Raw genomic sequence first — 115,343 nt, forward strand, 5'->3', positions numbered from 1 at the left:
CTGTAGATTCGATGGCACGGGCGCATCGCGTGAGCAACTGATCTGCAGGTAGCGACCGTAGTTGAAATACAAGTTCTCCAGTTCAAGGCTCGCTTGTTGAACCAGTTTGTCTGTCGTTTTGCCGGAGGGCTGGAAGTCGAGCTCAAGGTAGCAGCGCTGCATGATCTCGGAAAAGTCTGCCACGTGCGCGGCTTTAACCGCATCGTAGCCCTGCTGGCTCGCGACGGTGATCGCCTGCTCGCTGTCCCCGAGGAAATCACGGCCTTTGAAGATGGGATAATTCGGCAGGTAATCCGTGTATCCAGCGAGATAGATACGCACATCGCTGGCACCCGTCACACGGATCGAACCATCGGGCTGGGCAGCAACTGTGCCGTCGACCGCATCCACTTCGATGATCTGAGCGAACTCCATATTGTCTTTGACCATCTTGGTCTCGGCAGCGAGGACGATGCGGTTGCCGACAGCCTTGTGCTGGTTGACCTTATGATAGGTCAAAGTCTCGATCGTTAGATCCAGCTTAGCACCTTCCGCAGTGTAGCGTGCCACAACGACATCGTTCGGATAGCTGCAAAAATACTCCCGGGTAAACTGCCCTCCCTGGGTCGAATAGCTCACACGGCCCAAGCCGGTGCGAATGTCCAGCGAGCGTTGATAATTCGAGACCGCATCGGGCTCATGCCCGGTCGAGATCACGACATTGGTAAAGGGCGCGTAGTTGCCCAGAGTTTCCTTAGTCGCGAGGTATTCGGTCGACATGGCTTCCATCGATTCCGGACCGGAGCCCATGCGCTCTTCGCGGTAGGCTTGGCGCACTTTTTCAAAATCCTCCGGCGAGACCGTGCGAGCCGACGACTGGGCCACTTCGTCTTGCCCACGCTTGGTATTCATCCACAGCGTGATATCGTTAATGCACAGGTGCTCTTCCTCGATCCCTCCGGAAAACATCGCGCCGAGACGACCATTTCCCAGCGGCAAAGCGCTCTTGATAAAGTTGGGCTCTTTCTTTTTACCTTTGGCTTGAATTAGATCGCGCGCGCCGGGGGCATCATAGTGCAAGACGAAGCGCTCGTTGGCGCATAAGACCGAAGCAGAAATTAGGGCGAGGCCTAGGGTAAGAAGGTTTCGTTTCATTGCAGGGGTTGGAAGAACTGAAATTAGTAAGACTCGGGCGCCCATGTGGGGATGCCCGTTTCCTTAAGCTGCTGATAGTAGCGAATATTCAGAGGGAATTCATTTTCACGCAACTTGGGCAGATTCTCATTGACCATATATGGCTGCACGGAGGCCCACCACTTGTCATAGGACTGGCTCAACTGCTGCACCACTTCCGGGTAGGATTGCGCAACATCATTCTGCTGAAAAGGGTCTGCCTCAATATCGTAGAGCTCCTTGTTATTGACTAAGCGCCAACGCTCGCTGCGCACGGCACACTTTACGTATTTTGCGCTATCCAGTTTGCCCGGATTCCAGCGGCCGCAGTGGAAGAAAAGCTCCCGATCAGCCCAGTCTGCTTGCGGATTTTCAAGCAGTGGCAAGAGCGAACGCCCATCCAGCTGCTGAACATCATCAGGCAACTCCGCCCCTGCCAGTTCGACAAAAGTTTTATAGAGATCAATGTGAGCGGTCAGCCCATCGACATCCACACCTTCAGCGAGCACCCCCTGCCACTGCCAGAAGGCTGGCACATGGGTGCCGCCTTCGTGCGGCGAATTCTTTCCGCCTTTCAGGTTTGCGTTATAGTGCTTAATCTTTTGACCGTTCAGTTTGCCATTCAAATGAGTGGCTCCATTATCAGTCATGAAAATAACCAGTGTGTTATCCAAGGCACCCCACTCTTCGAGTTGGGTCATCATTTTTCCAAAGTTGTCGTCAATATTCTCGACCATACCATAGCGGCCAGCAGTGCCCGCATCATAGCCTAAATCGAGGAAGCGTTTTTTGTATTTTTCCGGCGCGATCAATGGACCGTGTGGAGCATTCAGCGAGATATAGGCAAAATAAGGCTTCTCGGCCTCGTGCTGACGACGAATCCAAGCGAGTCCAGCATCGAAGAAAATATCTGTGCAGAAGCCTTCAGTTTGAACAATAGTGTCGTTGTGGAGCAGAACATTGTCGAAGTAAGTGTTTTCACCATTGGGTGGAAAATCGCCGTATTGGACCTGGCCAATGCCACCCGCACCATGCATCAACACTTCGTCGAAGCCACGACTGCCGGGCAGATATTCGTCTTCATCCCCAAGGTGCCATTTCCCAAAGAGCCCAGTGGCATAGCCTGCCGACTGCAAGGCTTGTGGAAAGGTATAGGTATCCAGCGCCATGCGTTCGCGCTGAAAGATGGTATGTGTGACACCATTTTTAAAAGGCACACGCCCACTCATCAACGCAGCACGGGTAGGCGCACAAGTCGGGCTGACCTGAAAATCGGTAAAGCGCAGCGCCTTGTCATGAAAACGGTCAATATGCGGTGTCTGCACCACTTCATTACCCATACAGGACAGGTCACCCATGCCTTGGTCATCTGTGATGACTAGAATGATGTTGGGCTTGGACGCCTCCAATTGTGTGGCAGAGGCATCAACGACAGTGGCGCCCCATGCTGTCAAAGTGGAGAGCGCAAGCGCAAGTGCTTTGGATGTTTTCATATGTTCAGAATACAGGGTACAGAATTACAATGCGAGCAAGGTTGCAGCTAAAAGAAATAGCCCATCTTTAGATGATCATAGCAGAAATGCAGGCTCTACGTCTATCACTACAATTAGGTAGTCAGGTTGCTATTATTGAGAATTTTTCTCTGATTCGCCCTTCCAGTCCTCAATTTTAATGTAATACCCCGCCGAAGGTTTGTCGTCGTGACAAGCGAGGAAAAGGTATTCGGGATGGCCATCCTTCCACAGGATACTGGGCCGCTCACTACGAGCCAATTTATCTCCAAAATAGAGTTCATTGGTCTTATACCCAAGCATCGGGCGCCCCCAATCAATGCCGTCTTGAGACTGATAAATCAGGCCGGGGCGATAGCCCCCATTCTTAATTTGATCCTGCGGGATCGGATTGCCTTCGAGCAAATCTTTTACCCCGCGCCGATCTTCAACGATCATATAATACATACCGTTGTAATAGAAGGCGTAGGGATCTTCAATATCCACCTGCTCCTCCGCATAGCTGATGACAGGGTTGCCCTCATAATTAAGGTAGGGACCTTCGATCCGATCGCTGACTGCAAATGAGATTTCACGAAACGCCTGCTTAATCGGTAACTGATCAGTCATCGACTTAAAATATATACGATACTGCCCCTCCGGAGTCATTACGAAACTAGGATTCGAGGCATGGACAATATTATGCGCCCCCATTTTACCCGAAGCCGCAATCACGGGATTGTGTGGGCTTTCTGTCCACGGTCCGTTGAGAGACTTGGCCGTGGCCAACCCGACCTCTTGCTTGGAACCATTAGCATCCGTAAAACGATTCAACAAATAGACTAAAACATACGTGTCTCCGGCCTTGGAAACTTGTGGATTGTGATAGCTCGCATGCTCACTCGCAAAAACGTCGCCGACCAAAGTATAGGGTCCCTCCACATGATCGGCGACCCAGTGCACAATTTTACTATGCTTGATCCAGCTCCCCTTATTCGGAATCACAGAATTGAAGATATGCAAACGTCCCTCCGCATCATAGATGGGTGCCATTCCCCACGTCCAAGTGCCTTCGTTCGCTTCTAAAAGATAGTCGCCTGGCACCTGCGCCTGATAAAACGAAGACTGCTCGACGGCTGACTCTACCGGCAAGTAAACCGCCGCAAGTAAAATACCGACAGCACACTTTCTTAATATACTTTTAATCATGTAAATACATTTCAATCAACTCAAGGAACTCAATCCTCCTCTTGCTTTAGCCTGCCTCACGCAACAATAACAATACTCCGAGGCACTTCATACAATTGGGGCGTAAAGCTCCGGCGCGGAACAAGACATAATGGGAATCATTCATAATATACCAAACAGAACACAGTGTGCCTACTATGTATACACATGAATCTACATGCTGATCATCGCGGAGAAGCGACACCAGGAATCCGCGAGAGTCGAAAAGACAATCCTTTACAAAGCCAGCGTTCAGTCGAAAGCCCGAACTAAAATACGATCAGTTCGTTAATCTTCTGCGGGCTTAAATCACCACCATTTAGCAACTTCACCATCAGATTCAAAGCTCCTCGACTTCTGACCTGCTTTGCCGGCTTACCGACGACAAATATCACTTTGGTGTTCTCGGGCTTAGGAACCCCATATTTTTTCCACGCGGCGTGGGCCTTATTCACCACATCCAAACTCGTAAATGCCACATCAGGCTCTACCATGAGGTAGACAGTGTCGGGCGCAGGTTTCAACTTATAAGCAGCCTCCAAGGCCCCGAAAAAGTTAGTTCCCAATACGAAGTAAGCCTTCCCTCTCTGCACATCTTTGGCGCCCTTGGTCACAAGGCTTTTACTGTTTTTTCCCGGTGTGGGGATTGCTTTCAAATCCGCAAGTAAGCCCTCGGCATCACCACGTGCAGGCTGAAGCCAGTTATCTTTACGCACGCCCTTAGGCCACCAGTAATCATGCCGCGTCGGGTCACTGCCACCGCGGCTAATCCCCTGGTGCCCGCCTTCTTTACCACCAAAATACAGAACAGCCAGCCGAGCCCCTGGATTCTCCGTCATAGAATTAATCGTCTTCATCAATTCTTGACGCGTTCGATTGAAAATACCCATTCCCGATCCAGTGCGGTCAAACAAAACCACGACATTGTTCCCCCCTTCGATTCCAAAGAAGCTAATATCCACTCGATCCATGATACCGCCCCCGAGTTCGCCCAAGCCGCCACCCATGCCGCGGCCAAATGACAAATCAGACTCTTGCATGGAAATCGCTGGCACCGACATATTTTGGGGATTCTGAGCGGCCAAGGGTTGCGGACGCGGAAGACTCTTTTGGCTACGTTTAGTCGTCGGTGGAGGCGGAGGTGGAGGCGGAGGTGGCGCAACCTCCACCACAGGAGGCGCCTCAAATTCGGGCGGCGGCGAAATCGTCTCTACGATCTTGATCACGCCAAATATACCCAACCCGAGTACGTGAACTCCCACACTCACCACGACCACAATAAAGATCGCACTCCGCTTCTTGGGACTACGTAGTGCTTGGCCTAACTGATTCTGATTGTGTGGCAGTGGACTATTGGTCTCGGATGACATAATTAAAAAAACTCGGAGGCAGCTCGCTCAGCTACATTTGGCTAAAGGATACGAACTTTAACTTCGCGCGCGCGCAGGCATTCAATACATCAATCGAACGATAATGCGGCGAGTAAGCATCTGCCTGAATGGTAACAATCGTCTGTTTCTGCAAGCGGTCCGCGGAAGCTTTTAACCCGGCCAGCATACTCGTGAGTCCGGAAAGATCACCGTAAGGATCATCACCTAGACTACCACCGTTAAGCAGAACGGTGCCGTCTGGCAGGATATCGATGGTATGTTTCGAGGGCAATTCAGGCGCGGCCGTCGGCGCAGCCAAAGAAGGCAACTGGATGCCCAGGTCCGCCTCTTGCTTGACCAGTTCAGTCGTCACCATAAAGAAGACCAACATCAAGAAAACCACGTCAATCATTGGCGTGAGGTCAGGCTTTCCAGCACTTTCAAATATATCTGAAGCTTTCATAAGATACGTCTCTAAAGGTCACTTTGGTAGGTCGCAAAAATGATATCATTAATACCATTTTGGGCGCAAATTTTGAGTAGCTTGTTGACGTGCTGATGCTCCGCAAACTTGTCAGCACGCACCACAATTTTCAACCCGGGATTGATCTCTGCCAAGCGAGCGATCTCGACATTCAAATCCGACTCGCTGATGGGCTTCGCCCGCGAATAAAAGCTACCATCCGCCAAAACTGAAAAGGTATAGCGCTCTTTAATTTCCTTAGGTATGGCTGACTCATCCGCGACCGCCAAGTTCATGTCGATCTTTTCAGCCGCCAGCATACTCGCGACCGTCATGAAAAACACGATTAACAAAAAGACGACATCGATCATTGGAGTCAGATCGAAGCCCTCTCCTTCCATGGGCACTTTATAACCTTGCAGGCTCATAATACATACAGGCTAGGATTCACTGCCAGGCTTGCGTGGTGCTTGTGGCAGACTACGCGCGGGCTTAGTCGGTGCTGCTGCTGTGTTGGAATTCACGCGTGTGCCGTGAACCAAATCACCATACATATCGTCCAGATACATCGTCATATCGGCAACCAGCTTCCCATATTGATTCTTAAAGAAGAAAAAGAAGAACATTGTTGGAATGCCCACCAACATACCAGTCGCCGTCGTAATCAAGGCTTCCGAAATATTCCCCGCCAGCAAGTCAGGCTGCCCCATACCCACGGTCGCGATCGAACTAAAGGCTTTAACCATACCAGAGACCGTGCCCAGAAGTCCCAGCATGGGTGAAATCGATGCGATAATGGAGAGGTAATTAATCACCACGAAGGGTTGAGCCAGTTCCTTGCCGGAACCAGCTTCTAGACGCTGGCGAAACAAATCCGTATCCACATTTCCACCACGAACAGAATCCAATCCGTGCTTCACGATACGAGTCAAGGGCGTCGGGTGATTCGCACAAAGCTCCTTGGCCCCTTCGATGTCCAACTCCCCCAACTTACTGCCGAGTTCCGTGGCCACTTCGTCGTTGAAAAAATCCTTCGGGCGCAAGGCGATAAAGTTATAGACCGTCAGAGCCATCGCCGACACAGACAAAAAACCCAACGGGTACATCGCCCAACCTCCCTGAGCAATCATCTCTAAAAAGCTTCGCTCCGAGCTTTCCACAACAGCAGCAGGCTCTTCAGTCTGAGCCAGCGCAAGGGTTGAAAAGGCAAAGTATAGAAACGCCATCAGGGCGAGTCTCATTCGTGTTCGTTTCATTTGGCACATAGTAATTTATTCGGTGATGATGGATTGTTCTAAAGTAGCGAGATAGGCACTGTCCGGAAACAGCAGGCTCATTTCGTCGAGAATATTCTGCGCAATCTGCACTTGCTCTTTGCCCCAGTAGGACTGGTAGGTATAGTAGAGCCCCACTTGCTGTAGCCGGTTGCGGGTCGGCAGCAATACCATGGCATGTCCTAAATGCTTCAGCGCCAGATCGGCCTCGCCAGCCCGAGATGCCTCCACTCCCTGGCATAGGTATTCCAGCCCGAAAGCTTCGTTGTCCTGTTGTGGAATTGCCTTTGCACTCTGAATGAGGCCTTCCGCCTCGGCGGCATCGTCCATTTCCAAACTCAGATAAGCACTGACGTAGAGCGCTTTTTTACTTTCGAGGCCAGTCGTCGCATCGGCAATCGTAAGATAGAGACGTAGTGCCGGTTCGAAAAGCCGCAGGTCCAGCATACGTTCGGCGACCCCACGCCCGAGCTTACGAAACTCCTTCGCGGGTCGTGCTGCGGTCAATTGATCGATTAAAGTCAGAGCTTTAGCTTGTTCATTCACCACAAATAAATTTTCCGCAACTGTATAGAGGTGTTGCACTGTTTCGGCCGGGCTACGGTTCAATGCCATGTTTTGAGACATCTCATAGCCGCGCAACCAATCTTCCGACGCAATCACTGCCTCAATATATGCATTGAGTAAAATATGAACATTAGTCGACTCCGAGCGAATACTCGCCAAGGGTAAGAGTGGCCGGACCTCATTTTCAAGCAGCTCGACACGTCTTTTCGGATCACGATGCGAGAGCGCGCGGTTCAATTTTTCAGTGATCGGTATATTAATCGTGAACTGCTCCATGTGGTCCCAGCCCACAATAATCGCGCCATCCCCGTCTAACATCTCGATTTCAACTCCCGTCGATGAAGGACGCACAAAACGAGCGCCGAGCTTACGTCGCCCCCCATCTTGCAAAATTTCCATACGCACCGGCTCCGCATTAGAGAAGTCGGGCTCTTGATAGATGCGCGACTCCGCCGCCAACGGCAGAGCCGACTGAACCCAAATGATGCCACACAGTAGACCAGATATAAGATGCTTCATACTCATCATTAAAATTCCTTTCTGATCAATGCCGCCGCCTCGGTATCTTCCAGACCTGGAGTTATCTGAAAGGCCTCATAGACTGTCTGCGCACTCTCCAACTCTCCCATCTGCTTTAAGACGAGAATATCTTCGTAATATACCGTTGCCAACAACTCATTAAAGCCAGGGTAACCAAGCATAATGCGCTCAAAGAAACCGTGCGCTTCGGAGAATTTACCTTCGGCCACATAGGCACGTCCGATCCACAGCAGTGCGTCTCCATGGCGCTGCCCACGCCACTCGTTGCGGTAGAGAATGGTCTCCAACTGTTCGCGTGCCGCATCGTAGTTTTGCGCGTCAATCTCCATGCGTCCAATGCGAAGGGCTGCTTCGCCCGCCTGATCGGCAGCCGCAAAGCGCTTGATCAATAGTTTATATCGATCGATGGCATCCCGTGTGCGGCCCACTTGCTGATAACATTCGGCCAACAGCTGATGCATCTCCAATTCCAAACTGGAATTCATATAATCCAGCTTCGATGCTTCCAGTTGAACAATGACCTCTTCGGGCTTAGCATGCGCGAACTCCTGAAGAATCCAAATCTGCCCGGCTAAACCTAGCTGAGGCCAAAGCACTTCGTCATGCACCAGAGCTAAGAACTCCGGCCGGGGCTTTAAATTCGGCTCTTCCGCAGCTGCCAAGGCTGCCTCGATACGAACCACTAATGGAATATCATCCGCCTGCTGCGCCTGAGCGAGCCGCCCGGCCAACCAATCATCCGCACTGGTAGCCGGAATCGCTTCGTTCAATTGCTCGATCTCCGCTTTCAGTGCTTCCAACACGGGGTGTGTCACCACGGGATAAGGAGCCTGCTCAGGTGGCGTTGCCTCTGGCTGACTCGCGGTAAACTCCGCGACCCGCTGAGCGTGCGCCTCGTCCAAAACTTTATAATGCTCTAAGATCTCATTCCGAAATGCATTGTCTTGAACGAAACGATATTTAACCAATGCATCAATTTGCGGATGCTGCTTAAAGTAGCGGTATTGCTTGCCACGGTCTCCGATCAATTCTTTGAGCAGTTCGGGTGTTTCACTCACACGGCCCAGAAAGGCTTCCGTTTCCCTGCGCATGGCACGTAAACTACGGTCCTTCTTCAAATAATCCACCAACAAGCCGTCCAACTCATCGACTTCGGTCATCTCAAAAAATTGATCCAATGGGCCCCGAATCGTATTGAGCGCGACTCGTGGCTGTTCCAACTGGTCGTAAAAACCAGCCAATGCCACCACCACTGGAATAATTTCAGACTCTTCTGGATAGCTTTGAATAAAATTCTGAAGACGCTCCAATGCTGCCGTCTCCTCTCCCCGGTCAAAGAGGATCTGTGCAATTTTCAGTTCCCCCGAAGCTAAAAGACCAGGATCATCGGTATATTGCTCGATCAAATAATAATGGCCGAGCGCGTTTTCCACATCTCCCAGTAGATTCACTAGATTCCCCAGCACCAACTCCGCTTGCGCTCGTAGGACATTGTCGGGATAGCGTTCGACAAATTCTAGCAACAAGTCACGCGCCTCATCCAAACGATCGAGCCCCATCACGCATAAAGCTTTTCTAAAAAAGGCATCTGCACGAAAACGAGTGCTGGGATTCGCGAGCACGTCTTCAAAGCGCTCCAAGGCGATTTGATGCCTCTCCTCAGTCAAATAGCCTAAGCCCAAAAAGTAATTAATCACTAGAGAGCTCTTAGTCTCTCCATAATTCTCACGAAACAATTGAAAATCCCGAATTAATTCGGAAGTCTCAAAGCGCATTAAGCGAGCCATACCATGTTTAAAAAGAAGCAAAGATGCCGCCGGATCATTGGGATCAATCGCCGCGTACCAGCGTGAAATTTGATACACTTTCTGGAATTCGCCTCCTTCAAGGTAATCTGTCGAAATCGTATCGGCGATCGTCGCTCGATAGCGTTTAAAATTCTGATTCTCCAAATAACGCTTTCCTAAAAGCTCCGCGTCTTCGCTCTCGCCCAATTTGTGCCCCAAGGAGAATGAGGAAAAAATGATATCTTCGGCATACTCATGATCCGGATATTCGTCGACCATCACGCGAAAACGCCAATAGGCTTCCCACTCACGCCCCATGTCCATGTAAACGCTGGCGATGCGCCAATTTAACAAGGGTGTGTAATTCGTAGACGCCTTCAATGCAGTTAAATCCGCCTCTGCATTATCCAGTTTGGTTTTAGTTTGCTGATAAAAATTCCGTAGAACGGGATTATCTTCATATTGAGTGATCTCACGCTTTAGGCGCCGGACATAGTGCCCGAGTCCGACTTCCAAAGACTCATAAGAACGCACAAAGCGGTAAAAGAGACTGGCCGTTGCCAGGTCGCCAGCTTTCCGCAGCTGATCTCCGATCTCCATCAGTGAAGCGTTGAAACGTGGCGTATAAAAAACGGGCGCAGAACTATTAAAAAAAGACAGAAACTCGCGCGAATCACTCACATCCCCCTGCTTCGCTTTTGCAATTAACAGATAAGCTGCATACGTCGTACGGTCCTCAGAAGAGTCACTCGTGCGCATGCCCGCTTCAAAGTAAGGCATACCTGCGACCCACTGATCTTCGACGATGTAGATGAGAATGATCTTCTGAAGGACCTCATTGCGCTCAATCCCAGGCACCGGGTTCGTATAGAGCGGAATGTAAGCCTTGAGTGCTTCTTTGTAATTCTTGGAAACCGCGTGCAGGTCAGCGATGTTATAGCGCGCCATCGGAACCAAAGTGTTTCTAGGATATTTTTTTATAAAATCCGTAAATAAAGTGATCGCCTGATTCAGCGCTTCCGCATCCTTCGCATCATAGTAATCAAAAACATAAGACAGCGCGATGTAGAAATCAAAAGTCGAATGCAGTCGTTTCTCTACATCAGGAGCCTGCTTCAACCGCTGCATAATCGGGCGCGCCTGAACCAGTTGCTGACTATTAATCAAAGCCTTCACGCGCTGCAATTGCCCCGCAGTGGATTCACCGCCTTTAGGAGCTGCCCCAAAAGAAAGTAAATTCAATAGAATAGACAAACACAGTATAAAGACTGATTTTTTGTAAGGGTAATTATTCATTCATAAAAATACACGAGCTAGTGGCGTACAATTAGTCACTTAAATGGGGTACGTAATGTCACAGTAAGAAAATCAAGGAGTATATCATGTTAATATAAACCCACAAGACGTATACACATGATAACTATCCCGTGAATACGTCTAGACAGACAAAAGACACCAGCCCACAAGTAGTAGGCGCTTATAAAATGTGCCCTTGAGCCTCGAATCAGCGGTCAGAAGCAATCGCTGCCGCGCCCTGAAATTGAGTCCACAGCAACCCGATCGACCAATCAAATCAGCTCATCGTACTATCCGAGCATCAAATACTGCCAGCGCAGTCCTCTAGAACAGACGCTAGAACCAATCATCCGACGAAAAAATGCCCATTCGATAGGCCGTCCGAACCGCAGATGGGGCATTATTCACATCCAATTTCTCATAGATATGCCGCACATGTGCATCGACGGTCGGATAGCTAATATGTAGTTTTTCCGCAATTTCACGTTTCTGAAAGCCTTCTGCCAAGAGCTCTAGCACCTGTAGCTCTCGATCGGACAGCAACTTCTTAGTCGCCGTACGCATCGGCTTCTCGCGCAAACTCTTAATGATGTATTGAGCCACCGATGGATCGATACTCCCACCGCCGCCGACCACTGTTCGGATGGCTTCTGTAACTTGCTGAACGGTCGAAGATTTCAACAAATAGCCCGACGCGCCCAGAGCAATCGCGCGTACCACATCGCTCTCGGCACAAGACTGACTGAGCACGATGATTTTCACATCGGGCAATTTTTCCTTAAAGTGAGGAATCGCTTCCAAGCCACTGAGACCGGGCAAGCGCAAATCAAGCAAGATCACTTGAGGAAAGAGTTTGGAACGAATTTTCCCCAAGCTGTTGATCGCCATCTCAGCAGTGCCAAACTGGCTAAACATTTCCAGGTCTTCTTCCCGTCGGATGGCGAACTGGATGACATTACGGTATTCTTCGTTGTCTTCAACCAGCATTATTCTCGTAGGCATTTTCATAGTCATTCAATCAATTTAGAGTTATCAGCGCGCTTTAAGTTTTAGCCAGACACGCGTACCTCCCTGCTCAGGATGCTCCACGCCGGCTTTTGCACGCATGAGTTTCGCGCGTCGTTGCAATGATTTAGGCAGTCCACCAGTCACTCCGCAACCATCATCAGTAATCACCAGCTCCACTTTATGATTTTTAACAGATAAAGAGATCTGCGCAGAGGACGCTTCCCCATGACGAATAATATTAGTCAGCGCCTCTTTAAAAAACAGATAGATATCAATGCGCACTCTACGTTTAAGTGCATTGATCGCGACCTCCCCATCAAAATGGATCTCATACTGTATATCCGCCAACAAGCGAGATGCCTCTCGCTTCATGTCATCGACCAGATCTTCGCAGACTCCCTTGGCTTCCAGCATATTGGAACAAAAACGAGCGGAAGCCCCGGTGCGCTCAGTCAAGCCACGTATCCGCTGTAAACTTTCTTGCAACGAATCAGGCGAGTCCACCGACTGCTGGGCGATATCACTCCACAAACCGATCGCATGTAAATTAGCACCGAGTTCATCGTGCAAATTGGCGGCAATGCGCTCACGCACTCTCGCCTCATGACGTATGCGCAGCATACGATTATATAAAACAACAAAGATCACGACAAATACCAAAGCGACCAAGCCGCGTGCCATCCAGCGCACCATTCTCTCCTGCCGCTGATGCCGAAAGTTGAGTTCTGTCATCAAATCTTGCAACTCCAGGTTCAATTGATGCCGCTGGGCCAGCTCGTGCATCCACCTTCGCATCGGTAGAATCTCGCCAAACAAATTCATTCCATCAGTGAGCGTTTGCGGAGGGCGCACGCCACTTTTTTCAGGTACCGTCCAGGCTGGCTTTCCCTCAGCGACATTCACGCCATTCGATAATAATTCGATTTCCGCGAACCCTGTACGCGAGAGTCGATTCGGCACCCCCACGGTTTCACTTTTTTCAATCGTGACAACTCTGACATATCGACCACACGTCTCTGGGATATTCCACATCATGATCGGCCCCAATCCGGCAACATTCTCCATTTGATAATCCAATAGGACCACCGGATCCGTAAATTCAGGCGTCAAGGATACTTCGATTCTAAAATGCTTGGGAATTCCAAGATCCCCGGCAAAGGCTTGTGGCACCGTATCACTTTGTTCAACCGCATGTAGATGAATTTCCGAAAGGCTATAGATCTCTCCCAAATCAATCAGCAAGGTCGGATCTTTACCAAAGCCACCGATATATCCATGGCTGGAATCACCACGAGCAGAATTCATCAAATAAGGTGTCGCTCCATCGACTAGGAAGCTGGCATCCCAAGCCCCCGAAGGCTCAAAGGGCGCACGACGTGACGGAGTCTCGACCGGACAGCGCAAGGCGACATTCTTGTTGCCACTGAACACAAAAACTTCAGCCAGCTGAAAAACATAAGCATCGTCATGCTGTCGTTTCGATAATTGCGTGACCTCCAAGCGTATCCACGACGCCTGTGTTTCCGGCACCGTCAATATCAAGGGCGAGATGCCCAAGCCCACGTTCTCATCGCGGATATATTCAGCAATCACATGCCCTTCGCGATCCTCATCTGTGCCGGCTATGATCTGAAACGCCACCGGGAAGGCATCAGCACGAAAGCCTTCCTCCATATCACGCCAGAGAACGGGCACCAAGACGACTTCATCGATGGGGTACGTCCTCTCCAGATTAATTTCAATCCAATAGCCCAGCGTCGCATCATCCACCGGTTTGGTCCGATAACCGATCGAACCGACACCGCCGCGCAAACTGGCACGGGCCAAAGAATTTAACTCCTGCTGTATCGCCAGCTGTCTTGCTTCAAGATCGCGAGTAGACTGCCCATCAAAAGTCGCTCCCAGTGCAGTCGCACTCAGGCCCAAAGCAAGGCATGCCAGTAATCGTATCATGAATAGTGAAGTAGGTGAACGACGCGTCTAAATCGAAGAGGTAATGACGCTGAAGTTCTTCAACTATTGGCAAAAAATCACTGAACGAAAGCCCAAACTCAAAAGGTTCACACCGACACAACAATCACGTAGTATGCCGATAAAACGAGCGACACTCTAAAGCTGACCGGACAATGCGGGCGCGCTTAAGGTTTGATGTCTTTAATGACTTCTTGCGGCGGCACGCGCCCATAGGACGGATCATAGACGGGGATGCCCATGCCAGCCGGAGTCTGCCAGCCTGACTTGGGCTGGTGCGTCACATAAGCATAATACGGTGTCGCCGACATATCCGGGCCGATGAATACGGGAGCCAGTTTTGTGACGCCCTGCTCCAAATGAACCTTAAAGCTCACTTCCTTCGCGCCGGCGGGTATGTCTTTCGTTACATCAATATCTCCGATACGTAACCGGGCTTTTTGATAGTTGTAAGCCTTACCGTAGCTGCCGTCATTGATGCCCTTATCGGCTTCGACCGGCCAGCGGCGCAGCGAAATCTCATATTCGCCTGTTTGCTCCACCTCAATCGCCCAAAAGGACTCCACAGCCACGTCACCGCGGATGATATGTGTTTGATTCCAGGGCGGCAATTGATCGAGCAGCCAGTCGTGCGAAGAGAGCGTAACGATGGGGGCTTCGTCGGCGCCGATCACCATATAGCTGGTCAAATCGTGCTCGCGGGAAACGTCGTCCCAAAAGTGATCGTATTCCGCCCGCATGCGCTTGAAGACCTCCGGATAGTCAGCGGATACATCGTTCTGCTGCTTCGGGTCGGCTTCGATCTGATACAACTCGGTGCCATTGACCAGGCGCCACTCGTCGGTCATTACCGCACTCTTGCGCCATTTAATCGGATCAACCACCCGTTGCGATTCCACGACCAGCGCACGCTCCGGCCAGTCCGAATCATCGCCATAGAGCAGCTCGCGCAAGCTGGTGCCGTCGAAGTCGATGGCGGGCGCGTCCAAACCGATCAGATCGATAAAGGTCGGCAAGATGTCCAGGTGTGCGGTCAGCCGCTCGACTGACTTGCCCGCCTCGATCCCCCCGGCTGGCCAACGTAGAATGAAAGGCACGCGGTGTCCGCCGTCGTATTCCGAGTTTTTCTCACCGCGCATCCCGCCGTCGTAGCCGCGACCGCCATCCAGACCGGCGGCGGTGCCATTATCGGTCATAAATACGAGAATCGTGTTTTCCGCCAAACCTTCGTCTTCGAGCATCTGCATTAGCTTGGCTAGGTTGTCGTCGATGTTGGTAATCATCCCATAGAGTTCTGGATGCGGCACACGGGGATCGCCCTCGTAGGGCTCGCTGTATTCAAGTGGCGCATACAAAGGCTTGTGGGGGGCGTTGGTCGAAATATAGGCGAAGAAGGGCTTATCTTTGTTGGCTTGGATAAACTTCATCCCTTCGCCAAACCACACATCGGTGCAAAAGCCTTCGAAGCGCTGCGGTTTTCCATTAACGATATAGGTATCGTCGAAGTAGTCGTTGCCCCAGTAATCAGGCGCCTGCCCCACGCCACCGGCTTGGTGGTAAACCGCCTGCTGAAAGCCGCGATCTTCCGGACGGTAGGGATAGACATCGCCGAGGTGCCATTTACCAAAGAGCCCAGTCGCATAGCCGTTGTCGGCAAAGATGTCGGCCATCGTCACTTCGCGGCGGCGCAGCATGTTGCGCCCCTGCACCGTGTGCCAGACCCCGACTCGCGCGGAATAGCGCCCCGTCATCAAAGCAGAACGCGTTGGCGCACAGGTTGGGTCGACGTGAAAATCGTTCAGCAGTGTGCCCTCACTACGCAGCTGGTCGATGTGCGGCGTCTTTACGGCCGGGTTTCCGGTAAAGCCCAAATCGCCATAACCTTGATCATCGGTAATGACGATAATCACATTGGGCTTGTCTGCGGCCTGCGAGCACACGGGCCAGGCGCAGGCGAGTAAGAGCAATGAAGCACGGAGGGTATGTTTCAATTTCATAGAGATGGGGGATGGGAATTACAAAGCAGTGTTCAAAGACAACTGGATCACAGTATCGTAGGGATTCAATGCAGCTTTAGGCAACATAAGTTCTAACTGCGCTCCCGTCTGCGTGTATTCGACTGCTTCACCGTTGGCCAGAAACGAGGCTGCCGTGACTGCTGCGGGCAGGTCTTCCAATTCGATGCTTCCGGCTTCAGGCCATTCCAGCACGTGTAGATAAAGTGTCTGCCCATCCTTGCTCACGGAAATGTCGCCCCACTCCGGACGCTCCGGCAAGGGGTTGCGGCGGGTGCGGTAGATCGATTCGCCGTTCACTTTGAGCCAATCGCCAATCACCCCATAGAGACGCACCGCTTCTGGATCGAGTTGACCATTGCCCATGGGTCCGTTGTTGAGTAGCGAATTCCCGCCGGCGCAGACGGTATGCACGAGGCGATGAATCATTTCGACTTCCGTGTGGTAGTGATGATTGCCCTTGGCCTTATAACCGAAGGATGTGCTCACACTGTCCGGCGACTCGACGTAGAGCGGCAGCTTCTTGGTGGGCACTTCTTTATCACCAATCGAAACATAATCGAAGAGCTCCAGGTTTTCCTGCAGAATCTTACCTTTGCCACGATGAATGATGCGCGAGTTGATCAAGCAGTTGGGGCGATACTTGCGCACCACGTCGCTGAATAGTTTCGCGCGCTCAAAAGTCATCTCGACGGGGGTGTCGAACCAGATCAGGTCGATCTCGTAGTTTTTCATCAACTCCTCGACCTGCGGCAAGCTCTTGCTCATAATGTAACGATCGAAGTCAGGCTCGAAATCTTCCGGCAGTTCCGGATGTAAAATGCTGCGCTTGGTGCGTGTATTCAAATAAGGCGCATCCGGCTCATCCCAATCCTGCGCATGTGAATAATACACCCCAAACTTCAGCCCCTGACGGTGACAGGCTTCACTCAATACCTTAATAATGTCGCGCTTGAAGGGCGTGTAATCGACCACGTTGTAATCGCTCACAATGGAGTCAAACAGAGCGAAGCCGTCGTGATGCTTCGAGGTGATCACCACATACTGAATGCCGGAATCCTTAAACGTTTTGGCCCAGGCATCGGCGTCAAAGTCGACGGGGTTAAAGGTCTTGGCCACTTCGTGATATTCGTCAGCGGACATTTTGGCCGAAACCTGAATCCACTCGGAATAGCGAAATCCGGGAACCACGCCGTTGTATTCGCCCGCGAGGGCCGAGTAGACTCCGAAGTGAATGAATGCCCCGAACTTAGCATCGCGGAACCACTGTTCCTGACGCGCAATCGAATCGGGCGTTTGCTGCAATTCATCCGCAAAACGGTATTCGAAACTGACATCCTTTTTCTGCGGCTGATTCGGCGAGGCTTCTTGCGCCGGCACTTTGGCAGAGAGGAATTGTGAGCCCACAGCGAGGGCAAAGATCGGGAGTATTATACGTTTCATAGGATAAGAAGTGTAAGTTGCGTTGAGTTTCTATTAATTCGGAATGAGCCCGACCTTTGATGTATCAAAAGAAGGGATCCCCATTGGGATGGCCGGCGAATCCGGACGCAGGCGGAAATCCCCCTCAGCAGGGTTCACGAAGAGCGGGTCAACCGCGAGGCTATGCGTATCGACGCCGTCCTGCTGTTGCTGCTTCAGAAAATCCCGGCCATGGCTCGGATCTGCCGCGTTGTAGTAAATGTTATAATCGGTCTCGGCATCCTTCGAACGCGCCAGTTCCCGCCCGCGCCGGTCTTCGCTAGCGCCTTCATTCTTCGGGCCGAGCTCGTGAATAAAGACTGTGTCCTCCCCAGAGGAATAAAAGATATTTCGCTGAATGCTGGCCCCTGTCATCGGGCCTTCGCGAACGGAGAGGTAGTAACCGCGCGGCGGTGCAATCACATCGGCGATGATATTGTTTTCGCAGCGGTTATTCAGTTTCAGCATAATGCCTTGCGAAGTGCATTTATATATCAGGTTCCCCGTGATCAAGGTATCCATCTGCCCCCCGTCGGTGCGGATGGCGCACTGCATGATCATTGGCGTCACCAGGTGATGGATGTAATTTTCACGAATCACATTGCCCGCGCCGGCGCCCCGAATGTAGATCGCATTGCCGTCGCCCATTCGCTCCATGGCATGATGTATCTCATTACGTTCGATCTGGTTATCATGCGAATGCAGAAACGGGCGCACGTCCTCCAAGCTGGCCTGCTTGAAAGATTTCGAACTGCCGCCAATCTCATGCCAGCGAATCGTGCGGGTCAACTCGCGCCCGCCCTTGCCGAAAAACTCCGTCATGCAGCCCGAAAGAATGATCGCGGTATAGGGCGTGTGATGCACCAAATTGTGGGCCACGCGGTTCTCACCACTTTGCCAAATGAAGATACCGGGCGAGTGCCAGTAGATCTGCCCGACATGGTGAATGTGATTATTAAAAACTAGATTGTTTCGGTTCACGTCCTTCGTGCCTGGCCCGTAGCCCGCCAGTAGCACTCCGGAGCCACCCATCTGCTCGATATGATTCCCCACGATCCGGTTATTCTGCCCGTGTAAATCGACACGGATCGCACCGCTGCCACTGTGTAGGAAGTGGCACTGCTCAATCGCACAATCCTCGGTTCCGCGAAAGCGCACCAGTGCGTTGGCCTTATCCAAAAAATCCCAGTCATGCTGCAAGCCCGCATCATTCTCGTCGATTTGATACCGTTCACCGTGCTTAAAGGTCAGTCCGACGAAACGGAGATTACGAACGGGCAGGTCTTGCGGGCCATCCTTGTCCACCTGCCCCTCCACGCGGATCAATTCCGTCAACTGCGGCGCGACGACGGCAGAATCATTGCGCCGCCATACATACACTTTACCGGCTTCGGTATCCAAAACCCACTCCCCCGGCTGGTCGAGAGCCTCGAACACATTCTCCACCCAGCAAGATTCGATCTTTTCCGACTGCAGAAACTTCAAGGGATTCATCAAATAGGTCGCATCCACAGAGGTGTGCACACTCTGTGTGGCTTCATCGATCGATGCGACCGGCAGAATATTCATGATCCATGCATGATGCGGACGAACCACGATCTCTGCGTCTTTATAATTCGACCAGTTTTTAAAGTCCGCGGCGGGCAAAACCACTCGATTACGGGAGCCTCCTACGCGGGGGATAAAGCCCTCCGATTGCGCACGAGGAAGCATCCCCTCCACATCGTAGAGCGTCCGAAAGCTTCCGGACACCTCCGCCACCCATACATTTCCCACGGCTGCCTCCGGCAGGCCGGGTATCGTAGCGGTGACTTTTTTCCAGTCCTCGACTACCTTGCCCGAGCTAAACACAGGCTCCTCCCCCGGGTAGGCGGCATAGGTGATGCGCGTGTCCGCATCGCCCGAATCCTCCAATCCGAAAACCAGCGTCTCACTCAGAGCATACCAGCCGCCACGAATCGAAACCAGGATGTCCTGAGCGGGCTCGCTCTGCTTCAGTGCGCGGACGGCCTGCTTCGCTTGAGACAAGCTGGCAAAGGGGCCATCGGTGCCGTCGGCATTCGGCTGGGCCAAGCGCCCCGACCACCGGTCCGAGCCCGCATTGGACACATAAAAATCAGCGCTCGTTCCCGCCTCTAAGCGAGCGAACAGCAACAATGCGATACATATGAGATATTTCAGGTGTTTCATGGGGATCCAACAGATGGCCAGAGCCCCACAATAAAGCAGTGCTCTTAAAGGATCATTATAGCAGCTAACCGACGACTCGCATACCACGCATACGCATTAATTTCAAATGCGCCCCTTATACTAGTGCCGCCCCATACAACGAAATGCCTACAAATCCTTAATCTGCACTGCAAAGTATTTCATGCTAGTGCGCCCCGCAGGCGCATAACAAATCAGCACGGTTCTACGGTCAGGTAAGACTCTCCATCCCTGCTGAATCATCCAGCGCCTCTTATCATCATCGTCAGGTCGAATATAATCGATTTTAACATCTAAAAACTCGCCTCGGTGTTGCGCCATCCGAACAACATGCAGATCCTCCGCGCCCACTTCGATCTGCGTCTCACCAAAGGTTCCCAGCAGACGATTTGGACTGCGATTAATAAATAGGAAGTCGCTCTCGCCAAAGAAATGCGTGTCGGCATTCACCGCGTAAGCCTCCACCGGCAAGCGCTCATTCCCTGCGGCCTCTACGACGACGATCAGGCATTTTTCCCAATCCTGATTGACGGTGACCGTGGGCAAGCCACTTGCGAGTGTCGCTCCCTCAGCGATCTGCGTCGGAGAGAAAACGATCTCGATCGCTTCTCCGCTGGTGTCCAGATCTAAGTCGTCACCAAAATCCAGCGCCGCATTCACCTCTCCCAGCAATTGATTCTCCACATACATATAGATGGACGAAGGTGCCGTCTGCTGTGGATTATAGTACAGGATTCGAGCGACTGTCGCTTGCGCCGATAAAGCGACACATAAAAATAACGCCCAATAAACTAAAGTTTTCATCATATCAATCGCTCCCAAGCCGGCAAAGATTCTTAAACCTATGCCGCATACTTCATTTACATATTCTTCACCTGCGTCGCAAAGTACTTCATGCTCTTACGTCCCTCGGGCACATAGCAAAAGACCAAGGTTCTACGATCCGACAAAATTCGCCAGCCTTGGTAAATCATCCATCGCCGTTTCTTTTGACCGTCAGGCCTGACATAGTCCAGTTTGACATCTAAAAACTCTCCCTGGTAGGCCGCCATTTTAGCGATATGCATTTTACGCGGTGCCACTCGGATCTGTTCCTCCCCAAAGGTTCCGCCCACCAGATTGGGGGTCAAATTCATGAATAAAAAATCACCGTTCCCGAAATGGTTCTCATTCGCGTTAATAGCGATGGCCTTAATCGGTAGTAAGGAGCTCTGCTGGCTCTCGACGACTACGATCAAAAACTTCTCCCAGCCCTTTCGAACATTCACAGCGGGCAAACCTTCGGGAAGCGCCTCTCCTTCTTCCAGTAATCGAGGAGAGAAGATGAGTTTCAAGACACCGCGACCTTGCTCAAATTCGATGTCCTGACCAAACTGAAAGCTAGGCAAGTCGATCTGACTGTGGAACTGATCATCGACGTACAAGTAAACCGTATCGGGTGCACTCGCAGGCTTATTGTAATACAAAATCCGCCCCACACGCCCCTGTGCGGATAAGCACACACACAACAGAAGCAGTAAACTAAGCAAAGTTTTCATAATGTATCTAATATTCGGCTAGAGCTCATCTTCGGTTAACCAACGAAATGCAACAATCTCGAATTTGCGACCAAAAGCCTCATTGGCATCGCTTAAGTCTACGAAATCATCCTTCTCATTGCTGGGGTCCACATACTCCGCCGTCCTTTTAACAATAGCTTCGCACCACGCTTCGGCAACAACATTGCCGCGCAGATCCTTGGTGGCTCCATAGCTGCGCACCGTAAAGCTATCGTCACGCACGCTCAAAACCGGTGCGATGGGCCGCAAAATATCGGCTTGGCGCGTCCAACCAGGCGTGCCATAGGCCACATGCCCTTCCGCCGCTTTGGGAAATTCATAATAACTCTCATGATCCGAGAACTGACGAGCTAGATATTTGGGATATTGCACTTCCACTCCATCTTGATCGATATACGACTCCATCTCATCTACTGGGAATACTGAAAGAATTTCACTGTAGGGATTTTTACTGTTGCCCACTCCATAGTCCGCCAAGGCCATCAAAGCCGATTCCACGGCACCGGCTAGCGCCAAGTCATCATCTTCAGATAACTGCCGGTTGATAAATTCCGACAAGGATAAAAATGGACCTCTCAACTTCACTTGCTTCACAATTTCCTCCGCCAAGGCATCCAACTGTGTATCCGTCCACTCCAAGGGCTGTGCCAGCAGCTGTGCATCGTTACCAGAGGAGAACTCGTCGCCCGTCACGCTGGTCCGCGACACAGGGGCATCGGCGTATTCAGGGCCCAAATCCATTTCCCAACTTCCGAGGTTTTCAGTATCAATTGTTTGGTGCGGCACCCGCCCGTCTTTAACATTACGTAGCAGCGCCTTCCAGGCATCCACGGAAGTCGAATTGACATTGAACATCCCCTTCACTTCCAGATCCGCCGCGACACTGGCCCATGAATTGGCTGAATTTTTATAAGTATCTTCGACATATTCTTCCGCGGCCTCTTCGGATAATAAGAATGCGGGCACATAAGCTGCATTCTTCAATTCTCCCTCCCCAGTCAGAAAGTCTTTCAACACCGCATCAATTTCACGCCCCGCAACGATATTGGCCGAAAACGGTTGCAATTCCGGCGAGATGGAGGAGACGAACCAATCATCAAACATGATATGGTTAAAGACATAGCTATGATCGTAGCCATCCTGACCTGCTATCTGAATTTCATCCTTCTGAATGAAAGGGGTTGCATGGCTATTGCCCAAGGCATTGGCCACCCTGGGCACATGAGGGTTAATATAAGCCGGATCAAAATGCTGTAATTCACAAATGGAGAGCAAGGCTTGTGTCGGCAGTTCTGCCGTCACCCAGCGCGCAAGCCCACTTTCCGATGCGAATGAGGTACCGACAAAACCACTGACATCAGTGCCCGCAGCCAAGTCGTCATTATAATTCAAGATGTTAGGGTCGACCTGACCGTTCAAGCGATCGATTTTCCACTCGTAGGATGACTTCTCAATCCCCTCCCCGGAGGTCAGCCAGGGCGGCAGAATCAGCTTGTTATTAATGTACCCCTTACTCGCCGCATAGGTATCAAACAAATTCCGCTTCGTCAGGGCCATCGACAAGAAAGGTTCAAATTTCTCCTCATCGTAAGTAACTTCATCTAATCTCACCTTCAGAGTTCTTTCATTCTCCGAGAGGTTAATCGGCGATTTCTCATCAATCAGACTTGAATCATCAGAAACATGATAGGTTAAGTGCCTGGAATAGGCAACTCTCTGGCTATTATTCCTCAACCACCCCGAGACAAATCCAGAATGCTCAAAACGCTGCCATTTTACCTCATACGTTTGGTCGCCCGCATAACCATTTTCAGGTATCGGTGTCTTATCCTTGAGGCTATTACGAAGCTTTGTAAAATAGGGCACGTCAGACATGCCCGCATTAATACTAACGACCCCAAATCCTGAAGTAATGCCAGTGATTCCAGGTCGCCCAATGATTCGAGACTCACCGGGTTTCCACTTCTTATCCGCTAAAGTTGACGGCTTAGGTTTTATATTCCAGCGATTCTGATTTCCATTCTCAGCATTCATCCCCATCAACAACGGCAACTTCCAGGGGGTAATCGTTTCAGAATCAATCTCGAAACTAAGTCGCACCGGAAAGTCAACCTCTCCCCCCTTGTGTGCAAGCTGTAGAAGATCTTCATTATAACCACTGGAATCGATTGCCACATTATATGGATTATAATAAGTCACACTGGGACTCACACCTACCAAAGGCACATACGTAGGCCCGGCCTCATCTCCCTCATCTCCCTCATCTCCCTCCTCCGAGATCACCTCTTGCGATGCCAAACTCAAAACAGTCTGCCAGCGCACAATCATGGGCTCAACGATCGAAAACCGCTCGCCAGTTGCAACGGTATTCCCTCCGGCATTCAGCCCTAATGAATTGTAGAAATTATAATAAGGATTCCCATTCGCATCCTGCTGAAGGTTTTTGTATAACGACGCAAAGTCAGCGAGACTGTTCCAGGTCATCGAGACCTGTCGATCCGTCCCCCAACCGTAAATTAGAGCACTGTTGCCAGAAACATCCCACTTCAGGGCTGCCTCATTTGTCTCTCCGGGGGCCAGATTGAAGGTCGAGAAAGTAATCTCGTCTTCATCCTCACTCTCCCCCGAACCGGAGACGGGCGTGCCCCAGGGCACCCGATAGTCGGGATTGGCATCGATAAAATTATGGTCTAAACTCTGCCATTTTTCACCGAAAAGCGAGAGGTCACGCTTCCATCCGCCTGTCGCGGCATTGGTCAGCAAGCCTCTGGAATAATGCGTCAGTGAATGATAATTTTGCTGCGCAATTTCGCCCACGTCGGTCGAGCCGGACGCATCGATCAGCTTGAATGAGGAAAATGTGACGAGCCGATTCAGTTCATCACTATCCGGAATGCCAAATACCTCCGCGTCGTAGTGGGCATTGGAATTTAGACGATTCGCCCATTGCTCGAATGCATCTGCGTCCGGAAGCGGCTCGGCTTGCTCAATCAAGGCCTTCGTATTCAGCCCCTGCACCCACCAAGCATATACAGCCTCATCGGCAATGTCCGTAGGCACGACATGCACTTCATGCTCTTTCGCATAGTCAGGATCTGAACTGTCGACACCGACGCTGGCGTCCCCTAACAAGGTGACTGTATTGACCGTCTCCTGCACGCTGGGCGGTGTTTCCGCAGAATACCCCGACACCGCACTGGAGACGAGCCACCCCAGAAAACGTCCGCTCTCGGGGCTGCCTGCATTGTAATCTTCTTTTTTAATTTCGTAATTTGGCGCGATCGGTTTGCCGCCGTTCTCGATATCATGGTCCAGCCCTTCCCAAGAGCGCCAGACACCAGTCACATGAGGAATCGCGCCCGAACTGTCGACAACAGTGCTCGCAGGGGCGGTGATCCGAGTATCGGCCCCCGTCGTTTGCTGTAACTTACCGATCGCCAGATTTAACGAGAGTAGAGCCACTTGCTCCGCTTTCATCTGCTGCACCGTTTGATCCGCTCCAGCCAACTCGACCCTCACCAACGCGCTGATCGAAAGCAATAAAAGCACAACAAAAGCCATCAAACTCAAGGCTATGACCAAAGCAAAGCCCTCGCAGTTCAGACGAAGAATGCGACACTTGGGCACGGGCAACCTGTGTGTAGAAAATTTCAAAAGGGATAAAATAATTGAGGGAATTAATTAAATACATCGATGCATGACGCATCATAAAATGACTGAATCAAGGTATAGATTTATCTACCCTAGCACAATTACGCATACGCGTGACTGAAAAGTCAAAAAAACGCAAATAAAACTGCTGAGTCCTCCGAACCGCCTGCGGGTTTAAACGTCGAAGTGATGCTCGCTAACTGGCGCACCAATACCTCCCTCATAAATTATGCACGGGCGCACTGTAATAAGTAACCGAGCCAGAGCCAGGAGCTGAATAGACAAATATCAAGACCCGCTTGGTCGAACTCTGACGCCATGCCTGCCGAATAAAAGTATAAGGCTTTCCAATTGCGGGATCCACGCGATCCAGACGCACTTGATAACTCTGCTTAGGCTTGGCCGCATCACTCACCACTTTGATCGAATGGGATGCCAGGTCCAGTTTCTGATTGCCCACATTTCCAACGATCCGGTAATCCGTAAAGTTGATAAACATTCGATCTCCGGGCCCAAATGTTTCGTCGTTCGCCTTGATCACTTTAAATCTCACGGGAAACACTGGATTTCGAGGATTCGCAAAGGCCAGTATCAAAACCTTATCATAGTCAGCAGGCACCTCCAGTGAAGGCGCTGCGACAGGAAACTCTTGCCCCTCTTGCAGCTTCGTTCCGAGAAAACGTAAGGTGATTGCCCCATCCTCAAGGTTGAAGCTCTTCGAAAAATTATTTCGCTTCAAGTCCACCTCAACTGATTGCGTCGCGCTCTGATAGATGTGAACGGACTGAGGCGCATTCTTAGGAGCCTTAAAGTAAAGCACTTGAGCGCTTCGACCGAACAGCGAAGAAATGCCTCCAAAGAGAAGTATCGCTGCGAGGAGATGAAAAGTACAGGCGCTGAATTTCATGATAGTTGATCAAATTTCATCTTCTGTAAGCCACCGAAACGACACAATTTCAAAACGCCGGCCAAAGCGTCGATTCGCAGCCGACAGCCCGACCTGCTCGGTGGATGCATTCGTCGCATCGACGTAAGCCGCCCTGCGCTGTACCACTGCTTCACACCAAACCTTGGAACGTTCGTCTCCAGTGATCGGGTCCTGACTGGCGCCATAGGCACGAATGAGGAAGGTATCATCTCTCGCAGAAATGACTGGAGCAAGCGACCGAAGCACATCCGCCTGCCGGACCCAGCCTGGCGTGCCGTACGCAGCATAGGCGGACGCGCCCGAAGCATTGCCGACAGCAGCTTCTTTAAATTCATAAATACTCGCGGCATCCGAAGGGAGCTCTGCCTGCTGTGGGTATTGGCTCTGAATCTCCCAGAACGGATTTTTAGCATTGTTGCCCAGCTCCGCCAAAGCAATCAAAGCGGACTCAATCGCACCGGCAAAAGCCAGCTCCTTGTCCGAATCAAGTCTTCGATTCACGAATTCCGAGAGCGAAAGAAACGGCCCGCGAGCTTTCACTTGCTTCACAATTTCAATCGCCAAGGCCTCCATCTGTGCATCCGTCATATTCAAGTGAGTTGCGACCACAGCCACATCAGGGTTTGATGCTGAGAGCGGGTCCCCGGCGACGGACGTGCGGGTAATTGGTGTGAGCGAATCTGTGGACGCGGACGTATCTAATACAAGACTCCACTCGTCGGGCTCGGAACTCAGCCCGCCGACCGCAGGATCGCCGACCTCTGCGTATGGCACACTCGCTTCACGTAAATTCCTGAGAACGGCAGTCCACGCCTCCACCGAAGTCGAGTTGACATTAAACATCCCCTCAACCTCCAACTGCGAAGCCACCGTGCGCCAGGCATCCTCTTGAGCCAATACATCCACTGCGACCGCACTGGCCTCGGCATCATCCGAATAGACCACGGCAGGCTGGTAGGCGCTGTTTCGCAGTGCCTCCGCCTGCGTCAAATGTTGCGTATAAACTTCCTCTAGTGAGCGATCCAAAGTTGTGGTATATCCATCATAATCCGGCGTAATCGATGAAAGGAACCAATCGTCAAACAGCACGTGATTGCTGGCATAACTGTGATCGTAACTCGCGAGATGAATCGCGCTGTTATGAATTTGATCAGGCGCGATATATGGCGAGGCATGGCTATTGCCGATCGCATTAAATACGCGTGGAGGCACAGGATTTCTAAAACTGATATCGAAGTGCTGCAACTCGCCTAGCGACAACAAGGGTTGAGTTGGCAATTCTGCGATAATCCAACGATTCAAGCCATATTGCGCCTGAAACGAGGTGCCAACATAGCCACTGTGATCATTACCATAAGACAATAAATCGTCCGTTTGGGGCATATACGCATCGCCCCAGTCATTCGGTGCAAAAATCTCCCATGCGAACGGGCAATCTTCTACACTTAAAGCTTGCGCCAACCCCACTCCAGGTTGGATGGGCTTGGTATTCATGTAGCCTTTGGTGTGAAGTTTTGTCTGACTCCCCGAGCCGTCGCCCCATGGATCTGTCTCATTGATCAGTGTGCGCAAACCGACCGAGACAACAAGAAAGGGACTGTCCTCCGTCTCTGCGCTCCCCAAGGTCTCATCGTCATTGACCAAATCTGGCAACGGAATTTTCTCCTCTGCCGTATTCAGTGAATTAGCCAAAGTGATATTGACAAAGTCGTCCCGCACACTCTCCCCATCAGGTGTCGTCCCGGTCCTGGAATGAGTATACTTCACACGTGCAGATAATGCGTTGTCAGCACCTCCATCCATATATTCCCAACGGTAAGAAAATTCATCCTCAGCCAGCCCGATTACCGCCGATGGAGTCGTGTCTAGATTAATCACCAGACTGCCATCGATACTGAAGCCTGGATCCGTATGCATCCAATTCCAACTATAATTCTCGGCACTGATACCTGGCTTACCATACACACGCGATTCTCCGGGCTTCCAAGTATGATCTGAGCTCTCCGTTTGATTCGGAAGCAATCGAAAAGTCGATGAAGCGCCCGTCCCGCTAATCATTTTTTGTATATTAACCTTAAGATCCTTCTGCTCCCCCACAGTTGCATATAAATTAATGGGAAAGGTTTCGTCCTCGAATCGAAATTCAGACAAAATTTTCGACTCGATTGCCACATTATATGGATTCCACATCGTGATCGCAGGCTTAAACAGGAAACGAGGTCGATAGAGTGCATTCCCCTCAGCGTCGGTAGAAGTCGTCTTGATCGCATCATAGCCAAAAGCGAAGTGGGCCCGTGCAAAGATCGGCAAGATGCTGATCCAGTCACTGTTATTTGTAACAACCGCATCGAAATAAGGTTCGCCAGAAGCTTCGTTGGTCTGAACTTTTTTATAAAGCGAAACAAAATCCATCAAGGCATGCCAACTCATAGAAATACCATCGCTCGTCACCCATGGATAAATCGACGCATCCTCAGGATAATCCCTCAACCGCAAAGAAGCACTTAACTCCTCGGTAAAGGGCTTGGCGGTAAACACAGGTAATTCGGTAAGCGGCAGACTAGCAGTATTCCATTGCTCCGCCATCAAAGAGAGGTCTCGTCGCCAACCACCAGTCGCAGTGTTGGAAAGTAAACCACGCGAGATACTCGTCAAATCATGAAAATACTGCTGTGATAACTGCGCTCCTGAAGAAGTCTGTAAATCAAAACTTCGCTGCGAAGCGAGACGCCCCAGCGTAGCATCATCCTCCAAGCCAAACACCTCTGGGTCCGCCCGACCATGCGATACGAGGCGACGACTCCACCCGGCCACGTCGCTGGGATCTTGGCTCTCTTTGACCAGTGCCTTACGGTTGATCCCCGATATCCACCACGCAAAACTTGCCTGGCCGTTGTCGAACTGTGTCGGGCGCAGATGCACCTCGACATCGGCCGCCGTCTCTTCGCGATTGGAGATCGGATCTTCGCCGGGGAGCACACTGCCTGCGCTCAGCAGAGGCACCGTTTGATTCGCCCCACTGGTCACTTCAACCAGGCTCGGTAAAGTCTCCGCATCATAAGTCGACGTATCGGCCGGATCATACACAGTAGAGACTAACCAACTCAGGAAACGCCCCTCATTGGAGGCGGCAACTTCACTGTTCAGGTTGCCTGCTTCCAGCTTGGCATCATAATTTGGCGCGATCGGCAGCCCCTCCGCCTCATGATCGCTCCCCTCCCAGGAACGCCACACACCTGTCAACTGCTGCGGCCCATTCACACCGGCAAGCGCTTCGGCCGGAGCGGTCACCCGCTGGTCGAGACCAGCGGATTGTTGCAACTGACCGATCGCCAGATTCAACGAAAGTATTGCCGCTTGTTCGGCTTCCATACGATTCATATGTGCACTCGAACTCGTTTGCTCTACTCGTATCAAAGCACTGACCGAAAGCAACAGCACCACCACAAAGGCCATCAAACTCAGTGCAATGACCAATGCAAAGCCCTCGCAAGCCACATGGGCATGCCCCCCAACATAGCGACAACGGGGAGCCAACATTCTCTTTGTAAACAAATTCAAATGATCAAGATATAGGGAGGGGAAACTAAACAGAGGTAAATGTCTATAAATCGCAGAATCGACTGTCCTACGAAAAAACAACGTAACCTTTTACAAATTTACCCGTCTAAACACAATCACGTGTATACATGACTACCGAGGCCTGAATCGCCGACCACACAGTTAACGCGTGCAATCGAGACAGTAAAAAGGCGGGGCACTGGCCCCGCCTTTCTGAAATCCTCGATTAACTGTATTGCCTATTAATTTGACGCATCCTGCATGCTTTCGCCGGCGTCTTCAATATCTTCGCCGAGGCCATCGATTGTATTACAAGCGGTCATAGTGATAAGCACACTGAACACTGCGAGTAGGCTGAATAATTTTTTCATAAGTTTGTTTCTCTAGTATTGTTAATGATTACATAGGTTTCTTGCCTCGAACCGCCCCGGCAACCGCAGAGACAATTAAGAGCACAAGGAAGACGAAGAAGAGGATTTTAGCAATACCTGCAGCTGCGCCAGCCACACCACCGAAGCCGAGCACGGCTGCAATGATGGCGATGATAAGGAATGTGAGTGACCATGATAACATAATGTATGCCTTTCTTTTTTATGATTTAGCTACGTGATGTAGTAGAGGACTTACTTATAGAAGCTTCCATGCCAACTCCACCCACTAGAACCATAAGGACATCCACAACAACTACTTAAGTATAAATAAGAAAAACCCAACAGCCCCTAAAAACCGCACTTTGCACGCCACGGACAACAGATACATTGCAGCGTGCACGACTCAATCGCCCCCGTCTAAACGTGATGATTCGGCACAAAACATAGAGCCCAAAATCTAAGTACGGATTGAACGAACCCGCGATCCCCGGACAAAGCGCCTACAATATCATGCAAACTGCATCTTAATACCGACCGACATGAATGCATTCTGCAACACAACAGTATTCCATGTGCCCCCCCCATGAGCGAATCCATGATGGCATAGATTCCGCTTAGCGAATGGCGCGAAGCAACATATAGCAAGTAAGCGTATCTCAAACAGGTATATGAACACCGCCAAAGATATGATAAAAATAAACCGATCACTCCTCGTATTTTGCGCCTTGAGCACTTTACAGGCTCAACAGGAACGTAATCAAATTACACTCGACGCAGTTGCGAGTGAAGCCCGTGCACTAATCGAACAACCAGCGCGCACGCCAGAAGCACTCCCGCAGGAGTTACAGTCGCTAAATTACGACCAATATCGAGAAATCCGATTTCGTCCCTCGGAAGCGCTTTGGTGGAACACCGACTCCAAATTCCGAGTAGAGTTCTTCCACCCCGGGCATCTGTTCAACGATCAAGTTAAGATCTATGAGGCCTCTGACACACATGCACAAGAGATCCCTTTTATGAAGAATGCCTTTGATTATGGAAACAGTGGCTATGACCCTGGTTTCTTTACAAAGCCTAAAGCTTACTCAGGCATTCGCGTCAAATACCCGGTCAACAAGCAAGATGTGTATGATGAACTCATTGTATTTCTGGGAAGCTCTTACTTCCGAGCCCTTGGGGCAGGACAGGATTTTGGCCTCTCACTGCGAGGATTAAGCATGAACACAATCGGTGATCAGGAAGATTTCCCACGCTTCACCAAACTTTGGCTCAAAAAGCCACAAGCAGACTCAAAGCGATTGACTGTGTTCGCGCTGCTGGAAGGTGAAAAAGTAACCGGCGCATACCGCTTTGATATACGCCCACAAGGCATCACTCAAATAGATGTGCACGCGCGATTATTTTTCCGGGACGGTGGCGCCTCTGAAGTCGGTATCGCCCCCTTAACAAGTATGTTTGTGCACGGTGAAAATAGCAACAGGACCAGCATAACTGATTGGCGCCCGGAAGTGCATGACTCTGATGGAATGCTAGTGCATGCCAACAATGAATGGACTTGGTTCCCAATTGAAAACCTTCCGGGCCAAACCATACAACGCCTACCTACAGCAAAACTACGCGGCTTTGGGCTACTGCAAAGGGATCGAGATTTCAGAAACTACAAAGATCTCGAAGCCAACTACCAACGCCGCCCATCTGCATGGATCGAACCGATCGGTAAGTGGTCTACCGGAGAAGTCGTGCTCTACACATTCGGAACCGACACAGAAGCAACGGACAACGTCACCGCCTTTTGGAAGCCGGATATAGACGCCAGCATACAAGACAGTGCAGAATTTGCTTATAGAATTACCCTTCAAACAAAAGATCCGACACATGAACTCGCCAAAGTGCTGGAAACCAGAGTGGGACAACGTACCTTAGACAGCACTGCACGCACGGTCATCATCGAGTTCAGCCGTCCTGAATCGATAGAATTGGATGAAATTGATGGCTTAAGCGTAGGCTTCGAATATGGCGGTGCCGAAGCGATCGAAGCGCCCATCATTCAATACAATGAGCCTGAAGATCGTATCCGCGTCTTCGCAAACTTTAAGACTGCTCAAGGGCGCCAGCCGGAGAGCCCCTACAAAATGTCGGCTCAACTCTTACGCGAAGGGCATCAAGTATCCGAACGCTGGAACTACACATGGAAACACTAAGCCACCTGCCAACAGACGCGCAGACTGATTTGGCCTACAATCGAATCGACGCACTGCTGCGCGCCTATGGCTTCAGCCATGCTGTCACTCGAAGTCAGTATTGCCTAGAGATCCTAGAAGAAGCTATAGTGGCATCCACACATGAAAAAGAGCAAGCTCTCGAAACAGTTGCGGCTCGTATCGCTCTGAATCGTATTCGCTCAGGGGTGACAGCAGTCTCAAACGCTGCTGGCCTGACAGAGCAGCCAGTCAGTGTCGAAGATTTGTATCTAGCGCTACAGGCGGCAAAGATCCCTCAAAACGCCGCCGATATTATTTTAGCTAATTCTCCCATCGATGAACCACGCCTAACAGCAATCCGAGCCCACTATCAAAGCCAGGCCAAGCCGAGTTTACGTCGCACTTCCATGGGTGCACCCTCTCTGCGCTTCGATGCCATCGATGAGGTCACGGACTCCACAGAACGCTACCTGCAACGGCACCCAGCACTCCTAAAAGCGCTCAAGCTGTCAATCGTGAGTGTCACCCTTTATATCGTTTATATTTTCGCCCGATGAACACTGCCACTGAATGCGCCTCTCCCAGTTCGCCCACCAGACGATATCTGTTTTTTGTAACATTTGCTGGGATCGTGATCACGACCCTACTCTTGTTTGCAGACTGGCTCTATAGAACTGGATTCTCGCCCGCGAAATGGACGCTTTTGGCGATCTACACCGTACTCACTGCTGGCCTCGCCTTTGGCTTTTGCCAATCGCTTTTTGGCTTTTTAGTCACATTAGGTGGTAAGGACCGATTGAATATAATGAATAGCCTACCTGAACTGCCACAAGGCGAGGCGCTGATAAATTCTAAGGTCGCCTTATTATTCCCCATTTATAACGAAGACCCCACACGCTTTTTCAGTGGCATTGAAGCCATGTATGAAGCGCTGGAAGAAGCCGGTGTGATCGAACACTTCACCTTTTTCATACTCAGCGACTCGACCAATCCGAACCGCTGGATCGAAGAGGAACGGCAATGGTTGCAACTCACGAGGAAGCGAGATGCAAAAACAAAAATCATCTATCGCCACCGGATCTCGAACATCAATCAAAAGAGCGGCAACGTAAGCGATTTCTGCCGTCGCTGGGGTAGCCATTTTGAGCACATGGTCTGCTTTGATGCAGACAGTTTAATGTCCGCGGACTGTCTCATCAAGCTCGTGCGAATGATGGAAGCAAATCCAAAAATTGGCATTCTACAAACAGCTCCACGCCTGACAGGTGCGAAGACACTCTTTGCACGTCTCCAACAATTTGCCAACCGTATCCATGGCGAAATCAGCTCGGCAGGACTTAATTTTTGGCAACAAGGCAATGGGAACTACTGGGGCCACAATGCCATCATTCGAGTGCGCCCCTTTATAGAAAAATGCGCTCTACCGGAACTGCCTGGCAGTAGTGCACTCGGCGGCCGCGTGCTCAGTCACGACTTTGTGGAAGCAGCGCTGATGCGTAAAGCTGGCTATGAGGTTTGGCTCGCCTATGACATGGAAGATAGCTACGAAGAACTCCCCCAGACCTTGCTCGACTTTGCACAACGTGACCGGCGCTGGTGCCAGGGAAACTTACAGCACGCCTGGATCGCCCTCTTCGCCAAGATCCCCTTCTTAAATCGTATCCATATGCTCAATGGTATTTATGCTTACCTAGCCGCACCACTCTGGCTGCTGTTCATAGGCCTGAGCACTCTCATAGCATACAGCTGGGAAAGTAGTGGTTTAAGCTTACTCACACGTCCGGCTTTATTTGCACTCTCCCCCGAGAGCTTGAGCCTGCACGGGATCGCAATTCTCCTCCTCACATTTTCGCTGATATTCTTACCAAAACTATTCACCATGACACGAGTCATGCTCGATGGCTCTTTTCGTCAACAATTCGGCGGTGGCCTGCGTGCATGCATCGGTATATTGGGCGAGATCAGCTTCTTCACCTTACTAGCGCCCAGTTTAATGCTCTTCCACAGCGCCTTCGTACTTGGCACTCTAACTGGCAAGCGTGTGACATGGAACGCTCAGAACCGAGGTCTGAGCCATACGACCTGGGGCGCAGCCTTCGCGGCACAACATGGCCAAACACTAGTGGGCCTATGTTGGATGATTCTAGCGTTGGCCATAGACCCGCTACTCTTCTATTGGATGTGTCCGGTATTGATCGGCTGGCTACTAGCGATCCCACTCTCGGTCACCAGTAGCCACGATAATTTTGCGCGCTGGCTGCAGGCTCACAATTTATTGGTAACACCAGATGAGATCGAAACACCCGCAATCTTCGATAAGTTAACAGCTGCCGAAAATGCGCAGCCTAAAGTCGCCCAGCCGATTGAGACACTCCGAGAAGACTTTGCACTACTGCAAACAATCTTGGATCCCTACATTCTGTCTTTACACGTTCACTTCCTACCACGCCGCCAGAAGCAACCGGTTAAGACGACTGAAAAGCTACAAAACTTGGGAGACCGTTTAATACGAGAGGGCGCACAAGCCCTTAGCCCCAGCGAAAAAAATCGCATACTGAATGACGCTTCAACACTGAGCCGATTACATAAAGAAATTTGGACCGCGCCTCAAGCCACGTTGCCAGCTTGGTGGCGCCTAGCCATGAGCCGCTACAATCGTCGGAGCTCATTTGTCGCTGAACTTAATAGCTAAATGGCTCAAACACTCACAATATCGGCAACTCAAAATAGAATGTGCTGCCTGCATCCAATTTGCTGATACAGCCAATCTTCCCTTGATGGGCATCGATGATATCCTTGGAGATTTTCAACCCCAAGCCAGTGCCCTTAATTGCCCCCGTCGCGTTCCCACGCGTGTAAGCGTCAAAGATCGTATTCACTGTTTCTTCATCCATGCCTGGGCCTTGATCCCGCACCTCGACACGGCAGAAATCTTTCTGCTGAAAAGCTCGTATTTCAACGGTTCGCCCGGAATCAGAATATTTGATCGCATTGACCACCAAATTATTCAGCACGATACGCAGCTTTTCTTTATCGGCCTGCAGCATGATAGAAGATTCAGGGGTGGTATAGCTCAGGCTCACATCGTGAGCGGTCGCCACATCCTGGTGTGCGTCAATCGACTCGGCGACGAGGTCGCATAGCGGAAACTCTGAGATATCAAGCTCGTCGGTATTCTCTTCCACCCGCGAGAGATCGAGCAAATTCTCAATAGTGGACAACTGACGGTTCACGTCGTCGCGAGCAGTTTCCACCAGCTCGATTTGATCTGAATTCAACTCACCGAGTTGCTGCTCCAAAAGCAAGTAGAGGCTAATACGTGCGCTGGTGATCGGAGTCTTCAACTCGTGGCTCACTGTTGCCAATAAATTTTTCCGCAAGCTATCCGATAGTTTAAGCAAAGTCGCCTCTTGGAATATGACTGCGATACTTGGCTTTGCGTGTGTGGATTGATAACTAAAGTCGCCCGCGTCGGGCGCATCAAACGGAAACGCATGCACCAAATACCACTTATCTTCCCCCGCAGCAGTTATGCGTATGGCATCGTTCATTTCCTTCGATAACTGTGGCTCATTCGTTTCAATTGTTTTTAGTAGCAGCTCCCTCACTTCGCGGGGCAGCTGATCTTTCAAGGTCGACTGCGAGTACAAATGGCTGGCACTGGGACTGAAATAAGTAGGCTCCAGTTCTTCCGAAAAATGAAAAACGCATCGGGAGATTGATCTAAAATAGAGCGAATGGCACTCGTGGATCGAATCAGTTTTTCGTTGGTCAACTCCTGATACTCTTTAAGTCTAAAAGTCATCCCCTCCAAGCTGCGAGCGAGTTTTCCCAACTCATCGTTCTCGTTATATTCAATATCGAGTCGTTCACTATCGGACCCAAAATCTTCCATACCATGCGCGATCGCTTCGATAGGACAGATAATCCGGCGCCATAGTATGGTGGATATCGCGAGCGTTAAAACAATGGCAATCAGCATGCCCCCAATCACGACAGCATAAAGAATCTCGACGCGTTTTTTGATTTGCGCCTGAATCTGCATGAGTGACTCATTGATGGTATTGCGCAGTTGCCGTGCCGCATCATTGGTCTCTTTGATTAAAGCATACAGTGCTTTGGGGTCGCCTTGCCCTTCCGACAAATGGGTTGCCAACTCAGCGATGGATTGAAGATTCCCATTAAAACTTCGATCATCTTCCATAAACTCCTGTAGCTTCAACTGCATGATATCTGAAAGCTGCAGTTTCTCGGCGCCTTGATCAATGCGTACCGATAAACGTCTCAAACTCACCCGATCTCGATCGCGTCCCAAATAGCCTTCGCCCTCATCCAACAAGACTTCCAGAGCATACAAGGTACTCTGGACATCCCCCAAGTTGCGACTGAGCGCTAATTTGGTATAAGAAATTTCCTCTGTATCGCGATAGAGCCACTTCACATCCAAGACCAGGAAATACATGATTCCCAGGAACAGTAGCAACAGCGGTAAAATACCGAGATAGATGCGAGAGCGCAGCGACAACTTCATAACTAACAAAGGCCGAGTTTCTTACGTTTGCGATAGAGTGTGGCCGGATCGATACCTAATACGTTTGACGCCTCGTCTAAACTAGCCGTCTTAGCCACCACACGCTTGATATGTGCGGCTTCAAGCTCCTCCAAGCTAATGAGGCTTCCCGTAGTGATACGTCCCTCAGACTCGGCATGAAACTCAACGGGCAAATCGGCCTTGGTCAATTCTTGTCCCTCACTTAGTATCAGCGAACGTTCGATCACATTTTTGAGCTCTCGCAAGTTGCCTGGCCAAGCATAATCCACGATCGCCTGCTGTGCATCCTCAGCGAGCACGACTCGCCCGCGTCCCAACTGAGCCGCGAAAAAGTCGACATACCTTTGAGTGATCGAAAGTATATCGCCTGGACGCTCTCGCAAGGAGGGCATTTGTAGCCCGATCACATTAAGTCGATAAAACAAATCTTCTCGAAAGGTGCCGGCTTCTACTTCTTTAGAAAGGTCACGATTAGTCGCAGCCAATACGCGGACGTTTGCTTTACGAGTGCGTGTTTCACCGACGCGTTCAAATTCACGATCCTGTAGCAGCCTCAGTAATTTCGGCTGAATCTCGAGCGCCACTTCACCGATTTCATCTAGAAAAAGTGTGCCACCATCGGCCGCAGAAACTTTGCCCCAAGTATCTTTAGTCGCCCCGGTGAAGGAGCCTTTAATATGCCCGAAGAGCTCACTTTCGAGCAGTTCTTTTGATAAACTTGGACAGTTCACCGTCACAAATGGTTTGTCGCGACGTTGACTATTGGCATGTACGTGACGCGCCAGCATCGTCTTCCCCGTACCACTCGAACCTAGGATTAAAATATTGGCCTCCGAAGCGGCCGCCTTGGTCGCAATACGAAATGTCTCCTGCATTTCCGGTTCATTCGACTCGAACTGCAAAGTGGGATTCGAAGACTCTATGATCCCCTTTAGTTCTTTCAACTTACCACTGTCCGCGAGGCTCTTTTCAAGCTTGGCTAAGAGCTGTCGCAGATCTTCTGGGATGAAGGGCTTTTGTATATAATCGTAGGCGCCGCGTTTCATCGACTGCACCGCCGTCTCAATCGAAGAGTGGGCGGTAAAGACAACTACCGGCGGGTGTTCGCCCTCGGCCTCCAACTTATCCAGATAATCGAGCCCATTTTCATTGCCCAGCATCATGTCCAAAATAATCGCATCAATCGGCTCTTCGTTGAGCACACGTTCCGCCTGACGCGACGAAGAGGCCTGAAAAGCTTGATGCCCCATCGTTTTTAAGGCGATACAGGTTGTTCTTAAAATGTTTTGTTCATCGTCAACGACTAGAATATTCATAGCACCTACGTTATTTTTATTGGGGAATCTGGAGAGTTTTAAAGCTCAATATAAAATAAGCGCTCTCGCAAGTAACGAGAGCGCTTAAATAGAATGTTCATCTTATTACACGCTTAGTTGGTAGCGTCCTTAACATCGTCCGCAGCTTCTTCAAAAGCGTCGCCGACCTCATCGGCAGCATCTTCCAAGTTGTTGTCTTCGCAGCCTGTCATCGCGAAAGCAGCAAAGATAAGTGAGAGAATAAGACCTGATTTTTTGAGTATATCGTTCATAATTTTCCGGTTGTTGGATTGTTGTTGTAGCCTGATTTTGTATCAGGATTTAACTTATAGGAAGTGCCGTGCCAACTTTTCGACCAAATTACAAGATCCTGTGATATAAACACTTAAGAAATCACAAACGTATCAGCCTGCCTCAATGGACTCAAAAAAGTGCATATTGCACGATCAAAAGACCACACCTGTTTGCATACTGCACGACCGGAATAGCGATCCCTAGTCATTATAAAGCTTAAGCCCTTAGCTGTAAGGGGATGCGCATCGGGAGCAAAAACTGGCACAGCTCCTTCTATGCAGTGGGCGTTACGGAATCTTCCAATAATAATTAAATATGAGCCTACCTACAGAAAAACAACAGCAAGAGAGCCTCGGAGCAGGCTTCACCCCCCTACGTGAAGGTGCCAACTATTGGAAGCAAGCCAACTCCGGCAGAGGTGCCTTTATCGTCGATGGCGAAAGTTACTTTCGCGCCTTTCGCGAAGCCGTGATACAAGCAGAAAAATACATTTGCCTGCTGGCTTGGGACTTCAAAGGAGAAATCGAATTACTACGCGACGAATCTCCTAAAGACGAATACCCCACCAAGTTGGTCGATCTAATTTACGCTCTCCTAGAGCAGAAACCGGAACTCGAAATCTACATTCTACTGTGGGACTATTCGATGGTTTATTTAACCGAGCGCGAATGGCTGCCCTTTACCCGTTTCCGACAAGATCCGCACCCGCGCCTGCACTTGGTCACGGACTCCGAAATCAACGTGGGCGCGTCACATCATCAAAAAGTGGTGATGGTCGACGGCGGATTTGCCTTTTGTGGCGGCTTGGATTTGAGCACTTGGCGTTGGGACACCCAAGCGCACCAACCAGAGGACCCACTGCGTGTCACGCCCGATGGCGAGCAGTATCAGCCCTATCACGACATACACACTGCAGTCACCGGCCCTGCGGCGCATGCCCTGGACGAACTCTGCCGCCAACGCTGGCAGCGCGCGACAAAAGAAGAAGCGCCTTGGCCCAATCCTAGCTCCGAAAATACAGTTTGGCCTGAAAGCATACAGCCAAACTTTGAGAACGCGAATGCCGTCTTTGCACTCACCTATTCTGAATACAAAGAATACCCCGCAGTCACTCAAATCGAAGAACTGCACCTGGATATGATCGCGGCGGCCGAACGCTATATTTACATCGAGAATCAATACCTATCTTCGCACACCATCACCGATGCCTTAATTGAACGACTAGGCGAAGAGGAGGGGCCGGAGATCATCATTATTCTCACTCAAGATACGGGAGGCTGGCTGGAAGAAGGCACATTAGGATTACTGCGCTGTCGTTTGTTAGAAAAATTAGTCGAGGCGGACACCCATAGTCGTTTCGGGGCCTACTTCCCACACGTCAGCGATGAGGCGGGCAATGAGAGCCAAGTCTATGTGCATGCGAAAACTATGATTTGCGACGATCGTGCTGTCATGGTCGGCTCCGCCAATCTAAGTAATCGCTCCATGAAAGTAGACTCCGAAGTGATGATGACACTCGGATTAGACGAGGCCGCCGAAGCCGCGCCCGAACTCTTACGCCGCCTGCTCGGGATTCACCTCGGACATAGCCAAGACAAAGTCGATCAATCACTAGCCTCCACGAACTCGATCAACCAAACGATACGAGACCTGCGCAAGGGGAGCCACCATCAGCTCCGTAATTTGGAGATTGGCTGCGCCGGCCCCGTTCGTCGCAAACTGGCCGACACGCAACTACTCGATCCAGATGATCCGATCGACTTGGGCTATTGGCTGCGCAAAGCCACCCGTTCGGATGACTCCAATCAATCGTCTCATAATTGGAAACGCTATGCGATCATCGCTACCAGCATCGCTGCGGTCTTTTTACTGGGCCTAGGTTTGAAAGAGGCTTGGGGAAGCGTGATCGATAAAGAATCTGTCGAAACGTTTTTCCAATCGCTGAATCAAAGCCCTTGGAAGTTGCCCCTGCTCTTCGGTATTTTCTTTCTCGCGGGAATGACCGGCATATCAATTAACGTGTTGTTAGTGTCGGCCACACTTGTGATCAGTCCATGGGCGGCGTTTGCATGTGGTTTTGGCGGCTCCCTACTCAGCGCGGTGGCAGCGCTCTATGTCGGTCGAATGGCCGGCTATCCTGTTTTGGAAAAGCTCTTCCATGATCGACTCGATCGCTTGAGCAAAAAGATACAAGATCGCGGCGTGCTGTCGGTCGCCCTCTTGAGGCTGGTCCCCATAGCTCCCTTCGTCGTCGTGAACTTGGTGGCCGGCATTTCTAAGATGAAGCTGCGCACCTTCGTTGCGGGCTCCTGCCTGGGCATGCTGCCCGGCATGCTGGGCGTGGTATTCGTGACTCACCAAGCCAAAAGTGCCTACTCCGATCCCAGCTGGCAGACATGGCTCTACTTAGGGCTCGGCATTGCCGCGCTGCTAGGACTCAGCTTCGGGGTCAAAAAATTCATCAAATAGTGCGCATACTGTCTTACAACATCCACGGCTGCATCGGCCGCGATGGACGGGAATCCCCCGACCGCATTCTCGAAGTCATTCGGCAAGCCGACGCCGACATCGTAGGATTACAGGAAGTGCATAGCGATGACCGCCTCGACCGCGATTTTTTACGCCAACTGGAGCATCTGCCCTATCGCTCAGTCCTCTACGGTAAAACCATGCGTAAACCTAGCGCCGACTATGGTAACGTGCTGCTACTACGCGAGCCACCGGAACAAATCCAACGAATCGAGCTCCCCAGCCAAACAGGTGAACCACGCGGCGCAATTATCGCAGACATAGGACCTAAAGGGCATGATTTACGGGTCATCACCACACACCTCGACATACGAATTAAAGAGCGTCGGCAACAAACCCGTAGCCTACGCCCCTATATAATGAGCGCGCAGTATAAGAACTGTGTTTTGCTCGGCGACCTCAATGAGTGGCTGCCGTGGCGCGGACACTTCCGGGAATGCATGGCAATGTTTAAGATCTGCTCCACATTCAAAACCTTCCCGGTCAAGCCCGCTTTATTCGCACTGGATCGCATTGCGATCAGGGGCGAATTTAGCCAGTACAGCTTCACTACGATCAGCTCAGAGCTCGCAACAATCGCATCTGACCACCGCCCACTTCTCTGCGAGGTCCATTGGACCTAAGCTAGCGAACTCTCACAATAGCACTTACTGATTCAATAGCGTCACCAACTCTGCAATGATCTGAGCTGCAAAATTAGCACAGCCACGATCATTTGGATGTAGCCCGCCGTAAGGCGAATTATCGCTATAAATTGCATTCTTAGCCTCCACTCCCAGATCAATGATCGCGATCTTATCATCTGCAGGATGATCCTGCTGATGCAAAACGACCGACTGCTGCAGTGCATCCGCGTAATATTGCCCAAAAGGAATGATCAGCACGATATGAGCTTCAGGAGCGCTACGACGCAAAGCTGCCAGCGCCTGCACAATACTGGCGCGAGTATCACTCGGATCGGATCGGTGCAAGGTATCGTTAGGACCATAGTTGATCAGAATCAAAGACGGCTCTTGATTGAGTTCCCCGTGCCCACTGATGCGCCCCTGGCTGTCCAATAAAGAGTGATTATTGCCATCGATCTTATTCCAACGACTAAGCTCGTCGTGATAGCTGCCGCCCACTCCGTCCTTAGAGCCTGAAATGACATAATAGCCCGGAACATCCCCTGGAGGCTGATCGCCCTTATTGAGCCAACCACTCCAACCACAGGCACTCACACCATACTCCCAACCAATCCTGCGCAGTGCCTGACCGACCAAATACGAATATGACAAAAGTGGACTGGCTCCTATACCTTCAGTAATACTATCTCCGACGATCAAGGCCCAGCGAGCATCGGAGGAATTGGCGATCGGTCGACTCTGTGCATCCAATTGAACTCCTAGCACACGTAATACATTCAGACCTGACTTCCCCGGCTCACCCCAACGGTCTTGTTGCTGGGATCCACTCAAATATACACAGAGTTCGTGCCGCCCTGCGCCTTTTAAATTTTTGATCTGAATCTCCTCAGTGCAGGCCTGGTTCAAAGTCCATCGCCCGTCGATGGAGTAAGAGATTCGAGGCACCCCAGTATCTTTGGTATAAGTCGAAGTATCGAGTAAGATACTCGCTTCAGAAACTGCTGCTGAACTTTCCCAAGTCACGCGAAAATAGGCACCTGGATTCCAAGTTTGCCTAAAAACATGACCCGAACGGTCGTCATCTCCCGTCCAATTTCCCGGTGAAAAAACGAAAGCCTCCGAATCGACGGGCACAATCACCCGATCGGTCGTCGTTTCTGCAACATCAGCCCACACGCACAGTGGCGTCGCACTGCTGACCAACGAAAGAGCGAGTAGACCGCGAGTAATCAATGCTTGATTGATGATCGCGGTAAAAGGCAGGTGCACACAACGAATCATGCGCAGGAGAGGGCTGTGGGATAGAGTCGACATAGGTCGACGATCACAGTGTATCCCACAAATTAATTCAACATTGAATTAACTACTCAAACCAAAATCTTACGTGACCTAAGTGTGACGCCCACCAAGCTCAGGAAAGTGTTTTTGAATCAAATCTTCCACAATCTCTGAATAGAGAGATGGCTTATTGTAGTAGGCGATATGATTCGCTTGAAGTTGTTGAATATCCTCATTTCCAAGCATCCCAGAAACAACAACAACCTTAATTCCGTTTGCCCTGCCCTTCGTTTCGACGGCAAACAGCGAGCCATTCCCGTCCGGGACCTGCTGATCGGCGATGAGGATGTCGACATGAACACTCTCATCGTCGAGAATCGCTTTAGCATGGGCAATGTCCAATGCGGAAAAGACTTTATGACCACGACTCTCAATTTGCTCACAAGCGACTGCTGAAAGCTCGGGATCATCTTCGAGGAGTAAGACATTCATACGTAAACTTTATTTTCGGGGTAGAAGTATTAGAGCTGTCTATTATAAGATAGACTCACCAAGCACGACAAGCCTCAAATAGAACCGCTTTAGGATACGAAGCGAGTTGATTGTTGCGACTGACTGCATTCAATTTTTTAATACCTACATTATTTTCAACCCTGACACAACATGCCCACTTACGTATATCAAGAAATTCTCCCCGATGGCTCCGACGGCGAAGCCTTCGAATATATTCAGCGTATGGCCGACGAGCCGCTGAAGACCCACCCCAAAACCGGTAATCCAGTGCGCAAGGTCTTTCACTCACCCAACGTCTCCAGCAAATACACTGAAGGCGCGACCAAAAATAAATTGTCCGACGAAAATGTCGAAAAGAACGGTTTCACCCGCTACGAAAAAGACAAAGTCACGGGGCGCTACCACAAAACCGCTGGAAAGGACAAGCGTGCGCCCGATGTGGTGGATGCCAACAAGTTAAAGGAAATTCAGAAGAATGGCTTGATATAGTGACCGATTCAGAAAAAAGCGGATAAAACGCGGCTGGAGTAGCGGAGCAAGTGTGGCACTCGCAGCAAAACACTACGGTTCGGCCTCCAACTCACGACTGACGCATTGACTGACTATTTGCTGCCTGGCATTTCGGGCAATGTGATACGAGCGCGTTCGCCCTCGGGGCCCCCACCTTCGACAATGGCACGACGCTGCCCTTGCAAAAGTGTCATGCGGTGACCACTCACCTTGCCACGATCATCTTCGACCACGGCCTCCCCTTCCAACACCAACTTGCCCTCTTGCGGGAGAATAATAGCTTTCTTAGCGGTCGCGGTGCGAACGGTCTGCTGAATGACGACATGATCCAGCGCTTCAATACGTTCCACCGCTAAAGGTGCATTGGAACCGGCCTCACTGGACTCGCGGGCGATCACGTCGAGGCGATCACAAGTAGTTTCCAGATTGGTCGCCGTCACTCGGACGCCCTCGCTAAAGTGAAAAACTGTGCGCGTCGACTCTTCAACCATCCGAAGTAACTTACTGGTGACAACCGTCGCTTCTAGTTCTGGCTCTTGAACGGGCATTTCAACCGGCTCTACTTTTTCCTCAGCAAAAGCCGTGGTATCCTTAGGTGTAAAGGTTTCGTAACCTAGGTCGGGCATTTCAGGCAGGCGCACGACAACGGGAACGGCCTCGTCGCCTCGAATGATGGCGAGCTTGGGTTTGAGCTCCATCATTTGCCCGGTCACGATAGCTTCACCATTGGTCACTTTGGGGTCCCCAGTCAGGACGGCACGCTCATCAGCAGGGAAAAAGGTAACTTTCTCCCCCGTGGCAATCTGCCCGTTTTGCTCGATGTGTACACCGCCGTCGGCAACAATATTCTTCACCTCGCCGACCTTGAGCTCGGTATCTGCCTCCCCTGGCGTGGCCTTAGCTGGCTGAGATTGGTTGGCGGTAATCATCATACGCGCAGAGCGCATCTGCACGGCACCTGACATCACTTCCACTGAACCATTGAACAGGAAATGGTTTTCGCCAGGTTGCTCTCGCATGGTAATCGTATCGGCTAATACGATGGTCTCAGAGGTCAGAGCCGCTGCGCCCTGTAGCCCGAGGCCGCCGGTCTCAGTCAAAATCATTTGTGAGCGCCCCGTAGATGAGCTGCCCTCAATAATAATCTCACCGGTTTGACTGCGAATAGTCTCACCACTCAGATAGGCCCCCTTGAGCACAATACTCGCGGAACCAGCCAGATTGGCCCTGCCCTCACGAGGATAAAACTGCGCTTCATCGGCCTTGACCGTTTTACCACTCTGCACAATCACCACATTCTCTCGCGCGATAATTTGACGAATAGAATCCAGCTCACTCGGGGCGACCGCCGTAGCCACGCGCTCAGCCTTACCTGCGGGAGCATCTGCCAACGCGATCAGCGTTTGACTGTGTAAATCCATATCGTTGGAAACCACATGCACCCCACCGGTAAATTCAAAATAGTATTCTTCCTCGGTAGTGCGTAAGACGAGACGCTCACTATGGATCTCCGTCTCGCTAACCACAGCGCCTTCAGAAGCTCCAGTATCCACAAAGGCCCCGGCAATGCCTTGCGTAAATTTCACCACCGTCTGATTTTTGACCACAATCTCTTTAGTGGCACCAGACCACTCCCAGCCGATGCCGGAAATATTAAAATTGGCCCCAACGATCTCAATCGCCTCCTCCGAATAGGCGCGGTTCTCGTGCAAGCGCAAGGTCGCAGCAGGGCTATCCAGCGACAGTTCGAGCGCCATACGTTCATCACCGGTATACACACGCATAGCCATGCCCTCGACTCGCACTTGCTCCTCGCTGTCGTAGATGCCTTGCGCCCCCTGCAAAACCCACTGCGTGTAACCATTATCGCCGAAGCGTGGAAGGCGAAAGTTCTTAATTGGGGCGTTGGGAGTCATCTGCCCCCAAACGGGGGCAGCCAGACAAACGAGGAGTATAAAAGAGAGAAATCGCGAAAAGCGCATGGACATAAAGAAACCCGGAGCAGTCTCCGGGTTCCAGTCTTAATTCACGATTCCTTTTTCGGAAGCACGGCCTTGATATGCAGGTCGCGCAACTGCTTCTCTGTCGCAATACCCGGGCTGGCCGTCATCATTTCCTGCCCCTTTTGATTCTTCGGGAAGGCGATCACGTCGCGGATACTGGTGCGCTGTGTCAAAATGGTGACCATGCGATCGAGGCCGAAGGCGATACCACCATGCGGAGGCGCGCCATATTCGAAAGCCTTGAGCATATAACCAAAGCGACTTTCCACCACGTCGGCAGGGATCTTGAGCACGTCTTCGAACACCTTCTTCTGCAGAGCAGGCTGATGAATACGAATACTACCGCCGCCGAGCTCCACGCCATTGAGCACAAGGTCATAGTGCTGACCACGCACCGCCTTAGGATCGGAATCCAATAGAGGAATGTCTTCCGGAACGGGCGAAGTGAAGGGGTGGTGCGAAGAAACGAAGCGACCTTCGTCCTCATCAAAGAGCATCAGTGGGAACTCAATCACCCAGAGGAATTTGTAATCGTTGGGATCGATGGTCAGCTTACCGCGTTTGACCAAGAGCTGTGCCGCATCCAAGCGCACACGGCCAAGAATAGTGCAAGCACGCTCCCACTCGCTGGCTGCGAAGAAGACGATATCGCCATCTTCGATTTGCAGCAATTCACTGAGCGCGGCTTTTTCTTCGTCGGAGAAGAATTTGACGATGGGAGACTTCCATTCGCCCCCTTCGCACTTGATAAAGGCGAGGCCCTTGGCACCGAGTGCCTTGGCAGAATCTTCCAAGCTGCGGAGTTCGCCTTGGGTGAGATCGGCGAGGCCCTTGGCGTTGAAAGCTTTGACCGCCCCACCCGATTTAATGGCCCCGGAAAAGACCTTGAAGCTGGAAGCTTTAAAAATTTCGCAGCAGTCCACCAACTCCAGACCAAAACGCATGTCCGGCTTATCCACACCGAAGCGGTTCATCGCGTCGTAGTAGCTCATCCGCAGGAATGGTGTCTCGATGTCCACATCGATCACGTCCTTCCAGACGCGCTTCATCAGACCTTCGATCAGCTCATACATGTCCTCACGATCGATGAAGGAAAGCTCGATATCCACCTGAGTGAACTCCGGCTGACGGTCTGCACGCAGGTCTTCGTCACGGAAGCAGCGTGCCAATTGATAGTAGCGTTCCACGCCGCCCACCATCAGCATTTGCTTGTATTGCTGTGGCGATTGTGGCAGCGCGTAAAAAGCGCCTGGGTTCATGCGGCTGGGCACCAGAAACTCGCGCGCGCCCTCGGGCGTGCTCTTAAACAGCATTGGCGTCTCAATCTCGATAAACGCCTGATCGTCCATATAGTTGCGAATGGCACGACTCGTAGCGTGGCGCATGCGCAGCATTTTGGTATTGGTGGCGCGGCGCAGGTCCAGGTAGCGGTGCGTCATGCGTAAATCTTCGCTCACCTTGTCGGCCGAATCATCCATCGGGAAAGGAGGCGTTTTGGAAACATTCAATATTTCCAATTCTGAAGCATGCACTTCGATCTCTCCCGTGGCGAGCTTTGCATTGGCAGTACCGCCAAAACGCGCCTCCACTTTACCGGAAACCGCGATCACCGATTCAGGTTTAATCGAGCCAAACTGGGATTCGAGTCCCTGATTAGCTGGGTCGAGAACGATTTGAGTAAGCCCCTCGCGGTCGCGAAGGTCGACAAATAAAATACCACCGTGGTCACGAACAGAATCGACCCAGCCACAAAGAGTGACGGTCGAGCCTTGATCCGATGCACGGAGTTGCGAGCAATGGTGGGTGCGTTTCATAAGAGCGGCGATGAAAACACCTTACCCCCTCGAAACAAGCACGAAATAGAATCAAAACTCTAGATCCGAGGTCGCACACAAACACGACGACACCACGCCGCTCGGCAACACGCCCTACGCCGCTGGCTTGGCTGCGCCGCCCAGAATCGTTCACACCACCGGCCGACAGCGCCTACCGTCAGTTGACAAGCCGACGGATACGACTCATTTGATCTAATGCATGGCAAAAACTCTCGAAATTAAAGGCCCGATCGTCGTGGTCGCTCTCTTAGTGCTCACAGGCATCGTCGGCTCGCTGTTTATCGCGCTAGGCCCAAAGGCCACCGAACGAGCCCCGGGAGTGGTGCATATCGGCGTGCGCTATGCCAACGAAATGAGCCTGGCCTTTAATCAATACGGTAAAGATGGTCCGGGCGCCACTATCGAACTGATCGCACCCGATGGCACTGTAAGCTACAAGCTGGAAAACCTAAAAATAGGACGTAATCTAATGCCGCTGCAGGACATGGCTGATGGCCCCTACACCGCTCGACTCAGTGCTCCAGGCTATCACCCCCGTGAAATCCCAATCGTGGTCGATGGACGTATGATCAATCCCCCCAAGGGAGTTCAATTCGAGAAAGGCACTCACGCAGACTACAACATGCTCGGCGTGCGCTTCGAGGTGGCCGAGCCCAAGCAGGTGGCCGAGCCGCAGCTATAGCGAAGCGAAACTAAGAGGCTTTCTTGCCACTGCGTTTGCAGATGCCTGCCGTCTGGAGTTCATCGCAACGTGCGGTCACCTGTAGGCGCTGACTTTCAACGTTTAGTCCAAGCTTATCGGCGACCGTCTTGCCATACCACTCCATGAAGGGGGCATCGATTTCAAAAATCTTATCACAGTCCAAGCAGATGACTTGAGCCTGAAAGGTGGTGGCGTTGCGGTTCGCCATGTAGAACTTATAGTCGCGCCCGACATCGACTTCACGAATCAAGCCACTTTCAGTTAGAATCGGTAAGGCACGGTACACGGTCGCACGCGAGACAGAGTCGTCAATTACCCGCGCACGCTCCAATAAGTCTTCCGCCGTAAAATGATCAGGATGCTCGTAAGCAGCATCAAAGATGGCTAAGCGTTGATTGGTCACACGCAGCCCTTTGCTGCTGAGAAAATCCTTAAAGGTATCTCGAATATCTGAGGTCGTATTACTTTCGGCGTCCATATTTCTTATTGAGACAGTATTGAGACTACAATGGACGACATGCAAGACTCCATTACGCGATAAGGCATATTTTTCCACAAAGCCTCACGCGGCCCCCTACCCGATCCACTCCACTCGTTGCGAATCCCCCGCGAGTGACTGCGCAACCATTTCAGTAAAAGTCATATAACGCACGCCTTGTTCAAAGGAAGTGAGCTTAACGGGTGCGCCTTCACGTATCGAATGGACAAAATCAGCCTCCACCTGCCAGCCGCGACTTTCGGCGCGCGAGAGTATAATCTTCTTCTCTTCAACTTCGCCCGCTGGGGCAAAGAGCAAGGCGGTCTCATACGTATCAAAGCGCAGCGCTCCTTTAGAGCCATTTAAGCGAAACTCCATACGTGGCTTACCAGACTCCACACTACTAAAGTGATACACCATGCGTGCACCGGTTTTTGCAAAACGCCCCATCACACTGAGACTATCGGGAATACTCACCTGCATCACTTCCTTAGAACCGGGATAGCTTCGCTCTGGCTGAAAGACGGCACCATCTGCCAGCAACCAGCTGGGCTCATCTTGTACCCAGCGCTGCACGGTCTCGTGCATGATCCCCATCGTCATTATATTTTTGCCACTTAAAGCGACATCTTGGCGCCAGGTCATGGGGGCCTCGGGATTCGCCGATTGACCGCCGGTGTGCACGACACGCACCTCCAATAGCTTCCCCAATTTGCCAGTTTCGATCATTTCACGAATAGTCGCATCAAAATCCAAGGAAAATGGAGCTGGGACGAGCTGCGCCACCAGCTCGGGATGGGCCTGTGAGGCGGCCAACATTGCTTGGGCCTCTGCTAAGTCGCAGGCCATGCGCGCTTCACACAGCACATGCTTACCATTTTCCAGAGCGGCAATAGTCGCCTCAGCATGGAGGTAGGGCCAGGTTCCGATACACACCGCATCAATGGAAGGATCTTCAACCACCTCGCGCCAATTTTTAGCCACGCGCTGAATACCATTTTTTTTCGCGACATCTTCCGCGGATTCCACACTGCGATTGGCCACCACAGCGAGTTCCACATTCTCCAGCTTATGAAAACCTGGTATGTGCATCTTGCGAGTGTTCGCTCCAGCACCAATAAATCCAATTCTAAGTTTATGCGTATCCATTATATATAAATTGTAATGAGAAACTGCACGCGCCCCCTCGATGAAGGGGTTTATGTGAGTTTTCCTAAGTGCAAAGTCAGTTGTCGCTGCGTGCGCGCTGCAAATTCAGGATTATGCGTCACCAACACCAGACTTTTATCCGATTCACCCGCAATCTCCAGCAGTAAATCCATCACAGCAAGGCCAGTCGATTCGTCAAGATTCCCAGTAGGCTCGTCAGCCAACACCAAGGGTGGGTCATTGATCAAGGCCCGCGCCACTGCCACTCGTTGACGCTCTCCTCCCGACATTTTAGTCGAACTATGCTTAATTCGATCCTTCAGTCCGACACGCACCAGCAAAGCTTCTGCGCGCTCTCTCACGGCTCGATCCACTCGCCCCGCGATGCGTGCCCCCAATAGCACATTTTCCAAAGCATTCAGTTCCGGAGCCAGATAGTAGGCCTGAAAGACAAAGCCCATATAGCGTGTACGAGCCGCCGCCAACTTGGACAGTGAATACTTCGTCACATTCTGCCCCTGCCAAAAAAGTTGCCCCGCATCCGCACGTTCCAAGCCGGAAAGCACATTGAGCAAAGTCGATTTACCACTGCCGGACTCCCCGCGGATGCTGACACTCTCCCCTGCCCGCAGCACAAAGTCGACCCCGGCAAGCACCGAAATAGTATTGTCAGAGCTGGGGAATTGTTTCCCCAGTGCTTTGGCTTCGAGTAATAAGCTAGATTGTGAGTTCACGTTGAAATGGGGGGATTCTGACTTCTGTTATCTGAGCGCTGCATTCTGACGCTATTCACTGCGGAGCGCATCAGCGGGTTTCAGTCGGGCGGCGCGCAATGCCGGCAAGAGCCCGGCTAGCGTGGAGATGACGAGCGCGAAGCAGGTCACCGTAATAAAATCGGAGGCTAAATAATGCACGGGAATTTCGTAGACATCGTATTGCCCTAGAAAGTTCGCCTGTGTATTGGTTATATCTGTATAAACCGAAAGTATGCCACGCCTATAATGCAAGCATATCAACGCCATCAAGATGCCCAGCCCCGTGCCCACAAATCCGATCACGAAGCCCTGAAAACAAAAACTATACGCCACTTGATGCGGCCGTCCCCCCATGGCGACCAGTAGACCGATTTCCCGTGTTTTTCGAATGACTGCCATCATCAATGCAATCGCGATCGAAAACGAAGCGACCAAGATAATAAAAATGATAATAAACGAGATCACTCGTTTTTCTTGCTCGATGACAAAGAGAAAATCCTGATTGGACTCAATCCAACTGACCGCATCCAAGCCGGGGCGCAACACCTCGCGCTCAAGATCGACACTGTATTCGTACGCATCTTGCCCAGGCCGTAATTTCAGCACGATCCCATGCACACCATCTTCCAAACCATAGAGTTCCTGCATGACCCGCAAAGTCGTGATCATCGTATTGCCATCCACCTGCGGCGATCCCGTACGAAATAGGCCGACCACTTTAAACTCACGCGGCAGCAAGACTTCATCCTGCTTGAGAGCTTCCAGCATTAAGGGTGTAAACACCTCGACCACGGAGCCCGGACCGGCTTTCAGCGCATAAGCCAAGCCTTCACCTAAAAAGACACCGTCATCATCGAAGTCTTCCATATTCCCAAGGGTCAAAAACTTCTCCAGCGGAACCACCTCCTCTTCCGACCATGGATCCACTCCCCGAACGAAAGGAAACTGTGGCCGATTCTGATGCTGCAGCATAATCACTCCTTCCGCAAATGGCGAAGCGCCGATCACTGCGTCCTGCTCCAACACCCGATCCATGATCGCCTCCCAGTCGTAAATGACTTCGCTGGAACGAATACGAATATCCCCTTGCGTCTCGGTCAGTCGCTGGCGAATACCTTCGCCAAAACCATTCATCACGCTCTGCACGATAATCAACACACAAACACCTAACATCACTCCCATGATAGACATGAGTGAGAAAAAGGAAAAGAAACGCCCTGAAGGAAACAACTGCTTCAGAGCATGGTAGATGTACCAAGGCATATTATTTGATCTTTATCTTGATACCGCGCCGCATGAAGGTGGGCACGTCGAGGTCTTCGTCGTTATAGTCGTTGCGGTCGGTCTTATCGAAATAGCCGCGTTGATCTTCGTTATCGACAAAAGTAAACTCATCCTGGCTCTCGTCCGGAAGCTTCTTTTGCCGCAACTTCGACGTATGCACCGGACGCGGCGCACGGGTATCCTGCCCAATCACAGTTTCAAGGCCGAGCCCAGGCGTTGCGATTCGCTTATGCTTCGCCTCAGGCACCACAAGCTTTTCACTGTTCACCGGAAGCCCAATCTCAGCCTTCCCTAGGATACATAGCTCGATACTCTGACTACGACTCTCGTCAATCACCGCACCGAAAACGATATCTTCACGCGAGCCAAAGCGCTGCGTCACTTGCGTCATGATCTCGTTCACCTTGGCAATACCAAGATCCGCGCCACCGATGATATTCACTAAAATACGATCAAGCTGTGCCGGACGATCCCCGAGATGCAAAAGCGGGCATATAAATAACTCTTCCAATGCATCTTTAACATAATCGCCGCCGGTCGCGGTGCCGGTGCCAAAAATCGTCTTCCCCCCGCGATACTGAAAGACCGAGCGTAAGGAACTAAAGTCCTGATTGATCAGCCCGGTCTTGAGTAACATGGCACACAGCGAATTGACACCACGTCCGATCCAGCGGTCTGCCACTGCAAAAGCGTTCAGCACGCTCGTGTCTTCATCGCCCTCTTGCAGCAAAACATCGTTGGGCAAAGGAATTAAACCGTGCACCAGTTGGCGCAATTCGCCGACACTCTCTTCTGCAATGCGCTTACGGCGCGCCCCTTCAAAGCTAAAGGGCAAGGTGGCAAAAGCCAGCACCAGAGCATTCGTCTTTGCGGCAACCTCGGCCACCACTGCCGCCGCTGAGCTCCCGGTACCGCCGCCCAATCCGACAACGATAATGATCAAATCCGCATCGCCGACCAAACGGGAAATGGCATCGCGATCCGACTCTGCTGCCGCTCGGCCAATTTCAACTTCACCCCCGGCACCGAGACCACGTGTAACCGAACGTCCGATCACCAGCTTTTCAGCTAGCGGCGACTGATTGAGCGCCTGCGCATCAGTATTTATAGCAGCCAAGCGCACATCCCCCAAATTATCCAATTTGAGACCCACCACCGCATTTGTCCCCGCACCACCGACACCGACAATCTTAATCTTCAGATCGGCCTGCGCGGTCTCTTGGTCAAACAATATATCGCTTGTCGTATCCACTATAATTCCTAGTTAAATAAGCCTGTCAAACGGCGCAAAATACCAGAGGGCTTGGCTTCTTGTTGGCTTTCTTCCTGTCCAGTCAGTGCGTAGTGCAATAGCCCGAGCGTGGTACTATATTCTGGCATACGCAGTTCCTCAGCCACATCTTTAGGCCCCTCAGAGACACGTGCATCCAACCCAAAACGACGATGGGCCGCTTCCTCGATCCCAGTTAGCTGCGAACTGCCGCCCGTCAATACCACCCCCGAAGCGATATCGCTCGGTTCAAACATCTCGGCAGCAACCAGTTGTTCCTTAATAATATCAAAGACTTCCGCGACGCGCGCCTCGATAATTTTAGTGATGGCAGCCAGCGGATACTCACGATCGCCGATCGTCATATCGCCAAAAAGCCAGACCTTCGCATCGCGGTCTTCGCTCTCGTAATAAGCGCGACCGTTCTTAATCTTAAATTCTTCCGCACTTTTACGTGCCACCCGCAGCCCGATACTTAAATCATTAGTAATATGGTCGCCCCCCACTGGGATCACTCCGGTCTTCACGATAAAGCCCTTGCGGTAGAGCACGTAATCCGTCGTGCCGCCTCCCATATCGATGACCAGCGCACCATTTTCCTTCTCCGACTCTTCCAGTAGCACCACCCCGGAGGCAATGCTGGAAATAATCATATCGCTGACATCCAGATCGATGCCACGAATCACACGCAGGCTATCGCTCACAGACTCGCTGTCCCCGTGCACGGACCAGTAACCGACTTGTAATTGGCGTCCCTCTTTTGACAGTGGATTGTCTACCGGACGCCCGTCTAAGGTAAATGGATTTTGAATATGGTGGATATAGGTTCGGTCACGTGGAAGTGTGCGACGTTTCGCATCTTCCTTAGCTGCATCAATATCTGCACGTCGGACGATCCCATCAGCCGAGCTGATATTGGCGCTACCAACATTAAAATCCCCGATCAAGTGACGCCCGGTCTGGGCCAAATAGACTTCATCGACCCGAGTCTTCGCATTCTCCTCCGCCTTCAAAATAGCTGCATGCACGCAGTCGCTGGCCTTATCCAAATCTGTAATTTCACCCTTTTTAACACCTTTGGAAGTGCCCACGCAGTGCCCGATAATATTGAGACCTGCATCCCCAATGATTTCGCCCAAAAGCACAGCAATTTTGGACGTCCCTATTTCGACGGCGGCAACTACTCTGGATTGACTCATATTTAAAGCAAAAGAAACATATTCAGACGGAGTAAAAGTGTACGCCTAAGTCAAATCAATCCCCTAGTCGGAATGCAGAAGAAATAGTTGCAAAAAAAGTCCCGACCTTGCGGTCGGGACTTTGCGATTAGAATGTATTGCTTGGTGTGAGCGAATGAATCTCCAAAAAGGGAGATTACATCATGCCGCCCATGCCACCCATGCCGCCCATGCCGCCCATGTCTGGCATACCACCACCAGCGGAACCACCTTCTTCGGGCTCGTCGGTGATCATGCACTCAGTTGTGAGCAGCAGACCAGCTACAGAACCAGCATTTTGAAGGGCAGTGCGTGTCACCATGGCTGGGTCAACGATACCTGCCTTGAGCAAGTCAACGTATTCGCCAGTGGCGACGTTGTAACCGTTGGAACCTTTGCCCTTAAGGACTTCAGCCACAACAAGGGAACCTTCAACACCGGCATTGGTGCAAAGCTGGCGAAGTGGAGACTCGATCGCACGACGTACGATCCATGCACCCAGAGCTTCGTCACCTTCAAGTGCAGACGCAGCCTTCTCGATCGCACCAGCAGCGCGAAGAAGTGCGACACCACCGCCAGGAAGGATGCCTTCTTCGACTGCGGCACGAGTTGCGTGCAGAGCGTCGTCGACGCGGTCCTTCTTCTCCTTCATTTCTGGCTCAGTTTGCGCGCCCACATTGATGACGGCAACACCACCAGCGATCTTAGCAAGACGCTCTTGGAGCTTCTCACGATCGTAGTCAGAGGAAGTCGCTTCGATTTGCTTACGGATCAGCTTAACACGGCCTTGGATGTCGGAGCTCTTGCCCGCACCTTCAACGATGATTGTGCTTTCCTTGTCGATGGAGATGCGCTTGGCCTTACCGAGGTCGCTGAGCTGAACGTTCTCAAGCTTGATGCCAAGATCTTCAGTGATGCAGCGGCCGCCAGTGAGAACAGCGATGTCTTCCAGCATTGCCTTGCGGCGATCGCCGAAGCCAGGAGCCTTGACCGCAGCCACGTTGAGTGTGCCACGAAGCTTGTTAACAACCAGTGCAGCGAGGGCTTCGCCTTCGATGTCCTCAGCGATGATGAGGAATGGCTTGTTGGTCTTGGCAACAACTTGCAGCAATGGCAGAATTTCGTTGAGGCTGCTGATCTTCTTCTCGTGGATGAGGATGTGCGCATCTTCGAAGTTCACTTCCTGAGCTTCTGCATCGGTGCAGAAGTAAGGAGAGAGGTAGCCCTTGTCGAACTGCATACCTTCGACCACGTCGAGGGATGTTTCGATGCCCTTGGCTTCTTCAACTGTGATTGTGCCGTCCTTACCGACGCGGTCCATTGCATCGGCAATGATGTCGCCGATTTCGCGGTCCCAGTTAGCAGAAACAGTGGCCACCTGACGAATTTCTTCGCGGTCTTTCACCTTCTTGCTTTGCTTTGCGAACGCTTCAGTTGCGGCAGCAACCGCCTTGTCGATACCACGCTTGAGGTAGATTGGATTTGCACCCGCAGCGACGTTCTTGATGCCTTCGCGATAAACTGCTTCGGCAAGAACAGTGGCAGTTGTTGTGCCGTCACCTGCAGAGTCTGCAGTCTTGGAAGCGACTTCGCGCACCATTTGTGCACCCATGTTTTCGTAAGGATCGGAAAGATCGATTTCCTTAGCCACAGTCACACCGTCCTTAGTGACAGTCGGTGCGCCGAATTTCTTGTCGATCAAGACATTGCGTCCCTTGGGGCCGAGTGTGACTTTCACTGCGCGTGAAAGTGTTTCGACACCTTTAAGGATCTTCTTGCGAGCTGCTTCATCAAATAGAATTTGCTTAGCCATAATATGTTATTTTATATTTTGTTTTTAGAGTTGAGATGCGGAGTGCACTTATGCAATCACGCCGAGAATGCTATCCTCATCGATCAGGATGTACTCGACACCATCGACTTTGACGGGTGTGCCGCCGTATTGAGGAAGGAGAACCTTATCGCCGACTGCGACGTTGAAAGCGACCACGTCACCGTTGTCATCTTTCTTACCAGTGCCCAGAGCGACAACTTCAGCCTCCTGAGATTTTTCCTTAGCTGAATCAGGGATAATGATCCCGCCGCGGATCTGTTCGTCTTCTTCAATGCGCTTCAATAGAACGCGTTCACCGAGTGGTTTGATTTTCATATTTGTTTTTATGTATGTTTTTGGAGATTTATAGTTTTAACAAAAAGCCGCGCTCAGACGGATTGCCTAAGCGCGACTTGTTAAAGGTTATTTTTTGTCTTCTTCGTCGACGACTTCGAAGTCGGCATCAACGGTGTCCGCATCTTCAGCTTGCTTGGGCTCAGCACCCGCAGCAGCGTCGCCTTCTGGAGCGGCGCCGGCTTCAGCAGCTTGTGCCTTGTAGAGGTCTTCCGCGAAAGACTGCATGATTTCCATGATCTTTTCCTTAGGAGCCTTGAGAGCTTCGGCATCGGCTTCTTGATTTTCAAGAACTGCCTTCGCTTCGGCGATCGCGCCTTCGAGCTCAGTCTTCTTGTCGGCTGGGATCTTGTCGCCCATGTCGCTGATTTGCTTTTCGGCTTGGTAGACGATGTTGTCGAGTTCGTTGCGAGCTTCGACGCGTGCTTTGAGCGCTTCGTCTTCGGCAGCGTGTGCTTCAGCTTCGCGCTTCAGCTTTTCAACTTCGTCCTTATCCAGACCGGAAGAACCGGAGATCGTGATCTTTTGCTCCTTACCTGTGCCTTGATCCTTAGCGCTGACGTTGAGGATACCATTGGCATCGATATCGAAAGTCACTTCAATCTGAGGTGTGCCGCGTGATGCCGCAGGGATGCCGTCGAGGCGGAAGTTACCTAGGATCTTGTTATCCTTCGCCATAGGACGCTCACCTTGGAGGACTTTGATGTCCACCGCAGTTTGGTTGTCGGCGTAGGTCGAGAAAGTTTGGCTCTTCTTAGTCGGGATCGTGGTGTTACGCTCGATCATAGGCGTGGCCACTGCACCGGCCGTTTCGATCGCCAATGTAAGTGGAGTCACGTCGAGCAAGAGCACGTCGCGCACATCACCTTGCAGCACGCCGCCTTGAATCGCCGCACCGATGGCGACAACTTCGTCGGGGTTCACACCTTGGTGCGGTGCTTTACCAGTGAGGTTTTTAGCAATTTCCACCACCTTAGGCGCACGTGTCATACCACCGACCAGCACCAGCTCGCCGATTTCGGACTTGCTGTGGCCAGAATCCTTCAAGCAAGCTTCGTAAGGAGCGATGGTGCGCTGATAGAGCGAATCACAGATTTGCTCCAGCTTGGAACGTGAAAGTGTGATGTTCAGGTGCTTTGGACCTGATGCGTCTGCAGTGATGAACGGAAGGTTGATGTCGGTGCTTTGTGTTGAAGACAGAGCGATCTTAGCTTTTTCGCCCTCTTCCTTCAAGCGTTGCAGCGCCATCTTATCAGTGCGCAGGTCGATGCCATCACTCTTTTTGAACTCAGCGATCAAGTAATCGATCAAAGCGCTATCCCAGTTATCACCACCGAGGTGTGTGTCACCGTTGGTCGCTTTAACTTCGAAGACACCATCACCGATCTCAAGGATCGAGACGTCAAATGTGCCCCCACCCAAGTCATACACAGCGATCACTTCGTCCTGGCCCTTATCCAGACCATACGCAAGTGCGGCTGCAGTTGGCTCATTGATGATACGCTTCACTTCCAGACCTGCAATCTGACCGGCATCCTTAGTTGCCTGACGCTGCGCATCATTAAAGTAAGCAGGCACGGTGATCACTGCTTCAGTGACCTTTTCACCGAGGTATGCCTCAGCGTCGGCCTTGAGCTTTTGCAGGACCATGGCAGAAATTTGCTCTGGTGCGAAAGTCTCCTTCTTGCCGTCTACTTCAGCTTCGATGTAAGCGTCGCCGTTTTTACCGGAGACCACTTTATAAGGAAGAGACTCTGCCTCCTCCTGCACTTCGTCGAACTTGCGGCCGATAAAACGTTTCGCCGAAAAGATCGTATTGCTCGGATTGGTCACAGCTTGACGCTTCGCCGCCTGACCGACGAGACGCTCGCCGTTCTTGGCAAATGCCACTACTGAAGGAGTCGTGCGTGCACCCTCCGAGTTTGGTATAACAACCGCCTCCCCGCCTTCCATGACGGACATGCAGGAGTTAGTTGTTCCTAAGTCGATTCCAATTATTTTACCCATTCCAAGCATTAAGCAGCCCTAATGCCACTACCAAAAACAATACACAAGGCATTGATAAACAATCAGATAATAAAATACACCCGATCTAAAAGAAAAACGAGGCACAGAAATCAACGCCAATGTGTCACAGTTATTGTCACAGCGCCGAAGCACATGGCGCATATCTGTGACAAGGCCCATTACTGCAGATCTGTTTTGAACCTATGCTTTTGAGTGAGGGAGAGGAAGCGTATGATCTATTAGATATTCGGAAGCGTCGCTTCGGAACCTTAATTCTTAAGCGCATAACCAGCAGTGGCTTATGTCGTTCTAATTAACGAAAATTAACGTAATTAACGGTTCGACTCATTTTTTAGGTTAATTCAGAAGTCAGAGCTCAGAAAACAGAAGCCAGTCACTGGAACATTCCCCGGTTCCGAGAACCGAGGCTACGAAAAACTTTCCCCGGTTCCGAGAACCGAGGCTACCAGAAACATGTCCATCAGGTTCAAACTTTTTGCGAATCTGCCCCTGCCCTCTGTCCTCTGCCCTCTGGCCTCTGGCCTCTGACTTCCGTCCTCTGACCTCTGCCCTCTGACGACTCTCCTCGGACACCAGTAAGCACCTGAGCAACTGTTGCCCCGACTAACTGCGCTCTTTTGAAAGCTGCTTGATCAAATAATCCACGCCGCGCTTCACGCTGCCGTCTTGCTCCATCATGTTTTCCACTTGCTTACAGGCGTGGATCACTGTGCCGTGGTCACGACCACCAAAAGCATCCCCAATCGACTTAAGTGGGTCACTGGTCAAGGTGCGGGAAATATACATCGCCACTTGACGCGGAAATACAATCGCACTGGTGCGACGACGACCAATCAATTCACTGAAACGAATCTTGTAATACTCAGACACCTTTTTCTGAATTTGATCCACAGTGACCTTGCTGACAGCCTCTTCATGGAGCAAATCACTCAAGAGACGCTCCACAGAATTCAGGTCTAACTTGCGGTCAATCAGATTGTCGTAACCTGCGATACGAGTCAAAGCCCCCTCCATTCGGCGCACATTACGAGACACACGCTCCGCAAGGAAATTCATAATCTCGTCGTCGAGCTTAAGATTCATCGACGAGGCCTTATTCTTAAGAATCGCCACACGTGTTTCGAAATCAGGCGCTTGAATATCAGTCACCAAGCCCCACTGAAAACGTGAGATCAGACGGTTCTCGAGGCGCTCGATCTCGTTGGCAGGTCGATCACTTGCGAGAAAGATCTGACGACCGGACTCGAAGAGATCGTTAAAAGTGTGGAAGAATTCTTCCTGCGTGCTCTCCTTACCGGAAAGAAAATGGATGTCATCGACCAACAGCGCATCAACATTGCGATAATACTGGCGAAACTTAGACAATTTATTCTCGCGGATGGCGTGAATAAACTCGTTGGTAAACTTTTCCGTCGAGACATACGCGATACGCGCCTTCGGATTGTTCGCCAACATTTGGTGCGCCACCGCATGCATCAAGTGGGTCTTACCCAATCCGGTCTCACCAAAAACAAATAGTGGATTATAAGCACGTCCTGGCGCATTCGCCACCGCGATCGATGCAGCATGGGCCAACTGGCACCCTGAACCGACCACGTAATTGTCAAAAGTGTTGCTAGGATTAATCAGTGTGCGATGCGTCGGAGCCGTTTGCGTGACGGGACGGTCATGACGCAAATCAGGAGACTGACGCCCCGCATCCGTCAGACGACTGGCATCTCGATCATTGCTCGCAGACTTACTAACGACTTCCGCATCCTTAGTCTTCTCGACCTCGATTTTAACCTCCAGCGCCGAACCTGCAAAGCTGCGAGCCTGCTGCGTGATGATATCGAGAAAGTTATTCTCAATCCAAATAGCGTTGAACTCGCTGTTCGTCGTCAGCACCAGCTTCGAGTCCGTCTCGACAGTGCACACGAGCTCACTGAACCACATTTCGTATACATCTGCGGGAAAGAGATTCTTGAGTTCTTCGTTGGTGCTTTGCCAAAGGGAGGCGGCTGTTTGCGTAGAGGACATGGACGTTTAAAAGTGGAGAAATTGTGAATTATTCACAGTGCCTTGTAATGTGCGAGTCACATAGATACGCGACACTGAAAAAACTGAAATATAAAAGAATGAAAATGCTGATGTAAGATCGATACCGAAGCACTACATCAATGTGCAAAACTCGGCTAGTAGTTGGTAATAAGTAAGTTGCGTGTTTGTTATAATCAAAAAAATGACGACTAATAAACTGTAAGTCGTTGAAATACAGCTCTCAAAGAAGAGATGCAGCTCAGCGATAAAACAAAGAATCGGCAGCGAAATGCACAACGCAAGGCCAAGTTCTGCACAAGTTATTCACACTCTATATCCCAATAAGTTTTTGAGTTTTTTTTGCAGAGAATGTCACATGCTCGTGACAGTTCTGTTACCCACTGAAAAAGTGGCATTTCGGTAATCTGACCGCGCCAACCATAACTAATCTTATTTCACACAGGAAACAATTATTAGCAAATTGGCACAGGAAATCTTTTTTTCAAAAAGTCAAAAAATCGGGCCGCCGCGCGCCTACTTGGTCATATGCGCAATCAAGCGATCATTGAACTCCGCAGCCGAGTCATGCCCAATCTTCATCAACGCCTGCACCATCGCCGCCACCTCCACTAAGCGAGCCATGTCGCGCCCAGGTCGCACGGGAATCTCCATCAAAGGCACCTTCAAGCCTAGAATTTCCATATGCTGCTCTTCCAGTCCAGTGCGCTCTTCATGCATCCCTTGAGCCCAGATATGAAAATTGATCATTAAGTCGATACGCTTCTCGACTCGCACAGAGCGCACTCCGAAGAGCTCGGCCACATTAATGATCCCCAGACCGCGACACTCCATGTATCCACGGCTGAGATCCGACGAAGTGCCCAGCAGCTCACGCTCGCTCACCCGCTTGATATAGGTCAAATCATCGGCGACCAAGCTATGCCCACGCTCAATCAGAGCCAGCGCGCACTCACTTTTACCGACACCACTCTCACCACAAATCAAAGTACCGATGCCTTGTATATCCAACAAAGTGCCGTGCATATGAGTACGCGGCGCAAATTTGTCTTCCAACAGCAGAGTGGCTTCCGTGGTAAAAGTCTTCGATTTGAGCGGCGAGCGAATGATGGGGGTGTTATACTCGTCCGCGAGCTTACAGAGGTGCTTAGAAGGCGCCAGATTACGTGAAATAATCAAACACGGCACTTTGCGCTTCAGGATCTCAGTCATAATCGCGGTCTGCTCCGCTTGACTTTTTTCGCGAATGTAGGCCATCTCCCCGGCCCCCAGCAGCTGGATACGCTTGGCTGCAAAGGCTTTAAAAAACCCAACCATCGCCAGCGCGGGTCGATTCAAGCTGCGCTCGCGTATCATATTATCCAAGCCCGAATCGCCCGCCACGAGCTCCATCTCCAGTGGCTCTTTAAAAGATTCGAAAAAATCGCGAACCGAAACGGCTTCGACGAATTTAGTGTTATTACGTTGAACAGCAGCCATGTTAGAATCCAGGTTACATATTAAAATCCTCACCGAGATAGAATTCCCGGCTCTTCGGATCATTGATTAAAAAGTCACTGCTGCCCTCGCTCAGAATTGAGCCCTGATGCAGTAGATAAGCGCGATCCACAATCGCAAGTGTCTCGCGCACATTATGATCGGTAATCAGGATACCGATCCCCCGCTCTTTGAGTTGCACGATAATCTTCTGCACTTCACTCACGCTGATCGGGTCGACCCCACTAAAGGGCTCATCCATCAAGAGGAACTTCGGATTAGTCACCAGCGCACGGGAAATTTCTAAACGACGGCGCTCTCCGCCACTCAAGGTGTAGGCTTTCTGTGACGCGAGAGGCGTCAACCCCAGCTCCTCCAGGTGCTGTTCGACACATGCTTCACGCTGCGCCTTGTTAAAGGGCATCGTCTCCGCAATGGCTCGAATATTCTGCTCCACCGTCATCTTACGAAAAATCGATGCCTCCTGCGGTAAATACCCGATCCCACAGCGAGCACGACGATACATCGGCAGATCTGTCAAATCGTCGTCGTTCAGGAACACACGGCCCTTAGTCGCAGGCACCAGCCCCACCACCATGTAGAAAGTCGTGGTTTTACCCGCGCCATTGGGCCCCAATAGCCCCACGATTTCACCCGCGTCCACGTGGACGTCGACATTATTCACCACGCGACGCTTCCCGTATTCCTTTATCAGGCCGCGTGTTTCAATCTTCGGAGTAGCTGCAGTATCAACCATAGAATATGCAGCAAAAGCATTGCCTGCCCACTCGGCAATGCAATCCTTTAGCCATCTCACAGCTGAATCCCGATTCTAGAAGGTTTTAACCTCTCAGAAAAAATATGGATCGCGGCTGCCCGCTTTCAAACGATATTCAAAAAAAGCGCCCTCGAATCAACAAGAGCGCTTTTGAAAGACGGATATTCTGCCCGAAAACTAGTAGCGATAATGCTCTGGCTTATAGGGACCTTCTGGCTTCACGCCGATGTAGCTCGCTTGCTTTTCGCTCAGCTTAGTCAGCTTACAACCAATCTTTTCCAGGTGCAAACGCGCCACTTCTTCGTCGATGTGCTTGGGCAAGATATAGACACCAGGAGTGTATTTCTCGACCTGCTTCCAAAGCTCGATTTGTGCCAAGGCTTGATTGGTGAAACTGTTCGACATCACGAAAGATGGGTGTCCGGTCGCACAACCAAGATTCACGAGACGGCCCTTAGCCAGCAAGTAGATGCTATGGCCATCGGGAAAAGTGTATTTATCCACAGCTCCTTCGTGATCGGGCTTAATCGACTCGACATCGACACCGGGCATATCATTAAGTGCGTCGACCCCGATTTCGTTATCGAAATGACCAATATTACACACGATCGCCTGATCCTTCATCTTCGACATGTGATCGGCGGTAATGATACCATAATTACCGGTCGTGGTGACATATATATCCCCCCAGCCCAAGGTATCCTCCACCGTCAATACGCGGTAGCCTTCCATCGCAGCTTGAAGCGCACAGATCGGGTCCACCTCAGTGACAACAACTTGAGCGCCCATACCTTTGAGCGCAGCGGCACAGCCCTTGCCCACGTCACCATAACCACAGACCACTCCGACCTTGCCAGCCACCATCACATCAGTGGCACGCTTGATACCGTCCAGCAGCGACTCGCGACATCCGTATAGATTATCAAACTTCGACTTGGTCACCGAATCATTCACGTTAATTGCCGGCACTAGTAACTTGCCCGCATTGTGCATTTCATAAAGACGATGCACCCCCGTAGTCGTTTCTTCCGAAACGCCCTTCCAGTCCTTAACCACTGCATGCCAGTGAGCTGGCTTGTCGGCATGGATTTTCTTCAACAGGCGCTTGATCACCTCTTCTTCCAGGCTGCCAGATTCGGAGTTCACCCAATCGCTGCCATTTTCGAGTTCGTAGCCCTTGTGTATCAAAAGTGTCGCATCGCCACCGTCATCTACAATCAGTTGCGGGCCCGAACCATCCGGCCAAGTAAGCGCCTGCTCGGTGCACCACCAATATTCTTCAAGAGTTTCCCCCTTCCAGGCAAAGACAGGCACTCCGAGATTTTTAGCCACGTAGGCTGCCGCATGATCTTGAGTCGAATAAATATTGCATGAGCACCAGCGCACATCGGCACCCAGCGCTTGCAGCGTTTCAATCAAAACTGCCGTCTGAATCGTCATATGCAGCGAGCCCATAACGCGGACCCCCTTCAGCGGTTGCTCTTTCGCATACTTCTCACGCGTCGCCATCAGGCCAGGCATTTCAAATTGTGCAATTTCAACTTCCTTACGCCCAAAGTCGGCAAGGTTAATATCCTTCACCTTATAATCGGTTCCGGTCTGTGTCTGTATATCTGTGCTCATGTAAATTATATCTAATTCTTAATTCTTAATTCCTAATTCTCTACAACGCGGCCTTCAACTCGTCAGCCTTCGCGACCGACTCCCATGGTAGGTTTTCCTTCGCGAAGTGGCCGTAATGTGTCGACTCACGATAAATCGGACGCAAGAGGTCCAACTGACTGACGATATCTGCAGGCTTAAAGCTAAAGACCCGCTGCGCGGCCGCTGCAATCTTAGCATCATCCACAATACCTGTGCCAAAAGTGTCCACGTGAATACTGGTCGGATAGGGATAACCAATCGCATAGGCCACTTCCAGTTCACAGACTTCTGCCAATCCGGCGGCTACGATATTCTTCGCGACCCAGCGAGTAAAATAAGCAGCCGAACGGTCCACCTTCGAAGGATCTTTCCCCGAAAAAGCCCCGCCACCATGACGCGCCCAACCACCATAGGTATCTACAATGATCTTACGCCCGGTCAAACCTGCATCCCCCTGCGGTCCACCAATCACGAAATTCCCCGTTGGGTTAATCAAATACTCGGTTTGATCGGTCAACAACTCAGCTGGCAACACCTTACGGATGACCTCCTCGATACAGAACTCACAAATCGCCGCATGCTTCACATCGGCGGCATGCTGCGTCGAAATCACCACATTCTTAATAGCAACCGGCCGCCCGTCCACATACTCCAGTGCAACTTGGCTTTTCACATCCGGGCGCAACCAATCAACTTTAACCTCCTTACGCTGACGCGCGATCTCCCGCAACAAACGGTGCGCATACATCACTGGCGCCGGCATCAGCTCGGGTGTTTGCTTACATGCAAAACCGAACATAATGCCCTGATCCCCCGCGCCTTGTTCCGCAGTGTCCTTACCTTCCGCCTCGGCCGCATCCACCCCCTGCGCGATATCCGAAGACTGCGCCGTGAGAATGTTGGATATAAATACCTTATCAGCATGAAAAACATCATCGTCATTCACATAACCAATGTCGCGGATCGCCTCACGAACGATCGCCTCATAATTGAGTTTTGCATTGGTGCTGATTTCACCCGCAAGAAAAACACAGTTACTCTTAACCAGCGTCTCACAAGCCACACGGCTCTTCGGATCCTGCTCCAAACACGCATCCAAAACGCTATCAGAGATATAGTCAGCTACTTTATCGGGATGGCCTTCGCCGACCGACTCGGAGGAAAAGATGAAGTTTTTGCTCATAAAGTCGGCCAACTAATCTCTCTTTGAGCAAAATTGCAAGGCTTACATCAACATATCAGGATAAAATGATATGTTTGGATTTTAAATTTCTGAACCATGCTCCCCCACCTTCCAATTCTCAAGCGCCTTATAGTCATCCAAGGAGTCCGCAACCGCATCCGACGCATCCCAATCCAGTAATTCCTGCAAAGTCCGGTGTGCTTGCCGCGGGTGACACAAGGCCACATCCCCCTCGATCTGATATTGATTCTGACGCCCCACCTTTGTGCGCTTAAGATACCCCTCCGCCTCCAACTCTGCAACAATACGCTGCACCGCACGTTCCGTGATCCCGATCGCCAGGGCCACCTGTCGCAAAGGCCGATCCGGATACGCCTGCAAATAAAAGATTACATGCGCATGGTTCGTAAAAAAATCCCACCGAGCTTCACCAGATTTCATAGCCTTAGCTTACGAAGCATCCAGTAAGTTTAAAGCACGAAATTCGTTTCGCCTATCAATGAAAAACTGATAGCAAGCACCACAAAACAAGACTTCTAAAAATATTTTCATTTTCTAGGAAACACCGCTTGACATCAACAATTCGATTTCTACTGTCCGTGCTTCCCTAGCTTTTAGGGGTAGTAGCTCAGTTGGTTAGAGCGCCTGCCTGTCACGCAGGAGGCCGCGAGTTCAAGTCTCGTCTATCCCGCCATTTGGCGGCGAATCTCTTTGGAGGTTCGCCGCTTTTTTGTGGATTTACAGCTCGCTCGAGCAGAGACTTTCACTGGCAGTGGTCCGGTTCGCTGCGCGCCTACACTCTACGAGCTTCGGCGGACAAGTCGCGCCCGGTCTTGTCGGCGCAAAGCGCCTCGGAACAAGTCTCGTCTATCCCGCCATTTGAACGGCGATCTTCATTAGAAGGTCGCCGTTTTTTTGTGTTTGTAAATCTCAGATAAGCGACGCTGAAAGCTCGAATAAATATTTTTCACAAGATTCTTCAGCAGTGCTTGACATAAGTAATTCCGTTTCTACAGTCCGTGCTTTCCCAACTCTTTGGGGTAGTAGCTCAGTTGGTTAGAGCGCCTGCCTGTCACGCAGGAGGCCGCGAGTTCAAGTCTCGTCTATCCCGCCATTTGGCGGCGAATCTCTTCGGAGGTTCGCCGCTTTTTTGTGGATTTACAACTCGGTCGAGCAGAGACTTTCACTCGTGCGAATGGTCCGGGCTTCCTGCGATTTGCTTTTGAATACTTCCGCAGCGAAACATCATGGAGCCGTAGTATGGATTGGCTACTTTTTCGTCGGACTGAACCCACTCCCCACCTTTGCCATCAAATGCCATGGGGCAAAAGGCGGTAAACATAGGAGCGTCCTTCGTCACGCCGACGTGCTCGATGAGCGCGATCATTTGCCGGGAGCTCTCGAGAAAGGCTGTTCGTGCGACTTTGATGTCGGAAGCGGTCGCAATCCTTTTTACGGGTGCTCTCAGCGCAACTGTTTCTTGGTGGGCTTCACCTGCGTTAGGTGCTTCTTCCATCGCCTCGAGAAAGACTTTGGCTCCGGCTTGCGCGGCCTTCAGGTCATCGCCCGCCAGCGCTTTTTGAATGCTGAGATATGGGTCGACGACTGTATCCACGAATTGTGGTTTGAAGGCATCACTGTGTGCTTGCAGTATGGATACACTGATAAGAAGCCCGAGGGCGAGTTGTAGTATTTTGTTCATGTTTATATTTTATTTTGGTTTTATTTTGTAGGGGCTTCACTTGTGAAGACCGCAGTCGCTCGGTGCTATGATACGGCGGTCTTCATAAATGAAGCCCCTACGTTCTAATTGCGTTTTAGGCGGTGTTCGATCTCCGCTAGCCCACAATAAAGCACGGGCACGACGAAAATGGTGATGATGGCCAGCAACATGCCGCCAAAGGATGGGATGGCCATGGGCACCATGATATCGGAACCTCGCCCGACCGAAGTGAGCACTGGCAGCAGGGCCAAAATGGTGGTGGCACTGGTCATCATCGCCGGCCGGACGCGGCGATCGCCGGCTTCGACTGTCGCAGCCCGGATTTCTTCGATTGTCTTCGGATTCTTCTCTCGGAATATCTGTTGCAGGTAGGTGCAAACAATGACACCGTTATCCGTCGCAATACCGAAGAGTGCGAGGAAGCCGACCCACACAGCGACACTCAAGTTTATGGTGCCCATTTGAAAGAGCGCTCGAATATTGTGACCGAAGAGATCTATATTGAGGAACCAGGGCTGTCCATAAAGCCAGAGCATGATGAAGCCACCTGACCACGCAAAGAGGATGCCGGAGAACACGAGGATCGTCGTCGAAATACGCTTGAACTGGAAATAGAGGATGAGCCAGATCGCGAAGAGTGCAATCGGTAGCACCACGCGTAGTTTCTTCTCGGCACGCACCTGATTCTCATAGCTACCTGTAAACTTATAACTCACCCCGGCAGGGATATTCAGCTCACCGCTTTCGATCTTCTGCTGTAGGAATTCTTGAGCCTGTTCGACGACTTCGACTTCGGCATAAGCGTCTTGCTTGTCGAAGATGACGTAACCGACCAGAAAGGTGTCCTCACTTTTAATCACTTGTGGCCCACGGATGTAATTCAGTGTGGCCAACTCACGCAGCGGTATTTGAGTGCCGTCGGGAGCCGCGACTAAAATACTTTCGATCGACTCGATATTGTCGCGGAGTTCACGCATGTAGCGCACACGCACGGGGTAACGTTCACGGCCTTCGACCGTCTGGGTGATGGGTTTACCGCCGACGGCAACTTCGATCACGTCTTGCACCATCTTGATCTTGATGCCGTAGCGAGCGATGGCGTCGCGATCGATATCGATTTCCAGATACGGTTTACCGACGATGCGGTCGGCCAGCACGGCTTCGGCTTTGATCGAGGGCACTTGCTTTAAAAAAGCTTCCACATCCTGCGCCACCTGCTCCAGCGTCTCCAAATCGGGGCCATAGACTTTGAGCCCCATGGGTGCCCGCATGCCACTTTGTAACATCACGATACGAGCCGCAATCGGTTGGAGTTTAGGCGCCGAAGTCGTCCCTGGTATTTGTGCGGCTTTCACGATCTCGTCCCAGATGTCGTCCGGGCTTTTAATTTCGTCACGCCACTGGCGGAAGGGGCGACCGTCCTCATCGAGGATCAGTTCGTCGTTTGCATCGCGCTGAAACTCGTCCTGCGATTCATCATAGGCAAAGCTCAGTATACGACCGTCACCGTCGGTCATATACTCCGACTTATAATTGATGATCGTCTCGATCATTGAGATCGGAGCCGGATCGAGCGGGCTTTCCACCCGACCGAGCTTACCCACGGCACTTTCAACTTCAGGGATCGCATTGATCGCCATATCCTGCTTGCTCAACACGTCCATGACTTCGCCAATGGACGCGTGTGGCATCGTAGTCGGCATGAGCAGGTAAGAGCCCTCATCGAGATCCGGCATAAACTCTTTCCCCAACCCAGGCACGGCGTGTGCCATCTTAACGTAGGGCTTTGAGTTTTGGACAGATTCGGGCAACCACCCGAAGAGGGCTCCGAAACCAAGCCAAACGGCAAAACCAAACACGATAATCAACGCACTAAAGCCAAGAAAGAGCATCTTAAGGCGCAGCAAAAATGCCAAAATGCGGGCATAGAATCGAATGAAGATATAGAAGAATCCCAGCAGCCCTCCCACCGTAATCAGGACGAAAAGAATATTGTGCAAATGCTGCTCAGGGCCGAGTGGTTTCCAATCGGCGGCGAGCCAAAACGCGACCAGTATCGCGACGACGAAATTGAAGCTAAACAATGTTCCGCGCTGGACCTTTTCGGGCATTTTGGGACTGCTCAAATGGAATGCCGCAGTGGCCACGGCCAACAGGCCCAACCACCAGGGAAACCAACTGATAAAGATGGCCGCCAAGAGGCCGATGACTCCAATGCCGCCCCACAGCCCAAGCTTGGCCAGATGCGATTTATAACGCCCTGCGATAAACCAGTGTGCCAAGGGTGGAATAATCGTCAGAGCGACGACGATCGAGCCAATCAGTGCGAAGGTCTTGGTGTAAGCCAAGGGGCGAAACAATTTCCCCTCCGCGGCCTCCATGGTGAAGACCGGCAGGAAACTAATCACCGTCGTCAACACCGCGGTGACCACTGCACTGGCAACCTCCGTGCAGGCGCGATAGACGACTTCCAGCCGACTTTCCTCAGGCGGCGCATCGTCGAGGTGCTTGAGTATATTTTCGATGAGAACCACGCCCATATCGACAATCGTGCCAATGGCGATCGCGATACCGGAAAGCGCAACGACGTTGGCATCCACGCCAAAGAGTTTCATGCCGATGAAGGAAAAAAGCACCGCCAGCGGGAGCACTCCGGAAATAAGCGAAGCACTGCGCAAGTGCATCACCATCAGCACAACGACGATAATGGTGACCAGTATCTGCTGGCGAACGGCATCTTCGAGAGTGCCTAAGGTTTCGTAAATCAGTCCAGTGCGGTCATAGAACGGTATGATCTCCACTTGACTCACGGTTCCGTCCGCAAGCGTCTTCTTAGGCAAGCCGGACGAAATCTCTGTAATCTTTTCTTTGATACCTTTGATTACCGCCAGCGGATTCTCTCCATAACGGGTGACGACGACGCCCCCGACGGCCTCCGCTCCGGCCTTGTCGAGCGCACCACGCCGTAGCGCAGGCCCGTATTCGATTTCAGCAACTTGTTCGAGTGTGATCGGCACATTATTGCGCTGCGTAATCACGGTCTTACGCAGATCGTCCAAATTCTCAATAAAACCGAGTCCACGAATCACGTATTCGACCGCATTGATCTCAATCGTTCGCGCTCCGACATCCAGATTACTGCCGCGCACGGCATCAAAGACCTCATGCAGCGCGATATTATACGTCCGCAAGGCATCCGGATCGACGTCGACTTGATACTCCTTGACGTAACCACCGATGGAGGCGACTTCCGCCACCCCATCCACGCCTTGAAGTGCGTAGCGAACATACCAATCCTGAGTGCTACGGAGCTCGTCCAGGTCCCATCCTCCCGATGGCTCCCCGTCGGGGTTCATACCTTCAAGTGTATACCAGAAGACTTGTCCGAGTGCAGTGGCATCCGGCCCCAGTTGCGGCGAGACCCCTTGCGGCAAAGTGCCAGACGGAAGGCTATTCAACTTTTCGAGGATACGGCTGCGGGTCCAGTAGAACTCGGCATCGTCTTTGAAGATGATATAGATCGAAGAGAAGCCGAACATTGAATAACTGCGGATCGTCTTGACCTCGGGCAGGCCAAGGAGCGCCGTCGTCATCGGATACGTGATCTGATCTTCGATATCCTGCGGTGAGCGCCCCATCCATTCGGTGAAAACAATTTGTTGGTTTTCACCGATGTCGGGAATCGCGTCGACTGGCACAGGGTCACGCGGGAGCAGATCCGACTCCCAGTCGAAGGGCGCGACAGCGATGCCCCACAAGACCAATACGACTGTGAAGAGAATGACGACCAGTTTGTTTTCTAAGCAGAAACGAATCAGGCCGTTGATTGGATTCGATGAATTATTGGCCATGGTTGTCGTGTCCGCTTTCACTTGCTGTAATCGTTTCTTTAACTTCGCCACACTGGAGCATCATGGCTCCGAAGTATGGGTTCTGTAGCGACTTACTGGCTTGTAGCCAATCCGCGCCCTGATTGTCGTTTGCCATAGGGCAGTTCATAATATAAAAGTCGCGATCGAAGGACGCAGGGTCGGTCTTGGCGGCGGCAATGAGTGCATTCGAGAGTGTATCAAAATATGGGATACGAAAGGCATCGAGCGTTTCTGCCGCCAGCATATCATGCAGCAGAGCCGGAAGGTCCCCGCTGTGGCCCGTGACTTCCATCATCGCTTTGGCCTGTGCTTTGGCCAAAGCGAGATCGTCCCCAGCGAGGGCGGACTGCATCGCGAGATAAGGCTCCACCAACTGTGCTGCAAGGTCGCCTGCAATCTCAAGCATAGCCATGCCGCCATGCTGCGAGTGGTCGGTTTGGCCGCCAGCAGCTGCAGGTGCTGCAACAGGTGCTTCACTGCCATGATTATGCCCCGCTATGGGACCACTGCCTTGAGGGTTCATCATACTGGGTTTGGCTTGAATTTGCAGCGCACTGTCGATCTTGAAGGCTCCGTTAGTGACAACCCGCTCCCCTGTATCGAGCCCGGCAGCAACAAGAAAATAATCCCCTGCCCGAGGTCCTAGGACGACTTCTCGGCCCTCATAAGTCGGCCGTTCTGCATTGGGTTTTTCTACGTAAACAACAGCGCGTTTCCCCGTGCGCAGAACCGCAGAGCTCGGAACGATAATCGGTGCGGTTTCTACAGCATTGTCAACGTAGCCGAGCTCCTCTGCGCGAACCAGATCCATGCCGCAAACATCACACTGTCCAGGGCCGTCCTTAACGATTTCCGGATGCATCGGGCTAATCCATTTGCCCGCCATATCGGGCGCGTAGACCTTGCCCCCGTCCGCTAAACGAGATGCCACGATAGCACGCACAAACATTCCCGGCTTTAGTTTGGAATCAGGATTCGGCACGTTGACACGGATCGACACCGTGCGTGTCTTCCGGTTCACTTCCGGCTCAATAAAAGCCACTTGCCCGTGAAAGATTTCACCTGGAATCGCTTCCACGGAAAAGGAGACGTCCTGACCGTAGCGGAGCCAAGGTAGGTCCGATTCGTAGGCATCCAGATACGCCCAAAGACGGCTTAGGTCCACAATCTTAAACAGTGACTCACCCGTTTTCACGTAATCGCCTTCCTTCACGTGCTTAGCCACCACAACACCGCCGATGGGTGCTTTCAGGATAAAATGATCTTTCGCTTCGCCGCTCTCAAGGATGGCATCGATCTGCTCGGGAACGAGATCCCACAGCCGAAGCTTTTCGCGGGCAGCACGGGTGATCGAGCTGTTGGGATCGGCGCGATAGGAGGTCAGTAGTTCACGCTGAGCGGAAAGTAGATCTGGACTATACACCTTGGCGAGGTGATCCCCTTTAGCGACAGGTATGCCCGTATAGTTGACAAACAATTCGTCGATCCGAGCGGGGAAACGAGCGGTCAGCGATTTCTCCAGTGTTTCATCGTAGTCGAGTTTCCCGACCAAGCGTATTTCAGCTTCCGGATAGTCTTGGACGACGGCGCTGGTTTGAATCTCCGCCAAGGCGCGGGAACTTTCGCTCATACTCATGGTGCGCGGTCCATCATCCGCGCCCGAATCATTTTCCAACGGTATTAAGTTCATGCCACAGATAGGACAGTCGCCCGGCTCGGGTTGCTGAATTTGCGGGTGCATCGAGCAAGTCCAAATCGTCGGCTCGGCGGCTTCCGCCGACTGCGCAGATGCCGCGCCCCCGGCAGCATGGTTATGGCTCTCGGGGCTGGACTGTGTCAGTCGCCCCACTCCGATACCAATGATGAGAGCGGCCACTGCAGTGCCAGTTATAGTAAAAATTAATTGCTTATTCATTCTCATCAGTTGCGTAAAAAGTGCCCTACATATTGTGGTTGGCTAAAGTTTGGATGACGACGCGTTGTTGCGAAGCATCCGCAGCAGCCCGCCAGTAGAGCAGCTGCAAATCCAGTAAGGATCGCTCACTGTCGATCAGCTCCAAGATGCCAGTGCGTCCGTTTTGATAACTCTCGCGTGTATTTTCGACCGCCTGCTCTGCCAGCCCCAACAGTTCTTCACCATAGAGCGCCAGCCTGCGGTTGGCATCTGCTAAAAGAGCCAGACTTGCGCTCAACTCCGCACGAAGTGCATTGTAGCGATTCTCATATTCGTGTTCAGACGAACGCTTGTTGGCCAGCGCTTCCGCCTTGCCTGCATCATATTTGCCAATCCAAATAGGGATATTGACGGCAACCGTCACGCCCCACGGATCATTCCCCGCATCCGGAGTCGTGGGGTTCACTTCAGGGTCTCCGATTTGGATATAATTAATGCCCAAAGTAATATCTGGATAGCTCTCCAAGCGGGCGATTTCACGGCGGGCTTCCGCGCTCGCGACTTTGCGTTTCAGCATTTGCAACTCAGGGTTACTCGCGCGGATCGCTTGAACCAATGCAGGCCCATTTAAAGATACCGGCTTAGGTGCTTCCCATTCGGGCCATGCCAACAGCGAAGTTTCGGATAGCGCCAACAGTTCACTTAACTGGGCCGATTGGGCCACACGCTTTTGAGTGAGCGACTGCAGCCGGTCGTCAATTTTACCGATCTCCACTTTGAGACGCAGCAAGGCGTTGATCTCTCCCCCGGCACGGACTTTCTCTTCAACGACGGGCTCCAACTCGCGCAACAAATCCCGATTCTCGCGAGTCAGGCGAATCGCCTCTTCAGTATAGCCGTATTCGTAGAACCCTAGTGAAACAGTGCGCGCAAGCATCAGATGCTGGCTCTGATAGGCATACCAAAGTGCCTCCGCATCGGCAGAGGCCGCCGCTTCACGGCTGCTCAATTTGCCAAACCACGGAATGCGCTGACTCAGCATCAGGACATTTTCCTGAGGGCCCGTCCGCGTCTGCACCGATTCCACAAAACTCGTGATTTGAAACATCGGATCTGGCAGCGCGGACACCTGTGGGATACGCTGCATGGCCGCTTCGTAGCGTCGCTCAAAAGCTTTGAGCTGTGGATTCGCGATTTGCGCCTGCCTCAAGTAGTCTTCCAACGAAACCAAGGTTTGAGCCTGCGGAGGCTCGCTTGCATCGGAAGCCTGCAAAACAGGCGCAGCGATGGCACACGCCACCACTGCTCCAATGCGAGTAACCGCACAGTATTTACGAAATATTTGCTTCATCTTATGCGCTCTTAAACGCAAAAGAACTCAGAAACCCTCAATTTTTTAGAGGAAATTATTCTTCACAGAATACAGCGTTTACCCCACCCTCTTCTTCAATGGGACCTCTAGATGGCCAACGCCCCGTATCAGGGACATAATATCTAAAGCCGTAATAAAACATACCCGACGCGGTTTCGTCGTAGCCGTGCCCGTTTTCTCGGCGCGGCCACTGGCCTGAGAGCCGATTTGCTGGGCGCGATTTCCCGTTTTCGCCAAAAAAATTCCCGACGCGTTTTTTCAAACCGAGTGCGGGAGTTTCGGGGGCAAAGTTTTCGTTCAGGGCGACCATGATAACGGCCTCAAAAGTGAACGCGGCCACCGCTCAAAGCAAAGCCTTTTCCTGCGACCGATCCAACGCAAAGGCGGCTAAAGATAAATTAGGCGGTGAGCTCACGCAGCAAAGCTGCCACTCCTGCACGATCCATTTCGCCGGTCGCGACAGCAATCAGTGCTTCGTGGATACGCATCGAGTCGCCGGTAATCGGATAGCCGTTTGCGTCGAGGAACACGATTGCGGAAGCGGCTCCCGTGCGTTTGTTGCCATCAAGGAAGGCCTGAGCCTGTGCGATATGCACGCAATAAGCCGCAGCCATATCGAACAAGTCGCCCTGATCGTAACAGAAGATATTCTTCGGATGATGAACGGCGGATTCAAAGGCGTTACGGTCACGCAAACCTTCGCTGCCCCCGAAGCGTTGCAGTGACATGGTATGCAACTTCTCAACGTCTTCGACGCGCAAAAAGAGAGGTTCGTCCATTACTGAGCGAGCTTTTCAAACAAAGGCGCATGCTCACGGAACACTTTGTCTGCGGTCTTTTCGACAACAGCGCTGTCGATGTAACGAACCTGCTTCGTGCCCTTGAGTGCTTCCACGAACTCAACGACCTTCCCCTTTTCGTTTTCGGGAAGACGTGCGATTTCCTGGATAATTTCTGCTGCGTTCATGTTGCTTAACATGGCTATATTTCGGGATTCTTCAAGCTTGAAGATTCGATGATGGATGCGTTCTTGCGTGGACTTCACGAAGCGCTCTGATCGCCACTTCCGTATAAATCTGCGTGGTGTCGAGCCGTGCGTGTCCAAGTAGTTGCTGTATCAAGCGGATGTCCGCGCCGTTCTCAAGCATGCGCGTCGCGCAGCTGTGGCGGAATAAGTGACAACTGCCAGTTTTGCCGATATCGGCGGACTTGACCGTTTTCGTTACCCAGTTGCCGACGTAAGTTGAGCTCATGCACTCCCCGTAACTACATCCGAGACCACTTCTATGAAAAGGGCACACAAAGCTTCCACAGGGATCGTAGACAGTTGCTACGCGCCCTCACATGGCCTGCCGCCTGGCTCGACAACCAAGCCCTCATCATCACACCTGAGGACTACAACCGACTCCTGCTCAAAAAACTCAGGCAGATCCAACGGCACGGCAATCCCGCGCAATACAGAGCCTACTTCCCAAAATACCTCATGAAGGCACTGCAAGATCACTGCCGTCATCACAAGCAGGACATCTACCTCAAACTCAAACACGCCAGTTACACCTTCGACTATCTGGCCAAAAACATCAAACAGGCAGAGCAAAACCAGCACACACAAACCATGGCCGCAGCACACCAGATACTGCGCCAAAATCAGCGTAGCCAAAAGACAAACACACAACAAATGACACTCGGCTTGTAACATCCGAACAAAACAGCAACCGGGCACTCCACATCGGAGTGCCCCTCACATCGTAAACTCAAATCCAAGTATGACCTACACGGCTAACTTTACTTCCAGCAAACTGGGATTTTGCAAAAAAGCTTATGATCGCAAATCGGCAAAAATGGTCGGTCTTAATTCGGCACGTAACAAGTTCCTTTGGTGCCATTTCAGTTCCCCTCAGCGACAACCGAAGCGTAACCTACTATGTTTTCACAGGAAAGAGCACCCCAGAATCGACTATCCCACGAATTTTCAAGATTATCTCCCATGACAAAAAAGCTCTCATCATCCAACTTCACAGACTTAAACGTCCCATAATCTGCCACTGAATCAAGCGAGACTATTTCACTACTGTCCAGCTTAACTCCATCTATTAGAATCTCTTTATTTTCAACTTCGACCTTCTCTCCTGGGAGTCCCCAAACACGCATGACAAAATACCTTTCCTCGTCCGTAGTGGGGTCGAAAAATAGAATAAGGTCGTATCTTTCAATTTCACTACATCTGCCGTCAATAGGTACAACACTAAGCTTGTCTCCATCTTGAATAGTTGGAGACATGGTAGAGCCGATGTTTTCGTAAACTCGACTTTCAGAGCAACCAAACAATAGCAGGCTACAAAGTAAAATCAGGTAATTATTCATCAGTATTTGCCAGTTTGAGGAGTGCCTTGAGGTTGCCCGCATTCTGCATTGCAACCGACAGTCCAATTCCATCGAGAATAGTCACCAAGTTCAGGGCGATAGACTCCAGAATACACCGTGAGTTCACAGTGCTTCGTAGCACAATTAGCTTTGCAGTGCTCCTTTAAATCTTCAAAGTCACCTCCGACCGGGGAATTCTCAATATCGCCAGGACAATGCAAACCATTGCCGATTGAATCTACGCAATAATGCGAGCGATCAGAATAGCCTTTCTCATATCCACCAATGGGTGTTTGTTTAAAAACAAGATCACTAGGCTTAACAGGCTTTGGCAGTTTCTTCGGCAATTTTATTAGTCCAAGATAGTCTACAAAATCGATAGGATTATTATCAATGAACGCATAATCGTTCTTGCTATAAAACCACTCCTGAAGAGTTTTCTCAGATTCTGAATCGAAGGAAGAAGCCCCCACTAATCCATAGAAAAACCCATACTCCTCAATCGGATCTCTGGATGGCCACCTGCCAGTTTCTGCATCATAATATCTAAAGCCGTAATAATTAACACCTGACGCAAGATCGTAGTCGCATGGTCGTTTTCCCCCGATGCGGTTGCGGGTTGCGGGGCGATTCTCCCCGACGCAATCGGCATCTTGGCAAAAAAAATCCCCGACGCGGTTTTTTGACCGTGTGGGGGTTTTGCTCGGAGCGTAAACTATGTTTAGGGCGACCATTTCGGGAGTTCGCTAACGCTAGCAACTAAAGCGGCTAAAGGAAGGAAAATCTATCCCCTCGGGATAAAGCGAACCGGATTCATTCGGGCGTTATAAACGCGCACGATCAGCAACAGCTCTTTATCGGCCAGATACTCGTAAAGGATATGCGTATGGAAGCGTTTCTCATAAAAGCGGCGAAGCTCGCGTTTCTTCGATACTTTTACGTAGCCATTCGGCGAGAGAGTGACCGAACGGATTGCGGCACCGAGTTCCTTAGCAAACTCCTGTTCGAGTCCGGGTTCTTGCTCCCTCCAAAATTCAAACTCCCGTCGCGCATCGGCAACGGCCTCATCAAGATACCGGATTTGCATGCCCTAGCTTTCGCAGATCATGCGCATCGCCTCGTCATGCGAGACGGTGCCAGTTAAGCCATTATCGAGGTCTTCAAGACGCTGCTCAGCTATACGCACTTGCTCCTCGTGGAAGCGTTCTTCCTGCACCTGATGCAGGTGTGCGATCACCTTGGACTGCTCCTCAGCAGTCAGGGCGTCGATCTCTTCGATGACTTGGGCGACATTCATATTCTCTAACATGGCGATATTTTCGGATTTTTCAAGTTCCCTTTGTCTGCGCGTTCGGGTGGGTCTTATTGTAGACCTCGCGCAAGTATTGGATGCTCACTTCGGTGTAAATATGGGGCGTGTCGAGCCGGGCATGTCCGAGCATTTGCTGGATGCTTCGCAAGTCCGCGCCGTTCTCCATAATGTGCGTGGCGCAGCTGTGCCGTAGCAAGTGACACGCGCCTTTCTTTTGGATCCCTGCCGCTTTAAGCATCCAATTTCAAAAGGGGGCATTTCGTAAATTCATAAATAAAATCCTGATACTCTTTGGTCTTACCCAGTTTGACCCTATCCAGACTTCCGACATGTATGCTTACGGCCTGAGGGACTCCCATGTTCAGTTCTCGAGCGATCCACACATTCGTCGCGGAACTGCGCTGTTTCAACATGCTCGCGATCCAAACTTTCCAGCATGCAGATTTTCGATCATTCGTGATATTGGCAATCTCCTTGCCCAAGATCTTCAACCCCCGATTCAGCATCGCTTCCCATTGTAACTCATTCGCCTGCTGCAGCTCTTTGCCTTCTAAACGAATCGCCTGATTGTTCCCATCTTTAAGCAAGCCCTCGGTTTCGAGCAATTTACGTTTAAAGTCCTTAGTGCCCAAAGCCCACCCATGGCACATTTTCTCAAAGGCCATTTCTTTTTGAGCAGGCGTATTGGTTGAGAGCCATTGTAAACAATCAGCATACTTCCTACGACCGGCAGGCGTGTCACGAAGCCCGCCCGCAGAATCCAGCGAACCTGAGAGATCCAGAAACGAAGGCCGCTTGCGCGGATACTGCAAATACCAATAGCTCGACCAACGGTAATTCTGAAGCTCCTCTACGGTGCACATTTTCGCCCGAACCGGGTTCAAATGCACGTAATGCTGCAACGCTCCCAAATGACTATCCTCCTCGACGATCAGACTCTTGTATCGCCCCTGACGGAGCACGAAAGTGCGTAGATGGCGTAAGCCCGCGTTGCGGGTGAGTCAAGCGGGTGCCCCTAGGGCAGCTTGACGAGCAAACAGCTTGCCGTGGACTTTTCGAAAACGGTGGTAGCGGTTCGCGAAAGTAGCCTGTAACCACTGTTCCGGTCTGCTACGCAGCCGGTCTTGTCGGCCATAGGCCTCTGAACATTCCATACACCAAGTTTCCATTTGGCGTGCGTATAACCAGATGAAAATGATTCGTCATCACGCAAAAACCTTCAAGGACCCAACCGCACTTCTCACAGGCCTCAAATAAGCAACGCTCAAAAGTCTCATGCACACCATCATTGATGAGCAAATCCTGCCGATAATTACCACGATTGATCACATGGTAGACCCCGCCACTACGCTCGATTCGCAAACTCCGTGCCATAACAAATCAGACCATCTAAAGTCGCTGAACCAGCCAACCACAAAGGTAATGAAACGCCCCCTTTTCCCCTCTCTGGGCCTAAAGAAATACCACTTTTTATCTTGATACTCTGACCCATTTTTTTCCGGAATGACCCATTTTTTTCTGGCCCCTCTCGTGATGAGTAGCGGCTTGCTAGGTGATTGTTCGACTGATCAGGGTGTTCGTCTTATTCGACTACGGGCGGGTGTTTGCTTTTCTGATCAGAACCTTTCAGGTGATCGTAAAAATGATCTAATGACATTGTTTTCCATAACTTGGTATCAACATCAGAGAACATCTTTATCTTGTTTGCTCGTTCACGAAAAGTTTCTTTCCCCTTAATTGTCCCATACACTGACAAAACATCTAGTTCGTAATTAGTTAGAATCGTTCTGAGTAATAGGCCATACTTATCTATGAGCTTTGGATCATTCGTGTAGTCAAACAATAGCCCTAAAGCACATTCAATCGAGTTAATTATGCTTTGGACCATATAGTCATTCTTTGTGAAGAATGCGTCCGCGATTTCTGTAATTTTTCCATGCTCAATTGTTTTGTTTTCACTAACGCATTCAGAGATTGAGAAGTCCCAATTTTCCGAAGTGGTCCTTTTTTACCAGCGAACAGTGCATGAGATACCGACTTCATTGGTTGGTCTCCGTCGTGGTGCTGACCAAACTGTTTGAATGGTAGCACATATTGTCGACTTTGTGCTATGATATCTAAAACGCTGAAGAACGTCTTTTCAAAGCCATCGTGCTTTATTGATTCTCCGATTTCGGAAATTTCCTTATTCTGAAGATATACAGAGATGACTACCAAAATCAACGCTGCCCCTGAGAACAACGAATTCCAGAAACCGAAAGCATCCCCCCATTGACCAAACTCTTCTGCTTTATAACCAGCAATACCCATCGGAAACAGGATCGACCAATAGAGCCCAGAAATGACGAACACGAAAACGTATAGAAACAGAAGTGCTTTTGCTGCCTTATACCGCTTGGGATACTTCGATTTTAATTCATCGCGAATTTTACTGATGCTATCCATTTAATTGAATCGTTGAAGTTTGCTATTTGCCCCATCCATCACCTAGAGGTCAATCGGCAGTTCGTAATGTTTGACGGTATGAGCAGCCTCATCTTTTGATAGCTGCTGAAGGATCACACGCAAACTGTTTTATCAAGAATGGTTAGGGGGAGTTCTGCAGTGTCCCTAAATTCCAAGTTTATAAACTTTTAGTGAATAACTTCTGCTTGCTGAAACTTAAATCGTTATCTTTATTGTAATTCATGGCAGATACCTCCCAAAAAAAGAATTTAAACGCCGAAGAGTTGAGAGAAGTATATCGAAACGTGGTGAAGGATGCGATTCGTGAACTCATTGAAACTAAGCACCTTTATCAAAGTCTTTCACTTGATGAAAAGTGGACAATGCCACAGGGTCAGTCCACGTTTTCTTGATTGACAATGCCACAGGGTCAGTCCACGTTTTCTTGATTAACAAGAATCCTCCAAGGCGTTTCTGCCGGACGGACAATGCCACAGGGTCAGTCCACGTTTTCTTAATTAACAAGAATCCTCCAAGGCGTTTCTGCCTGATGAGTCTGCTTTCGGTGGCGACTGATTTGACTACTCAATGAGTTGGGAGTGCCCATAGACAGGTTCTCACTCAACCATCCATTCGGTACTAAATGTTGCTCTCTCAGATAGCGTGCGAGAGAGACTTTCCAAAGAGCTCCTTTTTTGTCCGAAATCAGATCCTTCGGAGTCTTCCCCAAATGCTTCAAATTCTTTTTGACGAGACTCTCCCAAAATGGCTCACGCATTCCCTTCGCTTCCGATTCCACCACCCGCTTGAACGATTCCTCGGCATGGTCTTTGAGAATCGATTTCTTAAATTCGACACTTCCTTTAGCCCAACCACGGCACATCTCTTCAAAGCCCATTCGCGTTTGCTCCGAGTCATCACTACACAACCAGCCGAGGTAGTCGCGATACAATCGACGACCACGCGGCGTATCCGCCAACCCACCGGCGGCGTCCAGGCAGCATTCAAAGTCGCTAAAGCTCCAGCGTTTCTTCATATGCCAAAGCTGGCTAAAACTAGATGCCTCGTATTTTTGTAAATCTGCAACATCCACCAAACCGGCTCGAACCGGATTCAGATGAATGTAATGAGCCACCGGGCCTATCGCATCAGCATCCAAAAGAATTGCCTGATAACGCCCCTGGAAAACATGCCCATGGGCTTTACGAAAACGATTGAAACGGTTCGCGAAAGTGCTCTGTAGCCACTTCATCCCTTCGACTAGATTCGGTTCGGGTGTCTCAATCAGTAGATGATAATGATTACTCATTAAGCACCAACTGTGAAGCCGCCAACCCATCGCCCGACAACACATACTTAAGCATTCTAGGAAACTCACACGAGCTCCGGCGGATTCGAAAATCCAACTACGATAGTTCCCGCGGTTGATCACATGATAAAATGCGCCTGCATATTCGATCCGGACTTTGCGTGCCATTCTCAATACCATAAACTAACAACATGGAACCATCAACAGTAAATCAAGAAAACGTGGACTGACCCCGTCGTTTGCCCAAGAAAACGTGGACTGACCCCGTCATTTGCCCCGTCATTTGCCGACCCCGTCATTTGCCGGACAAGTCCAGCCCCCACAAGTAAGAGACTTGAGAGCTGAGAGCTGAGCTTCTAGGATTAGATTCCAGCCATCGTAGGTGTAGGCGAGACTTGAGGTTTGAGACCAGAGACCTGAGTTGTAGGTTTCGACGGTTTTGCTGACTCTGCGGCCTTGGTAGTCGTAGGTGAAGCTTAGCTTGGTGGCGCCTTCCTGCGGGTTGAGGGGTGCGATGCTGACTAGGCGGCTTTCGCCATTCCAGGTGTAGCTGTAGTTGCTGTCTTGCGCTAAGTTGCCATCCTGATCGTAAGAAGGCTGAGAGCTTAGGCCTGCAAGCTGAATGTCGGTGTATTGATTGAGGCTGTCGGCTTCGTAGGTAGTGGTGGCGGGCGCATTGGCGGCAGCCTGGAAGCTGGTGCTAGTTTCGCGGTTGCCGATGTCGTCGAAGGTGTAAGCGAAGGTATCGTTGACGATCGGAGTGAGAAGGCTGTCGGGATTGAGGCCTTCGTAGCGGTCGGCTGCGGTGACTTCGCCTTTGGCGTTGTAGCTGTAATCGAAGACGCTGCCGGTGGCGGTCGGGCTGGCGACGTCGAGGGCGTAGGCGGTGCCGCTTTGGGTGACGTCTTTGCGTTGACCGAGCTGGTTGTAGCGGTAGTCGTGGCGAGCGACGACGTCGGGGGCGTTGAGCGCGTAGGAGGACGGAAGATGCGAATCGGGAGATTCGCGGTCCCGGGTGTGGTTGATCAGGCTGCGGACTTGGTTGCCGCGCGGTTGGTAATCGTGGAGCGCGGTATGCGCAGGGGCTTCGATTCGGTCGATCTGACTGCTGTCTGTTCTATACACATACGTGTATAAGGAGTTTGAAGCTAGGAGTTCGGTATTTGAAGTGACTGCGGGGTCGACGGGGGCGAGGTGTTGGAGGCGGCCGGCGTTGTCGTAGCCGTAGGTGACGGCGGCGAGAACGGGCGTTTGTCCGGATTCGGTGAGAGTGTAGCCTCTGTAGCGACCGAGCACTTGCCCCGCCTCACTGCTTTGATGGCTGCGGGTGAGTGTTAGAGGGGCCACTAGTGTCCAAAACAGGTTTTGAAAAATAGTGGGCCAAGGCATGATCTTTATATTTTGCGATTGACCCCTGGATGGGCCACACACCCGTAAAGATCCATCAGCCTCGCGTCTACCTGAATTGGAAATTAAGCAAGACTCTTGATCATCATCCAGACCGCCATCGCCATCATCATGAAATTTTCGGTCAATGAGATGAAGCCCAGTGGCACGTCGCTGCCGCCCCCGACACAGGCGCACTTCAAATCACGCTTCTCGATGTAGACTGCCTTGATGATCGAGATCGCACCAATTGTCGTGGCGACCAAGACAATCGGTGCCACTACCCATGTGAGCCCGCCGGCGATCATCAGGATGCCGCCAATGGTTTCGATGTAAGCGTAGATGGCCGCATAGGGCACGTAGTGGCGAGCCAGCAGATCGTATTGGACGAAACCGTTTTCGTAAGACTGCACATCACGCAGTTTCTGAATGCCGAGTGCACACATACTAAACGCGATAAATAGCTCTGCCACGCGAATGAGCTCGAGTGCTCCAAGCGAAACCCAAGTCGTCGCCAAGGCCATGCCGAGTGCGACTGCGAAAATGGCGACAACCGGTCGATAAGTCGTCCCCTCTTTGGGATCGGGGCCGAGCCCGAGCTGTTTGCGTAGCGCGTCGTAGCCGCCGATGTGCTCGCCCTCGATATAGATTTGTGGCGTCTCATCCACAGCGTGTTCTTCTTTATACTGCTTGTTGGCATCCATCGACTCAAGGTGTTGGTCGTCCACCTCATAACCATTACGTTTCAATAAATCCAAAGCTTTGATGCCCCAAGGGCACAAGTGGTCGGGCGTGACCATTCGGTAAATTGTCGCTTTCTTCTCCATAAGTCTGGTCCAGTTAGAATTAATGATCGTGCGTCCGGCATGATTCACACGGCTTCCACGCTGCAAATCGCAAGGAAAGTAGCCTGATTAGACGGCCCCTGTCATGGACTCAGGAATCATGCCAATAGATCCGACAATTCTTCGCGTAATAATTTCCGCGCGCGATAGATTCTGGTTTCCACCGTCTTACGGCTGGTCTGCAGAACCTCCGCACAGGCATCGTATGAGTTGTCCTCCAAGACGCAAAAGATGAAAGGAAACTTCAGCTTATGAGGCAGCGCAAAGATCGCCGCGTTTACCTTGGAGAGCGATTCGCTGGAGACCGCCGCTTCCTCTGGATTGCTTAGACTGGAGGCGATCGTATCCCCCCGCTGAATATTTGTGCGATCGTCGAGATCGACATCCAGCGACAAGTCGCCCTGACGTTTACGATTTCGTCGAATGAAATCCCGGCACAAGTTACCCGCTATCGCAAAGATCCAAGTGATCACCTTAGCATTGGGACGAAAGCGACTCGCATTCTGATACACTCGGAAAAAAGTTTGCTCCGTCAACTCGGCCGCATCGGCCTCATTATTGACATAGCGATAGACAAAGCGAAACAGCGCCTCCCGGTGCCGCGACATCAATTCCCTGAGCCCCGCTTCGTCTCCTGATTGGATTTTTTGCAATGACGCGTAGTCTGCATCTTTTACAGCCATTCACACAATCACTCCGGCTGACTCAGTGCTTGCACCGCAAGTTCACGTAGCTTGTCCTGCTTCTTAGGCGGCAATACGCTCAACATGTCATAATAGTGCTGAATCGATAACTCCTGCAGCTGTCCATGCACCTCATGAATGCGATGAATCGCCCTGTCGACTGCGGGCACATATTCGTCGCTTTCAACAAGAATTTGACGCAAGTTCGCAATCCTCGCGTCGAACTCCCGGGTTAATTCATCCCGCTCTTGATGATACTGCCCCTCAAAAGAATCAATCGCGGCCCGCTCCTGCGCGGTCAGCTCCAGCGCCTCATGTAGCCACTGGTGCCCTTCCGACATATCATTGCGCCAGCCGGCGGAGCCGTTCGTAAGGGATCTCGTCACGAAGACAGATAAGCCCACGCATAGCACAACGAATAGTAAAGCAATGACACCCAGTGACAAAATACGCTTCACCCACAAAGATCGATGGTTTGGAGACATGTAGCTATCGTTCGAAATTAAGAATAGATGTTTTATTAAAAACCCCAAAATCCAGCGAATCTGCCGCCAAGTCCCTCGTTTCCGCAGCACGAAGCGTCGTAGAAGTCATCTGAACACTCGAAAAGACACTCAACACCGCAACTAGAGCCACAAAGCCCAGACTCGCGGCCTTCTGCGGCAACAATCCTAATATCCAGCCGAACGCGCTAAAATCATCAGCAGGACTCTCTGCCATTCGCACGCGTCGCATCACATTCGCCTCCAGGTTGGCCGGACAGTTCGGCAGGCTCCGCGACCGCTCTGCACGGATCAAATTTTCAAATTCACGATGGTTCATAGCCTGTTAAACGCATGATTTTCCAAAATCCCTCATTTATTTGCAATATTTTTGAGGCCTCCCATCAGCACAAGTAAATACAAGAAATTCAGAATTGCTACACCGAAGACGCAGACTTCGATTTAGAGCATTCGAATCGTGACGCCGTTATGCCATCCGGAGGAATGAATTCGGCTGGCAAAATCTCGACGTTTCTCTATACTTAAGAATACTGTTCATCCATTGTATGAAACCTAAGCCAAACACTACGACCATGCAGGACATTGCCGATGCATGCGATGTCTCGAAGATGACGGTCTCGCTGGCCCTGCGGAATGACCCCCGCGTCAAAGTTTCTACTCGAGAACAAATACAATCCAAGGCAGCGCAATTGGGATATACCACCAATCCCTACGTCGCGACCCTGATGAAACAATTACGCAAAGGTGCCAAACGTGGCAGCCCTCCTGTGATTGCATTTTTAAATCTGCATAAAAAGCCAAGCAGCTATCATACATCCGGCACCTTCGAAGAATACTTTCAAGGTGCCAAGCAAAGAGCCGAAGAGATCGGATTTCGTTTGGAAGAATTTCAGCTACACGGAAAGGATATGTCGATTCCGCGCTTGGAAAAAATCCTCTACGCCCGCAATATTCACTCCATCCTGATTTGCCCCTCGGATCACTCGAATACGCACTTAGACTTTCAATGGGAGCGCTACGCGATGGCCAAATTCGGGTTTTCCGTATCTCACCCTGCTGCGAACTATGTCACCTCCGATCACTTTCAGTGCATGGAATTGGCTTTGAACAATTTGGCCCAACGCGGCTACAAAAAGATTGGCTTTGCCTTAAAGCAGTCGATGGACGAACGCGTCAACCACCGCTGGATTGGTGCCTTTCTATCGACGAAGTGGCGACTGGGCAGAGCGAATCAACTGAAGCTCTGCGTACCGGCAGACTGGAATAAAGAAAACTTCCTACAGTGGTTTATTAAAGAGCGCCCCGAAGTTGTTGTTAGTTTTTATAACGACATTCCCAAGTGGCTCAACGAAGCAGGTTTTCGGATTCCGGAAGATGTCGGCTATGCGATCATCGACTGGACACAGGACTATACAGATCTCAGCGGAGTCGATCAGCAGTCATGGTTGATCGGACAAAAGGCTGTCGATCTAGTGGTGGAACGCGTGCACCACAACGAATGGGGCATCCCCGAAGAAGCTAAATGTGTTCTAGTTGAGGGGAAGTGGCACGAGGGGAAAACATTATTACCCATCCAGCAATCCCATTGAGCTCTAGAGCGGATTAACAGCCCAAGGTCGACGCTTGGATTCTGCGGAGCCGACCGGGAGTTGCTCCGAACTGAGCGACTCGACATGGCCATCAAAAAAGACGGCATTGGCCGTGCCTTCGTGCTGGAAGCTGATTCCCATATGCTCCAAAGAGCTCCACCAGGCAATCTCACGAACGCAGGTATTCGAGCTCGGATTCTTGCCCTCGATCAAGCAAATCGTGGCCGCCGGATCGACCAGATTCTGAAACCTTTCATTACTTTTCCCCAGACTGAGATGCCCGTTGATCGCGTAATCGGATCGAGCCCCGCCAACGACCGTCGCTTCACTGCCCGGACACGCGAGCACTCCCTTGGGCCGATTTCCATTCGACGGAGTGGCCCCGGAGATCTCCAGATAATCCTGAAGGGCATCCGTCCAAATCCAATATCCCAGACCTTCAGGCTTCGGCCCACCGCCGAGCGAGGCAATAATTTGTCCGTTATGCTCTTGGCCATAAGCCTGAACCGCCAAGAATAATTGACGCATATTGGAAGCACAGCGAACCTGTCGAGAACTGTGCAAAACATTCGAAGCAACGGGAATTAAAATAGATAGCAATATCGCAACAATCACGATACCAGCGAGTAATTCAATTAGGGTAAATCCGTTTTTATGTGTGAGTGACATGGGGTAATGAGTAAACGTATAGCAATCATGTACATGATCGTGATGAAGACTCAATCAACTATCACAGAACACTCATTTTACTCGTAAGATAAAGCGAGGAGATATAAGGTGCTAGCCAGCGATGGCAGACAGTTAACTATCGATAAACTGCGGTGGCCTCAAGCCCAGCATTCTTCCCTCAGTTCGTGAGGCTGCGTTCGCGCAGCTTAAAGTAAGCCGACAAATTTGGATTCTCATCCACCGCCAGAGAACGCATCTGCTTGGAATGCCCCGAAACGATTTCCTCTGGCAGCTGCTCCTCCTGCTGCGGGATGCGCAGCACTGAGGTCTCTGCATCGCCATCCAACAGGGAGATCACCCATTCATCGTTTAATTGTTCACACCGACAAGCGCGGCCATCAGAATCACGAAAAAGAACCACTTGATTCGAATCGGAGCGCTCACTTTCGCGGCATCGCATCACTTCCAGATTGGTGGCGGTGGAAGTGCGGATCAAAGTCACGAATGCTTGTGGACCTACTCCTTGAAAACGAAAAACGACATCCGGGCTGGGACGCCTTTGGTTGTATTCATAACAATGCCAACCCTGACTCGGTAAATCTTGAGCTCGCTTCAGTTCATACGCCACTGGTGCGGACGTCGAAATCTGCAAACGCATATGATCGGACCGGGCGTGAAGCACTCCGGTCGCTCCATCAAATTGGATCGATGCAGGATCGAAGGCTGAATCCAAATGCCAGTACTGTTCGTAGTGATGCGGCATGGCATCTTGTGGCGTCAGTTCATCAATGACAAGGACCCCGAGCTCCTTTACCCAGATAAGCTTTCTGGTGTGGTTCACTGCGATCGCGTCAGGACTATCGCCAAACCCTTCCTGGTACGAACCTTCGACGAAAGCAAATGCGGTGCCCTCGGCTGCGCGAAATGACAAACGGTCTCGAAAAGAGCTCCAATCGGGAGTTTGATGCCTACTACGGTCTGATTTTTCAAAGCGCACACTCTCCCTGCGCTGTCCTTTACCATCCACCGTGATTCCGTTATGCCCACGCGTCCCCTTACAATAGTCAGTCATCGAACGGTCTAATTCGGATGTGTCGCTGTAATTATAGTTGCCAGCTTCAATCAGTACGGGATGCCCCTCCGCAAAGAAAGTCACATTCAGACAGTCTTCATGCATATGCCCCGGCGCCATACCGCTATTTTTAAAGAAGAGCTGGAATGCTCGCGGACTCCAGTCACTTTGCAGCACGCAATAGCCTCCATAAGGGAGGTAGAAACTCGGCTCTGTCTGCGGATTTGGGAATTTCTCACCCGCTAAGCGCTGGCACTCGGAGCTGCCAAAGCCCTCGCCCCACCAGCGAATCAAGGAGTCAATTTTGTTCGGGTGCGTCTTCGCGACCTGAAGTGTGTTGCCATCGGGTGTTCTCAGACGCGCTAAAACCAGCGCAATTGAAGTCCCTTGGGAGCGTAAGTGATCGGTGTATTCCGAAGACGCCGAGGTATTTTGAAATAAATCAATGACCTTCAAGAGTGCTCTTGGCAGCCCCTGATTGTAATTCAAACTACGCTCCATGCAGGCCCCATCGGGAAAGACGAAGCTGTTTATCGCATTTTTAAAGCGATTCCATCCAATCGCGAAATAGGACTCAGCAACTCGAAATTCAGGAAAGAGGACCGCGAGCCGTATCAGCGATACACTATTTGAAATGTATTGGTTGGGCGTGTTTTCTCTGGGGTTGGCCACGATGAGTTGGGCGTGATCGGTCATCAAAGCGCTCAATATTCGCCAAAGGACATCGTAGCTGAGAGCGCTGCTGGCCGTAATGTAGGACAGTGCATTTAACCAATGATCCATCCTGGCATGGCAGGATAAGGAATGCCACTGGCCGCCCGGGCTTTTTGTTTCGCCATTACTACAGGTGCTATAGGGCACTTCCCAGCTGGCATGCGCGCTCAACCATTCTAGCTTTGGTGTGCCATAAGGTAGACCTTCTAAGAAACTTTCATACACGCTAATCAGCTTTTCCGCATAGGCTTCATTGCCAGTATGGTAGTAGGCTTTGCCGAGCGTGACCGACCAGCGCATATAAGTGAGGTGACTCGTCATTTGAGGATGCTCATCCGAGAATCGAGTCCAATCGATCGGATCTCCCAAGTCGAAGAGCGGAGAGTTTAACAAGCTTAGCTTATTCTCCAATAATAGATCAGCGGTCTTAAGATCTGCTTCGGTTGCTTCATGTTGCAAATCTCGGGCTCGCTCCAGCGCCGCTGTCCAACGACTCAGCAATAGAGATTGAGCGCGAGGCTTGTCGGCTTCATTCAGCGCGGTGGCAATTTCCCCCATATCATGACGCATGAGGTTGAGTTGACGTGCAGCTAAATCCATTGGTGTAAGAATCATTATGTTATTAAAATTAACCCATTCAACTTGTAATTGCTTGAGGTAGGATGAATGGGATCTCGGACAGGCAAGTGTTGGCGATGGCGACTATGGGCTCAAGCTTTTGAGATAACTACTTTACGAGTAAAATAGCTAAACTGTAGACGCATACATAAAAATTTGAGTATAAAATTCGTAAAGAATATGCGCTCGCTCTCGCGATGAATGTTAAAAGCCACTCACAATCAACTACCATCAAACCATAAATCGAAAGTCTACTATGATGACCCCCCTCCGCCCCCTACGCATTGTAAAATCTACTCCGTCAGTGAAATCACTGTTCTTTACCGGTGTAGCCGCATTCGCAGTTTCCACAGCCGCTGCCACCGATTATTATTGGTCGACCAACGATACGACCAGTTGGAGCGAGAACAGAGAATACTGGAGCGAGAATGTAGATGGCAGCGGCACACTGACAGGGTGGACCGCTGGGATCAATGACGGCACAAACACTGCGATTTTCTCAGCCGACGGCTATACTGATGCCAAGACAATTACCCTCTACAGTGATGCGAAGACCCAAGGTCTTGTTTTTCGAAATGGCAGCCACACTAAGATTACGGGAGGCAATACATCTGCTCAAGTGACGGTTGGTACCGACGGAATCACTACCGAAGTTACTGCAGTCGCGAGTATTGGTTACTATTCTGCGATGAATGTCGGCCTTACCAGCAGTCAAACATGGACATTAAACAGCACCGGTTCCTTTGCGATCAATCCGACGAGCAGCGGTTCATATACGATACACAGCCTAGCTACTAGTGGTGTCACGACTTTGTCCATCGCAGGAACAGGGAGTGGTGGGGCATCACTCAATGCACCTCTAATCGATGGGGACTCTGGCTCGATCCTCGCTTTGACGACTTCTAGAAACGTCAGTCTCGGAAAACTGAATACTTATACTGGCGATACCTTGATCAACGCTGGCACCCTGACGCTTTCTAATAGTGGTGGACTGACTTTTGCGATCGGTGCCGATGGCGTGAATAATAGTATTTCTGGCACGGGCAGCGCAGCGCTCAACGGTAGTTTTACCTTTGATTTGACTGAAGCCGATACCGTCGGAACCTGGAATATCGTCGATACCAGCTCACTAAGCACGACTTTCGGCGGCACATTCTCAGTCAACGGATTCAGCGAATCCGCCGCAGGTATCTGGGAATCCGGCACCGGCTATACATTCAGTGAGATAACTGGAGAGCTGACCGCGATCCCCGAGCCCGCTTCATTTGCTCTGCTCACGGCTGGAGTTGTCGCCTGCTTAACACTACATAGACGACGCCAACACTCGGCGTAAGCAGCCTTAAGCATCGCTGCTAAGGCTAAGGGGCTCTTCTTCGGCAGAGCCCCTTTTTCTTGGAAAAAGTTTTTCACGCAGAAGGCACAGCCCCCTCGGAGCTGTCGTAGCAGCGTGCGAACACGCGGGGAAACCGCGGCGCCTGCCTGCCCCTGATTCGCGTCTAGCCTTACGTATCAAATTGAAAATCCTCCTTTGAATAAAAGTCCTCAAATGAATAACGTCCCCTATCTTGCCCTCCTGTTAACCTGTGCCAGCTCACTGACTCAGGCACAAAGCTCACTGGAGATGACAGCTCCTTTTCGCCCACTGGAGACACAGCAGGCCAAGCCACAAATCGAGATTAATGACTTTAACGAGCATCAGACCTTTGCCATCGTAGCTGGTGACAATCAAATAGCCCTGCACCCCAAAAACCTACTCAGGCAAAATATCACGATCGCTCGTCAACCCAAGCCAGTCGTCAGTGTTTCATACTGGGGCGCCAACGAGTCCGGCTACGGCTGGCCCTTTCCCGGCGGCGACGAACAAGTCATTCGCAATAACGCAAAAGAATTAGTCATTCAAAAATCCTTTCATGATGGCTCCACGGGCGAATCTGCCGGAAACTTTACTCAAACGATCACTCTGCTCGAAGACGGACAGATCGAGAGCAGCTATCAATACACATTGCCTGCGGGAGCCAAACAGCCCGACGATGGTTTGATCTTTCGTTTCGAAGAATCCCTCGCGTCTGGCATGCCAGTAGAGATCGACGGGGTGAACTATCAAATCACCGCAGCAGCAAGCTCCACCAACGAAGCCCCGCTCTTTAGAGGTCCCGCCAAGCGAATTGTGTTTTGGCCGGAAAAACCAACCCAACGATTTAGTATCGAGTTTACACAAACCGTAGATCTGTTTCTTCGCGAACGCATCAACGCGTTGCGCCCGGATCGCCAAGACATCGAGATGCGAGCGACGCCCGACCGCAACGGTTCGATCGCTTATAAATTGGACATTCGCAATACTTCGGCCGCCTCGATGCAAACTGACGATACCTTTGCCAATATCAATTTCTGGAAAAATGACCGTTTACACATCCCCGATTTCGAAGCCAGTCGCAATCGCCTGCCCAACCCCTCGTTTGAATCCGGGCTGCGCTACTTCAACCTCTACCCGATCTGGGGAACTTGGCCGGGGCGCGACTTGCCTCTCTACACCCTGGACAGCACACAAGGGCTCTTCGGTAATCAGAGTTTGAAAGTTTCCGCGTGGAAAGATTACGAGCGACCAAACTACTTATCGACCTTTACTTTACCGACTGAACCCGGAAAAAGCTATACCTTCAGCTTCTACGCCAAAGCCCTCGCCCCGGGGCAACGCATGCAGCTGTTCTGCGTCTCTGGCCAATGGGGAGACTTCCCCAAGCTATCGAACAATAGCATTAAGCTCACTCAAGAGTGGACCCGATACTCCACCACTTTTACCGCGCCCAATCGCGCGGCGTCCATGCTGTTCAAAATTCAAAACACCAGCACCGAAATGGAAACGGCCACATTGATCGATGCCCTGCAATTTGAGGAAGGCGAACAGCCATCGGAATTTATCGACACGACCCTCGGCAGCGATCTGATCACCGCCAATCCCGACAACTTCCTTCAGCCTGATGAGGCCTTTGACACGCGCCTCGTAATCTCCGGCCCTTCAAACGCAAAGGGCCAAGTCAGCTATACTCTGGAAGATCTGTATTATCAGAATGTAGCCAGCGGAACGCTCGACTTTACGACAGACACGGAAGGACGCAGCACCATCGATCTACCCATCGATGCCTCCATCGGAGAAGGCATCTTTGTGCTCCGCTGCGACTACACTCTGGAGGATGCATCCTATACCGACTTCTATCGCCTAAGCTGTTTGCAAGCACTCACTAAACCGTTCAAGCACCGCCCACTCTTTTCAGGACCAGCGGTCACTCGCATCAATCGCAGCGAAGCTGTCGCAGAACGCTTTTCCGCCATCGGCTACGGCTCTTCGAGTTATCAGAGTGATCCAATTGCCAATGACTTGTATCATCAGCACCATATCACAAGCACCGGCTCCGGCGTGTTCGGTTATGGACCGAAAGGAACTGGCGAATTAGCTCAGGCGCGACGTCAAGTATGGGAACGTCTGGAAAGTGAGCCCTACAGCAACGAACTGGCTGAGCAAGTCGAAGCGGTCGCCTACCAGATGGTGCAAGCCTACCCATGGATCGAAACATGGTTTCTACATGGGGAATGCAACGGGGGCGGCGGGAAGCTTGAAGTCGTCCGCAAACGCGACTACGAGGGCTTTGCCAAATTCATAATCGCCTGCGCACGCGGCATCCTTCGGGCCGATCCTGAAAAACGCCTGATGCTGACCGGAGGGCCGACCAATATGTCGCCCAGTGGCGGTATCCTGTATCTAAGAAATACAATCCAACAGGTCAATCAGCTGGCGCCCGATCTCAAATTCGATGCCATCGCCGCTCACCCATATCGCCCGGTCCCCGAAAACCCGGACTTGGACGCGGATGCAACCACCTTCATTAAAATGCTCGAACAACATGGTTATGGGGATACGCCGATCTACTGGAACGAAGGCATCTATAATAACCCTTGGCAAATCGCTGAGTGGGGACTCGACCCTCATAAAGGTTGCTCGACCGACCACTGGCGCTGTGGCACCCCCACTTATGATATGGGATGGGGCGAACGTATCTCCGCGGCCTACTACGCACGCAGTTGGTTAGTCGGGTTAAAGTATGCCGACCGCGTCGCCCAATACGACGGATGGGTGGGTAGTTTTCAAACGATGGACACCCGTCTCACTCCCGTGCTATCACAAAAAATCCCCCACACGCTCGGCACCTTGCTGGGCGAAGCCAGCTATGTTCAGGACGTGCGCTTCGCACCAGAGTCCCGCGTCTATGTATTCGAGGATGCCCAGCAACGCCCCGTGGCCGCGATGTGGTCTTACATGCCCATGGTGGACCGCGGCTACGAAGCCAGCCCGATCGCCACCATCGAATTTGGCACACAACGCCCTGAAGTGATCAATCTGATGGGCAACTCCGTCCAACTTAATTTTGATAAGTCAGGTAGTATCCAAATCCCCGTCTCCCCTTTCCCGGTTTTCATTCGCGGCGAAGCGGGACAAACTGCCGCTCTAATTCAGTCAATGGAGCAAGCCAAGCTATCGGGTGCCCAACAATCAGCGATCGCCTTAAACTATCGAGTCACTCAAGCGGACGAACTCAAAGTCACCCTAACCAATCGTCTCAGCCAGCCATATCAGGGGTCCATCACAATCCCGTCTATTCAACCAGCCGACAGCTTCCCGCTGGAGCTGGCTGGCCTGGCGTCGACTCAACGTAGCATCCAACTGCCCAATCCTTTGAAAGCGGAACAAATGAACGACGTTTCGCTCTCGATCCTTTTAACTGAAGCCGACGGCACCTCTTCCGAGCAAGCCGTCACTTTCGAAGCACTGCCCATACTCAGGCGAGATCACTTCCAGATCGACGGCGAGCTAAACGACTGGAACGAAATCCCAGCAATCCCACTAAGCAATGCGATTCAGGTAAAACCGTCGGCACCAGTAGACACCACTCGCGAGTTCGAAGCTAGCTACCGCGTCGCCTGGAATGAGTCCCACCTCTACCTTTGTGTTGAAGTGAAAGACTCCGAGCCTCATTTCCCACCCACTCAGACTCCCTCGTCAATCTGGACCATTGACAGTCTGCAAGTCTATCTGGACACCTTTGGCGATAACGCCGAACGCACAGTCAATCAGAGATTCGACTTCAACGACTACGAGTACGACATCTCAAAAAATCAAGAGACCGACGAGCTAATCGTGTATCGACGCATTGCCCCCGAGCAACAACTCGCCGGAGGCCTGGATGCCCCCCGCCCCGACACCGTCGAACCCGATATCGATGCAGCCATCCGCATGACTGATAAGGGATACACGTATGAAGTGGCCTTCCCCCGCCGCTTAGTCGCGCCGTTGCCACTGGAGAGTGCCGGCTCATTCCGAATGGGCCTAACGCTCAACAACGGCAGTTCGGAAGGCAGACAGTCCAATTTAAATAACCTCTCCGTAGTGGGCAAAGATCCATACAATGCACCGGAAGCCTGGCCCATCATGCTGCCGGTACGGGCACCCGCGACAAAGTAAGGAGCGGAGACCTGCCGAGGGGTCTGCAAGTCCCGATGCCAATACATTTAATAGAAGCTGGAGGGGAGCCTCAAAACTTAGCTTTGGGGTCGATGCGTATCTCCCCGGTTCCGAGAACCGAGGCTACGAGTAACATTTCTATTAGTTCGCCTGGACGGTAGCCTCAAAACTTAGTTTTGGGGTCGATCTGCATCTCCCCGGTTCCGAGAACCGAGGCTACGAGTAACGTTTCTATTCGGTTCAAGGTTTTTGCGAATCGGTCCTACACCTGCCCCAAGGGCACATTCGTCAATGTAAGGATGGAGCCAGGAGCAATCACATAAACCGCATCAGGGTCTTGGCAGGCACGGACTACCGTGTTGGCCGCATAGGGAGACACTTCCTCCACCCACTTGGTTTTAGCGAGATCAATTCCTTCTAAGTCCAAACGGATCGCTACCAAGCCACGATTGAGTGCGACCACAGTTTGCCCCCCTTTGCCATCAATGAATACGCTCATCTGCAAATCCGCATGATCATGGACCAGCTCCACCCGAGTCATCCCCTTACGAATACGGCGACTCCACGCCCCCAAAACCCGCAGCTGATGACTGGAAGGAATCGCATCGAATCCATTCTCACGATCTATCGTCAACAGGGATCGTGTCCAGGCATAGGAGGGCTGCTCCACATTTAACAACGTCCAGCAATACAGTAGCGCGGCCGCATCCAACAAAGTCAGATTTTTATGAATCAATTGCCCCATGAGTAAAGCCAAACGATAACTCTTCATTTGATAGCGCGGGCTATTCACACAGAGCTCAGTCGAAAGAAATGGTCGATCCCCATATAACGCATGCAACTCCCGCATCGGCGCATCAAAGTGATCCGGATCATCAAAGTATTGTTGAAAATCATACATATGCGTCGCCGCATAATCGATCTTCTCCCACGTCTCTGGCTTCTCCGTGAAAGTTTGAGCCCGAGTCACACCATCGGCATACAACTTGCCCCACTCAGAATCCCCGGAAAGCATATTGGCATCACTCATATGGATTTTGACATCCGTAAAGCCTGCGTCGTCCAGAGCCTGTCTCAAAGTGGCCACCATCGCATGATAAGTCACCTTTGGATGCGAATTCTCATTTTGAATGCCCACAATATGAGGTGGACGCCCCGCCTTTTGCTGAGCTAAACGACAGTAATTCACAATCGATTCCGCATAAGCCTCAACCTTGAGCGGGCCATGTCGCTCCTTCCCTTTCTCATCGATGTAAGTTTCACCATCATGGACCATCCACTTTGGAAAACTCCAATATTCAAACCAAACTTCGCCTCCTCGCTGGAGGAACTCCTTATTCAACTCGAAATCAGAAATATTACCATTGGGGAAATTATCACCGTAGTAATGCGGAATCGCCGAGTCGGGATCGTCCCAATTATCCATCGTTTCGCGAAGCTCCCCGGCGATAGGATTTTCTCGTTGAATACGAAGATTGTAGCTTTCAACAAATTGCCAAAAGCGCTCCTTTCCGGCATCACTTAATTCCGCATAGGCCATCGGCGTGGCAGTGCCTCCAAAACCGATCATAGTCTGTCGCAGCTGATCACTCTCCACGCGCACCGAGACCGTGCGTAGCTCCGGTTGCAACAATCTCCCCGAGCACTTGGCAGAGATATCAGACACTCGTAATTGGTGATGATGGAGATCTTGCAAACACACTTGAGAGATCATCTTTTCCCCGTTCACCCACACGGCCATTTCCATGTTGTGCGCAAGTGTCAGTCGCACGCTTTTCACAACTGACGGCAACGCACAGCGCCGCGCCGCCCACTTGACTTCAGGGTGCACATTGATGCCTGTATTCCCATCGAACTCAGACATCTCATTTTGAAACCAAAGCTTTCGTGGAACTTCAAAATCCTGATCAAATATCAATTCCGGCGAATTCAAATAAAACGAATCATGAAAGCTTTGCTGTAAGACTAGCTCATCGGAAGCGAGTGACAGCGTCACTTTCCCGCTCGGCCCCGTAAAAATCCACTCGAAACAAGCGCCCGCAGGCTCCCAAACATCAAAGTCCAAAGTCCGGTCAAAACAGGCCGTCAGCCATTCCTTAAAAAAAACCGGCTTTGCTTGATCTCCCTGCAACCAAACTTCCATAGCCAATTCCGATGCAGGCAACTCAAATACCCCAGCAACAACAGTTGTAGAATCATTGGAATGAAAATTGGCTTGTGACGCGATTTCTGGTGGTATCATAAATAAAAATCAGATGGCAAATGGCTGACATCTACGATTTTTAATTACGGGTAAAATAAATCTCCATTTCCAAGCGGAGCCCACCCCATCGCGCCTCGATGACCAAGCGAGTGTTCTAAGCTTCGACATGTGGCTCCACCCCCAAAGGGACGAACATAGCAGTCCCCAAGCCCAGCAAGGTCGGCGGCATGCATCAACTGATGCCGCATCACTTCAATAGCCACTCAGAACCACATTTTCACGCCACCGATCTGTAAGTGCCGCTCGCTAAGTTCTTCCCAAGGCATCCATTCCACATGTCCATCACGATACCCCGCATGGGCCCCAGTAGGCTCACCTGATTTTTGGTGATTCACCCCAGTGCCCCACTCATCGCCCATTTGTCGTGTAAGATCGACCCAAAGGTGCTGATAAGCGGTCTCATCGACGACTCTTTTCGCAAACAAGGGAAGGTCTTCGTCGGTGCCCCCCGATACGATGGCACTGGCAGCCCAGTTGTTATCATTGCCCATGTAGAGATAACCAGCAACGCGCGAGCCAGGCGAATAGTCCCAAAACTTTGCAGCATTCCAGTCTTCATTAGAGGGGTAGTAAAACGTATCCTCCGCCAAGCCATGCGTCACTCGAAACGACTCCAAGTTATCTGCATCAAACCAATAAGGATTATTATAGGTCGGCTGATGCAAGTCCGGCAACTTCCCCCCCAGCAGAGATGCTCCCTGCAATGTAGCCGTCAACAGCGCACGAAGATTAGAAACACAGGCAACACGCTGACTTTTCTCTCTGACACTTGAAACTACAGGAATCAGAATCGACATAAGAACAGCAATTATTGCCATCGAAAACAACAGCTCCGTAAGAGTAAAGGCGCTCGCCCTCGCAAACCGCTTACGACCTACATCTTGTTTAATTTTACTTACGTTTGGCTCCATCTCTAAGAATCCTTTATATAGTATTTATTACAACTGTTTCCGACCTGCCTCCTGACGCCGTAGGATACATTCCACAAACGGACTGAGTCTAATATTGCGCGGGATGCAAGGCACCCCGCGCAAAAAAATCAGATAATACGATTGTGCCTCAGGCGCTACGCATTTCGTGACCCACGCTTCAGAAAGACTGAAGCTCCCATCGAGGCAAATGCCAACACTAGCGCAAACGATGAGGGCTCGGGAATCACACTGCTAGCAGTGAGAACGACATTATCAATACGATGCGTCCGGTCAGTGGCGGAGGAAGTGTCGTAAAAGTAGAAGCGGAACTCCACGTCCGAGCTCAGCTCCTGAAACTCAGTGATGCCTGACAAGTCAATGAATTGAGCCACTGTCGTGCTGACATCGAGATCGGAACCGGAACCTGAATCATAATCCGCGCCATCGATGGTATATGTGCCAAGTAGGTCTCCGGCAGTTGCGAAGCCGTCAAAACTACTGAGAACAGACACACTGAAGGTCAGGGTGGGATGAGTGTTCCAGAACGCCTGATCAAATTCGAGCGAGTCTAGACTGACCGTGGCGCCGCCCGTCTCTACGTCGAGCGTGAAAGAATGATAATCGTTAGCAGTGATCGCATTGGAAAGGCTGCCTTCTGTTTGAAACGAGAAAAAGAAAGCATTATTCGATCCGCTGCTAATTCCGGAGTAGGTCGAAGTATTCGGACTGACCGTTCCGATGTAGTCCCCGGCAGTCGTGAAGCTATCCGTATCGCCGGACGCAGCGCTACCACCTGAAAAGTCATAATCGGCGACAACAACAGAAGCCGAGGCACCGCTCGCAAGGACTCCCAAAGAAAGGATCGCAGCAAACGCGGAAAGCCCGCGACGATTAAGTAGGTCTGAGTTGATTTTAGTATTCATGGGTCGTGTGTGTGTGTGTGTGTGTGTGTGTGTGTGTTATGTTTTTATGCGTGGCTTCGTGCCTTAAGTGTGAATGGCTATATTTTGCTCATATTTAACAGATCTAGCACAGTTATCTTCAAACAGTCAAGCTTACTTTCGAACTTCGCTCGACATTAAAGCAACATGACAACGCTAAGCATTCAACATGCCACAATCTAACAAACCAGCAATTCGCACCTAAAATGCCCTCAAACAAAGGCACTTACACATATAAAGCCTATTCATAACACAAACAACCAAGCACATGAGAAGCACCCCACACACCATGTATCAACACTGTATATTTATAATAAAAACAATCTCCGCGCAGCAAAAACCCAAAAAAGACAAACAACCACCCAGCCAAGCAATAAAAGCCACAAAATATCATAAATACATAAAAACAATACACTTAAGAATCAACTAGACAGCAATAAGCTCGCAGCAAAGCACAGCACACGACAACAAAAGCAACTAGATCACGAAATTGAATTGCAATTGACAGAACACAGAATACAGATGTAATACAGAATACTGACACGAAACACAATGACACACCACACACAGAGCAATCCGCACAGCACACACACACCCAATCAGCAAAAGCAGCAGCTGAGAGGCATAAAGCTCCGAAGCCTGCTGAAGCAGAGCACAGCAGGACTAATTGCGCTATCGATCGGCATCCTAACACCCATCGCCAGCCAAGCACAGGAGATCCTACTAGATGAAGATTTCTCAAGATCAGCCAAAGGCACCTTCCTAGAGCACTCCTCAGAATCCGAGTGGCACGCAGACAAAGGGCGATTAATCATCGGCAATGGGCGAGCACTCAATGGACAAGCACTTGGCTACGCCCCAAACAGAACATGGGCCAATCAGACCTACTATAAGAACCTCAACGCAACCCTCGCCCCCGGCGAAGCGGTCGAAGTCAGTTTTTCTGCAGCCGTCAAAACTGATGCTTCGCCAGAGTTTTATATATACGCCATGCGCCTCAACGACGGAGACAACTCAATCCAAATCCAAGTCAAAGGCGGCAAAGACGCACCAGTGGTGACAATCGAGAGCGTGCTAAACAATAAAAAGACTCAAGCTGAAATAACAAGTGCCTCCTACTACGAAACATCAGAGAGCGCTGGCCTAGTCGCAGTTGCGATGTTAGTCACCGAAAACTCCGCTCAGGCCTACTACGACCGCAATGGTAAGGGTGAATGGATCGCAATTGGTGAGCCCGTAGCCTGCCAATTGTCTACACTGGACCGCGTGCAGCTTAAATACTATTCAATGGGATTCTGGAGCGCGATGGACGACCTAAAAGTGGCCATCGGCAAACCTGGCCAATAACAAAATTCAAAGGATCTATATTATGGCGACAGTACGCACATTAAACGAAGACGGCGGCGAAAACGAATCTCCCGTGAATACACCGGAGCGAAGCCGCGTAATGAAGCACTTGAACAAACTCGTGCGACAACGCCACGAGGGCGATCGCTTGCCATCGGTCCGTCAGATCAGTAAAGACTGTCGTGTCAGTTCCGTGACCGTGCAGGCAGTCGTGGAGGACCTCTGCAAACAAGGGATCATTGAGACACGCCCCCGTAGCGGCATCTTCCTAGCTGAAGGCGGCTCCAAAGCAGGACTGGGCCAAGTCGACATACTATTTATAACCAGCAATGCGCACGCACTCGATGCAGATGTCGTAGAGCGGGAAACATTTCATCCACAACTACTACAAGAGCTGGTCAGCCGTTGTGGAAAAGACCTGCGGAGCACACGGGTTCACGTCATGCTGGGAAGCGCAGCCGACAGCGAATTACACGACCTGATCAGTCGTGTGGACTTTCAGTCCTGCGTCGTGATTGGAATGCAGGATCAACATGTAAACCAAGTCTTAAAGCAACATGAAGTGTCCTTTGTGCACCTATTCCCTTCGGCTCCGGTCTTACCGGATTACTGCGTGGCAGTGAACAACGAAAAACTGGTTCGCATGCAACTCGAGCACCTATGGAATCTGGGACATCAAAAGATTGGCTTGTTCGCCCGCTACGACGCAGCAGCCTTCCACCGCGACAAAGTGGAACGACGCATGTGCTACTATCGCCTGATGGCAGAAGCAGGACTGCGCGTGGCACCGCACTGGGCTCCGCAGCTCAGCTATGAGCCCGCCGAAGCAGTCGAAACAATCCAGACAGCCTTCGCAGATCCGACCGACCGCCCCACTGCGCTCATCGTCGATGACAGCTCGCTGCCACTGATCTATCAGACTCTTCAAAGCCTCGGGCTGACTCCCGGACGCGACATCGCGCTAGTCGGCACCGATGGTCTGCCGATTTCAGCGGCAATGCACCCCACGGCAACTTCCCTGCACATCGGGCTGGGCTCGGCCGCAGCCCTTGCTTTGGACATGCTGGATAGCCGGGCACAAAACCCAGACTTCCCTTCAGAATGTCGCTGGGCACCGATCGAACTCATCGCCCGGGACACGTCCTGCCCCCCGCCTGCATCCGTCGACGAGCCATCTGCAAGCTAGCGCAGGCCAAACGACTTTTAAATCCATTTCATCGACACCCATGTTAAATTTGATTCGAAAATCCACGTCGCTTGCGGCCTGTCTGACGGCAGCAGCGTTTGCACCCATCATTGCAGAAGGGCAAATTGAGGCTCCTTCCATTAGCTCTTCTTACCAGATCGACGGCTCCTTCGCCGAGCCCTTCTGGAAACAGCTGGAGTGGCAGGACTCTTTTCATGCATTAAAATCGGATGCGCCCGCACCCGATGCCACCCGTTTTACGGTCGCAGTGACTGACGATGCCCTGCTTATCGGTATCATCGCCGATGTGGACAAGGGCTTAATCGCCAATAAGGCAAACCAAACAACCGTCGCCAACCCCACTCTGGTCGGCTACGGCAAAGAGCCCGGCCTCGAATTGTTCATCGCTCCCAGCGCGGACAGCGATCAGTATGGTCAGTGGTATGTCACCACCGCTGGCTTGGCCAACGACATCTGGCGCAAAGCCGGCACGGGCGCCGGTGGCCTCACCTCATGGCGCAGCCAGGCCGAAGTGGCCTCACAGGTCAATGACGGCAAGTGGTTCGTCGAAATGGCGATCCCTTTGGCCGCATTCAAATACACACCGGAGTCCGCGGAACAAGACTGGCGCATCATGTTGGGCCGTGTGCATCCGAGAAAAGACGGTCGCCCGGTTTCCTATAGCACCCACGCTCCGCTCTCCGACAATTTCCATGAATTGGCCAATTATGTGCCCTTGCACATGGAGCACAGTGGACTCGAAGATTTCCTCTGGATGATCCGCCCGGTTAACGACGGCAAAGTCATCCAGGGCACCAACGGCATGCTTGAATATCAGCTTGAGATTGTAGCGGATCGAATGGAAAAAGAAGGCGCTGAGTTTCGCGATGTTCAGATTGATGGCACTCTGGAAACCACACAGGGAGCCGTCGAGGCATCCAGCATGGTGGCATTGAAATCGTCACGTTCTTCGATGGTTAATTTGACCTTTCCGCTATCGGCGAAAGACGCACCTAAAACCGGAACTCTGAAACTGAGTTTAGCAGCGAAAGAACTGCCCAATCGCGCCCTCGCCTTACATGTGCAGGATGTCCCATTGGACTTTAAACCGATCTCCATTCACGTCACCCAGCCAGCCTATCGTAATAGCATCTACGCGACGGAAGACATTGATGCCATCGAAGCGGCGGTCTCTCTGGCTGTCGCACCGGAAGACCTTAGAAATGCTCGTTTGACCGCAGCGCTCTATGCCAGCGGGAACGATCAACCTGTCGCGATCCAGGAACTCGATATGACAAACCTTCAGAGCACCGTGCGTCTGGAGCTGGAGCAAAAACTCGCGGTGGGCTCCTACCAACTGCAAGTGAGCGTGCAAAAGCCGGATGGCACTCAATGGCAGACGAAGGAATTGATTCGAAGCCTCCCCGCCGCGCCTTATGATGAATGGCGCATCGATGCCGACAAAGTGCTCCTGCGCAACGGTGAGCCCTTCCTGCCCTACGGTTGGTTCGGTTGGAAAACCGAAGCCGATCCTGCCATCGAGGGCATCAATACCGTGCATGTCTACCACCTCCCCAATCAGGGAATCGAAAAGACACTCGCATTCATGGACCGCATGGCCGAGGAAGGCGTCGTCTGCCTGACAGATCCATGGCCTGCAGCGCTGTATCGTAAAAACCAAAAGCAACCGATGTCCGTCGCCGAGGAAGAACAGCTGCGCCAATACGTGCGCCGTCTGCGCGACCACAAAGCTCTCTTAGCCTATTACATTTACGATGAGCCCGAATTCGTTCCAGTGCTTCCCGAGCGCCTGAATCGCGCCTATGAAATTATCCAGGAAGAAGATCCCTACCACCCCTGCATCATTCTCAATATGCAGTTCGATGCCATCGACCGCTATGCCAGCGCAGCCGACATCATCATGCCCGACCCCTACCCGTCTTTCCGCGAAAACATGGGGCCAATTTCCGGCATCGTGAAAGTGGCGAAACACCTAAAAGAAGCCAAACGCGCTTCTGAAGGCCGTCAGGCAATCTGGGTGACTCCTCAGGCATTCGAATGGGACGCGCAAACACCGGCCGCCCGTGCGCCGAATTTCCTCGAACTGCGCAACCAGCAGATCCAGGGCATCGTCACTGGCTCGAAAGGCTTTATCTGGTGGATTTACGGACGCCAGCTCAACGACAAGAACCTGGAACTGGGCATGCCATTCTTAGCGCGTGAAGCACAGCTGCTGAAAAGCGCCATCCTCTCGCCGGATGTCGAAGAAGAACTGCAAATCTCTGCCGACGACACGTCACACCTACACAGCGCCGTCCGTAAAGTGGGCGAGCACACCTACATCTTCGTGGTCAACACCAGCCCTGAATCCATGGGCGCGGTCAACTTCCACCTCCCTTCTTTGGGAACCACTGCACTACAGGTCGTCTCCGAGAAACGTAACCTGCGGGTGGGCAATGGTAAATGGCGCGACACCTTTGAGGGCTATGCCGCACATGTTTACACCACCGATCCTCACTACGAGTTCGGGCAAACTGTATTGGCGGTGCAACGACGCATCGACGAAAGCCTCGCCACACTCGGCAAGCCGGGCAACTTAGCCTTTCGTGGACTTGGAGCAGAAATCGAAACCTCGACCCACTACGAGTTCGGCACCTATCCAAAGCGTCTAAACGATGGCTATGATGGTCGCTGGTGGCAGGCCCAACAGGGTAAAGATCCCGCTTGGATTCAGATAAACTTCCCAAGCGCGACCGAAGTTGGACGCATCGTCGCAGTCACCAACGCCCGCTCTTTTGAAGTTCAGGTCAAAGACACAAGGGGCTGGAAAACCGTCTACCGCGGCGAGAAACCTGCCCACACTCCAGTCGTTGCCCCCTTCACGCCACAAACTACGGACACAGTCCGACTCTTGATTCATTCAGCAGGCAACCGCTCATCGGAACGAATCACTGCCCAGGAAATCGAAGCATATGCCAACTAATCTCCCATCTCCTCCCGCTCGCAAAGCGGAAGTAGACTCTTCATTCATGCCAGTATTTACCGCACAGTCGCCTGCGATTGAAAGGCGTGCCGTGCATCTGGATCTGAAGGGACTACCACCGACCTTTGAACGCCTTATGGCCTTGGTCGAAGTCTTTGACCAAATGCGCTTTAACAGCGTAGTCGTCGAGTGGGAGGACATGTTTCCTTGGTCATTTGACCCGAAATTGCGCAACGCTTCTCACTACACGGCTGAGCAAGTCAAACAGTTTGCCAAACGCTGCGCAGAACTGGACATTGAAATCATCCCACTGATTCAATGCCTCGGGCACCTGGAATTCGTTTTACAACATGAGCCCTACCAACACCTGGCCGAGTGTCCGGAATATGCCGATACCTTGAACCCGTTACACGAGGGCTCGGTGAAGCTGGTCTTACAAATGGTCGATGATGTGCTGGAACTTCTACCGGATGTAACGCACTTTCACCTCGGCGGCGATGAGGCCTGGTCCTTCGGCACCAGTCCCGCTTCGCAAAGCTTCATTGCAGAACACGATAAGCCCACTCTGTTCCTGAAACATGTTCAGCCCATACTGGACTCCTTGCGCCTGCGCAAGGTTCGTCCCCTGATCTGGCATGACATGATGATGAACTGGCCGGTCTCCGCGTTGCAACAAATCGGCAAGGATGCCGACTTGGTCGTCTGGGGTTACCGGGGCACGCCCGCCATGGCTACCCACCACCACAAGTTGGAAGTTCTGGATCGCCTACACGAAGCGGGCATCCCGATCTGGGGCGCTTCCGCCTACAAGGGTGCCGACGGACCTTTCCGCGATCTGCCGAACAAAGAGGCTCGCTTGCTCAACCATACCGGCTGGATGGATGTGGCGGCACCCTATGAGTTGAAAGGACTCATTGCCACAGGTTGGTCGCGCTATGCAAGCGGCCGTGTGCAGGGAGAATCCATTGACGCCTGCCTCGTCGAACTCGCCATGGCCAGTATCCTCTTACACAACGGCCACTGGCCAAACAACGGCTGGCAAGTCTGCGATCAACTGCTCAAGGAAACGGGAGCCTATGAATGCTCCAGCCGTTTGCGTAAGCACTTCAGCAAGGCCGACGCCTTACGCGAAGAAGCCTGGCAAGCCGCACGCCAATTAAAAGAGCAGTTGGCAGGCATGCAGGTCGATCCGGGCCAGCCCTCCGCAGGCACCAACCGGATTCTATGGGATTTCTTCCAGGACCTGGTCCAGCGCATCGAGGAACAAAGCAAACTGCTGCCAGCGCTTTTAAAAGGCCTGGTTTGTGAACCTTTTATCGAACCTTACTATAAAACATGGGCGACGGCCTTGCGGACCGAAGCTGATACCATCAAAGCCCGCTTAAAAATTAAAGACTAAGCATTTACAAATCATGACAACGACTGTAACAACCCAGAGCCAATTGAACTGTGATGTATGCGTCGCAGGTGGCGGTCCCGCCGGAGTGCCGGCAGCCATCGCTGCGGCCAGAAACGGAGCCAAGGTCATTCTCTGCCAGGACCGGCCAGTGCTGGGCGGCAACGCATCCAGCGAAATCCGCATGCACATCGTCGGCGCCGACGGTTCGGGCAAGCGCGGCAGTGCTCTGGCAACGGAGACCAGAGAGGGCGGCATCATCGAAGAGATCCGCCTGGAAAATGCGGTTAAAAATCCGCAGCGCTCTAACTCGATGATGGATCTTATCCTCTTCGACATGTGCCAGCGGGAACCGAATCTCACGCTGATGCTCAATACCTGCGTGACCGCAGCGCAAGTCGAGGACGGCGTCATCCGCTCCGTCACTGCGGAGCGCCAAAGCACGGAAGATGTTTTTCAAATCAATGCCAAGATCTTCATCGACTGCACGGGCGACGGTCGCCTAGGCGTCGAAGCGGGTGCGGAATTTTATGAGGGCCGGGAATCCAAAGCCGAGTTTGGCGAGTCGATGGCGCAGGAGTCACACGACACCAAACGCCTGGGCTCCACCCTGCTCTTCCAAGCGCGCAAGCACGACAAACCGATGCCCTTTACGCCGCCTTCCTGGGCGAAGCCTTTTACCGAACGCGAACTGCACCTGAGAAATCACGCCGCAGCGGGCGACACTGATTGTGGTTTCGACTATGGCTACTGGTGGGTCGAATGGGGCGGCTGCCTCGACACGATTAAGGATAACGAAACCATCCGCGACAACCTGATGGCCATTATGATGGGCGCCTGGGACCACGTGAAAAACGGCGACCCCACGGATCCCAACTACCCGAATCCGGACTCTCACGGCGCGAGCCACTGGGCGCTGGATTGGTTCGGCTTTGTGCCGGGCAAACGGGAAAGCCGTCGCTTCAAGGGGCTGCACACCATCACCGAGTTAGACGTGATGGCTGGGAGCTCTTTTCCGGATTCGATTGCCTACGGTGGTTGGCCCATCGATACGCATCCACCGGAAGGGATCGATGCGATCGACGAGCGGCCCGCGGTGCAGCACGAGGTGCCCTACTTGTTTGATATTCCGCTGAGCGCCTGCGTCAGCCGCAACATCCCGAATCTGATGTTTGCGGGGCGTAATATTTCCGCCACCCACCTCGGCTTCGCTGCGACGCGTGTGATGGCCACCTGCGCCGTGATGGGCCAGGGAGTCGGCGTGGCTGCGGCCTATGCGACGCAGAAGGATCTGCAACCGGTGGATCTGCCCAAGAACACCGCAGCCATGCGGGCAATACAACAGGAGTTGCTGCGTGAGGATGCCTACCTGATTGATCCGCAAAATGAGGATCCGCGCGATCTGGCACGCGCTGCCAAGGTGTCGGCCAGCAGCGAACAATCGGGCGGTGAAGCGGCCAATGTGCTTTCCGGTCAGACCCGGGCCACCCATGGCCCGAAGGGTGTCGCCCCGCAGCGTATGAAGTCCGGCATCCACCGCTGGATGAGCGATCCGGCGCAAGGATTGCCTGCGTCCCTTGAACTGAGCTGGGATCAGCCAGTGAAAGTGGGCGAAGTTCAGTTGATCTTCGATACCGGCCTGCACCGCGTGCTCACTCTCAGTATGAGCGGTGGCTATACCAACATCATGCAATGGGGACAACCGCAGGAAGAAACCGTCGCCGCCTACAAGATCGAAGTGGAGCGTGATGGAAGCTGGCAAACGCTGGCCGAGGTCAAAGACAATTACCTGCGCCGCAGATGCCACGCTGCTGATGAAGCCGCGCTGACCTCGCGTTTGCGTCTGACTGTGCTCGGCACGCATGGCCTCGACCATGCCCGCGTTTGCGAGATCCGCGTCTATCCAGAAGCCACTCCGGGCTTTCTGCAGGACACTAACAGCGATGCTTAAATGATCGATTTGAGACAGTTGACTCCTCCCACCCGTTCTGCGGGTGGGAATCGGGCTCGACAGTGCTGGTTGTTGCTGGCTCCGGCCATGCTCCTCCTCGGAGGCTGTCACACGGCGAGCATTGCGCCTCCCCCTGCACCGCAGAATCTGCTCGCGCATTGGAGCAGTGAAAGCGTCACAGTGGATGGCCGCTTGCTGGAATCGGTCTGGGAGCACGCGGTCGCCTATCCGCTGAGCTTCTCGCTGGCCGACAGCCCGGAGGGGCAGTCCCCCTCCGAAGCTGGAACTGTGCGCCTGGCCTGGGACAACGAATATCTCTACGCGGCCTTCGAGTTTCAGGACTCGGACGTGATTGAAGAAGGCGATGCCGACCAACTGCAGCAGCAACGAACGGGCGATGTCGCAGAGCTGTTTCTCAAACCGCAGGGGCAACCTTGGTATTGGGAATTCCACGTGACCGCGCGCGCTCGCAAAAGCGCCTTCTTCTTTCCCAGTCAGGGGCGCTCAGGCCTGCCGAGTAATTTCGATTTTGAGCATGGCACCCGCGCTGGCGCGATGATCGATGGCACGCTAAACGAGTGGAGCGACCAGGACGGTGGTTGGACGGCCGAGATGGCCATTCCGCTGCGCGAGCTCAGCGTGCAAGGCGAAGACTTCGCCCCCGACAGTGAATGGCGTGTATTGGCGGCTCGATACAATTACGCGTTCTCCTTGCCCGCGCCCGAACTGTCTTCTGCCCCTCAACTTCCACGAACCTCTTTCCACGACCACCCCCACTACGGATTTCTTCAATTCCAGAAACCGCACAGTGCGGCGGCAGCGACCGAAACGCCGGACACGGCAAACTAGACGACATTTGAATGAATAACAAAAAAGAATTACGACTTGGCTTGATCGGAGCGGGACGACGCGGGGCATTCGCCCAATACATGCATCAGCCGGAGAACAATGTTTTCCTCACGGCCGCTGCCGATACCGATCCGGAAGCGCTTAAAGCGTTTCAGGAAACAATCGAGCGCGAGGTCTACGTGACCGAAGACTATCATGAATTACTGGCACGCCCCGATATCGACGCGGTGCTCATTTCCACGCCGGATGATCTGCACGAGGAACACGCGATCGCGGCATTGAAGGCGGGTAAAGGCGTCTATCTCGAGAAGCCGATCGCTATCACCATTGAGGGTTGCGACCGCATCCTGGAGACCGCGCGCGAGCAAAATGCCAAACTCTACGTCGGGCACAATCTGCGCCACTTTGCTGTGATGCGTAAGATGAAGGAGTTGATCGACTCCGGCGCGATTGGCGAAGTTAAGACCGCTTGGTGCCGTCACTTCATTTCCTACGGCGGCGACGCTTACTACAAAGACTGGCACGCCGAGCGTAGCCGCACCACCAGCCTGCTGCTGCAAAAAGGTGCGCACGACATCGATGTGCTGCACTGGCTCTGCGGCGGTTACACCGAAACGGTCACCGCCATGGGCGAGCTCTCGCTCTATGATCAGATCACCGATCGGCGCGATCCGGAGGTCAAGGGCGACACCTACTGGAACATGGATAACTGGCCGCCGCTCTCGCAAAAGGGGCTGAATCCGGTCATCGATGTTGAGGATATTAATATGATGTTGATGCGCCTGGATAACGGCGTGATCGCTACGTATCAGCAATGCCACTACAGCCCGGATGCCTGGCGCAACTACACTATCATCGGCACCGAAGGACGCATTGAAAACTTCGGCGACATGTCGGGAGAGTGTATGATCAAGCTGTGGAATAAGCGTCACAACTATCAAGCCGAAGGGGATGCCGAGTTTATCATTCCTAAAGAGGAGGGCTCGCATGGCGGGGCCGACCCCAAGATTATTGACGAATTTATCCGCTACATGCGCGACGAGGGCGGCGGCACCATTACCTCCCCCGTGTCGGCCCGCTATAGCGCGGTCACCGGCTGCAAGGCCACCGAGTCGCTCAGAAACGGCGCGATCCCGGTCCAGGTGCCGACCTTAGCGAAGGATCTGGCTGACTATTTCGATAAGTCTACCGGACAGTAATCGGCTCTAAATTCCTTTCGGCGATTCACGCCATATTTTTTTAACACCACAGCTGCTCGCGTTCGCGCGAGTGATCTAAATCAGCACAATGTTTCAACTTGCTCTCACTAATCTCCACCCGGTGGACCTCGGGATCATCGGAGTGATTCTCGCGATTGTTATCGGGTTCGCCATCTACTCGCAGCGATACACGCGCAGTGTGGCGGATTTTCTGTCGGCCAACCGTTGCGCCGGTCGCTACTTGCTGACCGTGGCCTCGGGCTCGGCGGGTATGGGGGCGATTTCGATCGTGGCGACTTGGGAGAAGTTTTATCAATCGGGCTTCACTGCCTTGTTTTGGGGGCAGATGTTGGCGCCGCTCGGGCTGCTGATGGCGCTGTCGGGCTGGATCATCTACCGCTACCGTGAGACGCGGGCCATGACGCTCGCCCAGTTTCTGGAGATGCGCTACAGCCGCCGCTTTCGTGTCTTTAGCGGGGCCCTGTGCTGGTTGAGTGGTGTGTTGAACTATGGGATTTTTCCGGCGGTCACGGCGCGGTTTTTCATCTACTTTCTGGGATTACCGGTCCACATGTGGACGGTGCCGGGCACGGGCTTGGAGTTGAATCTCACCCTCGGTGTTGTCATGGCGATCATCCTGATCTCGGCCTTGTTTGTGACGCTGAGCGGCGGCCAGATCTCGGTCATGGTGACGGACTTTATCCAGGGGCAGATCAGTAACATCGTCTTTCTGATATTGCTCGGGGTGATGCTCTATCTCTTTCCGTGGAGCGTCATTGTCGATACCCTCATGCAGGCACCGGAGGGCGCATCCAAGCTCAACCCTTTCGATACAGGCTCACTGCCGGACTTCAATCCGCTCTTCTTTTTGATCCTGATGTTCCTCACCGTCTATAACTACATGGTGTGGCAAGGCAGTCAGGGCTATAACGCTTCGGCGATCAGCCCGCATGAGGCGAAGATGGCAGGCATTCTCGCGCAGTTCCGCAGTGGGGTCACTTATTTGCTGATCCCGCTGGCCGCTATCTGTGCCTATGTGCTGATGAATGCGCCGGTGCACGAAGCCGCCACCCTGGCCACACAGTCGACGCTGGACGCGATCGGCGACCCTCAGTTGGCCAAGCAAATGACCACGACCGTGGCCATGTCGCAAATCCTGCCGATCGGAGTGGTCGGCTTGTTGGCGGTCGTCATGATCATGGCCTCGCTGGGCACGGACACCACTTACCTGCACTCCTGGGGCAGCATTTTCGTGCAGGACGTGCTCTTCCCGATCCGCCAATTGCGCGGACACGAAGATCGCTTAACTCCCGAAACCCATCTGCGCTGGTTGCGCTGGTCCATCGTCGGGGTGGCCGCGTTCACTTGGTGCTTTAGTATGATTTTCCCACTCAAGGAATACATCCTCATGTATTTCCAAGCCACCGGCGCGATCTTCACCGGCGGCGCGGGTGCCGTGCTCATCGGCGGGCTCTACTGGAAACGTGGCACCACCTCCGGCGCATGGGCATCGATGATTGTGGGCTCCTTCCTCGCGGTGGGCGGCATCCTGACGATTAATATCATCTGGCCCAATGCCGTGCCGGCTTTACAGAATGCCTACCCCGCCAGCGAATGGATACAGTCCCTTCCGGAAAAATTCTGGCTGAATGGTGTGCACATGGCCTTCCTCGCCTCCCTCTCCGCAACGGCTACTTATGTGATCGTCAGCCTGCTCTCTCCCGATCCGCAGCTCAACATGGACAAGCTGCTGCACCGTGGCGAATACGAGGCCAAGACACCTGAGGGAGCCGACCACATAGCACCCGTAGTGACCGGCTGGCGCGGACTGCTGCCCGGAGCGGAATTCACCCGGGGCGACCGGATCATTTACTACCTGAAACTGGGCTGGGTCATGTTCTTCTTTGTCACTTTCATCGGCATCAGCCTCTGGCAAGTCTTCTACAAATGGCCCGACCAATGGTGGGCAAACTGGTGGCTTATCAACCTCATCCTGACCGGCGTAACCGGCACCCTCACCACTATCTGGTTCCTCATCGGCGGCTTTAAGGATCTGAAGGCGATGTTCGCCCGCCTGTCCACTATCCAGCGCGACGCCGAGGACGACGGCACCGTTAACTAGCCTGCCCTACATCTCTTGCAGCAGGGCTTTGCCACCCTGTCGACCAGTATGAAACCATTTCACATTATTCTACGCTACGGGCTGGACCCGTTCAACGGGCTGGAAGAAAACTACCGCCGCTTGCTCGACTTCGTCGAAGAGTCGGGCATCGGGGAGGTCATGTTCCTGATTGCCCCCGAGGAACGCAGTCAGGGGCATGTCACGCTCGACGAGATCAAGCCATGGATTGAGGCGATCCAGCGGATCAAGCCACTGCTCGCGAAAAAAGGAGTCGGAGTAAGCCTGAATCCCTGGACCACGACCTACCATGCCGGACGCGGACGCCACCTGCATTCGGGACAAAGCTTCCGCTTAATGATCGGAGAGACCGGCGCGAACAACGGACTGTCCCCCTGCCCCTTGTGCGAAAATTGGCAGGCCTATTTGATCGAAATCTTCTGCCACCTCACCCGTGAAATCGAGCCCGTTGCCATGTGGATCGAAGACGACTGGCGATTGCACAATCACGGCGAGGAAATGGGCTTTGGCGGATGCTTTTGCGAAGTTTGCCTGGAGCGTTTTGCGCAAAAAACAGGCGAAGCGGCCGACCGCGAAACCGTGCTCGCGCGCATCTTGGCCGGCGGAACGCCGCATCCATGGCGCACCCACTGGCTGGAGCACGCAAAAGAATCCTTGCTCGAGCCAGCAGAAAAACTCGCAGCGGCATTGAAGCAAGAAGCCCCCGCCATGCGTATCGGCCTCATGTCCAGCATCCCCGATGTCCACTGCGTGGAAGGCCGTGATTGGAACCGGCTGATGGATCTATGGAGCCAGGGCGACAAATACCTGATCCGCCCCCACATGCCTCCCTACACGGAAGAGCCGCCGATTCAGACCCCGCCCACCTATTCCCGCCACACCCTCGCCAATCTGGACGGGGACTGCGACATTTTCCCGGAACTGGAAAACTCGCCCCGCTGCGGCCCTTACAGCGTATCACACGCCTACTCTATCTGGGAAATTCAGAACGCCATTCTTTACGGTGCGCAAGGGATCACCATCAACCATTTTGATAACATGGGGATGAACACCTACTACGACCGCGATTTCGGCAAAGCGCTCGGCGCGAAGCGGGAGGTGTTCGATGCACTCATGGACCTCGAACTCGATGATCGCAAGGCACGCGGCGTTAAGATCCTCTTCTCGCCCGACGTCGCCCGACACACACAGACAGCCAACACTGCATCGCTCGACGCGGCACAAATAAATGCCAACGAAGGCAGCCTCAAAGAGCTCCAAGCCAATTCGGTGGCCTGGAGCAAGGTCTTCTACACTCTCGGCATCGCCCACGGGTTTACCCGTAGTCTCGAAGGCGATGACATCCTCGCCGTATCCGATCAGACCCTACGCTGCTACAGCGACAGTGAAATCGAAACACTACTCAGCCGCAAGCTCCTGCTCGATCTGCCCAGCGCCGAAATCCTTGTGCAACGCGGCTTTGGCGCACTGATCGGAGTTCAAGACATTGCCCGCATCCCGCTCGAGCAGTCCCCCTACTCCATCGAAGAAGTAGACGCCACCTTCTTTGGTGAACTCGAAGGCGGCGTCAAAGCACGTATGTGCGCCCAACGCTGCACCCACGCCATCGGCGTGCTCCACTACGCTCCCGGCGTCGAAACACTCTCCACCATTAAGAACGCGCAGTTGGATACCCTCTTTCCCGGCTCCGGGCTATTCACCAACACATTAGGCGGCACCATCTATACCACTTGCTATCCGCTCGATAGCGCGCAATTCTACATGGCCTACTTCAACCGAGTGCGGCAGGAATACTGGACCAAATTGTTATTCAAAATGGGCGGAGCTGAGCAGACCATCGCCTGCGAACACCCGCTTCAAGTGCATGCCCACAACCTTCAGGACGGCATCTCCATCGCCGCCACCAATGTGATATATGACACAGTCAAGCGCCTCGTCATCAAGCTACCCAGCTCCGACATCGCAGCCAAAACCTTTCAAGTCCTAAAGAAAGCAAACTGGGAAACTATCCGACCCAAAGTAAGCCACTCCGAAGACGTAGCCACCCTACAATTCGATCTAGAAATCCCCACACTCCAAACCGCATTCATCACCATTCGGAGATAGTGCATAGAGCTCGCTGAACGCTGGACACCGAATCCTTCGGACGCAACGTGCGCGATTGGCAACACGTTTTGCCCCTAAAGCTTGGTATCACGATCCCCACACTGGCAGGAAAGCCTCGTAGAAATATCGTTATTTGCTCATTCAAGCGTCCCTCTTTTAAGACCTCATAAGATACTTGCCAATCAAGCCCAGAAGAAAAACCATTCAATAACGTTACCCCACAACGTAAAGCACCTCAATCGAATTGCCTTTAGGTGTAATGGAGTTGAGCGGTCGCCACACAATCCTGACTTGAAGTGATCCTCACCCAGTGAGCACTGAATCCAGACGGGAAAGTATAGCTTTGGTAGCCCTCAGCAGGCACCTCGACGGTGGTATAACTATGCCATTCCCCACATCCCATGAAGTCGACTTCAACATTGAAAGAGACTGCGCTCTTCGACTTATGGCTCAAATGCAAG

General features: G+C 51.8%; 93 protein-coding genes and 2 tRNA genes (2 of these 95 running past the window's edge). 23 read left to right on the forward strand and 72 right to left on the reverse strand.

What is annotated here, in order from left to right:
• The 21 genes from SH580_RS05500 to SH580_RS05600 form a co-directional block, all read right to left on the reverse strand.
• Positions 1 to 1,134: the 5' portion of a glycoside hydrolase family 95 protein gene (locus SH580_RS05500; RefSeq protein WP_319834011.1), read on the reverse strand. It extends 1,326 nt beyond the left edge of the window; only the first 1,134 of its 2,460 coding nucleotides appear in the window; its start codon is at positions 1,132 to 1,134; its stop codon lies beyond the left edge, outside the window.
• 23 nt (positions 1,135 to 1,157) lie between these two features.
• Complete coding sequence (locus SH580_RS05505; protein ID WP_319834012.1) at positions 1,158 to 2,645, reverse strand: arylsulfatase; 1,488 nt, start codon at positions 2,643 to 2,645, stop codon at positions 1,158 to 1,160.
• A gap of 132 nt (positions 2,646 to 2,777) precedes the next feature.
• A complete protein-coding gene (locus SH580_RS05510) occupies positions 2,778 to 3,851 on the reverse strand; it encodes a glycoside hydrolase family protein (protein WP_319834013.1) in 1,074 nt (357 codons plus the stop codon).
• 287 nt (positions 3,852 to 4,138) lie between these two features.
• Positions 4,139 to 5,239: a hypothetical protein gene (locus SH580_RS05515; protein WP_319834014.1), complete on the reverse strand. Its 1,101-nt coding sequence runs from the start codon at positions 5,237 to 5,239 to the stop codon at positions 4,139 to 4,141.
• Positions 5,240 to 5,270: 31 nt separating this feature from the next.
• A complete protein-coding gene (locus SH580_RS05520) occupies positions 5,271 to 5,702 on the reverse strand; it encodes an ExbD/TolR family protein (RefSeq protein WP_319834015.1) in 432 nt (143 codons plus the stop codon).
• Between the two features lie 11 nt (positions 5,703 to 5,713).
• Positions 5,714 to 6,130 (reverse strand): ExbD/TolR family protein, encoded by a 417-nt coding sequence (locus SH580_RS05525; protein ID WP_319834016.1) that lies wholly within the window; start codon positions 6,128 to 6,130, stop codon positions 5,714 to 5,716.
• A 12-nt stretch (positions 6,131 to 6,142) separates the two neighbouring features.
• The gene (locus SH580_RS05530; RefSeq protein ID WP_319834017.1) at positions 6,143 to 6,958 is read right to left on the reverse strand and encodes a MotA/TolQ/ExbB proton channel family protein; all 816 of its coding nucleotides are present in this window, start codon (positions 6,956 to 6,958) and stop codon (positions 6,143 to 6,145) included.
• A 15-nt stretch (positions 6,959 to 6,973) separates the two neighbouring features.
• Positions 6,974 to 8,062 carry a hypothetical protein gene (locus SH580_RS05535; RefSeq protein ID WP_319834018.1) on the reverse strand — a complete coding sequence of 363 codons (1,089 nt, stop codon included), beginning with the start codon at positions 8,060 to 8,062 and terminating at the stop codon, positions 6,974 to 6,976.
• An 8-nt stretch (positions 8,063 to 8,070) separates the two neighbouring features.
• Positions 8,071 to 11,166, reverse strand: a complete 3,096-nt coding sequence (locus tag SH580_RS05540; RefSeq protein WP_319834019.1) for a tetratricopeptide repeat protein — start codon at positions 11,164 to 11,166, stop codon at positions 8,071 to 8,073.
• A gap of 336 nt (positions 11,167 to 11,502) precedes the next feature.
• The gene (locus SH580_RS05545; protein WP_319834020.1) at positions 11,503 to 12,174 is read right to left on the reverse strand and encodes a response regulator; all 672 of its coding nucleotides are present in this window, start codon (positions 12,172 to 12,174) and stop codon (positions 11,503 to 11,505) included.
• A 24-nt stretch (positions 12,175 to 12,198) separates the two neighbouring features.
• A complete protein-coding gene (locus SH580_RS05550) occupies positions 12,199 to 14,127 on the reverse strand; it encodes a sensor histidine kinase (protein WP_319834021.1) in 1,929 nt (642 codons plus the stop codon).
• Between the two features lie 185 nt (positions 14,128 to 14,312).
• Positions 14,313 to 16,142, reverse strand: coding sequence for an arylsulfatase (locus tag SH580_RS05555; protein WP_319834022.1), 1,830 nt, complete (start codon positions 16,140 to 16,142; stop codon positions 14,313 to 14,315).
• An 18-nt stretch (positions 16,143 to 16,160) separates the two neighbouring features.
• A complete protein-coding gene (locus SH580_RS05560; RefSeq protein WP_319834023.1) occupies positions 16,161 to 17,603 on the reverse strand; it encodes an alpha-L-fucosidase in 1,443 nt (480 codons plus the stop codon).
• Positions 17,604 to 17,636: 33 nt separating this feature from the next.
• Positions 17,637 to 19,811 carry a right-handed parallel beta-helix repeat-containing protein gene (locus SH580_RS05565; RefSeq protein WP_319834024.1) on the reverse strand — a complete coding sequence of 725 codons (2,175 nt, stop codon included), beginning with the start codon at positions 19,809 to 19,811 and terminating at the stop codon, positions 17,637 to 17,639.
• A gap of 147 nt (positions 19,812 to 19,958) precedes the next feature.
• Positions 19,959 to 20,636: a hypothetical protein gene (locus tag SH580_RS05570; RefSeq protein WP_319834025.1), complete on the reverse strand. Its 678-nt coding sequence runs from the start codon at positions 20,634 to 20,636 to the stop codon at positions 19,959 to 19,961.
• Between the two features lie 53 nt (positions 20,637 to 20,689).
• Positions 20,690 to 21,367, reverse strand: a complete 678-nt coding sequence (locus tag SH580_RS05575) for a hypothetical protein (RefSeq protein WP_319834026.1) — start codon at positions 21,365 to 21,367, stop codon at positions 20,690 to 20,692.
• 18 nt (positions 21,368 to 21,385) lie between these two features.
• A complete protein-coding gene (locus SH580_RS05580; RefSeq protein ID WP_319834027.1) occupies positions 21,386 to 25,042 on the reverse strand; it encodes a hypothetical protein in 3,657 nt (1,218 codons plus the stop codon).
• A 217-nt stretch (positions 25,043 to 25,259) separates the two neighbouring features.
• Positions 25,260 to 25,946 (reverse strand): hypothetical protein, encoded by a 687-nt coding sequence (locus SH580_RS05585; protein WP_319834028.1) that lies wholly within the window; start codon positions 25,944 to 25,946, stop codon positions 25,260 to 25,262.
• Positions 25,947 to 25,955: 9 nt separating this feature from the next.
• Positions 25,956 to 29,507 (reverse strand): hypothetical protein, encoded by a 3,552-nt coding sequence (locus SH580_RS05590; RefSeq protein WP_319834029.1) that lies wholly within the window; start codon positions 29,505 to 29,507, stop codon positions 25,956 to 25,958.
• Between the two features lie 263 nt (positions 29,508 to 29,770).
• The gene (locus SH580_RS05595; protein WP_319834030.1) at positions 29,771 to 29,899 is read right to left on the reverse strand and encodes an entericidin A/B family lipoprotein; all 129 of its coding nucleotides are present in this window, start codon (positions 29,897 to 29,899) and stop codon (positions 29,771 to 29,773) included.
• Between the two features lie 28 nt (positions 29,900 to 29,927).
• On the reverse strand, positions 29,928 to 30,101 hold the full coding sequence (locus SH580_RS05600; protein WP_308948515.1) for a DUF1328 domain-containing protein: 174 nt from the start codon (positions 30,099 to 30,101) through the stop codon (positions 29,928 to 29,930).
• A 484-nt stretch (positions 30,102 to 30,585) separates the two neighbouring features.
• Here SH580_RS05600 and SH580_RS05605 point away from each other — a divergent pair, with 484 nt between their 5' ends.
• The 3 genes from SH580_RS05605 to mdoH are packed head-to-tail and all read left to right on the forward strand — an operon-like array spanning position 30,586 to position 34,792.
• Entirely contained in the window at positions 30,586 to 32,100 is a 1,515-nt protein-coding gene (locus SH580_RS05605; RefSeq protein ID WP_319834031.1) for a glucan biosynthesis protein, read from the forward strand.
• Positions 32,088 to 32,657 carry a hypothetical protein gene (locus SH580_RS05610; RefSeq protein ID WP_319834032.1) on the forward strand — a complete coding sequence of 190 codons (570 nt, stop codon included), beginning with the start codon at positions 32,088 to 32,090 and terminating at the stop codon, positions 32,655 to 32,657. The genes SH580_RS05605 and SH580_RS05610 overlap by 13 nt, the downstream gene beginning before the upstream one ends.
• Positions 32,654 to 34,792, forward strand: a complete 2,139-nt coding sequence (mdoH, locus tag SH580_RS05615; RefSeq protein ID WP_319834033.1) for a glucans biosynthesis glucosyltransferase MdoH — start codon at positions 32,654 to 32,656, stop codon at positions 34,790 to 34,792. The genes SH580_RS05610 and mdoH overlap by 4 nt, the downstream gene beginning before the upstream one ends.
• A gap of 13 nt (positions 34,793 to 34,805) precedes the next feature.
• Here the strand turns inward: mdoH and SH580_RS05620 are convergent, their stop codons facing one another.
• From SH580_RS05620 to SH580_RS05635, 4 genes are all read right to left on the reverse strand, one after another.
• Complete coding sequence (locus SH580_RS05620; RefSeq protein WP_319834034.1) at positions 34,806 to 35,732, reverse strand: sensor histidine kinase; 927 nt, start codon at positions 35,730 to 35,732, stop codon at positions 34,806 to 34,808.
• Positions 35,729 to 36,631: a HAMP domain-containing protein gene (locus SH580_RS05625; RefSeq protein WP_319834035.1), complete on the reverse strand. Its 903-nt coding sequence runs from the start codon at positions 36,629 to 36,631 to the stop codon at positions 35,729 to 35,731. The genes SH580_RS05620 and SH580_RS05625 overlap by 4 nt, the downstream gene beginning before the upstream one ends.
• 2 nt (positions 36,632 to 36,633) lie before the next feature.
• Positions 36,634 to 37,968, reverse strand: a complete 1,335-nt coding sequence (locus SH580_RS05630; protein ID WP_308948523.1) for a sigma-54-dependent transcriptional regulator — start codon at positions 37,966 to 37,968, stop codon at positions 36,634 to 36,636.
• 113 nt (positions 37,969 to 38,081) lie between these two features.
• A complete protein-coding gene (locus tag SH580_RS05635; RefSeq protein ID WP_319834036.1) occupies positions 38,082 to 38,240 on the reverse strand; it encodes a hypothetical protein in 159 nt (52 codons plus the stop codon).
• A 337-nt stretch (positions 38,241 to 38,577) separates the two neighbouring features.
• On the opposite strand from SH580_RS05635, the gene SH580_RS05640 reads away from it, so the two are divergent.
• Together SH580_RS05640 and SH580_RS05645 are read left to right on the forward strand one after the other, a co-directional pair.
• On the forward strand, positions 38,578 to 40,731 hold the full coding sequence (locus SH580_RS05640; protein ID WP_319834037.1) for a VTT domain-containing protein: 2,154 nt from the start codon (positions 38,578 to 38,580) through the stop codon (positions 40,729 to 40,731).
• Positions 40,731 to 41,414, forward strand: coding sequence for an endonuclease/exonuclease/phosphatase family protein (locus SH580_RS05645; protein WP_319834038.1), 684 nt, complete (start codon positions 40,731 to 40,733; stop codon positions 41,412 to 41,414). Before SH580_RS05640 ends, SH580_RS05645 begins: the two co-directional genes overlap by 1 nt.
• Positions 41,415 to 41,438: 24 nt before the next feature.
• Here the strand turns inward: SH580_RS05645 and SH580_RS05650 are convergent, their stop codons facing one another.
• Positions 41,439 to 42,731, reverse strand: coding sequence for an SGNH/GDSL hydrolase family protein (locus SH580_RS05650; protein ID WP_319834039.1), 1,293 nt, complete (start codon positions 42,729 to 42,731; stop codon positions 41,439 to 41,441).
• A gap of 75 nt (positions 42,732 to 42,806) precedes the next feature.
• Positions 42,807 to 43,187, reverse strand: coding sequence for a response regulator (locus SH580_RS05655; protein ID WP_319834040.1), 381 nt, complete (start codon positions 43,185 to 43,187; stop codon positions 42,807 to 42,809).
• A 171-nt stretch (positions 43,188 to 43,358) separates the two neighbouring features.
• Here SH580_RS05655 and SH580_RS05660 point away from each other — a divergent pair, with 171 nt between their 5' ends.
• Positions 43,359 to 43,697: an FmdB family zinc ribbon protein gene (locus tag SH580_RS05660; RefSeq protein ID WP_319834041.1), complete on the forward strand. Its 339-nt coding sequence runs from the start codon at positions 43,359 to 43,361 to the stop codon at positions 43,695 to 43,697.
• A 113-nt stretch (positions 43,698 to 43,810) separates the two neighbouring features.
• Here the strand turns inward: SH580_RS05660 and SH580_RS05665 are convergent, their stop codons facing one another.
• Both SH580_RS05665 and aspS read right to left on the reverse strand, forming a co-directional pair.
• Positions 43,811 to 45,634: an LptA/OstA family protein gene (locus tag SH580_RS05665; RefSeq protein WP_319834042.1), complete on the reverse strand. Its 1,824-nt coding sequence runs from the start codon at positions 45,632 to 45,634 to the stop codon at positions 43,811 to 43,813.
• A gap of 110 nt (positions 45,635 to 45,744) precedes the next feature.
• Positions 45,745 to 47,535, reverse strand: a complete 1,791-nt coding sequence (gene aspS / locus SH580_RS05670) for an aspartate--tRNA ligase (protein WP_319834043.1) — start codon at positions 47,533 to 47,535, stop codon at positions 45,745 to 45,747.
• 220 nt (positions 47,536 to 47,755) lie between these two features.
• Between aspS and SH580_RS05675 the strand changes: the two genes are divergently transcribed.
• Positions 47,756 to 48,238 carry a hypothetical protein gene (locus tag SH580_RS05675; RefSeq protein ID WP_319834044.1) on the forward strand — a complete coding sequence of 161 codons (483 nt, stop codon included), beginning with the start codon at positions 47,756 to 47,758 and terminating at the stop codon, positions 48,236 to 48,238.
• Between the two features lie 10 nt (positions 48,239 to 48,248).
• Here SH580_RS05675 and SH580_RS05680 read toward each other — a convergent pair whose 3' ends face one another.
• The 15 genes from SH580_RS05680 to SH580_RS05750 form a co-directional block, all read right to left on the reverse strand.
• Positions 48,249 to 48,737 (reverse strand): Fur family transcriptional regulator, encoded by a 489-nt coding sequence (locus tag SH580_RS05680; RefSeq protein WP_319834045.1) that lies wholly within the window; start codon positions 48,735 to 48,737, stop codon positions 48,249 to 48,251.
• A 96-nt stretch (positions 48,738 to 48,833) separates the two neighbouring features.
• Entirely contained in the window at positions 48,834 to 49,886 is a 1,053-nt protein-coding gene (locus tag SH580_RS05685) for a Gfo/Idh/MocA family protein (protein ID WP_319834046.1), read from the reverse strand.
• Positions 49,887 to 49,936: 50 nt separating this feature from the next.
• Entirely contained in the window at positions 49,937 to 50,620 is a 684-nt protein-coding gene (locus tag SH580_RS05690; protein WP_319834047.1) for an ABC transporter ATP-binding protein, read from the reverse strand.
• Between the two features lie 51 nt (positions 50,621 to 50,671).
• On the reverse strand, positions 50,672 to 51,904 hold the full coding sequence (locus SH580_RS05695; protein ID WP_319834048.1) for an FtsX-like permease family protein: 1,233 nt from the start codon (positions 51,902 to 51,904) through the stop codon (positions 50,672 to 50,674).
• 1 nt (position 51,905) lies between these two features.
• Positions 51,906 to 53,177, reverse strand: a complete 1,272-nt coding sequence (locus SH580_RS05700; protein ID WP_319834049.1) for a cell division protein FtsZ — start codon at positions 53,175 to 53,177, stop codon at positions 51,906 to 51,908.
• An 8-nt stretch (positions 53,178 to 53,185) separates the two neighbouring features.
• Positions 53,186 to 54,394 (reverse strand): cell division protein FtsA, encoded by a 1,209-nt coding sequence (ftsA, locus tag SH580_RS05705; protein WP_319834050.1) that lies wholly within the window; start codon positions 54,392 to 54,394, stop codon positions 53,186 to 53,188.
• A 175-nt stretch (positions 54,395 to 54,569) separates the two neighbouring features.
• Entirely contained in the window at positions 54,570 to 56,225 is a 1,656-nt protein-coding gene (groL, locus tag SH580_RS05710; protein WP_345786215.1) for a chaperonin GroEL, read from the reverse strand.
• Positions 56,226 to 56,273: 48 nt separating this feature from the next.
• Positions 56,274 to 56,561 (reverse strand): co-chaperone GroES, encoded by a 288-nt coding sequence (locus SH580_RS05715; protein ID WP_308948964.1) that lies wholly within the window; start codon positions 56,559 to 56,561, stop codon positions 56,274 to 56,276.
• 87 nt (positions 56,562 to 56,648) lie between these two features.
• Positions 56,649 to 58,586 (reverse strand): molecular chaperone DnaK, encoded by a 1,938-nt coding sequence (dnaK, locus tag SH580_RS05720; RefSeq protein WP_319834051.1) that lies wholly within the window; start codon positions 58,584 to 58,586, stop codon positions 56,649 to 56,651.
• 624 nt (positions 58,587 to 59,210) lie between these two features.
• Entirely contained in the window at positions 59,211 to 60,626 is a 1,416-nt protein-coding gene (gene dnaA, locus SH580_RS05725; RefSeq protein ID WP_319834052.1) for a chromosomal replication initiator protein DnaA, read from the reverse strand.
• 534 nt (positions 60,627 to 61,160) lie between these two features.
• On the reverse strand, positions 61,161 to 62,123 hold the full coding sequence (gene hprK / locus SH580_RS05730) for an HPr(Ser) kinase/phosphatase (protein WP_319834053.1): 963 nt from the start codon (positions 62,121 to 62,123) through the stop codon (positions 61,161 to 61,163).
• A gap of 13 nt (positions 62,124 to 62,136) precedes the next feature.
• Positions 62,137 to 62,877 carry an LPS export ABC transporter ATP-binding protein gene (gene lptB, locus SH580_RS05735; RefSeq protein WP_319834054.1) on the reverse strand — a complete coding sequence of 247 codons (741 nt, stop codon included), beginning with the start codon at positions 62,875 to 62,877 and terminating at the stop codon, positions 62,137 to 62,139.
• A gap of 198 nt (positions 62,878 to 63,075) precedes the next feature.
• Entirely contained in the window at positions 63,076 to 64,521 is a 1,446-nt protein-coding gene (ahcY, locus tag SH580_RS05740; protein ID WP_319834055.1) for an adenosylhomocysteinase, read from the reverse strand.
• A gap of 40 nt (positions 64,522 to 64,561) precedes the next feature.
• Entirely contained in the window at positions 64,562 to 65,725 is a 1,164-nt protein-coding gene (gene metK / locus SH580_RS05745; protein WP_319834056.1) for a methionine adenosyltransferase, read from the reverse strand.
• 81 nt (positions 65,726 to 65,806) lie between these two features.
• On the reverse strand, positions 65,807 to 66,166 hold the full coding sequence (locus SH580_RS05750) for a helix-turn-helix transcriptional regulator (RefSeq protein WP_319834057.1): 360 nt from the start codon (positions 66,164 to 66,166) through the stop codon (positions 65,807 to 65,809).
• Positions 66,167 to 66,342: 176 nt separating this feature from the next.
• Here SH580_RS05750 and SH580_RS05755 point away from each other — a divergent pair.
• Together SH580_RS05755 and SH580_RS05760 are read left to right on the forward strand one after the other, a co-directional pair.
• Positions 66,343 to 66,419, forward strand: a tRNA-Asp gene (locus SH580_RS05755).
• A gap of 343 nt (positions 66,420 to 66,762) precedes the next feature.
• Positions 66,763 to 66,839, forward strand: a tRNA-Asp gene (locus SH580_RS05760).
• Positions 66,840 to 66,908: 69 nt separating this feature from the next.
• On the opposite strand, the gene SH580_RS05765 is transcribed toward SH580_RS05760, so the two are convergent.
• From SH580_RS05765 to SH580_RS05795, 8 genes are all read right to left on the reverse strand, one after another.
• Positions 66,909 to 67,427 (reverse strand): DUF3347 domain-containing protein, encoded by a 519-nt coding sequence (locus tag SH580_RS05765; protein ID WP_319834058.1) that lies wholly within the window; start codon positions 67,425 to 67,427, stop codon positions 66,909 to 66,911.
• Between the two features lie 104 nt (positions 67,428 to 67,531).
• Entirely contained in the window at positions 67,532 to 71,299 is a 3,768-nt protein-coding gene (locus tag SH580_RS05770; protein WP_319834059.1) for an efflux RND transporter permease subunit, read from the reverse strand.
• Positions 71,289 to 73,235 (reverse strand): heavy metal-binding domain-containing protein, encoded by a 1,947-nt coding sequence (locus tag SH580_RS05775; protein ID WP_319834060.1) that lies wholly within the window; start codon positions 73,233 to 73,235, stop codon positions 71,289 to 71,291. Before SH580_RS05775 ends, SH580_RS05770 begins: the two co-directional genes overlap by 11 nt.
• Positions 73,236 to 73,260: 25 nt before the next feature.
• A complete protein-coding gene (locus tag SH580_RS05780; protein ID WP_319834061.1) occupies positions 73,261 to 74,565 on the reverse strand; it encodes a TolC family protein in 1,305 nt (434 codons plus the stop codon).
• A gap of 55 nt (positions 74,566 to 74,620) precedes the next feature.
• Positions 74,621 to 74,896: an RHS repeat-associated core domain-containing protein gene (locus SH580_RS22150; protein WP_425607134.1), complete on the reverse strand. Its 276-nt coding sequence runs from the start codon at positions 74,894 to 74,896 to the stop codon at positions 74,621 to 74,623.
• 88 nt (positions 74,897 to 74,984) lie between these two features.
• On the reverse strand, positions 74,985 to 75,365 hold the full coding sequence (locus SH580_RS05785) for a type II toxin-antitoxin system death-on-curing family toxin (protein ID WP_319834062.1): 381 nt from the start codon (positions 75,363 to 75,365) through the stop codon (positions 74,985 to 74,987).
• On the reverse strand, positions 75,365 to 75,553 hold the full coding sequence (locus SH580_RS05790) for a hypothetical protein (RefSeq protein WP_308952354.1): 189 nt from the start codon (positions 75,551 to 75,553) through the stop codon (positions 75,365 to 75,367). The genes SH580_RS05785 and SH580_RS05790 overlap by 1 nt, the downstream gene beginning before the upstream one ends.
• Before the next feature lie 31 nt (positions 75,554 to 75,584).
• Positions 75,585 to 75,839 (reverse strand): tyrosine-type recombinase/integrase, encoded by a 255-nt coding sequence (locus SH580_RS05795; RefSeq protein ID WP_319834063.1) that lies wholly within the window; start codon positions 75,837 to 75,839, stop codon positions 75,585 to 75,587.
• Between SH580_RS05795 and SH580_RS05800 the strand changes: the two genes are divergently transcribed.
• Positions 75,830 to 76,282, forward strand: coding sequence for a hypothetical protein (locus tag SH580_RS05800; RefSeq protein WP_319834064.1), 453 nt, complete (start codon positions 75,830 to 75,832; stop codon positions 76,280 to 76,282). The two genes, SH580_RS05795 and SH580_RS05800, sit on opposite strands and share 10 nt — an antisense overlap.
• Before the next feature lie 191 nt (positions 76,283 to 76,473).
• On the opposite strand, the gene lepB is transcribed toward SH580_RS05800, so the two are convergent.
• The 8 genes from lepB to SH580_RS05840 form a co-directional block, all read right to left on the reverse strand.
• Entirely contained in the window at positions 76,474 to 77,022 is a 549-nt protein-coding gene (lepB, locus tag SH580_RS05805; protein WP_319834065.1) for a signal peptidase I, read from the reverse strand.
• On the reverse strand, positions 76,950 to 77,684 hold the full coding sequence (locus SH580_RS05810; RefSeq protein ID WP_319834066.1) for an RHS repeat-associated core domain-containing protein: 735 nt from the start codon (positions 77,682 to 77,684) through the stop codon (positions 76,950 to 76,952). Before SH580_RS05810 ends, lepB begins: the two co-directional genes overlap by 73 nt.
• A 50-nt stretch (positions 77,685 to 77,734) precedes the next feature.
• Entirely contained in the window at positions 77,735 to 78,037 is a 303-nt protein-coding gene (locus SH580_RS05815; protein WP_319834067.1) for a type II toxin-antitoxin system RelE/ParE family toxin, read from the reverse strand.
• 3 nt (positions 78,038 to 78,040) lie between these two features.
• Entirely contained in the window at positions 78,041 to 78,259 is a 219-nt protein-coding gene (locus SH580_RS05820) for a hypothetical protein (protein WP_319834068.1), read from the reverse strand.
• 19 nt (positions 78,260 to 78,278) lie between these two features.
• A complete protein-coding gene (locus SH580_RS05825; RefSeq protein WP_319834069.1) occupies positions 78,279 to 78,500 on the reverse strand; it encodes a tyrosine-type recombinase/integrase in 222 nt (73 codons plus the stop codon).
• Positions 78,493 to 79,224: a hypothetical protein gene (locus tag SH580_RS05830; RefSeq protein ID WP_319834070.1), complete on the reverse strand. Its 732-nt coding sequence runs from the start codon at positions 79,222 to 79,224 to the stop codon at positions 78,493 to 78,495. The genes SH580_RS05825 and SH580_RS05830 overlap by 8 nt, the downstream gene beginning before the upstream one ends.
• A gap of 148 nt (positions 79,225 to 79,372) precedes the next feature.
• Entirely contained in the window at positions 79,373 to 79,636 is a 264-nt protein-coding gene (locus SH580_RS05835; protein ID WP_319834071.1) for a transposase, read from the reverse strand.
• A 498-nt stretch (positions 79,637 to 80,134) separates the two neighbouring features.
• Positions 80,135 to 80,707: a hypothetical protein gene (locus SH580_RS05840; RefSeq protein WP_319834072.1), complete on the reverse strand. Its 573-nt coding sequence runs from the start codon at positions 80,705 to 80,707 to the stop codon at positions 80,135 to 80,137.
• Between the two features lie 242 nt (positions 80,708 to 80,949).
• On the opposite strand from SH580_RS05840, the gene SH580_RS05845 reads away from it, so the two are divergent.
• A complete protein-coding gene (locus SH580_RS05845) occupies positions 80,950 to 81,120 on the forward strand; it encodes a hypothetical protein (protein WP_319834073.1) in 171 nt (56 codons plus the stop codon).
• A gap of 101 nt (positions 81,121 to 81,221) precedes the next feature.
• On the opposite strand, the gene SH580_RS05850 is transcribed toward SH580_RS05845, so the two are convergent.
• The 6 genes from SH580_RS05850 to SH580_RS05875 all read right to left on the reverse strand — a co-directional run bounded on the left by SH580_RS05850 (position 81,222) and on the right by SH580_RS05875 (position 85,752).
• On the reverse strand, positions 81,222 to 82,184 hold the full coding sequence (locus SH580_RS05850) for a transposase (protein WP_319834074.1): 963 nt from the start codon (positions 82,182 to 82,184) through the stop codon (positions 81,222 to 81,224).
• 111 nt (positions 82,185 to 82,295) lie between these two features.
• Positions 82,296 to 83,405 (reverse strand): RHS repeat domain-containing protein, encoded by a 1,110-nt coding sequence (locus SH580_RS05855; protein ID WP_319834075.1) that lies wholly within the window; start codon positions 83,403 to 83,405, stop codon positions 82,296 to 82,298.
• 83 nt (positions 83,406 to 83,488) lie between these two features.
• On the reverse strand, positions 83,489 to 84,229 hold the full coding sequence (locus SH580_RS05860; RefSeq protein ID WP_319834076.1) for a MauE/DoxX family redox-associated membrane protein: 741 nt from the start codon (positions 84,227 to 84,229) through the stop codon (positions 83,489 to 83,491).
• 116 nt (positions 84,230 to 84,345) lie between these two features.
• Positions 84,346 to 84,930 carry an RNA polymerase sigma factor gene (locus SH580_RS05865; protein WP_319834077.1) on the reverse strand — a complete coding sequence of 195 codons (585 nt, stop codon included), beginning with the start codon at positions 84,928 to 84,930 and terminating at the stop codon, positions 84,346 to 84,348.
• An 8-nt stretch (positions 84,931 to 84,938) separates the two neighbouring features.
• Positions 84,939 to 85,415: a periplasmic heavy metal sensor gene (locus SH580_RS05870; protein WP_319834078.1), complete on the reverse strand. Its 477-nt coding sequence runs from the start codon at positions 85,413 to 85,415 to the stop codon at positions 84,939 to 84,941.
• Between the two features lie 4 nt (positions 85,416 to 85,419).
• Complete coding sequence (locus SH580_RS05875) at positions 85,420 to 85,752, reverse strand: hypothetical protein (protein WP_319834079.1); 333 nt, start codon at positions 85,750 to 85,752, stop codon at positions 85,420 to 85,422.
• A gap of 226 nt (positions 85,753 to 85,978) precedes the next feature.
• Here SH580_RS05875 and SH580_RS05880 point away from each other — a divergent pair, with 226 nt between their 5' ends.
• On the forward strand, positions 85,979 to 87,022 hold the full coding sequence (locus SH580_RS05880) for a LacI family DNA-binding transcriptional regulator (protein WP_319834080.1): 1,044 nt from the start codon (positions 85,979 to 85,981) through the stop codon (positions 87,020 to 87,022).
• A gap of 3 nt (positions 87,023 to 87,025) precedes the next feature.
• Here the strand turns inward: SH580_RS05880 and SH580_RS05885 are convergent, their stop codons facing one another.
• Positions 87,026 to 87,691, reverse strand: a complete 666-nt coding sequence (locus SH580_RS05885; RefSeq protein WP_319834081.1) for a type II secretion system protein — start codon at positions 87,689 to 87,691, stop codon at positions 87,026 to 87,028.
• Positions 87,692 to 87,869: 178 nt separating this feature from the next.
• Positions 87,870 to 90,092, reverse strand: coding sequence for an alginate lyase family protein (locus tag SH580_RS05890; RefSeq protein WP_319834082.1), 2,223 nt, complete (start codon positions 90,090 to 90,092; stop codon positions 87,870 to 87,872).
• A gap of 307 nt (positions 90,093 to 90,399) precedes the next feature.
• Between SH580_RS05890 and SH580_RS05895 the strand changes: the two genes are divergently transcribed.
• On the forward strand, positions 90,400 to 91,428 hold the full coding sequence (locus tag SH580_RS05895) for an autotransporter outer membrane beta-barrel domain-containing protein (protein WP_319834083.1): 1,029 nt from the start codon (positions 90,400 to 90,402) through the stop codon (positions 91,426 to 91,428).
• A gap of 213 nt (positions 91,429 to 91,641) precedes the next feature.
• Entirely contained in the window at positions 91,642 to 95,610 is a 3,969-nt protein-coding gene (locus SH580_RS05900; protein ID WP_319834084.1) for a phage head spike fiber domain-containing protein, read from the forward strand.
• A 262-nt stretch (positions 95,611 to 95,872) separates the two neighbouring features.
• On the opposite strand, the gene SH580_RS05905 is transcribed toward SH580_RS05900, so the two are convergent.
• From SH580_RS05905 to SH580_RS05915, 3 genes are all read right to left on the reverse strand, one after another.
• Positions 95,873 to 97,852 carry a glycoside hydrolase gene (locus SH580_RS05905; RefSeq protein ID WP_319834085.1) on the reverse strand — a complete coding sequence of 660 codons (1,980 nt, stop codon included), beginning with the start codon at positions 97,850 to 97,852 and terminating at the stop codon, positions 95,873 to 95,875.
• A gap of 224 nt (positions 97,853 to 98,076) precedes the next feature.
• A complete protein-coding gene (locus SH580_RS05910; protein WP_319834086.1) occupies positions 98,077 to 98,784 on the reverse strand; it encodes a type II secretion system protein in 708 nt (235 codons plus the stop codon).
• 155 nt (positions 98,785 to 98,939) lie between these two features.
• On the reverse strand, positions 98,940 to 99,707 hold the full coding sequence (locus SH580_RS05915) for a hypothetical protein (protein WP_319834087.1): 768 nt from the start codon (positions 99,705 to 99,707) through the stop codon (positions 98,940 to 98,942).
• Positions 99,708 to 100,277: 570 nt separating this feature from the next.
• Between SH580_RS05915 and SH580_RS05920 the strand changes: the two genes are divergently transcribed.
• The 9 genes from SH580_RS05920 (at position 100,278) to SH580_RS05960 (ending at position 114,882) form a co-directional block, all read left to right on the forward strand.
• A complete protein-coding gene (locus SH580_RS05920; protein WP_319834088.1) occupies positions 100,278 to 101,072 on the forward strand; it encodes a hypothetical protein in 795 nt (264 codons plus the stop codon).
• A gap of 22 nt (positions 101,073 to 101,094) precedes the next feature.
• Entirely contained in the window at positions 101,095 to 102,258 is a 1,164-nt protein-coding gene (locus SH580_RS05925) for a substrate-binding domain-containing protein (protein ID WP_319834089.1), read from the forward strand.
• 40 nt (positions 102,259 to 102,298) lie between these two features.
• Positions 102,299 to 105,241, forward strand: coding sequence for a discoidin domain-containing protein (locus SH580_RS05930; protein WP_319834090.1), 2,943 nt, complete (start codon positions 102,299 to 102,301; stop codon positions 105,239 to 105,241).
• A 46-nt stretch (positions 105,242 to 105,287) separates the two neighbouring features.
• Positions 105,288 to 106,640: a family 20 glycosylhydrolase gene (locus tag SH580_RS05935; RefSeq protein WP_319834091.1), complete on the forward strand. Its 1,353-nt coding sequence runs from the start codon at positions 105,288 to 105,290 to the stop codon at positions 106,638 to 106,640.
• Positions 106,641 to 106,653: 13 nt separating this feature from the next.
• Positions 106,654 to 108,588 (forward strand): FAD-dependent oxidoreductase, encoded by a 1,935-nt coding sequence (locus SH580_RS05940; RefSeq protein ID WP_319834092.1) that lies wholly within the window; start codon positions 106,654 to 106,656, stop codon positions 108,586 to 108,588.
• Entirely contained in the window at positions 108,589 to 109,437 is an 849-nt protein-coding gene (locus SH580_RS05945) for a carbohydrate-binding family 9-like protein (RefSeq protein ID WP_319834093.1), read from the forward strand.
• A gap of 11 nt (positions 109,438 to 109,448) precedes the next feature.
• Positions 109,449 to 110,636 (forward strand): Gfo/Idh/MocA family protein, encoded by a 1,188-nt coding sequence (locus tag SH580_RS05950; RefSeq protein WP_319834094.1) that lies wholly within the window; start codon positions 109,449 to 109,451, stop codon positions 110,634 to 110,636.
• 121 nt (positions 110,637 to 110,757) lie between these two features.
• Positions 110,758 to 112,758 carry a sodium:solute symporter family protein gene (locus tag SH580_RS05955; protein ID WP_319834095.1) on the forward strand — a complete coding sequence of 667 codons (2,001 nt, stop codon included), beginning with the start codon at positions 110,758 to 110,760 and terminating at the stop codon, positions 112,756 to 112,758.
• 48 nt (positions 112,759 to 112,806) lie between these two features.
• Positions 112,807 to 114,882: a hypothetical protein gene (locus SH580_RS05960; RefSeq protein ID WP_319834096.1), complete on the forward strand. Its 2,076-nt coding sequence runs from the start codon at positions 112,807 to 112,809 to the stop codon at positions 114,880 to 114,882.
• 250 nt (positions 114,883 to 115,132) lie between these two features.
• On the opposite strand, the gene SH580_RS05965 is transcribed toward SH580_RS05960, so the two are convergent.
• A protein-coding gene (locus SH580_RS05965; RefSeq protein ID WP_319834097.1) for a hypothetical protein crosses the window boundary here: on the reverse strand, positions 115,133 to 115,343 show its 3' end. Its footprint extends 1,181 nt past the window's final position; only the last 211 of its 1,392 coding nucleotides appear in the window; its start codon lies off the right edge, out of view; the stop codon is at positions 115,133 to 115,135.

It is taken from the genome of Coraliomargarita algicola, assembly GCF_033878955.1.
Classification (GTDB): Bacteria; Verrucomicrobiota; Verrucomicrobiia; order Opitutales; family Coraliomargaritaceae; genus Thalassobacterium; species Thalassobacterium algicola.

Excerpts from the sequence above, each read along its gene's own strand:
- SH580_RS05505 (WP_319834012.1), bottom strand. The coding sequence starts at position 2,645 with ATGAAAACATCCAAAGCACTTGCGCTTGCGCTCTCCACTTTGACAGCA.
- SH580_RS05510 (WP_319834013.1), bottom strand. The coding sequence starts at position 3,851 with ATGATTAAAAGTATATTAAGAAAGTGTGCTGTCGGTATTTTACTTGCG.
- SH580_RS05515 (WP_319834014.1), bottom strand. The coding sequence starts at position 5,239 with ATGTCATCCGAGACCAATAGTCCACTGCCACACAATCAGAATCAGTTA.
- SH580_RS05520 (WP_319834015.1), bottom strand. The coding sequence starts at position 5,702 with ATGAAAGCTTCAGATATATTTGAAAGTGCTGGAAAGCCTGACCTCACG.
- SH580_RS05525 (WP_319834016.1), bottom strand. The coding sequence starts at position 6,130 with ATGAGCCTGCAAGGTTATAAAGTGCCCATGGAAGGAGAGGGCTTCGAT.
- SH580_RS05530 (WP_319834017.1), bottom strand. The coding sequence starts at position 6,958 with ATGAAACGAACACGAATGAGACTCGCCCTGATGGCGTTTCTATACTTT.
- SH580_RS05535 (WP_319834018.1), bottom strand. The coding sequence starts at position 8,062 with ATGAAGCATCTTATATCTGGTCTACTGTGTGGCATCATTTGGGTTCAG.
- SH580_RS05540 (WP_319834019.1), bottom strand. The coding sequence starts at position 11,166 with ATGAATAATTACCCTTACAAAAAATCAGTCTTTATACTGTGTTTGTCT.
- SH580_RS05545 (WP_319834020.1), bottom strand. The coding sequence starts at position 12,174 with ATGAAAATGCCTACGAGAATAATGCTGGTTGAAGACAACGAAGAATAC.
- SH580_RS05550 (WP_319834021.1), bottom strand. The coding sequence starts at position 14,127 with ATGATACGATTACTGGCATGCCTTGCTTTGGGCCTGAGTGCGACTGCA.
- SH580_RS05555 (WP_319834022.1), bottom strand. The coding sequence starts at position 16,142 with ATGAAATTGAAACATACCCTCCGTGCTTCATTGCTCTTACTCGCCTGC.
- SH580_RS05560 (WP_319834023.1), bottom strand. The coding sequence starts at position 17,603 with ATGAAACGTATAATACTCCCGATCTTTGCCCTCGCTGTGGGCTCACAA.
- SH580_RS05565 (WP_319834024.1), bottom strand. The coding sequence starts at position 19,811 with ATGAAACACCTGAAATATCTCATATGTATCGCATTGTTGCTGTTCGCT.
- SH580_RS05570 (WP_319834025.1), bottom strand. The coding sequence starts at position 20,636 with ATGATGAAAACTTTAGTTTATTGGGCGTTATTTTTATGTGTCGCTTTA.
- SH580_RS05575 (WP_319834026.1), bottom strand. The coding sequence starts at position 21,367 with ATGAAAACTTTGCTTAGTTTACTGCTTCTGTTGTGTGTGTGCTTATCC.
- SH580_RS05585 (WP_319834028.1), bottom strand. The coding sequence starts at position 25,946 with ATGAAATTCAGCGCCTGTACTTTTCATCTCCTCGCAGCGATACTTCTC.
- SH580_RS05590 (WP_319834029.1), bottom strand. The coding sequence starts at position 29,507 with ATGTTGGCTCCCCGTTGTCGCTATGTTGGGGGGCATGCCCATGTGGCT.
- SH580_RS05595 (WP_319834030.1), bottom strand. The coding sequence starts at position 29,899 with ATGAAAAAATTATTCAGCCTACTCGCAGTGTTCAGTGTGCTTATCACT.
- SH580_RS05600 (WP_308948515.1), bottom strand. The coding sequence starts at position 30,101 with ATGTTATCATGGTCACTCACATTCCTTATCATCGCCATCATTGCAGCC.
- SH580_RS05605 (WP_319834031.1), top strand. The coding sequence starts at position 30,586 with ATGATAAAAATAAACCGATCACTCCTCGTATTTTGCGCCTTGAGCACT.
- SH580_RS05610 (WP_319834032.1), top strand. The coding sequence starts at position 32,088 with ATGGAAACACTAAGCCACCTGCCAACAGACGCGCAGACTGATTTGGCC.
- mdoH (WP_319834033.1), top strand. The coding sequence starts at position 32,654 with ATGAACACTGCCACTGAATGCGCCTCTCCCAGTTCGCCCACCAGACGA.
- SH580_RS05625 (WP_319834035.1), bottom strand. The coding sequence starts at position 36,631 with ATGAAGTTGTCGCTGCGCTCTCGCATCTATCTCGGTATTTTACCGCTG.
- SH580_RS05630 (WP_308948523.1), bottom strand. The coding sequence starts at position 37,968 with ATGAATATTCTAGTCGTTGACGATGAACAAAACATTTTAAGAACAACC.
- SH580_RS05635 (WP_319834036.1), bottom strand. The coding sequence starts at position 38,240 with ATGAACGATATACTCAAAAAATCAGGTCTTATTCTCTCACTTATCTTT.
- SH580_RS05640 (WP_319834037.1), top strand. The coding sequence starts at position 38,578 with ATGAGCCTACCTACAGAAAAACAACAGCAAGAGAGCCTCGGAGCAGGC.
- SH580_RS05650 (WP_319834039.1), bottom strand. The coding sequence starts at position 42,731 with ATGTCGACTCTATCCCACAGCCCTCTCCTGCGCATGATTCGTTGTGTG.
- SH580_RS05655 (WP_319834040.1), bottom strand. The coding sequence starts at position 43,187 with ATGAATGTCTTACTCCTCGAAGATGATCCCGAGCTTTCAGCAGTCGCT.
- SH580_RS05660 (WP_319834041.1), top strand. The coding sequence starts at position 43,359 with ATGCCCACTTACGTATATCAAGAAATTCTCCCCGATGGCTCCGACGGC.
- SH580_RS05665 (WP_319834042.1), bottom strand. The coding sequence starts at position 45,634 with ATGACTCCCAACGCCCCAATTAAGAACTTTCGCCTTCCACGCTTCGGC.
- aspS (WP_319834043.1), bottom strand. The coding sequence starts at position 47,535 with ATGAAACGCACCCACCATTGCTCGCAACTCCGTGCATCGGATCAAGGC.
- SH580_RS05675 (WP_319834044.1), top strand. The coding sequence starts at position 47,756 with ATGGCAAAAACTCTCGAAATTAAAGGCCCGATCGTCGTGGTCGCTCTC.
- SH580_RS05680 (WP_319834045.1), bottom strand. The coding sequence starts at position 48,737 with ATGGACGCCGAAAGTAATACGACCTCAGATATTCGAGATACCTTTAAG.
- SH580_RS05685 (WP_319834046.1), bottom strand. The coding sequence starts at position 49,886 with ATGGATACGCATAAACTTAGAATTGGATTTATTGGTGCTGGAGCGAAC.
- SH580_RS05695 (WP_319834048.1), bottom strand. The coding sequence starts at position 51,904 with ATGCCTTGGTACATCTACCATGCTCTGAAGCAGTTGTTTCCTTCAGGG.
- ftsA (WP_319834050.1), bottom strand. The coding sequence starts at position 54,394 with ATGAGTCAATCCAGAGTAGTTGCCGCCGTCGAAATAGGGACGTCCAAA.
- groL (WP_345786215.1), bottom strand. The coding sequence starts at position 56,225 with ATGGCTAAGCAAATTCTATTTGATGAAGCAGCTCGCAAGAAGATCCTT.
- SH580_RS05715 (WP_308948964.1), bottom strand. The coding sequence starts at position 56,561 with ATGAAAATCAAACCACTCGGTGAACGCGTTCTATTGAAGCGCATTGAA.
- dnaK (WP_319834051.1), bottom strand. The coding sequence starts at position 58,586 with ATGGGTAAAATAATTGGAATCGACTTAGGAACAACTAACTCCTGCATG.
- dnaA (WP_319834052.1), bottom strand. The coding sequence starts at position 60,626 with ATGTCCTCTACGCAAACAGCCGCCTCCCTTTGGCAAAGCACCAACGAA.
- hprK (WP_319834053.1), bottom strand. The coding sequence starts at position 62,123 with ATGGCTGCTGTTCAACGTAATAACACTAAATTCGTCGAAGCCGTTTCG.
- lptB (WP_319834054.1), bottom strand. The coding sequence starts at position 62,877 with ATGGTTGATACTGCAGCTACTCCGAAGATTGAAACACGCGGCCTGATA.
- ahcY (WP_319834055.1), bottom strand. The coding sequence starts at position 64,521 with ATGAGCACAGATATACAGACACAGACCGGAACCGATTATAAGGTGAAG.
- metK (WP_319834056.1), bottom strand. The coding sequence starts at position 65,725 with ATGAGCAAAAACTTCATCTTTTCCTCCGAGTCGGTCGGCGAAGGCCAT.
- SH580_RS05750 (WP_319834057.1), bottom strand. The coding sequence starts at position 66,166 with ATGAAATCTGGTGAAGCTCGGTGGGATTTTTTTACGAACCATGCGCAT.
- SH580_RS05765 (WP_319834058.1), bottom strand. The coding sequence starts at position 67,427 with ATGAACAAAATACTACAACTCGCCCTCGGGCTTCTTATCAGTGTATCC.
- SH580_RS05770 (WP_319834059.1), bottom strand. The coding sequence starts at position 71,299 with ATGGCCAATAATTCATCGAATCCAATCAACGGCCTGATTCGTTTCTGC.
- SH580_RS05775 (WP_319834060.1), bottom strand. The coding sequence starts at position 73,235 with ATGAATAAGCAATTAATTTTTACTATAACTGGCACTGCAGTGGCCGCT.
- SH580_RS05780 (WP_319834061.1), bottom strand. The coding sequence starts at position 74,565 with ATGAAGCAAATATTTCGTAAATACTGTGCGGTTACTCGCATTGGAGCA.
- SH580_RS22150 (WP_425607134.1), bottom strand. The coding sequence starts at position 74,896 with ATGGTCGCCCTGAACGAAAACTTTGCCCCCGAAACTCCCGCACTCGGT.
- SH580_RS05785 (WP_319834062.1), bottom strand. The coding sequence starts at position 75,365 with ATGGACGAACCTCTCTTTTTGCGCGTCGAAGACGTTGAGAAGTTGCAT.
- SH580_RS05790 (WP_308952354.1), bottom strand. The coding sequence starts at position 75,553 with ATGAACGCAGCAGAAATTATCCAGGAAATCGCACGTCTTCCCGAAAAC.
- SH580_RS05795 (WP_319834063.1), bottom strand. The coding sequence starts at position 75,839 with ATGAGCTCAACTTACGTCGGCAACTGGGTAACGAAAACGGTCAAGTCC.
- lepB (WP_319834065.1), bottom strand. The coding sequence starts at position 77,022 with ATGGAATTGGACTGTCGGTTGCAATGCAGAATGCGGGCAACCTCAAGG.
- SH580_RS05810 (WP_319834066.1), bottom strand. The coding sequence starts at position 77,684 with ATGGTCGCCCTAAACATAGTTTACGCTCCGAGCAAAACCCCCACACGG.
- SH580_RS05815 (WP_319834067.1), bottom strand. The coding sequence starts at position 78,037 with ATGCAAATCCGGTATCTTGATGAGGCCGTTGCCGATGCGCGACGGGAG.
- SH580_RS05820 (WP_319834068.1), bottom strand. The coding sequence starts at position 78,259 with ATGTTAGAGAATATGAATGTCGCCCAAGTCATCGAAGAGATCGACGCC.
- SH580_RS05825 (WP_319834069.1), bottom strand. The coding sequence starts at position 78,500 with ATGCTTAAAGCGGCAGGGATCCAAAAGAAAGGCGCGTGTCACTTGCTA.
- SH580_RS05835 (WP_319834071.1), bottom strand. The coding sequence starts at position 79,636 with ATGGCACGGAGTTTGCGAATCGAGCGTAGTGGCGGGGTCTACCATGTG.
- SH580_RS05840 (WP_319834072.1), bottom strand. The coding sequence starts at position 80,707 with ATGGATAGCATCAGTAAAATTCGCGATGAATTAAAATCGAAGTATCCC.
- SH580_RS05845 (WP_319834073.1), top strand. The coding sequence starts at position 80,950 with ATGGCAGATACCTCCCAAAAAAAGAATTTAAACGCCGAAGAGTTGAGA.
- SH580_RS05850 (WP_319834074.1), bottom strand. The coding sequence starts at position 82,184 with ATGGCACGCAAAGTCCGGATCGAATATGCAGGCGCATTTTATCATGTG.
- SH580_RS05855 (WP_319834075.1), bottom strand. The coding sequence starts at position 83,405 with ATGCCTTGGCCCACTATTTTTCAAAACCTGTTTTGGACACTAGTGGCC.
- SH580_RS05860 (WP_319834076.1), bottom strand. The coding sequence starts at position 84,229 with ATGGAGAAGAAAGCGACAATTTACCGAATGGTCACGCCCGACCACTTG.
- SH580_RS05865 (WP_319834077.1), bottom strand. The coding sequence starts at position 84,930 with ATGGCTGTAAAAGATGCAGACTACGCGTCATTGCAAAAAATCCAATCA.
- SH580_RS05870 (WP_319834078.1), bottom strand. The coding sequence starts at position 85,415 with ATGTCTCCAAACCATCGATCTTTGTGGGTGAAGCGTATTTTGTCACTG.
- SH580_RS05875 (WP_319834079.1), bottom strand. The coding sequence starts at position 85,752 with ATGAACCATCGTGAATTTGAAAATTTGATCCGTGCAGAGCGGTCGCGG.
- SH580_RS05880 (WP_319834080.1), top strand. The coding sequence starts at position 85,979 with ATGAAACCTAAGCCAAACACTACGACCATGCAGGACATTGCCGATGCA.
- SH580_RS05885 (WP_319834081.1), bottom strand. The coding sequence starts at position 87,691 with ATGTCACTCACACATAAAAACGGATTTACCCTAATTGAATTACTCGCT.
- SH580_RS05890 (WP_319834082.1), bottom strand. The coding sequence starts at position 90,092 with ATGATTCTTACACCAATGGATTTAGCTGCACGTCAACTCAACCTCATG.
- SH580_RS05900 (WP_319834084.1), top strand. The coding sequence starts at position 91,642 with ATGAATAACGTCCCCTATCTTGCCCTCCTGTTAACCTGTGCCAGCTCA.
- SH580_RS05905 (WP_319834085.1), bottom strand. The coding sequence starts at position 97,852 with ATGATACCACCAGAAATCGCGTCACAAGCCAATTTTCATTCCAATGAT.
- SH580_RS05910 (WP_319834086.1), bottom strand. The coding sequence starts at position 98,784 with ATGGAGCCAAACGTAAGTAAAATTAAACAAGATGTAGGTCGTAAGCGG.
- SH580_RS05915 (WP_319834087.1), bottom strand. The coding sequence starts at position 99,707 with ATGAATACTAAAATCAACTCAGACCTACTTAATCGTCGCGGGCTTTCC.
- SH580_RS05920 (WP_319834088.1), top strand. The coding sequence starts at position 100,278 with ATGACACACCACACACAGAGCAATCCGCACAGCACACACACACCCAAT.
- SH580_RS05925 (WP_319834089.1), top strand. The coding sequence starts at position 101,095 with ATGGCGACAGTACGCACATTAAACGAAGACGGCGGCGAAAACGAATCT.
- SH580_RS05930 (WP_319834090.1), top strand. The coding sequence starts at position 102,299 with ATGTTAAATTTGATTCGAAAATCCACGTCGCTTGCGGCCTGTCTGACG.
- SH580_RS05935 (WP_319834091.1), top strand. The coding sequence starts at position 105,288 with ATGCCAGTATTTACCGCACAGTCGCCTGCGATTGAAAGGCGTGCCGTG.
- SH580_RS05940 (WP_319834092.1), top strand. The coding sequence starts at position 106,654 with ATGACAACGACTGTAACAACCCAGAGCCAATTGAACTGTGATGTATGC.
- SH580_RS05945 (WP_319834093.1), top strand. The coding sequence starts at position 108,589 with ATGATCGATTTGAGACAGTTGACTCCTCCCACCCGTTCTGCGGGTGGG.
- SH580_RS05950 (WP_319834094.1), top strand. The coding sequence starts at position 109,449 with ATGAATAACAAAAAAGAATTACGACTTGGCTTGATCGGAGCGGGACGA.
- SH580_RS05960 (WP_319834096.1), top strand. The coding sequence starts at position 112,807 with ATGAAACCATTTCACATTATTCTACGCTACGGGCTGGACCCGTTCAAC.